The organism is Tepidiforma thermophila, assembly GCF_002563855.1.
Lineage (GTDB): Bacteria > Chloroflexota > Dehalococcoidia > Tepidiformales > Tepidiformaceae > Tepidiforma > Tepidiforma thermophila.
In genome coordinates this window covers 110477-220434 of record NZ_PDJQ01000001.1, presented here as the reverse complement: position 1 = coordinate 220434, position 109958 = coordinate 110477, and the positions used below count along the sequence as shown (strand labels likewise).

117 protein-coding genes and 1 riboswitch (2 of these 118 running past the window's edge) are annotated in these 109958 nt (G+C 70.1%); of the genes, 61 read left to right on the top strand and 56 right to left on the bottom strand.

All coding sequences use genetic code 11. The features are described from left to right. The 8 genes from A9A59_RS01125 to A9A59_RS01090 form a co-directional block, all read right to left on the bottom strand. Positions 1-937, bottom strand: the 5' portion of a protein-coding gene (locus tag A9A59_RS01125; protein ID WP_098504764.1) for a glutamine synthetase family protein. 386 nt of this gene lie to the left of the window's left edge; the window shows 937 of its 1323 coding nt (coding positions 1-937); its start codon is at positions 935-937; the stop codon falls past the left edge of the window. Between the two features lie 54 nt (positions 938-991). Then, a complete protein-coding gene (gene rimO, locus A9A59_RS01120) occupies positions 992-2338 on the bottom strand; it encodes a 30S ribosomal protein S12 methylthiotransferase RimO (protein WP_098502523.1) in 1347 nt (448 codons plus the stop codon). Further along, the gene (locus A9A59_RS01115) at positions 2338-3249 is read right to left on the bottom strand and encodes a helix-turn-helix domain-containing protein (protein ID WP_098502522.1); all 912 of its coding nucleotides are present in this window, start codon (positions 3247-3249) and stop codon (positions 2338-2340) included. The genes rimO and A9A59_RS01115 overlap by 1 nt, the downstream gene beginning before the upstream one ends. Positions 3250-3338: 89 nt before the next feature. Further along, positions 3339-4121, bottom strand: a complete 783-nt coding sequence (locus A9A59_RS01110; protein ID WP_278286923.1) for an isocitrate lyase/PEP mutase family protein — start codon at positions 4119-4121, stop codon at positions 3339-3341. Between the two features lie 126 nt (positions 4122-4247). Next, positions 4248-5147 (bottom strand): 50S ribosomal protein L11 methyltransferase, encoded by a 900-nt coding sequence (locus tag A9A59_RS01105; RefSeq protein ID WP_098502520.1) that lies wholly within the window; start codon positions 5145-5147, stop codon positions 4248-4250. 3 nt (positions 5148-5150) lie between these two features. Continuing rightward, entirely contained in the window at positions 5151-6284 is a 1134-nt protein-coding gene (gene dnaJ, locus A9A59_RS01100; RefSeq protein WP_098502519.1) for a molecular chaperone DnaJ, read from the bottom strand. A gap of 76 nt (positions 6285-6360) precedes the next feature. Further along, complete coding sequence (locus A9A59_RS01095; protein WP_098502518.1) at positions 6361-7110, bottom strand: SDR family NAD(P)-dependent oxidoreductase; 750 nt, start codon at positions 7108-7110, stop codon at positions 6361-6363. Between the two features lie 108 nt (positions 7111-7218). After that, positions 7219-8622, bottom strand: coding sequence for an amidase (locus tag A9A59_RS01090; protein ID WP_165772410.1), 1404 nt, complete (start codon positions 8620-8622; stop codon positions 7219-7221). A 233-nt stretch (positions 8623-8855) separates the two neighbouring features. Between A9A59_RS01090 and A9A59_RS01085 the strand changes: the two genes are divergently transcribed. The 4 genes from A9A59_RS01085 to A9A59_RS01070 all read left to right on the top strand — a co-directional run bounded on the left by A9A59_RS01085 (position 8856) and on the right by A9A59_RS01070 (position 12641). Next, positions 8856-9644 (top strand): hypothetical protein, encoded by a 789-nt coding sequence (locus A9A59_RS01085; protein ID WP_098502516.1) that lies wholly within the window; start codon positions 8856-8858, stop codon positions 9642-9644. 249 nt (positions 9645-9893) lie between these two features. Next, entirely contained in the window at positions 9894-10346 is a 453-nt protein-coding gene (locus A9A59_RS01080; protein WP_098502515.1) for a CBS domain-containing protein, read from the top strand. Then, on the top strand, positions 10343-11755 hold the full coding sequence (locus tag A9A59_RS01075; protein WP_098502514.1) for a ferredoxin--NADP reductase domain-containing protein: 1413 nt from the start codon (positions 10343-10345) through the stop codon (positions 11753-11755). Before A9A59_RS01080 ends, A9A59_RS01075 begins: the two co-directional genes overlap by 4 nt. Before the next feature lie 94 nt (positions 11756-11849). Beyond that, positions 11850-12641, top strand: coding sequence for a DUF169 domain-containing protein (locus tag A9A59_RS01070; RefSeq protein ID WP_423242393.1), 792 nt, complete (start codon positions 11850-11852; stop codon positions 12639-12641). A 7-nt stretch (positions 12642-12648) separates the two neighbouring features. Here A9A59_RS01070 and A9A59_RS01065 read toward each other — a convergent pair whose 3' ends face one another. Together A9A59_RS01065 and A9A59_RS01060 are read right to left on the bottom strand one after the other, a co-directional pair. Beyond that, positions 12649-13602, bottom strand: a complete 954-nt coding sequence (locus A9A59_RS01065; protein ID WP_098504762.1) for an alpha/beta fold hydrolase — start codon at positions 13600-13602, stop codon at positions 12649-12651. A 124-nt stretch (positions 13603-13726) separates the two neighbouring features. Beyond that, positions 13727-13987, bottom strand: coding sequence for a hypothetical protein (locus tag A9A59_RS01060; protein WP_098502513.1), 261 nt, complete (start codon positions 13985-13987; stop codon positions 13727-13729). A 165-nt stretch (positions 13988-14152) separates the two neighbouring features. On the opposite strand from A9A59_RS01060, the gene A9A59_RS01055 reads away from it, so the two are divergent. Next, positions 14153-14941, top strand: a complete 789-nt coding sequence (locus A9A59_RS01055; RefSeq protein WP_133117462.1) for a phosphatase PAP2 family protein — start codon at positions 14153-14155, stop codon at positions 14939-14941. A 381-nt stretch (positions 14942-15322) separates the two neighbouring features. Here the strand turns inward: A9A59_RS01055 and purM are convergent, their stop codons facing one another. Further along, a complete protein-coding gene (purM, locus tag A9A59_RS01050; RefSeq protein ID WP_098502511.1) occupies positions 15323-16387 on the bottom strand; it encodes a phosphoribosylformylglycinamidine cyclo-ligase in 1065 nt (354 codons plus the stop codon). Positions 16388-16473: 86 nt separating this feature from the next. Here purM and A9A59_RS01045 point away from each other — a divergent pair, with 86 nt between their 5' ends. Genes A9A59_RS01045 through A9A59_RS01025 form a run of 5 tightly spaced genes read left to right on the top strand, consistent with a single transcriptional unit; the run spans position 16474 to position 19612 of the window. Further along, a complete protein-coding gene (locus A9A59_RS01045) occupies positions 16474-17097 on the top strand; it encodes a ribonuclease HII (protein ID WP_098502510.1) in 624 nt (207 codons plus the stop codon). Further along, a complete protein-coding gene (locus tag A9A59_RS01040; RefSeq protein WP_278286745.1) occupies positions 17094-17462 on the top strand; it encodes a YraN family protein in 369 nt (122 codons plus the stop codon). The genes A9A59_RS01045 and A9A59_RS01040 overlap by 4 nt, the downstream gene beginning before the upstream one ends. A 55-nt stretch (positions 17463-17517) precedes the next feature. After that, complete coding sequence (locus A9A59_RS01035) at positions 17518-18609, top strand: Rv3169 family protein (RefSeq protein ID WP_098502508.1); 1092 nt, start codon at positions 17518-17520, stop codon at positions 18607-18609. Between the two features lie 53 nt (positions 18610-18662). Further along, positions 18663-19010: an FmdB family zinc ribbon protein gene (locus tag A9A59_RS13890; RefSeq protein ID WP_098502507.1), complete on the top strand. Its 348-nt coding sequence runs from the start codon at positions 18663-18665 to the stop codon at positions 19008-19010. Then, positions 19007-19612, top strand: a complete 606-nt coding sequence (locus A9A59_RS01025; protein WP_098502506.1) for a translin family protein — start codon at positions 19007-19009, stop codon at positions 19610-19612. The genes A9A59_RS13890 and A9A59_RS01025 overlap by 4 nt, the downstream gene beginning before the upstream one ends. A 6-nt stretch (positions 19613-19618) precedes the next feature. On the opposite strand, the gene A9A59_RS01020 is transcribed toward A9A59_RS01025, so the two are convergent. Next, positions 19619-20629 (bottom strand): isocitrate/isopropylmalate family dehydrogenase, encoded by a 1011-nt coding sequence (locus A9A59_RS01020; protein WP_098502505.1) that lies wholly within the window; start codon positions 20627-20629, stop codon positions 19619-19621. A gap of 164 nt (positions 20630-20793) precedes the next feature. Here A9A59_RS01020 and A9A59_RS01015 point away from each other — a divergent pair, with 164 nt between their 5' ends. The 5 genes from A9A59_RS01015 to A9A59_RS01000 all read left to right on the top strand — a co-directional run bounded on the left by A9A59_RS01015 (position 20794) and on the right by A9A59_RS01000 (position 26838). Then, positions 20794-22860, top strand: a complete 2067-nt coding sequence (locus tag A9A59_RS01015; protein WP_098502504.1) for a sodium-translocating pyrophosphatase — start codon at positions 20794-20796, stop codon at positions 22858-22860. Between the two features lie 105 nt (positions 22861-22965). Further along, positions 22966-24852, top strand: coding sequence for a hypothetical protein (locus A9A59_RS01010; protein WP_098502503.1), 1887 nt, complete (start codon positions 22966-22968; stop codon positions 24850-24852). Between the two features lie 139 nt (positions 24853-24991). After that, positions 24992-25124: riboswitch (cyclic di-AMP (ydaO/yuaA leader) on the top strand. A gap of 86 nt (positions 25125-25210) precedes the next feature. After that, entirely contained in the window at positions 25211-25429 is a 219-nt protein-coding gene (locus tag A9A59_RS13605) for a hypothetical protein (protein WP_133117461.1), read from the top strand. A gap of 145 nt (positions 25430-25574) precedes the next feature. Continuing rightward, positions 25575-25838, top strand: a complete 264-nt coding sequence (locus A9A59_RS01005; protein WP_165772409.1) for an antibiotic biosynthesis monooxygenase — start codon at positions 25575-25577, stop codon at positions 25836-25838. A 232-nt stretch (positions 25839-26070) separates the two neighbouring features. Then, a complete protein-coding gene (locus tag A9A59_RS01000) occupies positions 26071-26838 on the top strand; it encodes a response regulator (RefSeq protein WP_278286922.1) in 768 nt (255 codons plus the stop codon). A 103-nt stretch (positions 26839-26941) separates the two neighbouring features. Here A9A59_RS01000 and A9A59_RS00995 read toward each other — a convergent pair whose 3' ends face one another. Continuing rightward, positions 26942-29122, bottom strand: coding sequence for a vWA domain-containing protein (locus tag A9A59_RS00995; protein ID WP_098502500.1), 2181 nt, complete (start codon positions 29120-29122; stop codon positions 26942-26944). A 103-nt stretch (positions 29123-29225) separates the two neighbouring features. Continuing rightward, complete coding sequence (locus tag A9A59_RS00990) at positions 29226-29858, bottom strand: DsbA family oxidoreductase (protein ID WP_165772408.1); 633 nt, start codon at positions 29856-29858, stop codon at positions 29226-29228. A 77-nt stretch (positions 29859-29935) separates the two neighbouring features. Between A9A59_RS00990 and A9A59_RS00985 the strand changes: the two genes are divergently transcribed. Further along, the gene (locus A9A59_RS00985; protein ID WP_098502498.1) at positions 29936-30733 is read left to right on the top strand and encodes an enoyl-CoA hydratase/isomerase family protein; all 798 of its coding nucleotides are present in this window, start codon (positions 29936-29938) and stop codon (positions 30731-30733) included. Between the two features lie 62 nt (positions 30734-30795). On the opposite strand, the gene A9A59_RS00980 is transcribed toward A9A59_RS00985, so the two are convergent. Genes A9A59_RS00980 through A9A59_RS00960 form a run of 5 tightly spaced genes read right to left on the bottom strand, consistent with a single transcriptional unit; the run spans position 30796 to position 35179 of the window. Continuing rightward, positions 30796-32382, bottom strand: a complete 1587-nt coding sequence (locus A9A59_RS00980) for a long-chain-fatty-acid--CoA ligase (RefSeq protein WP_098502497.1) — start codon at positions 32380-32382, stop codon at positions 30796-30798. Between the two features lie 37 nt (positions 32383-32419). After that, complete coding sequence (gene purK, locus A9A59_RS00975; protein ID WP_098502496.1) at positions 32420-33538, bottom strand: 5-(carboxyamino)imidazole ribonucleotide synthase; 1119 nt, start codon at positions 33536-33538, stop codon at positions 32420-32422. Next, positions 33535-34026 carry a 5-(carboxyamino)imidazole ribonucleotide mutase gene (purE, locus tag A9A59_RS00970; protein WP_098502495.1) on the bottom strand — a complete coding sequence of 164 codons (492 nt, stop codon included), beginning with the start codon at positions 34024-34026 and terminating at the stop codon, positions 33535-33537. The genes purK and purE overlap by 4 nt, the downstream gene beginning before the upstream one ends. Before the next feature lie 25 nt (positions 34027-34051). Next, the gene (locus tag A9A59_RS00965) at positions 34052-34690 is read right to left on the bottom strand and encodes a hypothetical protein (protein ID WP_098502494.1); all 639 of its coding nucleotides are present in this window, start codon (positions 34688-34690) and stop codon (positions 34052-34054) included. Positions 34691-34744: 54 nt separating this feature from the next. After that, the gene (locus A9A59_RS00960) at positions 34745-35179 is read right to left on the bottom strand and encodes a hypothetical protein (RefSeq protein ID WP_098502493.1); all 435 of its coding nucleotides are present in this window, start codon (positions 35177-35179) and stop codon (positions 34745-34747) included. Positions 35180-35307: 128 nt separating this feature from the next. Here A9A59_RS00960 and A9A59_RS00955 point away from each other — a divergent pair, with 128 nt between their 5' ends. The 3 genes from A9A59_RS00955 to A9A59_RS00945 all read left to right on the top strand — a co-directional run bounded on the left by A9A59_RS00955 (position 35308) and on the right by A9A59_RS00945 (position 38305). Next, positions 35308-35502 carry a ferredoxin gene (locus tag A9A59_RS00955; RefSeq protein ID WP_098502492.1) on the top strand — a complete coding sequence of 65 codons (195 nt, stop codon included), beginning with the start codon at positions 35308-35310 and terminating at the stop codon, positions 35500-35502. 110 nt (positions 35503-35612) lie between these two features. Continuing rightward, positions 35613-36908 (top strand): cytochrome P450, encoded by a 1296-nt coding sequence (locus A9A59_RS00950; RefSeq protein ID WP_098502491.1) that lies wholly within the window; start codon positions 35613-35615, stop codon positions 36906-36908. A 116-nt stretch (positions 36909-37024) separates the two neighbouring features. Next, positions 37025-38305 carry a cytochrome P450 gene (locus tag A9A59_RS00945; RefSeq protein ID WP_098502490.1) on the top strand — a complete coding sequence of 427 codons (1281 nt, stop codon included), beginning with the start codon at positions 37025-37027 and terminating at the stop codon, positions 38303-38305. A 95-nt stretch (positions 38306-38400) separates the two neighbouring features. Here the strand turns inward: A9A59_RS00945 and A9A59_RS00940 are convergent, their stop codons facing one another. After that, positions 38401-39558 carry a S49 family peptidase gene (locus A9A59_RS00940; protein ID WP_098502489.1) on the bottom strand — a complete coding sequence of 386 codons (1158 nt, stop codon included), beginning with the start codon at positions 39556-39558 and terminating at the stop codon, positions 38401-38403. Between the two features lie 685 nt (positions 39559-40243). Here A9A59_RS00940 and A9A59_RS00930 point away from each other — a divergent pair. The 6 genes from A9A59_RS00930 (at position 40244) to A9A59_RS13885 (ending at position 45182) form a co-directional block, all read left to right on the top strand. After that, positions 40244-40681: an RrF2 family transcriptional regulator gene (locus tag A9A59_RS00930; protein ID WP_098502487.1), complete on the top strand. Its 438-nt coding sequence runs from the start codon at positions 40244-40246 to the stop codon at positions 40679-40681. Continuing rightward, positions 40678-41613, top strand: a complete 936-nt coding sequence (cysK, locus tag A9A59_RS00925; protein ID WP_278286744.1) for a cysteine synthase A — start codon at positions 40678-40680, stop codon at positions 41611-41613. The genes A9A59_RS00930 and cysK overlap by 4 nt, the downstream gene beginning before the upstream one ends. 85 nt (positions 41614-41698) lie before the next feature. After that, positions 41699-42805, top strand: coding sequence for a molybdopterin-synthase adenylyltransferase MoeB (gene moeB / locus A9A59_RS00920; RefSeq protein ID WP_278286743.1), 1107 nt, complete (start codon positions 41699-41701; stop codon positions 42803-42805). A 37-nt stretch (positions 42806-42842) separates the two neighbouring features. Next, positions 42843-43139, top strand: a complete 297-nt coding sequence (locus A9A59_RS00915) for a MoaD family protein (protein WP_098502484.1) — start codon at positions 42843-42845, stop codon at positions 43137-43139. An 11-nt stretch (positions 43140-43150) separates the two neighbouring features. After that, the gene (locus A9A59_RS00910; RefSeq protein ID WP_098502483.1) at positions 43151-44095 is read left to right on the top strand and encodes a PLP-dependent cysteine synthase family protein; all 945 of its coding nucleotides are present in this window, start codon (positions 43151-43153) and stop codon (positions 44093-44095) included. Positions 44096-44588: 493 nt separating this feature from the next. Further along, the gene (locus A9A59_RS13885; protein ID WP_165772407.1) at positions 44589-45182 is read left to right on the top strand and encodes a DUF4328 domain-containing protein; all 594 of its coding nucleotides are present in this window, start codon (positions 44589-44591) and stop codon (positions 45180-45182) included. Between the two features lie 76 nt (positions 45183-45258). Here A9A59_RS13885 and A9A59_RS00900 read toward each other — a convergent pair whose 3' ends face one another. Then, complete coding sequence (locus A9A59_RS00900; protein ID WP_098502481.1) at positions 45259-45798, bottom strand: ferritin; 540 nt, start codon at positions 45796-45798, stop codon at positions 45259-45261. A gap of 485 nt (positions 45799-46283) precedes the next feature. Between A9A59_RS00900 and A9A59_RS00895 the strand changes: the two genes are divergently transcribed. From A9A59_RS00895 to A9A59_RS00875, 6 genes are all read left to right on the top strand, one after another. Beyond that, a complete protein-coding gene (locus A9A59_RS00895) occupies positions 46284-46916 on the top strand; it encodes an enoyl-CoA hydratase-related protein (protein WP_098502480.1) in 633 nt (210 codons plus the stop codon). A gap of 3 nt (positions 46917-46919) precedes the next feature. Continuing rightward, positions 46920-47171 carry a hypothetical protein gene (locus A9A59_RS00890; protein ID WP_098502479.1) on the top strand — a complete coding sequence of 84 codons (252 nt, stop codon included), beginning with the start codon at positions 46920-46922 and terminating at the stop codon, positions 47169-47171. A 5-nt stretch (positions 47172-47176) separates the two neighbouring features. Continuing rightward, positions 47177-47419, top strand: a complete 243-nt coding sequence (locus A9A59_RS00885; protein ID WP_098502478.1) for a hypothetical protein — start codon at positions 47177-47179, stop codon at positions 47417-47419. 13 nt (positions 47420-47432) lie between these two features. Next, entirely contained in the window at positions 47433-48113 is a 681-nt protein-coding gene (locus A9A59_RS00880) for an enoyl-CoA hydratase/isomerase family protein (RefSeq protein WP_098502477.1), read from the top strand. A 5-nt stretch (positions 48114-48118) separates the two neighbouring features. After that, entirely contained in the window at positions 48119-48700 is a 582-nt protein-coding gene (locus A9A59_RS13880; RefSeq protein ID WP_165772406.1) for a hypothetical protein, read from the top strand. An 82-nt stretch (positions 48701-48782) separates the two neighbouring features. Beyond that, positions 48783-49298, top strand: a complete 516-nt coding sequence (locus tag A9A59_RS00875; protein ID WP_165772405.1) for a nitroreductase family protein — start codon at positions 48783-48785, stop codon at positions 49296-49298. Here A9A59_RS00875 and A9A59_RS00870 read toward each other — a convergent pair. Further along, on the bottom strand, positions 49295-50122 hold the full coding sequence (locus A9A59_RS00870; protein WP_165772404.1) for an MBL fold metallo-hydrolase: 828 nt from the start codon (positions 50120-50122) through the stop codon (positions 49295-49297). The two genes, A9A59_RS00875 and A9A59_RS00870, sit on opposite strands and share 4 nt — an antisense overlap. An 86-nt stretch (positions 50123-50208) precedes the next feature. Between A9A59_RS00870 and A9A59_RS00865 the strand changes: the two genes are divergently transcribed. Then, a complete protein-coding gene (locus A9A59_RS00865; protein WP_165772403.1) occupies positions 50209-50682 on the top strand; it encodes a DUF2269 family protein in 474 nt (157 codons plus the stop codon). Between the two features lie 176 nt (positions 50683-50858). Here A9A59_RS00865 and A9A59_RS00860 read toward each other — a convergent pair whose 3' ends face one another. After that, complete coding sequence (locus tag A9A59_RS00860; protein ID WP_098502473.1) at positions 50859-52067, bottom strand: hypothetical protein; 1209 nt, start codon at positions 52065-52067, stop codon at positions 50859-50861. Positions 52068-52113: 46 nt separating this feature from the next. Next, positions 52114-53169: a ferritin-like domain-containing protein gene (locus tag A9A59_RS00855; protein WP_098502472.1), complete on the bottom strand. Its 1056-nt coding sequence runs from the start codon at positions 53167-53169 to the stop codon at positions 52114-52116. A gap of 386 nt (positions 53170-53555) precedes the next feature. Between A9A59_RS00855 and A9A59_RS00850 the strand changes: the two genes are divergently transcribed. The 3 genes from A9A59_RS00850 to A9A59_RS00840 are packed head-to-tail and all read left to right on the top strand — an operon-like array spanning position 53556 to position 57018. Next, entirely contained in the window at positions 53556-55106 is a 1551-nt protein-coding gene (locus A9A59_RS00850) for a 2-isopropylmalate synthase (protein ID WP_098502471.1), read from the top strand. A gap of 46 nt (positions 55107-55152) precedes the next feature. After that, positions 55153-56412, top strand: coding sequence for an MFS transporter (locus A9A59_RS00845; protein WP_098502470.1), 1260 nt, complete (start codon positions 55153-55155; stop codon positions 56410-56412). 24 nt (positions 56413-56436) lie between these two features. Beyond that, positions 56437-57018, top strand: coding sequence for a hypothetical protein (locus A9A59_RS00840; RefSeq protein WP_098502469.1), 582 nt, complete (start codon positions 56437-56439; stop codon positions 57016-57018). A 7-nt stretch (positions 57019-57025) separates the two neighbouring features. Here A9A59_RS00840 and A9A59_RS00835 read toward each other — a convergent pair whose 3' ends face one another. From A9A59_RS00835 to A9A59_RS00815, 5 genes are all read right to left on the bottom strand, one after another. Continuing rightward, the gene (locus A9A59_RS00835) at positions 57026-57418 is read right to left on the bottom strand and encodes a hypothetical protein (RefSeq protein WP_098502468.1); all 393 of its coding nucleotides are present in this window, start codon (positions 57416-57418) and stop codon (positions 57026-57028) included. A gap of 45 nt (positions 57419-57463) precedes the next feature. Continuing rightward, entirely contained in the window at positions 57464-58573 is a 1110-nt protein-coding gene (gene proB / locus A9A59_RS00830; protein ID WP_098502467.1) for a glutamate 5-kinase, read from the bottom strand. Positions 58574-58616: 43 nt separating this feature from the next. Next, a complete protein-coding gene (locus tag A9A59_RS00825) occupies positions 58617-59846 on the bottom strand; it encodes an MFS transporter (RefSeq protein WP_098502466.1) in 1230 nt (409 codons plus the stop codon). 21 nt (positions 59847-59867) lie between these two features. Then, a complete protein-coding gene (locus A9A59_RS00820) occupies positions 59868-60365 on the bottom strand; it encodes a VOC family protein (RefSeq protein ID WP_098502465.1) in 498 nt (165 codons plus the stop codon). Between the two features lie 100 nt (positions 60366-60465). Further along, positions 60466-61644 carry an acyl-CoA dehydrogenase family protein gene (locus A9A59_RS00815; RefSeq protein WP_098502464.1) on the bottom strand — a complete coding sequence of 393 codons (1179 nt, stop codon included), beginning with the start codon at positions 61642-61644 and terminating at the stop codon, positions 60466-60468. A gap of 251 nt (positions 61645-61895) precedes the next feature. Between A9A59_RS00815 and A9A59_RS00810 the strand changes: the two genes are divergently transcribed. Genes A9A59_RS00810 through A9A59_RS00790 form a run of 5 tightly spaced genes read left to right on the top strand, consistent with a single transcriptional unit; the run spans position 61896 to position 65912 of the window. Further along, entirely contained in the window at positions 61896-63128 is a 1233-nt protein-coding gene (locus A9A59_RS00810) for a HAMP domain-containing protein (RefSeq protein ID WP_133117460.1), read from the top strand. Positions 63129-63166: 38 nt separating this feature from the next. After that, positions 63167-63571, top strand: a complete 405-nt coding sequence (locus tag A9A59_RS13875) for a hypothetical protein (RefSeq protein ID WP_098502462.1) — start codon at positions 63167-63169, stop codon at positions 63569-63571. A gap of 5 nt (positions 63572-63576) precedes the next feature. Then, positions 63577-64596 carry a hypothetical protein gene (locus A9A59_RS00800; protein ID WP_133117459.1) on the top strand — a complete coding sequence of 340 codons (1020 nt, stop codon included), beginning with the start codon at positions 63577-63579 and terminating at the stop codon, positions 64594-64596. Between the two features lie 23 nt (positions 64597-64619). After that, the gene (locus A9A59_RS00795; protein WP_098502460.1) at positions 64620-65069 is read left to right on the top strand and encodes a hypothetical protein; all 450 of its coding nucleotides are present in this window, start codon (positions 64620-64622) and stop codon (positions 65067-65069) included. Between the two features lie 36 nt (positions 65070-65105). Then, the gene (locus A9A59_RS00790; protein ID WP_098502459.1) at positions 65106-65912 is read left to right on the top strand and encodes a DUF4388 domain-containing protein; all 807 of its coding nucleotides are present in this window, start codon (positions 65106-65108) and stop codon (positions 65910-65912) included. Here the strand turns inward: A9A59_RS00790 and A9A59_RS00785 are convergent. Together A9A59_RS00785 and A9A59_RS13600 are read right to left on the bottom strand one after the other, a co-directional pair. Beyond that, entirely contained in the window at positions 65909-66535 is a 627-nt protein-coding gene (locus A9A59_RS00785) for an RNA polymerase sigma factor (RefSeq protein ID WP_133117458.1), read from the bottom strand. The genes A9A59_RS00790 and A9A59_RS00785 overlap by 4 nt on opposite strands. A gap of 12 nt (positions 66536-66547) precedes the next feature. Further along, positions 66548-67336 carry a hypothetical protein gene (locus A9A59_RS13600; RefSeq protein WP_133117457.1) on the bottom strand — a complete coding sequence of 263 codons (789 nt, stop codon included), beginning with the start codon at positions 67334-67336 and terminating at the stop codon, positions 66548-66550. Between the two features lie 227 nt (positions 67337-67563). On the opposite strand from A9A59_RS13600, the gene A9A59_RS00780 reads away from it, so the two are divergent. Next, positions 67564-68004 (top strand): phage holin family protein, encoded by a 441-nt coding sequence (locus A9A59_RS00780; RefSeq protein WP_098502457.1) that lies wholly within the window; start codon positions 67564-67566, stop codon positions 68002-68004. A gap of 93 nt (positions 68005-68097) precedes the next feature. Next, entirely contained in the window at positions 68098-69138 is a 1041-nt protein-coding gene (locus A9A59_RS00775) for an MBL fold metallo-hydrolase (RefSeq protein ID WP_098502456.1), read from the top strand. A gap of 13 nt (positions 69139-69151) precedes the next feature. Here the strand turns inward: A9A59_RS00775 and A9A59_RS00770 are convergent, their stop codons facing one another. Both A9A59_RS00770 and A9A59_RS00765 read right to left on the bottom strand, forming a co-directional pair. Further along, positions 69152-69604, bottom strand: coding sequence for a pyridoxamine 5'-phosphate oxidase family protein (locus tag A9A59_RS00770; protein WP_098502455.1), 453 nt, complete (start codon positions 69602-69604; stop codon positions 69152-69154). 28 nt (positions 69605-69632) lie between these two features. Further along, a complete protein-coding gene (locus A9A59_RS00765; RefSeq protein WP_098502454.1) occupies positions 69633-70805 on the bottom strand; it encodes a serine hydrolase domain-containing protein in 1173 nt (390 codons plus the stop codon). Positions 70806-70998: 193 nt separating this feature from the next. Between A9A59_RS00765 and A9A59_RS00760 the strand changes: the two genes are divergently transcribed. Beyond that, a complete protein-coding gene (locus A9A59_RS00760; RefSeq protein ID WP_098502453.1) occupies positions 70999-71724 on the top strand; it encodes a hypothetical protein in 726 nt (241 codons plus the stop codon). 88 nt (positions 71725-71812) lie between these two features. Here the strand turns inward: A9A59_RS00760 and A9A59_RS00755 are convergent, their stop codons facing one another. The 3 genes from A9A59_RS00755 to A9A59_RS00745 form a co-directional block, all read right to left on the bottom strand. Then, positions 71813-74305: an ATP-dependent Clp protease ATP-binding subunit gene (locus A9A59_RS00755; protein WP_098504761.1), complete on the bottom strand. Its 2493-nt coding sequence runs from the start codon at positions 74303-74305 to the stop codon at positions 71813-71815. A 102-nt stretch (positions 74306-74407) separates the two neighbouring features. Then, complete coding sequence (locus A9A59_RS00750; protein ID WP_278286741.1) at positions 74408-74788, bottom strand: heat shock protein transcriptional repressor HspR; 381 nt, start codon at positions 74786-74788, stop codon at positions 74408-74410. Between the two features lie 16 nt (positions 74789-74804). Continuing rightward, positions 74805-75818, bottom strand: a complete 1014-nt coding sequence (locus tag A9A59_RS00745; protein WP_098502452.1) for a DnaJ C-terminal domain-containing protein — start codon at positions 75816-75818, stop codon at positions 74805-74807. A gap of 140 nt (positions 75819-75958) precedes the next feature. Here A9A59_RS00745 and A9A59_RS00740 point away from each other — a divergent pair, with 140 nt between their 5' ends. After that, the gene (locus A9A59_RS00740) at positions 75959-76450 is read left to right on the top strand and encodes an Hsp20/alpha crystallin family protein (protein ID WP_098502451.1); all 492 of its coding nucleotides are present in this window, start codon (positions 75959-75961) and stop codon (positions 76448-76450) included. Positions 76451-76525: 75 nt separating this feature from the next. Here A9A59_RS00740 and A9A59_RS00735 read toward each other — a convergent pair whose 3' ends face one another. Further along, positions 76526-76810: a hypothetical protein gene (locus A9A59_RS00735; protein WP_098502450.1), complete on the bottom strand. Its 285-nt coding sequence runs from the start codon at positions 76808-76810 to the stop codon at positions 76526-76528. Continuing rightward, a complete protein-coding gene (locus A9A59_RS13870) occupies positions 76800-76988 on the bottom strand; it encodes a methytransferase partner Trm112 (protein WP_165772402.1) in 189 nt (62 codons plus the stop codon). Before A9A59_RS13870 ends, A9A59_RS00735 begins: the two co-directional genes overlap by 11 nt. Before the next feature lie 72 nt (positions 76989-77060). Between A9A59_RS13870 and A9A59_RS00730 the strand changes: the two genes are divergently transcribed. Then, positions 77061-77609 (top strand): CvpA family protein, encoded by a 549-nt coding sequence (locus A9A59_RS00730; RefSeq protein WP_165772401.1) that lies wholly within the window; start codon positions 77061-77063, stop codon positions 77607-77609. Between the two features lie 57 nt (positions 77610-77666). Further along, positions 77667-78101: a hypothetical protein gene (locus A9A59_RS00725; protein WP_098502448.1), complete on the top strand. Its 435-nt coding sequence runs from the start codon at positions 77667-77669 to the stop codon at positions 78099-78101. Here the strand turns inward: A9A59_RS00725 and A9A59_RS00720 are convergent, their stop codons facing one another. Continuing rightward, positions 78102-78788, bottom strand: a complete 687-nt coding sequence (locus tag A9A59_RS00720) for a TetR/AcrR family transcriptional regulator (protein WP_098502447.1) — start codon at positions 78786-78788, stop codon at positions 78102-78104. Between the two features lie 348 nt (positions 78789-79136). Here A9A59_RS00720 and A9A59_RS00715 point away from each other — a divergent pair, with 348 nt between their 5' ends. Genes A9A59_RS00715 through A9A59_RS00705 form a run of 3 tightly spaced genes read left to right on the top strand, consistent with a single transcriptional unit; the run spans position 79137 to position 82687 of the window. After that, positions 79137-80834 (top strand): ABC transporter substrate-binding protein, encoded by a 1698-nt coding sequence (locus A9A59_RS00715; RefSeq protein ID WP_098502446.1) that lies wholly within the window; start codon positions 79137-79139, stop codon positions 80832-80834. Positions 80835-80843: 9 nt separating this feature from the next. Further along, entirely contained in the window at positions 80844-81794 is a 951-nt protein-coding gene (locus A9A59_RS00710; RefSeq protein WP_098502445.1) for an ABC transporter permease, read from the top strand. Further along, complete coding sequence (locus A9A59_RS00705) at positions 81794-82687, top strand: ABC transporter permease (protein ID WP_098502444.1); 894 nt, start codon at positions 81794-81796, stop codon at positions 82685-82687. Before A9A59_RS00710 ends, A9A59_RS00705 begins: the two co-directional genes overlap by 1 nt. A gap of 8 nt (positions 82688-82695) precedes the next feature. Here the strand turns inward: A9A59_RS00705 and A9A59_RS00700 are convergent, their stop codons facing one another. Both A9A59_RS00700 and A9A59_RS00695 read right to left on the bottom strand, forming a co-directional pair. Then, positions 82696-83091, bottom strand: coding sequence for a hypothetical protein (locus A9A59_RS00700; protein WP_098502443.1), 396 nt, complete (start codon positions 83089-83091; stop codon positions 82696-82698). Between the two features lie 32 nt (positions 83092-83123). Next, positions 83124-83843 (bottom strand): RsmE family RNA methyltransferase, encoded by a 720-nt coding sequence (locus tag A9A59_RS00695; protein ID WP_098504759.1) that lies wholly within the window; start codon positions 83841-83843, stop codon positions 83124-83126. Between the two features lie 103 nt (positions 83844-83946). Here A9A59_RS00695 and A9A59_RS00690 point away from each other — a divergent pair, with 103 nt between their 5' ends. Next, positions 83947-84966: an LLM class flavin-dependent oxidoreductase gene (locus A9A59_RS00690; protein WP_165772400.1), complete on the top strand. Its 1020-nt coding sequence runs from the start codon at positions 83947-83949 to the stop codon at positions 84964-84966. 66 nt (positions 84967-85032) lie between these two features. Here A9A59_RS00690 and otsB read toward each other — a convergent pair whose 3' ends face one another. From otsB to A9A59_RS00655, 7 genes are all read right to left on the bottom strand, one after another. Beyond that, the gene (otsB, locus tag A9A59_RS00685) at positions 85033-85821 is read right to left on the bottom strand and encodes a trehalose-phosphatase (RefSeq protein WP_098502441.1); all 789 of its coding nucleotides are present in this window, start codon (positions 85819-85821) and stop codon (positions 85033-85035) included. Beyond that, positions 85815-87284 (bottom strand): trehalose-6-phosphate synthase, encoded by a 1470-nt coding sequence (locus tag A9A59_RS00680; RefSeq protein WP_098502440.1) that lies wholly within the window; start codon positions 87282-87284, stop codon positions 85815-85817. Before A9A59_RS00680 ends, otsB begins: the two co-directional genes overlap by 7 nt. Positions 87285-87362: 78 nt before the next feature. Then, complete coding sequence (locus A9A59_RS00675) at positions 87363-88241, bottom strand: MaoC family dehydratase (protein ID WP_098502439.1); 879 nt, start codon at positions 88239-88241, stop codon at positions 87363-87365. Between the two features lie 71 nt (positions 88242-88312). Then, positions 88313-88594: a response regulator transcription factor gene (locus A9A59_RS00670; RefSeq protein WP_098502438.1), complete on the bottom strand. Its 282-nt coding sequence runs from the start codon at positions 88592-88594 to the stop codon at positions 88313-88315. 12 nt (positions 88595-88606) lie between these two features. Further along, a complete protein-coding gene (locus tag A9A59_RS00665; protein WP_098502437.1) occupies positions 88607-89296 on the bottom strand; it encodes a hypothetical protein in 690 nt (229 codons plus the stop codon). Between the two features lie 189 nt (positions 89297-89485). After that, the gene (locus A9A59_RS00660; protein ID WP_098502436.1) at positions 89486-92203 is read right to left on the bottom strand and encodes a valine--tRNA ligase; all 2718 of its coding nucleotides are present in this window, start codon (positions 92201-92203) and stop codon (positions 89486-89488) included. A gap of 98 nt (positions 92204-92301) precedes the next feature. Then, positions 92302-93195, bottom strand: coding sequence for a Y-family DNA polymerase (locus A9A59_RS00655; RefSeq protein WP_098502435.1), 894 nt, complete (start codon positions 93193-93195; stop codon positions 92302-92304). Positions 93196-93314: 119 nt separating this feature from the next. Here A9A59_RS00655 and A9A59_RS00650 point away from each other — a divergent pair, with 119 nt between their 5' ends. Then, entirely contained in the window at positions 93315-95813 is a 2499-nt protein-coding gene (locus A9A59_RS00650; RefSeq protein ID WP_098502434.1) for a PEP/pyruvate-binding domain-containing protein, read from the top strand. A gap of 21 nt (positions 95814-95834) precedes the next feature. On the opposite strand, the gene A9A59_RS00645 is transcribed toward A9A59_RS00650, so the two are convergent. Together A9A59_RS00645 and A9A59_RS00640 are read right to left on the bottom strand one after the other, a co-directional pair. Continuing rightward, positions 95835-96047, bottom strand: coding sequence for a hypothetical protein (locus tag A9A59_RS00645; protein ID WP_098502433.1), 213 nt, complete (start codon positions 96045-96047; stop codon positions 95835-95837). A gap of 59 nt (positions 96048-96106) precedes the next feature. After that, positions 96107-97684 carry a DEAD/DEAH box helicase gene (locus A9A59_RS00640; RefSeq protein WP_133117455.1) on the bottom strand — a complete coding sequence of 526 codons (1578 nt, stop codon included), beginning with the start codon at positions 97682-97684 and terminating at the stop codon, positions 96107-96109. A gap of 199 nt (positions 97685-97883) precedes the next feature. On the opposite strand from A9A59_RS00640, the gene A9A59_RS00635 reads away from it, so the two are divergent. Beyond that, positions 97884-98744, top strand: coding sequence for a crotonase/enoyl-CoA hydratase family protein (locus tag A9A59_RS00635; RefSeq protein WP_098502431.1), 861 nt, complete (start codon positions 97884-97886; stop codon positions 98742-98744). A gap of 278 nt (positions 98745-99022) precedes the next feature. On the opposite strand, the gene A9A59_RS00630 is transcribed toward A9A59_RS00635, so the two are convergent. The 3 genes from A9A59_RS00630 to A9A59_RS00620 all read right to left on the bottom strand — a co-directional run bounded on the left by A9A59_RS00630 (position 99023) and on the right by A9A59_RS00620 (position 102762). Then, complete coding sequence (locus A9A59_RS00630; protein ID WP_098502430.1) at positions 99023-100237, bottom strand: ribonuclease H-like domain-containing protein; 1215 nt, start codon at positions 100235-100237, stop codon at positions 99023-99025. A 37-nt stretch (positions 100238-100274) separates the two neighbouring features. Next, a complete protein-coding gene (locus tag A9A59_RS00625; RefSeq protein WP_098502429.1) occupies positions 100275-101618 on the bottom strand; it encodes a dihydrolipoyl dehydrogenase family protein in 1344 nt (447 codons plus the stop codon). 202 nt (positions 101619-101820) lie between these two features. Next, positions 101821-102762, bottom strand: a complete 942-nt coding sequence (locus A9A59_RS00620; protein ID WP_106427040.1) for a M23 family metallopeptidase — start codon at positions 102760-102762, stop codon at positions 101821-101823. A 70-nt stretch (positions 102763-102832) separates the two neighbouring features. Here A9A59_RS00620 and A9A59_RS00615 point away from each other — a divergent pair, with 70 nt between their 5' ends. Beyond that, complete coding sequence (locus tag A9A59_RS00615) at positions 102833-103045, top strand: hypothetical protein (protein WP_098502427.1); 213 nt, start codon at positions 102833-102835, stop codon at positions 103043-103045. Continuing rightward, on the top strand, positions 103035-103535 hold the full coding sequence (gene moaC, locus A9A59_RS00610; RefSeq protein ID WP_098502426.1) for a cyclic pyranopterin monophosphate synthase MoaC: 501 nt from the start codon (positions 103035-103037) through the stop codon (positions 103533-103535). Before A9A59_RS00615 ends, moaC begins: the two co-directional genes overlap by 11 nt. Here moaC and nadD read toward each other — a convergent pair. Next, positions 103517-104131, bottom strand: a complete 615-nt coding sequence (gene nadD, locus A9A59_RS00605) for a nicotinate-nucleotide adenylyltransferase (protein ID WP_098502425.1) — start codon at positions 104129-104131, stop codon at positions 103517-103519. The two genes, moaC and nadD, sit on opposite strands and share 19 nt — an antisense overlap. Before the next feature lie 106 nt (positions 104132-104237). Between nadD and groL the strand changes: the two genes are divergently transcribed. The 6 genes from groL (at position 104238) to A9A59_RS00575 (ending at position 108708) form a co-directional block, all read left to right on the top strand. Then, positions 104238-105845 carry a chaperonin GroEL gene (gene groL, locus A9A59_RS00600; protein WP_098502424.1) on the top strand — a complete coding sequence of 536 codons (1608 nt, stop codon included), beginning with the start codon at positions 104238-104240 and terminating at the stop codon, positions 105843-105845. A gap of 104 nt (positions 105846-105949) precedes the next feature. Continuing rightward, positions 105950-106390 carry a hypothetical protein gene (locus A9A59_RS00595; RefSeq protein WP_098502423.1) on the top strand — a complete coding sequence of 147 codons (441 nt, stop codon included), beginning with the start codon at positions 105950-105952 and terminating at the stop codon, positions 106388-106390. Positions 106391-106409: 19 nt separating this feature from the next. After that, complete coding sequence (locus A9A59_RS00590) at positions 106410-106712, top strand: acylphosphatase (RefSeq protein WP_098502422.1); 303 nt, start codon at positions 106410-106412, stop codon at positions 106710-106712. 89 nt (positions 106713-106801) lie between these two features. Continuing rightward, entirely contained in the window at positions 106802-107092 is a 291-nt protein-coding gene (locus A9A59_RS00585) for a helix-turn-helix transcriptional regulator (protein WP_098502421.1), read from the top strand. Positions 107093-107135: 43 nt separating this feature from the next. Then, the gene (locus A9A59_RS00580; protein WP_098502420.1) at positions 107136-107807 is read left to right on the top strand and encodes a nitroreductase family protein; all 672 of its coding nucleotides are present in this window, start codon (positions 107136-107138) and stop codon (positions 107805-107807) included. Between the two features lie 106 nt (positions 107808-107913). Beyond that, positions 107914-108708 carry an alpha/beta fold hydrolase gene (locus tag A9A59_RS00575; RefSeq protein ID WP_098502419.1) on the top strand — a complete coding sequence of 265 codons (795 nt, stop codon included), beginning with the start codon at positions 107914-107916 and terminating at the stop codon, positions 108706-108708. Here A9A59_RS00575 and A9A59_RS00570 read toward each other — a convergent pair. Beyond that, the gene (locus tag A9A59_RS00570; RefSeq protein ID WP_098502418.1) at positions 108705-109199 is read right to left on the bottom strand and encodes an MOSC domain-containing protein; all 495 of its coding nucleotides are present in this window, start codon (positions 109197-109199) and stop codon (positions 108705-108707) included. The genes A9A59_RS00575 and A9A59_RS00570 overlap by 4 nt on opposite strands. Further along, positions 109189-109602 (bottom strand): PaaI family thioesterase, encoded by a 414-nt coding sequence (locus A9A59_RS00565; protein WP_165772399.1) that lies wholly within the window; start codon positions 109600-109602, stop codon positions 109189-109191. Before A9A59_RS00565 ends, A9A59_RS00570 begins: the two co-directional genes overlap by 11 nt. 58 nt (positions 109603-109660) lie before the next feature. Here A9A59_RS00565 and A9A59_RS00560 point away from each other — a divergent pair, with 58 nt between their 5' ends. Next, positions 109661-109958, top strand: the 5' portion of a protein-coding gene (locus A9A59_RS00560) for a hypothetical protein (protein WP_098502416.1). 41 nt of this gene lie beyond the right edge of the window; the window shows 298 of its 339 coding nt (coding positions 1-298); the start codon lies at positions 109661-109663; the stop codon falls past the right edge of the window.

Genomic DNA, 109958 nt, shown 5'->3' with positions numbered 1-109958 from the left:
TCAGGTCGCTCCGGTTCCGCCGCGCCCAGCTCAGGTACACCGGCGCCTCGAACCCCGGCAGCAGCCGCTTATAGCTGTTCACCCACTGGTTCGTCACCAGCGTGATCGCCCGCGCGTGGTAGAGCAGCCCGGCAATGTACCCCTTCGCCACCGCGCTCAGGTGGTAGGGGTCGTTCTCATCGAAGAAGGCGTTCCGCTCACCCTTGAAGAGCGACTGGTGCACGTGCATCCCGCTCCCGTTCACGCCCTCGATCGGTTTCGGCATGAACGTCGCGTACACCCCGTTCGCCGCCGCAATCTCCTTCACCACCAGCCGGTACGTCATCGCCGCATCCGCCATCGTGAGCGCGTCCGTGTACCGCAGCGTGATCTCGTGCTGGCTCGGCGCCACCTCGTGGTGGCTGTACTCCACCTCGATCCCCATCGCCTCCAGCGTCAGCACCGTCTCCCGCCGCAGGTCGCTCCCTGCATCGCTCATCTGGTCGAAGTACCCGCCCCGGTCCAGCGGCACCGGCTCCGTCTCCGACTTGAAGTAGAAGTACTCCATCTCCGGGCTCACGTAGAACGTGTACCCGAGGTCCGCCGCCCGCTTCAGCTGCCGCTTTAGCACGTAGCGCGGGTCCCCCTCGAACGGCTCGCCGCCCGGGTAGGTGATATCGCAGAACATCCGCGCCACGCTCGCCTCTTTCGGCCGCCATGGCACCAGCTGGAAGGTCGAAGGGTCCGGCCGCGCCACCATGTCCGACTCATCGATGCGGGCAAACCCTTCGATGCTGCTCCCGTCGAACCCCATCCCCTCCTCGAGCGCCTTCTCCAGCTCCTCCACCGTAATCGCAAAGCTCTTCAGCGTCCCCACGATGTCCGTGAACCAGAGCCGGATGAACTTCACATCGTGCTCGCGGCAAGCGGAGAGGACATACTCGGCAGATTCGTTCATCAGCACACCCTCCCGGCGCGCAGGACGCGCCCGCCAAAGTGTACCCCGCACGTGTTACGGGGAGATTGCCCGCACCCGGCCGCGCCCCGGCCGCTCGCGCACCACCCGCCCGAAGAGGTCGTACTCCGAGGCATCCTCGATCGCCACCCGCACCCGCTCCCCCGGCCGCGCCCGCCCCCGCGCGAACACCAGCCCGTCCACCTCCGGCGCCTCCCGGTACGTCCGCCCGGCCACCACCGGCAGCCCGTCTTCGTCCTCGCCTTCGCCCTCCACCAGCATCTCCAGCGTCCGCCCGATGAACCGGGCCGCCCGCCGCGCCGAGATCGCCTGCTGCTGCTCCATGAACCGCGCCCGCCGCTCCGCCTTCACCTCGTCCGGGACCTGCCCTTCCATCTCGTAGGCCCCCGTCCACTGCTGCCGCGAATAGGTGAAGCACCCCGCGTGGTCGAACTCCACCGCCCGGGCGAACGCCAGCAGCTCCTCGAACTCCGCCTCCGTCTCCCCCGGGAACCCCGCGATGAACGACGTCCGCAGCACAATGTCCGGCATCGCCCGCCGCAGCTCCTCGATGAACCGGTACACCCGCTCGAGGTTGTGCGGCCGCTTCATCCGCCGCAGCACCGCCTCGCTCCCGTGCTGGAGCGGCACATCGAGGTAGTGCACCACATTCGGCAGCTCCGCCATCGTCCCGATCAGCTCCGGCGTCACCCGGCTCGGGTAGGCATACATCAGCCGCAGCCACGTCTCCGGCCCCGCAGCCTCGCTCAGCATCCGCAAAAGCCCCGGCAGCCCGCTCCCGACCGGCATCCCGAGGTCCTCGCCCCACGCCGTCGTGTCCTGCCCCACCAGCACCAGCTCCTTCGCCCCAGCCTCCACCAGCCGTCGCGCTTCCCTTACCAGCAGCCCCGCCGGCGCTGACCGCAGCCCGCCCTTGATCTTCGGGATAACACAGAAGGTGCACGGCGCATCGCACCCGTCCGAAATTTTCAGGTACGCGCTCGGCCCTTCCACCCGCACGTTGCTCTCGGGGATGTCGTAGATCGCGTCCACATCCACCTGCAGCAGCCGCGCCACCTCGTGCCACTGCCCCACCCCGAACACATGGTCGATCCCCGGCGTCTCCTCCCTCACCTGCCGGCCGTACAGCTGGGTCATGCACCCCGCCACGATCAGCACCTGCCCCTCGCGCTTCGCCGCCGCCAGCTCCCGCACCGCCGCCATCGACTGCGCCTGGCTCTGCTCGATGAACCCGCACGTATTCACGATGATGGCGTCTGCCTCGCCCGGGTCCGCCACCGGCACGAGCTCACCGCCCTCCAGCAGCCGCGCCAGGTGCGCGCTGTCCACATCGTTCTTCGGGCAGCCCAGCGTCACCAGGTGGTACCGCCTCGGCACGGCCATCACGGCCCCTCGCTCACGACAATCTGCACCCGCGACCCCGCAGCCATCTCCACCTCCGGCGCCGGCGACTGGTCGATGACCGTCCCCGCCGGCTGGTTGCTCTTCACTCGCTGAATCAGCGGTTCGTACCCCGCCTCGCGAATCGCCGCTATCGCCGTCGCCTCCGGCACCCCGCGCACATCAGGCACCAGCCCCGGCGTCACCGGCAGCCCGCTCGGCCCCGTGGGCGTCGTGCCGGTAGCCGGCGTGGCCGTCGGCGTCGAACCGAGCGACCCCGGCGGTGCGCTCCCGTCATCCCCTGCCAGGCTCGCCAGCAGGTACGCCACAAACACGACCCCGAGGATCGCCGCAATCGCCACAATTGCAAGCACGGCGGAGCGCGTCTGCGCTGCCGGGTCCGGGTTAATCCGCCGTGCCGGCGCCGGCACCCCGATGTCTACGCCGATGATCGGCTCCCGGCTGGCGCCCGGCTGCGCCGGGAGCGGCGCAGGGCGGCGCGGAGGTGCGCCCCTCCCGATGACCGGTCCCTCATCCTCGGCTTCCGGTGCACCCCGTCCCGCCGCCGGCCGCCCCGCCGGAGCCGTCGGCCGTGACCTCCACGCCGGCCGCGATGCCGATACCGGGCTCACCGGCCGGTCCATGCTCGGCCGCGCCGGCTCCTGCTCCCGCCCGTACGGGTCCTCGTCCTCCCGCGGGAACATCGCCAGCATCTCCTGCGGGTCCAGCCCCAGGTACTGCGAGTACGACCGCAAGAACCCGCGCGCATACACCGGAGCAGGAATGATCTCGAACTGCTCCGCCTCGAGCGCCGCGAGGTACCGGCGCGAAATGCGCGTATCGCGTTCAGCGTCTTCGAGCGTCAACCCGCGCGCCTCCCGGGCGCGAGTCAACAGGCTCCCGAGTTCACCCATAGGCCGTCGTGCCCCAGCGGGGGTACCGCGAACGTATCAGGTTCCACCCCTAAACGGTAGACGAACGGAAACCCACCTATCCGCGCCCGTCATTCCTCCCGACCCCGATCCAGCAGCTCCGTGATCCACTCCACCCCGGCGTCCTCACCGAGCCGCACCTGACCCGTCGCCCGCAGCTCCGCCAGCGCCGCCCGGAAGTCCGCGAAGTGCCGCAGCATTACCCCCAGCTGCAGGTAGAGCCGGAAGCCCAGCGCCTCTGCCTCCTCTGGTGCCAGGAGCCACGTGTTCAGCACCAGCGGGATCCCCCGCAGCTCCTCCGCCGCCCACGCGATCGTCTCCCGGTCCTTCAGCCCGTCGAGGAACACGAGGTCCGCACCGGCGGCGAAGTACCGCCGCGCCCGCTCCGCCGCCGCCTCCCGCCCCAGCGGCGCCAGCGCATCCGTCCGCGCGATAATCACCGTCGCCGGGTCGCGCCGCGCCCGGACCGCCGCCCGCACCTTCAGCTCCATCTCCTCCGCCGGGATGACCCGCTTCCCTTCGAGGAACCCGCACCGCTTCGGCCACTCCTGGTCCTCGATGTGCAGCGCCGCCACGCCGGCCCGCTCGTACAGCTCCACCGTCCGCGCCACGTTCGCCTCGTTCCCGTAGCCCGTGTCCGCATCCGCAATGACCGGGACCCGCACCGCACCCGCCACCCGCGCCGCGTTTGCCGCCATCTCTCCCAGCCCGATCAGCCCCCGGTCCGGCAGCCCCCACGATGCCGCCGTCCCGAACCCGCTCATGTACACCGCGTCGAACCCCGCGGCCTCGGCCAGCCGCGCCTGCACCCCATCGAACACAAACGGCGCCAGCACCAGCCCCCGCTCGAGCAGCGCCCGCAGCCGCGCCCCGGCGACCCGCCGTCCGCGCTCATCGCCCCGGCCCCCGCATGGCCTGGCCGCTGGCCTCCGTCATTGCGCCGCGATCCTGCGCCCCCGGCGCGCCGCTGTCCACCCCGCTCAGCCCTCCCGCCGGAAGTGGATGGCCGCCCAGTCCCGCTCCAGCCGCGTCTCCCGGTGGACGAACCCGGCTGCCGCGCACGCCCCCGTCACCCGCTCGACGTCCTGCTCCAGCACCCCCGAGAGGAGCAGGTCGCCACCCGGGCGCACCGCCCGCTCGAACACAGGCACCAGCCCGATGTTCGCGTCGGGGCTGATGTTCGAAACCACCAGGTCGTACGGCTCGCCGATGTCGCCGGGCGCCAGCCGCCCGGCGCGCACGCGCACCTGCCCCGCCACACCATTGGCCGCGCAGTTCTGCTCCGCCACCTCGGCGGCCACGGGATCGATGTCAATCGCGTCCACCTGCGCGGCCCCGAGCAGCACCGCCGCAATCGCCAGGATCCCCGAGCCGGTCCCCACGTCGAGCACCCGCGTCCCGGGCGCAACCAGCCCGTCGAGGAACCCCAGGCAGAGCCGCGTCGTCTCATGGTGCCCCGTGCCGAACGCCTGTCCCGGGTCGAGCCGGATCACGAGCTGCCCCGGCGCCGGTTCGTGCTCCACCCACGAGGGCACCACCACCACCCGGCCGCCCGTTTCCACCACCCCGAAGAACTCCCGCCACGAGACCGCCCAGTCCTGTTCGTAGATCGGCCGCGCGCTCAGCTCCACCGCCGGGAACGCCTCCATCGCCCGCCGCAGCTCCTCCACCAGCATCGCCCCCAGCTCCGACGACGGCAGGTAGCACCGGATGAGCACCGGCTCGCCGCCGCGCACCCGGAACCCCTGCTCCGGCCCCAGGATCTCCACCGGCTCCTCGATGCTGACGCCGCCCGGGGCAACGCCGCGCACGATATCCGCCACCGCCTCCGCCAGCGCCGGTGGCGTCTTCGCCGTGATCTCGAACCAGAGATGCGTCACCGCTCAGCCCGCCATCGCATCGCGCAGCCGCTCGAAGAACCCTTTGTGCCGCTTCGGCAGCGTCGGCGTGCCCATCGTCTCCGCGAGCTGCTCCAGCAGCTTCCGCTGCTGGTCGGTCAGCTCCTCCGGCACCACCACCGTCACCCGGACAATCATGTCGCCCCGGCCCGTCCCCCGGAGGTGCGGCACACCTTTCCCGCGGATGACGAACTCCTCGCCGCTCTGCGTCCCCGCCGGGATCTCCAGCTCCATCTCCCCGTCCAGCGTCGGGATGGTCACCGCCGCGCCGAGCGCCGCCTGGGCGATGTTCACCGGCAGCTCCAGCACGATATGGTCCTCCACCCGGTGGAACCGCTCGTGCGGCGCCACGCTCAGCACCACGTACAGGTTGCCCGGCTCGCCGCCCCGCGGCCCGGCCTCCCCCTCGCCCGAGAGCCGGATCTGCGCCCCGTCGTCGACGCCCGCCGGCACCTTTACCACAATCCGCCGCGTCTCCCGCACCCGCCCGCTCCCGCGGCAGGCCGCGCACGGGCTGGTAATCACCCGGCCCTCGCCCTGGCACCGCGGACAGGTCATCACGTTCACGAACTGCCCGAAGAAGCTCTGCTGCGCCCGCCGGATCTCCCCCATCCCGTTGCACTCCGGGCAGACCGCCGGCATGCTCCCCGGCTCCGAACCGCTGCCCCCGCAGACGCTGCACCGCTCCAGCCGCTGGTACTCGATCTCCTTCTCGCAGCCGAAGACCGCCTCCTCGAAGGTGAGCCGCAGGTTGTACCGCAGGTCGCTCCCGCGCTGCGGGCCGCGCCGCCGCCCCCGCCGCGCCGCCCCGCCGAAGAACGCATCGAAGATGTCCCCGAAGCCCTCGAAGTGCGCGAACCCGTCGAACCCGGCCGCTCCGGCGCCCGTGCCTTCCACCCCGGCGTGCCCGAACCGGTCGTACATCGCCCGCTTCTGCTCGTCGCCGAGCACCTCGTATGCCCGGTTAATCTCCTTGAACTTCTCGGCAGCATCCGGCGAAGGGTTCCGGTCCGGGTGGTACTCCATCGCCAGCTTCCGGAACGCCCGCTTGATCTCGGCCTGGTTCGCGGTCCGCGGCACGCCGAGGACCTCGTAGTAGTCGCGCTGACCCGTCGCCATCAGTTAGCAGTGTACCAAAACGAGTGCTAAAGCCCCCGGCGCCGGGCCAGCGCGCCTCCCGCAGCTCCTGGTCCGCCTACCGCGCCACGAACCCGCCGTCCACCGGCAGCGCAGCGCCCGTCACAAACGATGACTCGTCGCTCGCAAGGAAGAGCGCCAGCGCGGCCACCTCCTCCGGCGTCCCCATGCGCCCCACCGGCTCGGCCATCGTCAGCTGCGCCTCAGCGTCCGGCTGCCCTGCAGTGAACCGTTCGACCATCGGCGTCCGGATCACCCCCGGGCAGATCGCGTTCACCCGGATCCCCTGTGCCGCGAACTCCAGGGCCGCCGTCTTCGTCATCTGGATGACCGCGCCTTTCGATGCCGTGTACGCGACCAGGCCCGGGAACCCCACCAGCCCCGCGACCGACGCCGTGTTGATGATCGACCCGCCCCCGGTCTCCAGCATCAGCGGGATCCCGTACTTCATCCCCAGGAACACACCGAACGCATTGACATGCATCACCCGGTGGAACTCTTCTTCCTCGTAGTCCGGCGTCGGCGCCGGCGTTCCTTCGATGCCGGCGTTGTTGAACAGCACGTCCAGCCGCCCGTAGAGCGCCTTCGTCCGCTCCATCATCTCCCTGACGTCGGCCGCCTTCGAGACGTCGACCGTCATCGCCGCGGCCTGCGCCGGTCCAATCTCCGTCGCCGTCGCAGCCTCCGCGCCCGTCACGTCCGCGCACACTACCTTCGCCCCCTCGGCCGCGAACAGCTTCGCCGCAGCCTTACCAATGCCGGAGCCCGCGCCCGTCACAATCGCCACCTTGCCGTCGAGTCGTCCCATCGTCGGTTCACCTCCCGTGGTTCTTCCGGCCCAGCATGCCAGCTTCAGTTGAACGGATGGCGGGCCGAACGAGCCCGCCTTTTCGGGCCGTTTGACCGCGCGCTTCCGTCAATCCTGGCCCGGGTACCGCCACGGGCTCGCCAGCTCGTACGCCGCGCTCACCCGCAGCAGGAGCGCGTCAGCGAAGCGCGGCGCTACGGCCTGCAGCCCTACCGGCAGCCCGTCGGGCGCCAGCCCCGCCGGTAGCGAGGCCGCCGGCAGCCCGAGAAAGTTGAACGGATACGTGAACGGGATGAATCCCGCCGGCCCCACCTGCTTCCCCCCGATCTCCGATGGCGGCGGCCCCTCCGCCGCGAACGCCGTCGCTGCCGTCGTCGGCGTCAGCAGCAGGTCGTACCGTTCGAAAAACCGCGTCATCTTCCGGTTCACCTGGTGCCGCTCCTCCAGCGCCCGCGCCACATCCACCGCCGTGTACTTCCGGCCCACCTCCGCAAACCGCAGGAACCCCGGCTCCAGCTTCGCCCGCTGCTCCTCCGTCATGTCGTCCACGAGGCGCGTATCCCCTGCCGCCGCGATCGTCATCCACGCCTCCATCGTGTCGCCGAACCCGGGGTGCGCCTCCTCCAGCTCCGCCCCGACGGCGGCCGCCAGCCGTTCCGCCGCCGCCCGGGCCACCCGCGCCACCTCCGGGTCGACCGCCGCGTAGCCGAGGTCCGCGCTCCACGCCACCCGCCGCAGCCGGGGCGCGGGCCCGAGCACGGCCGCCTCGAACCCCGTCGGCCCGTCCAGCACCTCCGGGTCGTCCGGGTGCGGCCCCGACGCAACGTCGAGGTACCGCGCCGCATCCCGCACCGTCCGCGCCATCGGGCCCAGCGTCGAAAAGTACCCCCACGTCGGCGCATGCTCGCCCGCCCGCGGAATCCGGTGCGCCGTCGGCTTGATCCCGTAGCACCCCGTCATCGCCGCCGGGATGCGGATCGACCCGCCCCCGTCGCCGGCCGTCGCCAGCGGCACCATCCCCGCGGCCACCGCCGCGCTCGAACCCCCGCTCGAACCCCCCGGCGTCTTCGCCGGGTTCCACGGGTTCCGCGTCGGCCCCCAGAGCCGGTTCTCCGTGAATCCCTTGTAGCCGAACTCCGGCGTGTTCGTCTTGCCGATGATCACCGCCCCGGCAGCCCGCAGCCGGGCCACCTGCACCGAATCCTCCTCCGCGACCTGCCCCGCGAACGCCCGCGAGCCGAGCGTGAACAGCAGCCCCTTCGCCGGCTCCAGGTCCTTCACCCCCAGCGGGACCCCCGCCAGCGGCCCCGGGTCCTCGCCGGCCGCGACCCGCGCATCGATCGCCGCCGCCTGCCGCAGCGCACCCTCCGCGTCGACCTGGATGAAGGCGTTCAACGCCGGGTTGAGCTCGGCGATCCGCCCCAGCGCCCGCTCCGTCACCTCGCGCGCCCGCAGCTCCCCTGCGCGCACCCGCTCCGCGATCTCCCATGCCGGCATCCAGCGCTCCGTCATCGTTCCCTCCTTTGTGTCCCGGTCGGTGCCCGCCGTAGTGTAGCCCCCCGGCCCGCCTGCTGGCGCCGGGCTGACAACCGCGGAAGACGGCCAGGCCTCTCTTCTGCGCCGCCAGGGTCTGCGCCCGCATCGCAGCGTCGGCGTCACGCGCAACTGAGAATCTTCCTCAGTCTGGCGGCGTAGACGCCCGCTACCATCCGCCGGATAATTCCTCTGGCGGAAGGACTGCATCCATGCTGCGAAATCGTCTCAGCCCGAAGCAGATGGCGCTCGGGACTGCCCTCGCTGCCGCGGTCGCCGTCGGCGGCTTCACGGCTGGTCGTGCCTTCTTCGGGTCGGACGAGGCCGCCGTGGCGTCGCCCCGTGCAGCGCCCTCAGGCCCGGCCGACGTCACGCCGCTCCCAACGCCGCGGCCGGCCGACGCAATCGATACGAGCAGGCCCGGCTGGGGCATGCCCTACATTGAGGCCGACAGGGCGCTCCCCAGGTACGACCAGGTCATCAACGGCATCAGGGTGGGGCCGACCGCTTCCCCCGACCTTGGCGCGTGGTGCGCTCCAGGTCAGGCGCAGTGGGTCGACCCGGGCGAAGCCGCCGGGACGCCGCTTTCGCTCCCCGACCGCTTCCCCGTCAACGGCGTTCCGGCGCACGCCCGCGCCGTCCGCTGCGGCGGCAACATCGTCTCCTCCGAAGTCACCCTCGAGATTCCGCCATCCCCGAACGCCCGGGCCGAGATGGCGGCCGGCAAGAGCTGGTTCGAGGTCGAACACGGCGGCCAGGTCGTCATCCTCAAGCAGCTCGTCGCCGCTCCCGGTTTTGCCTCCCAGGTCGCCGCGGAGCGCTGGGAGCCGGCCACCGTGAACGGACTCCCGGCCGCACTCGGCCGCGCCATCCTCCGCGACGAATTCGGCGAAAGCGCTGTCGTGGTCTGGGATGAGCGGCGAAGCCTCCAGGTCGCTGTCCGCGGCACGGATATCCACGTCGATGACCTCCTCGCCATCGCCCGGGAGGCGCTGCAATGAACCCTCGCACCATCGTTCTGGCGCTCGCAGTGCTCGCCCTCGTGTCCGCCGCCGTTGGTGCACTCACCTCTACCCCCGCCTGACGCCGGCCCCTGGCGGACCTCCGTCCCTCTCCCCGTGGCCGTTCGACCGCCGCCCCGCTGCCTTCCGCGTGCTACCCTCCCGCCGGTGGGGAGTTCCCCGATTGCACCGCCATCACGCCGTGTGGTTCCCTCTCACGCGAGCGGCACACTACCCCGGGAGCGCCCGATGAAGCTCGCCGCCGTCCTCGCCACACGCGGAACCCACGTCGCCACCATCGCCGCCTCCGCCCCCATCGCCGAAGCCGTCGCTGAACTCGCCGCCCGCAACATCGGCGCCCTCGTCGTCCTCGATGGCGCCGGCGCCGTCGCCGGCATCATCTCCGAGCGCGACATTATCCGCGCCCTCGCCGCGGGCGGCCCCGTCCTCGACCTCCCCGTCGCCGACGTCATGACCCGCGATGTCATCTGCGGCACCCTCGACGACGACCTCGAGACCGTCCTCGCCGTCATGACCTCCGGCCACTTCCGCCACCTGCCCGTCGTCGATAACGGCCTGCTCGTCGGCCTCGTCACCACCGGCGACCTCGCCCAGGCCCTCCTCCAGAGCCTCGCCGGCCGCGTCGAAACCCTCGAATTCCGCCTCGAAGCCGAAATCGAACAGTTCGGGGTCGGCCGGTGAGCAGCCCGAGCCCGCTCCGCGTCGCCATCATCGGCTCCGGGCCGGCCGCCATGTACACCCTCGAACACCTCCTCGCCGAGCCGGAACTCGACGTAACTGTCGACGTCTTCGAGCGGCTGTTCACCCCCTACGGCCTCGTCCGCGCGGGCGTCGCTCCCGACCACCAGAAAATCAAGGGCGTCACCCGCGCCTTCGAACCCCTCCTCCACGACCCACGCGTCCGCCTCTTCGCCAGCGTCGAATACGGCCGCGACCTCGCCCTCGATGACCTCCGCCGCCTCTACCACGCCGCCTGCTTCGCCACCGGCGCGCAGTCCGACCGCCGCATGGGCATCCCCGGCGAAGACCTCCCCGGCTCCCTGCCCGCCACCGCCTTCGTCGCCTGGTACAACGGCCACCCCGACTACTGCACCCTCGCCGTCGACCTCGCACAGGAGGCCGCCGTCATCGTCGGCATGGGCAACGTCGCCATCGATGTCGCCCGCATCCTCTGCCTCACCCCTGGTGAGCTCCGCCGCACCGACATGCCCGCCTACGCCATCGAGGCCCTCGAAGCCAGCCGCATCCGCGAGGTCCACGTCCTCGGCCGCCGCGGCCCCGCCCAGGCCGCCTTCACAACTCCTGAACTCAAAGAGCTGACCACCCTCGAAGGCGCAGCGCTCCGCATCCGCCCCGATGAGGCCGCGCTCGACCCCCTCAGCGCCGCAGAGGTCGAACGTTCCGCCGACCGCACCCTTGCCCGGAAGGTCCAGCTCATCCAGGAGATCGCCGCCAGCCCCGGGCCGCCCCGGCCCCGCACCCTCCACCTCCGCTTCTGCATCACCCCGCTCGAACTGCTGCCCGGCCCGGGCGGGACCGTCGCCGCCGTCCGCTGCACCCGCACCCGGCTCGTCGCCACCCCCTCCGGCGGCATCGCCGCCGAGCCCACCGGCGAAGAAGAAGTCATCCCCGCCGGGCTCGTCTTCCGCAGCGTCGGCTACCGCGCCCTCCCCCTCCCCGGCCTCCCCTTCGATGACCGCCTCGGCGTGGTGCCAAACCGCGCCGGCCGCGTCATCGACCCCGCCACCGGCGCGCCCCTCCCGGGCCTCTACGTCGCCGGCTGGCTGAAACGCGGCCCCACTGGCGTCATCGGCACCAACAAGCCCGACGCCGCCGAGACCGTCCGCTGCCTCGTCGAAGATGCCGCCGCCGGCCGTCTCCCTGCCCCGCCTGAGCCCGGCGCCGAGACCGTCCCTGCCCTCCTCGCCGCCCGCGGCGTCCGCTGGCTCACCTGCGCCGATTGGCAGCGCATCGACCGGCTCGAGCGCGAAGCCGGCGCCCGCGAAGGCCGCCCCCGCGTCAAGTTCACCTCGCTCGACGCCATCCTCGCCGCCCTCGAACAGGCAGAAGCCCCCGCATCCGCGCCCTGAACTGCGTCGCGCACAGCCTCCCGCGGTCCCCCGGCCGCCCGCTCTCCGCGCTACCATACCGGCACGCCCGCCCCGGAGGTGCCCCGTGTCCGTCATCGAACCCGGCAGCGTCCCCCTCGAAGAACCCGCCCGCTACGACTGGAACGCGCTCGTCGACGCGCTCAACCGCCTGCTCCGACTCCGCACCACCCCCATCGGCATGAAGCTCTTCGAAACCGTCGAAGAGATGGAGCAAATCCCGCGCATCCGCCGCCCGAACGCCATTCATACCACAGACCAAATCGTCGCCCAGGCCGCACGCCTCGGCTGGACCGTCGGCATCACCGCCGACGACCTCGTCGGCGCCCAGTGCGGCGCCGTCATCGGCCTCCACCCCCAGGACGACGAATGGCGCTCCGGCCGCCGCATGGCCGGCGTCTGGTTCGAAACGCCCGAGGATGCCGCCGCCCACCAGGCCGCCATGGACGTCGTTCCCTTCGGCCGCTACCGCGCGATGGCCGTCTCTCCCCTCACCTCCGGCCGCCTCGACCCGCCCGATATCTGCCTCATCTACCTCACCCCCGGCCAGGCCATCATCTTCATCAACGGCCTCCAGTGGAGCGGCTACCGCAAATTCCAGTGGGGCGTCGTCGGCGAATCCGCCTGCGCCGATAGCTGGGGCCGCGCCCTCGTCACCGGCGAACCGAGCCTTGCCATCCCCTGCTACGCCGAGCGCCGCTACGGGGGCGTTCTCGATGACGAGCTGCTCATGGCTCTCCCGCCGAAGTACCTCCCCCGCGCCATCGCCGGCATGGAGCGCCTCGCCGCCAACGGCCTCCGCTACCCCATCCCCCAATACGGCATCCAGGCCGACGCCCGCGCCGGCCTCGCCCGCAGCTACGGCTGACCCCGGGTCAGAGGCTCCGCAGGAACCGGATCAGCGCCTCGTTGACCGCCTGGGGCGCCTCCTGCTGCACCCAGTGGCCCGCCCCGGGCACCAGCACCAGGTCCTTCAGGTTCGGCACGTGCTGCCGGATGTTCGCCTCCGGCGCAAAGCCGCGCACCGGGTCCCGCTCCCCCGTGATGAAGAGCGCCGGCACCGTCACCTTCGCATTCCGCCATGCCGCCATCAGCTCCCAGTTCCGGTCGATGTTCCGGTACCAGTTCAGCCCGCCCCGGAACCCCGTCCGGCTGAATTCGCCCACGAAGAACTCCAGGTCCGCCTCGCTCAGCCACGGCGGCAGCTCCGCCGGGTCCACCATGTTGTCGAGGAACTTCGCCGTCTTCGGCCGCGGCCGCGCCATCTCCGGCGTCGGCACCAGGTTCCCCGAGGCCGAGTACAGCAGCTTCCGCATCGTCGTCCGCACGTCGGCCTCCAGCTCCGCCTCGGCCTTCCCCGGCTCCTGGAAGTACAGGATGTAGAAAAAATTGTCCCCGAAGATGGCCTTCATCCCGTCCGTCGGGCGCACGTCTCCCCGGGGCGCATACGGCACACTCATCCCCACCACCGCCGGGAACCGGTCCGGCCGCAGCAGCGCCGAGTTCCACGCCACCGGCGCCCCCCAGTCGTGCCCCACAATGACCGCCGTCTCCTCGCCCAGCGCATCGAGCAGCCCGACGATGTCGCCCACGAGATGGAGCTGCGTGTACTTCTCAATCTCCGGCGGCGCCGTCGTCTGCCCGTATCCGCGCTGGTCCGGCGCCACCGCATGGAAACCTGCCTCCGCCAGCGCAACCAGCTGGTGCCGCCACGAATACCACGACTCCGGCCACCCGTGGCACAGCACCACCAGCGGCCCGCTCCCCGCCTCCGCGATGTGCATCTCGATGCCGTTCGTCGAAACCGTCCGGTGGGTGATCGCGGCCATCATCACGCCCCTGCCAGTCTCCGGCGCTGCCGGGAGCCGTAGCCTACCCAAATCCTTCGCACAAAACAAAAGACCCCGCTCCCCGCGGGGTCCGCGTCCTCAATGCGCTGCCGTCGCGGCAAGGCTACTCCGTGCCCGCCGAAACCGGCTCCTTCGGCTGTTCGTCCGTCTTCTTCACCCGCTCCATGTGCTCCAGCCCCTGCATGCTGAAGCCGAGGTCCCCCAGCTCGCACAGGAAGCTGCAGTACGTCAGCCGCAGCGCGCTCGTCGACTTCGACGGCGTGTACGAAAGGTTGCAGCGCTTGCACCGGATCAGCCCGGTGAATTCCGCATCGCGGCCTGCCGGGATGGTCGTCTCGCGGTCGTCCGTAGCGTTCATCGGCATACCCCTCATGTACAGTATGCGGCACCTCGCCGCAACGCGCTTACTCCCCGGCACACGCTTTACACGCCGCTCTTACACCTCCCGGGCTGTCATTCGGCCCTTGCCACCCTAACTTACCGTACGGTAGCGTTAACGGACTGGTAACACGGGTTGCCGCAGCACACCATGGCACTCACCGCTCCCGCTCCCTGCGCTCCTCCCTCCCGGCCCGCCGCACGCCTGCGGGCTGTCGCCGCCGAGGCCGCCTTCACCGCGGCCTTCATGCTCGCCTACTTCTTCCTCCGCGGCATCCGGCCCGATGATGTCGACGCCGCCGTCGCGCGCAGCCTCCGCCTCATCCACCTTGAACAGCAGCTCGGCCTCTTCCTCGAAGCCCGCCTGCAGGCCGCCTTCCTCGACATCGGCCCCGCCATGGCCGTTGCCAACTGGGTCTACGCCTGGGGCCACTACCCCGTCATGCTCGCCATCGGCCTCTGGCTCCTCTGGCAGGACCCCGTCCGCTTCCGCTTCGTCCGCAACGTCCTCGTCGTCTCCGCGCTGGTCGGCATCGCCGCCTACTGGCTCGTGCCGGCCGCTCCGCCGCGGCTCATGGCGCTCCACGGCTACGACTTCGGCTTCGTCGATACCGTCCACGGCGCCGCCAGCAGTGTGCACTACTTCCAGCCCGGTCCCTTCGTGAACGACTACGCCGCCCTCCCCAGCTTCCACTTCGGCTGGATCCTCCTCTCCTCCATGGCCATCTGGACCAGCACCCGCAGCCGGCTGATCCGCGCCGCTGCCGTCGCCATGTCCGCCGTCATGTGGTGGGCCGTCACCGTCACCGGCAACCACTACTTCTTCGACATGGTCATGGGCGGCGTCGTGGTCATCCTCTCCTGGTGGCTCGTCGCCAGCCTCGGCGACGTCCGCCTCCGCCGCCTCCCCGCGGCGATTATCGACCGGCTGCGCTGGTAGCCCCCGCCGCGCACACCGGCCCGCCCGCCGGCGCCCCTTCGCGTTCGAAGCCCGGGAGCGGGGCCCCCGCCCGCAGCGTTACCCGAACACGTCGCGGCTGCCGGCGCCGCTCAGCGAGGCCTCGCAGGTACGCCCGCTCGAACAGCACCTCGCATTCCCGGCAAATCCCGTGCGAAACCGCACCCTCCCCCTCGCTGAGCACAGCGCCGCACCAGGCACACACCACGCGCATCGCACAACCTCCTTCCGGCATCCGGGCGCACACCAATCGTCCTTCAAGGGCTGCGCCGGCCGCTATCGGGAGATTCCCCGATAGGCGGTGCCAAACGGTAAACACAACGCAAACAATCGAACGGCCGGCGCCGCACGCTCCTTCGCCGGCTAGCCCCGCTGCCCCTGCTCCAGCCCGACTAGCTCCACAGGCCGGCCCGTCCACTCCCGTATCTCCCCAATCCGCACCGCCCCCGGGACCGCCGCCAGCACCCCCTCCGCATCCTCCGCGCCGACCATGAGCACCAGCCCGATCCCCATGTTGAACACCTCGTACATCTCCTCCGCCGAAACCCGCCCCCGCTCGGCGATCAGCCGGAAGATCCCCGGCACCTCCCACGCCCGCGTATCGATCACCGCTGTCACCCCCTCGGGCAGCACCCGCGGCACGTTCTCCCGGTAGCCGCCCCCGGTGATGTGCGCCATCCCGTGCACCCGGTCAATCACCGGCCGCACCTCCCGCGCATACGGCCGGTGCGTCGCCAGCAGCGCCTCCCCGAGCGTCAACCCGCCCAGCTCCGGCGGCCGCTCCTCCAGCCGGCGCCGCGTCTCCTCCGCCGGCTCACCGTTCGCCACATCCAGCGCCCGCCGCGCCAGCGAAAACCCGTTCGTGTGCAGCCCCGAACTCGGCAGCCCGATGAGCACGTCGCCCGGCCGGATCTTCGTCCCGTCGATGATCGCGTCCCGCTCCACCACCCCAACGATGAACCCCGCAAGGTCGAACTCCCCCGGCAGGTACACATCCGGCATATCCGCCGTCTCCCCGCCCAGCAGCGCACACCCGACCTCCGCGCACGCGTTCGCAACCCCCTCCACCAGCGCCTGCTTCTGCTCGTTCGAAAGCCCGTTCCCCGCAATGTAGTCGAGGAAGAACAGCGGCTCCGCCCCGCACACGAGGATGTCGTTCACGCTGTGCCCGATGATGTCCGGCCCGCAGAGGTCGAGCCGCCCCGCTGCCAGCTGCAGCTTCACCTTCGTCCCGATCCCGTCCGCGCTTGCCGCGAGCACCGGGTCCCGGTACCGGTCGCCAAGCCGGAACAGCCCCGAGAACGGCCCGGCATCGCTCAGCACCTCCGGCCGCCGCGCCCGGGCAAGTATCCCCGGCAGCGACTTCGCAAAGCGGCTCCGCGCCGCAATATCGACCCCCGCCTCGGCGTACTTCCGTTCCCCGGTCACCCCCACAGCCTACCAAAGCCCCGCCTTCCGCGGCGGAGGCCCCCGGGGCCCGGGCCGCTGCCGCCCGCGTCGGCTACACTTCCCCCGTGCCGGCCCCCGTCCCGTCCCTCCGCTTCGAGCGCGAAGCCTGGAACGCCGGCGCCGAGTGGGTCGCCGGCGTCGATGAAGTCGGCGTCGGGCCGCTCGCCGGTCCCGTGGCCGCCGCCGTCGTCGCCCTTCCCCGCGGCCGCCGCCTCGCCTGGTACCGCGAAGTCCGCGATTCCAAAGTCCTCAGCGAGCCCGCCCGCGAGCGCCTCGCCGCCCGCATCCGCGCATCCGTCCCCTGGGCCATCGGCTGGGCCTCCGTGGAGGAGATCGACCGCATCGGCACCCTCCCGGCACGCCGCCTCTGCATGCTCCGCGCCTTCGAACAGCTCGCCGTCCGCCCCGGCGCCATCATCAGCGACGCCCTCGACCTCCCCCTCCCCAACGTCCGCCCCGTCATCGATGGCGACGCCCTCTCCGTCGCCGTTGCCGCTGCCTCCATCCTCGCAAAGGTCGCCCGCGACGCCGTCATGGTCGAACTCTGCGCCCGCTACCCCGGCTACGGCTTCTGCCGAAACAAGGGCTACCCCACCCCCGAGCACCGCGAGCGCCTCGCCGCCCGCGGCCCCAGCCCGGTCCACCGCCGCAGCTACGCCCCCGTCGCCCAGTTCGCCCTCCCATGGTGACTCCCCGCCGCCGGCTCGGCGACTTCGGCGAACGCGTCGCCGCCCACCGCCTCGAAGCCGCCGGCCTCACCATCCTCGCCCGCAACCTCCGCATCGGCCCCCACGAAATCGACCTCCTCGCCCGCGACGGCGACACCACCGTCTTCGTCGAGGTCCGCACCCGTCGCGGCGCGCCCGGCCTCGCTGCCGAGTCCATCGATGCCGCCAAGCTCGAACGCCTCCTCGCCGCGGCGCTCGCCTACTGCGAACGCGAAGCCCTCGACCCGGACACGACCCGCATCGACGTCGTCACCGTCGACCTCGACGCCGGCGGCCGCGCCCGCGCCATCCACCACTTCCGCGGCGTCGGCATTCCCGGCCTTTGACCCGTTCACATCCCGGCGCGTATGTTCCGCCCCGACCCCTCACCGGAGCACGGCCATGGCGATTACCCCCGCCGACGACTACCTCATCCACCAGACCCCCTGCACCATCGACCGCGTCTTCACGAGCGACCGCAACTTCTACGACCGCTACTTCTTCAACGGATACAGCCCCGACGCCTCCGTCTATTTCGGCGTCGCCATGGGCCAGTACCCCAACCTCGGCATCACCGACGCCGCCTTCAGCATCGTCGTGGACGGCCGCCAGCGCGTCGTCCGCGCCTCGAAGCGGCTCGGCCCCGACCGCATGGCCGCGGCCGTCGGCCCCATCGCCGTCGAAGTCCTTCGCCCGCTACACGACCTCCGCGTCACCGTCGCCCCCAACCCTTACGGCATCGAAGCCGACCTCGTCTTCCATGCCCGCTCCCTCCCCGTCGAAGAACCCCACTTCTTCCGCATGGCCGGCAACGTCCCCGTCATGGACTACACCCGCATGACCCAGCACGGCGGCTGGTCCGGCACCATCCGCGTCGACGGCCGCGAATTCACCCTCGACCCCGCCACCTGGTGGGGCTCCCGCGACCATTCCTGGGGCATCCGCCCCGTCGGCGGCCGCGACCCCCGCGGTGCCCCGCCGAAGCAGGTCCCCCAGTTCTTCTGGAACTGGGCGCCGCTCAACTTCCCCGACCTTTGCACCCTCTACACCGTCTCCGAATCCGCCGACGGCACCCGCTGGCACCAGTCCGGGGTCATCCTCACCCCCTACCCCGACGCCACACTCACCGAAGCCGCCGTCGACTACCGGCTCACCTTCAAGTCCGGCACCCGCTGGCTCCAGTCCGCCGTCATCACCCTGGCCCCCGCGAACGGCGAGCCGCTCGAAATCGCCGTCGAACCGCTCTACCCCTTCCTCATGAAAGGCCTCGGCTACGGCGAACCCACCTGGGGCCACGGCATGTGGGTCGGCGAAGACGTCGTCGACGGCACCGAGTACATCCTCAGCCAGGAGCAGCCGCTCCAGAACCTCCATGTCCAGCAGGTCTCCCGCGTCCGCGCCGGCAGCCGCGAAGGGCTCGGCGTCTTCGAACTCATCGTCCTCGGCCCCCACGCGCCCACCGGCTTCAAGGACCTCCTCGACCCCGCGCCCTGACCGCCCTGCCCGGGGCCGTGGACACCGCCACGGCCCCTTTCGACAATAGAACCATGCCGATCTACGAGTTCCGCTGCGCCGACTGCAAAAAGGTGACGAACTACTTCACCCGGAAGATCGACACCGAGGTCCGGCCGCCCTGCGAACACTGCGGCAGCTCCAACACCAGCCGCATGATGTCGAAGTTCGGCCGCACCTACACCCGCCAGGACATCCTCGAAAAGTACGGCGACCCCTCCGCCGGCCGCGGCGGCCCCGAAGACTACCGCGACCCGCGCCAGATCGGCACCTGGGTCGAAAAGAAATTCGAAGAGTACGGCATGGACCTCCCCGAAGAGGCCCGCACCATGATCGACGCCGCCCGCGAAGGCGAGTTCCCCGACCCCGTCAAAGACCTGTGAGTACCGGGCCGCTCGAGCGCGTCGTCCCCGAAATCCTCGAGCGGTTCGCCGCCAAGAACGCCGCCCGCGAACAGGCCCTCGCCGCCGCACGCGTCATCATCCGCACCAGCGCCAACGCCATCCGCGCCGTCCACCGCGGCGAATTCGACGCCGCCCGCCGCCTCATCGCCGAGGCCCGCGCCACCCACGAAGCCGCCGTCCGCGCCCTCGAAGGCCACGCCGACGTCTACCACGCCGGCTTCCTCCACGACGCCCAGAAGGAATACGTCGAGGCCGTCACCACCCTCGAACTCTGCGCCGGCGGCGCCATCCCCGGCCCGGCCGAACTCAGCGTCGAAGACCCCGCCTACCTCAACGGCATCGGCGAAGCCGTCGGCGAACTCCGCCGCGTCATCCTCGACCGCCTCCGCTCCGGCAGTTTCGACGGCTGCGAAGCCCTCCTCGCCGCCATGGACGACATCTACAACGTCCTCGTCACCATCGACTACCCCGACGCAATGACCGGCGGCCTCCGCCGCACCACCGACCAGGTCCGCGGCATCCTCGAAAAGACCCGCGGCGACCTCACCCTCGCCATCGTCACCCGCCGCCCGGCCGTCTAGCCGTCCTCAGGCCGGCACCGCCCGCCGGATCACCGCCTGCGTGAACGCCATCGTGTCCAGCGTTCCCCCGAGGTCGCGCGTCTTCTCGCCGGCCGCAATCGTGTCGTGCACCGCATCCACCAGCTGCCGCCCCAGCGCCCCGTGCCCGCAGAACTGCAGCAGGTAGCCGAACGCCTCGATCGCCCCCGAGGGATTTGCGATCCCCTTCCCCGCGATGTCCGGCGCCGTTCCGCCCGCCGGGTCGAACACCCCAATGATCGGCTGGTGGCTCTTCGAAAACGCATACGACGCGCTCGCCCCCAGCCCGATCGAACCCACCAGCCCGTACACCATGTCGCTCAGGAAGTCCCCGTACTCATTCGGGCAGACCACCACGTCGTACCGCTCCGGGTTGATGATCAGCTTCGCCAGCAGCGCATCGAACAGCTCGCGGTTGTGCGTCACATTCCGGTACTCCGTCGCCACCTCCGCCACCACCTCCTCGAACAGCCCGTCCGTCGCCCGCTGAATCGTGTACTTGCTCGTCGAAGTCACCGCCTGGCGGTGCTGCTCCGCCAGCCGGAACGCAAAGTGCGCCGCGTGCTCCACCGGCGTCCGCTCCATCACCCGCACGCTCACCGCCGAGTAGTACCCGATCCGGATCCCCGCGTCTTCGTACGTTCCGCCCGTCGCGATCCGCACCACGTGCAGGTCCACCTTCCCCGTGTAGTTCCGGCTCACCCCCGGGTAGCTCCGGCACGGCCGGTGGATCACCGCCAGTCCCAGCCGGTCGCGCAGCACCTGGTTCGGACTCACCGTCTCTGTCACCGTCGGATATTTCATCGCAGCGCCCAGCGCTCGCACCGCCTCGATCCCCTCCTCCAGCACTGCCGGCGATGCCTCCCGCCGCTCCAGCGACCAGTCGATCGGCCGAAACGCCACCGGCGAACCAAGCGCCTCGTTCACCGCATGGACCGCCGCCCGCAGCTCCGCCGCAATCCCGTCGCCATTCAGCTCCGCAACCTCACGCGTCGCCATCACGAACCTCCCTCGACGTCCTCGCCCAGAGTGTGCACCGCCGTTCGTTTCCCGTGAACAAACGAAATTCCCCGTAACACCGCCGATTGGTAGGATTCGGCCGGTTTTGGCACGGCCGCGCACCGGTGGGGGCGCGCGGCCAAACATGCTTACCGGGGGACGAGATGAACAATCTGCTCGTAGCGGCCGGAGCCGGCGTCATCGCCCTGCTCTTCGCAGCGTGGACGGCCCGCCGTGTCCTCGCCGAAGACGAAGGCACCGACACGATGAAAACCATCGCATCGGCCATCCAGGAAGGCGCAGCGGCATTCCTCCGCCGCGAATACACCTTCCTCTCCGTCTTCGTCGTCATCGTCGCCATCGCGCTCGCCGTCTTCGTCGATTACGACGCCCTGGACCGCTTCGGGGAGCAGCGCGGCGAGTTCACCGACCTCCCGCGCACGGCCGCGGCCTACATTCTTGGCGCAATCTCCTCCGCACTCGCCGGTTACATCGGCATGTACATCGCCGTCCGCGCCAACGTCCGCACCGCCGCCAAGGCGCGCCAGGGCCTCAACCCCGCCCTCCGCGTCGCCTTCAGCTCCGGCGCCGTCATGGGCATCACCGTCACCGGCATCAGCGTCATTGGCCTCGTCATCGTCTACCTGGTCACGCAGGACACCCAGCCGCTCACCGGGTACGCCTTCGGCGCCTCCTCCATCGCCCTCTTCGCCCGCGTCGGCGGCGGCATCTACACCAAGGCCGCCGATGTCGGCGCCGACCTCGTCGGCAAAGTCGAAGCCGGCATCCCCGAGGACGACCCGCGCAACCCCGCCACCATCGCCGATAACGTCGGCGACAACGTCGGCGACGTCGCCGGCATGGGCGCCGACCTCTTCGAGTCCTACACCGGCTCCATCGTCGCTGCCATGGCCCTCACCACCGCCGCTGTCGTCGGTGCTGAGAAGGGCGTCTTCGAAAACACCGACGTCGCGAACTGGGACTCGAAGGCCTTCGCCCTCCCCCTCCTCATCATGGGTGTCGGCATCATCTCCGCCATCATCGGCACCTTCCTCGTCCGCACCGGCGAAAACGCCACCATGGGCCGCCTCCTCTGGGCCCTCCGCACCGGCGTCTTCTCGGCGAGCGGCCTCGTCCTCGCGGGCACTGCCGCCCTCCTCGTCGTGATGGACCTCCCGTTCGACCTCTTCTGGGCCGTCCTCATCGGCCTCGTGGCCGGGCAGGTCATCGGCACCGCCACCGAGTACTACACCGCCTACGAATTCCGCCCAACGCAAAATCTCTCCAAAACCGCCGAAACCGGGCCGGCCACCGTCATCATCGGCGGCCTTGGCCTCGGCATGCTCTCCACCGCTGTTCCGCTCATCACCATCGTCGTCGCCATCTGGGCCACCTACCAGATCGCCGGCCTCTACGGTATCGCCCTCGCCGCCGTCGGCATGCTCTCCCCCCTCGGCATCACCCTCGCCACCGACGCCTACGGCCCCGTCGCCGATAACGCCGGCGGCATCGCCGAACAGGCCCACCTCGACCCCGCCGTCCGCCAGCGCACCGACGCCCTCGACAGCCTCGGCAACACCACTGCCGCCACCGGCAAGGGCTTCGCCATCGGCTCCGCCGTCCTCACCGCACTCGCCCTCATGGTCACCTACTCGCAGGTCGTCGGCCTCGAAACCATCGACATCCTCGACGTCGAGACCATGCTCGGCCTCCTCATCGGCGGCCTGATGCCGTTCGTCTTCGCCGCCCTCGCCATGGGCGCCGTCGGCCGCGCCGCCATGGCCATGGTCAACGAAGTGCGCCGCCAGTTCCGCGAAATCCCCGGCATCATGGAAGGCACCGGCAAGCCCGATTACGCCCGCGCCGTCGCCATCTCCACCGACGGCGCCATCCGCGAGATGGTCCTTCCCGGCCTCCTCGCCGTCGTCGTCCCCATCCTCGTCGGCTCCGTCATCGGTGCCGAAGCCCTCGGCGGCCTCCTCATCGGCTCCATCGCCAGCGGCTCCGTCCTCGCCCTCATGATGGCCAACGCCGGCGGCGCCTGGGACAACGCCAAGAAGTACATCGAGGCGGGCCACCTCGGCGGCAAGGGCTCCGAGGCGCACAAAGCTGCCGTTGTCGGCGATACCGTCGGCGACCCCTTCAAGGACACCGCCGGCCCCTCCATGAACATCCTCCTCAAGCTCATGTCCATCGTCGCCGTCGTCTTCGGCCCCCTCTTCGTGGGCTGACGCCGGTTCCCCTTCGCCCGCACGAACGGCGGCCGCCGGTTGAGCTCCGGCGGCCGCTTCTCTATGCTGCGCCCTCCGCCACCCTCCTCGCGGAGCCCTCCCGCCATGCTCCTCGCACAGGCCCTCATCCCCATCTCCGCCGTCGTCGCCGTCGCAGCAGCCGTCGTCTGCGCACTCGCCGCCCGCGACCCGGCGGTCCCCCGTCCCGCCGCCTGGGGCCCCGCCCTGGTCGAACTCGCCCTGGCTCACGTCGCCGCCGGCCTTGCCGGGACCATCGCCCTTGCCGCCTTTGTCGGCGGCTACGCCGGCGAACTCGACCGCGCCGCCTGGGCCGGCGGAGCTTTCCTCGCCGGCTTCGCAGCGCTCGCCCTTGCCAGCCTCCTTGCCGCCCCCATCGACGCCGATGACGGCCGCCCCGCCGTGGTCACTCCGTTTGCGTCCACCGCCCTTGCGCTTGCGGCCGGCGCCGGGCTCTTCGGTCTGGCCAGCCGCGTCGCCGGCGAAGGCCCATGGGCCGCGGCATCGCTCATCGCGCCGTTCGCCGGTGGGGCCGGCCTCGCGGCCCTGGTCGCGGCCCTCGGCCCCGCCCCCGGGGCCTCCCGCCCGGCCGCCGGGCCGCTGGCCGGCGGCGCAGTCGCAGCGGCGGCCATGGCTGGCCTCCTCGCGTCCGGCGAACTCTCCGCCCTCTCCGGCGATGCGGCATGGAGCGCTTTCCCCCTTGTCGTCACCGCCAGCGTTCTCGCCGCCGCCGCCATCGCCCTCATCCCCGGCGCCGTCCTCGCAGCGTCGGGCCGGTCATCCGCCCCGCTCCTGGCCGCCTGGCTCGCCGCCGTTATCGCAGCCCTCGCCGTGGTCGGTGCCGCCATCGTGCTCCTTCCCGCCGGAGCCGGATGGGCCGCCGGCGCGGCCGGGGCCGGCCTGGCCGCCGGCCTCGTGCTCGCCCATGGCGGCATCCTCCCCGCCACCGGCGCTGACCGCCTCCCCGGGCGCCTCCTCCCCTGGGCGGCCGCTGCCCTCGCCCTCGCAGTCGCCTGGGCGCTCGGCCGCGAACTCTCCGGCGAAGGGTTCGCTCCCGCCGCTGCCGGCCTCTACGGCCTGGCCCTCGCAGCCGGCGCGGCCGCAGGCCCGGTCGTCGCCAGGCTCGCCCTCGTCCCCTTCGCCCCGCCCGTTCCCGCCGCCGCCATCGACGTCGAGACCTGGGCCCGCCCCGGCGAGGCCGGCTTCGCCGTGGCCCTCGCCACGGCCCCCGCCCGGCCCCGTCCGGCGAACGCCGTCCCGGCCGCCGGCATCGCTGCCCTCGCCGCGGTCGTCCTCGCCCTCACCCTCGGCCCCCACGCCCGGCACGAGCTCCTGCGCACCGCCGAGGCCGACCCCGTCCGCACGGCAGCCATCGTCCAGGACCTCGGGCTCCTTCCCACCGGCGCAGCCGACCGCTACGCCTACGCCAACGACCTCCAGCAGCGCCGCGCTGCCCTCGAGGAACTCCGCCAGGAGATCCAGGACGACGCCGACTTCGGCCCGGCCGATGTCCGCCTGCTCCTCGCCGCCGACGCCTCCGCCCGGGACACCTTCGTGCAATCCCGCCTCGCCGCCGGGCAGCTCATCCCCGGCGAAGCCGCGCGCATCTCGGCCGCGCGCCGTCCGCTGCCCGCGCTTCTCCCGCTCCCCGGCACGTCCGCCGGTGCCGCCGTCGGCCTCCTCACTGGATTCGCCGTCATCGCGGCAGCCGGCTTCTCCTGGCGGCCCGGCACAGCAGCTGCCTCGCTCGCGGCAGCGTTCGGACTGCTGGTGCTGCTGCTCGTCGTCGGCCCGGCCCTCCGCTTCTTCGGGCCCGGCGAGGCCGACCCCCTTGCGTTCGTCGCCGCCCTCGCCCTGGTCGCAGGCCCCGGCGCCGCGCTCATGGCCCGCGACGAGACTCCCGGAGCAGCCCCGGCCTGTGGTCTTGCCGCGGCGGGACTCGCCCTCGCAGTCACCGCCGGCCTCCTCGCGTGACGCCCCCGCAGCCGGGATTCCCCGGCTCAGCCAGAAAATTGTGACGAAAAGCGCAAAGACCTATTGACAGCCTCCCGGCCGGTTGGTAGCTTGCGGCAGGTGAACGGCGTTCGCGTCGTTCACGTGCGCGTTCAGTGTTTCGCACCACCTGCCTAGTGCGCCGCACGGCGCAGCGGGGGACCCAACGTCCCGGGGCGAACGCGGCACCCGCCGCAAGGGCGCCTTCCGCCCGAGCCCGTCAGCTAACCCCGTCGGCAGTCTGGAAGGCCTGGCGAGCAGGTAGCTCGTTTCGAGGTCTTTTTTTCTGTCCTCGAACTGCACCATAACGTCCGCATCGAAAGAGGAGGGAACTACCGTCATGCCAGCTTTGCAGGAAGCACCGCCAAAGTCGTGCCCCAAGTGCCGCGGCTCCATGATCGTCGAGCGCGACTGGCACGGCACCTACGGCAGCTGCATCATGTGCGGCTACGTCCACGAAGTGCTCACCAGCCCGCCCGTCGACCTCGCCGCCGAAGAGGCTGCCCTGCCCCAGCGGCAGCGCCGCCGCCAGCCCTCCCACGGCAAGCTCCGGCTCTGACCGCACCGCGGCACACCCCGGCAGCCCTGGAAACGGAACCCCCGCGCAGGCGGGGGTTCCGTCTTTTCGCCAGCACCACCGCGCACTAGAATTCGCCCTCCGGAGGTAGCAGAGCACACCCATGCCGTACATTCGCCTGTCCATCATGAAGCCCCGCCGCGGTGAAGATGCCCGCGTCGAAGAACTCCTGCGCAAGCTCGATGAGGCGGTCGCCGCCACACCCGGCTGCCAGGTCACCTACCTGATGCGCCCCCACGACGACAGCGGCGAAATCGCCCGCCTCGCCATCTACGACTCCGAAGAGGCCGCCGAGCACGCCGCCAACGATACCCACATCATGGCCCTCCGCTCCGAAATCCACCTCTGCGTCGAGCCCGGCCATATCGAGCGCGCCTTCTTCACCATCTGACACGGGCTCCGGTCCCGCCCGCCTCCGGCCGGGAAACCACCGATTCCTGCCCCCGGGTGCCCCTATCCCCGGGTCTTTGCGCGCCACGATTAGGGTTTTTGCCAATACGCCCGCGCGAGGCACGCCCTAGACTCCTCCCTGTCGCCGGACCCCCGCCACCTGGCGCAATCCGACACGGCACGGCCCACCAGCCAGCGCCGGAGACCATCAGAGGAGTTCGACCGTGAACCAGATGCGCCCCCAGCCCAGGACCCTCCCGGCCCGCTCCACCGCCAGCGCCGCCCGCGGAGCCGGCCCCATCCGCATCCTCCTCGTCGACGACCACGCCGTCATCCGCCAGGCCCTCCGGATGCTCCTCGAAGCCCAGCCCGAGCTCGAAGTCGTCGCCGACGTCGAAAACGGCCGCGAAGCCGTCCAGGCCGTCGAACGCCTCCAGCCTGATGTCGTCCTCATGGACGTCGTCATGCCCGGCCTCAACGGCCTCGAAGCCACCCGCCAGATCCGCCGCATCGCACCCTCCACCCGCGTGGTCATGCTCAGCGGTTTCGTCGACGAAGACCAGCTCCTCGATGCCATCCGCTCCGGCGCCTCCGGCTACATCGTCAAAAAATCCGACGTCTCCGAACTCGTCCTCGCCATCCAGACCGTCCACCGCGGCAACAGCTACTTCTCCAGCTCCCTCTCCGAAGGCTTCGACCTCGCCGAAGTCCTCTACCAGGCCAAGCGCGCAGACCAGCGCAACGGCATGGATACCCTCACCAGCCGCGAACGCGAAGTCCTCCAGCTCATCGCCGAGGGCTACACCAACCAGGGCATCGCCAACGAACTTTACATCTCCGTCAAAACCGTCGAAGCCCACAAGGCCCACATCATGGCCAAGCTCCACGCCCGCAACCGCACCGACCTCATCCGCTACGCCATCCGCAAGGGCATCGTCCGCCTCGAAAGCGTCGACGAAGCCCAGGCCATGCTCGACGACGCCGAAGCCGCCGCCGGCTAATCCCCGCACCTCCCGCGGTCGCGGACAACGAAGAGGGGGCCCATGACCGTGGGCCCCCCTCTTCGTTCAACGTCAACGTCGCCCGCTGCGGCGCCAGCTTGCCCTATCCCATGCCCGCCAGCCGCTTCCGCTTCTGCGCCACGTAGTCCACCAGGATGTACTCGCCCAGCTTATCCGGCGTCGTGTAGAACACCCGCCCCTTGTTGATCCGGGCCACCTGGTTCACGAACTCCTTCAGGTAGTAGTTCCGGTCCAGCATGAAGGTGTTGATGGTGATCCGCTTCTGCGTGCACCGCTTCACCTCCTTCAGCGTCTCCCGGATCGTGATCGGGCTCGGCGGGTAGGCGAAGTACGAGCGCCCCCGCTCCAGGTGCGCCGTCGGCTCCCCGTCCGAAATCATGATGATCTGGCGCGTCCCCTGCGTATGCTTCGCCAGCAGCCGCTGCGCGATGATCAGCGCGTGGTGCATGTTCGTCCCCAGCACCGACTCATCCCACCGCACATACGGCAGCTCCTCCGTCTTCAGCTCCCGCGCATATGCGCTGAACCCGATGATGTACAGGCTGTCGCGCTGGTACTGCGACGAAATCAGGTTGTTCAGGGCCATCGCCACCTTCTTCGCCGCCTGGAATGAGCCGCGCAGCGCCATCGACCAGCTCAGGTCGAGCATGATCACCGTCGCCGTCTGCGTCAGCATCTCCGTCCGCGCCACCTCGAAGTCGTCCGGCTTCAGTTTCAGCGGCGTGCCCGGCCCCTCCCGGTACATCGAGTTCATCATCGTTTTCTGGATGTCCAGGTAGAACGGGTCCCCGAACTCATACGGCTTCGTCGTGTCCGTCCGCTCGCCGCCGGTCCCCGTCTCCCGCACCTCGTGCTTGCCGAACGTGTCCGCCTTCAGCTGCTGGTAGATCTCCGCCAGCGCCCGCTGGCCGATCTTCCGCGTGCCGCGCGGCGTCAGCTCCCACTGGTTCCCCTTCTTCCGGATGTACCCGGCCTCTTCGAGGATCTCCAGGAACTGCTTCAGCTGCTCCAGCGCCTCCCGCGCCTCCGGCCCGAGCAGCTCCTCCAGCTTGTCCGCATCGATGTCCTCGATGTCCCCGCCGTACTGCGTCCGCTCGATCTGCCGCTCCAGCTCGTCGATCGACTGCATCTGCTCCATCAGCTGCATCGCCGACTGCAGGTCCAGCTCTTCCTCGCCCCGGAACGGGTACTGGTTCCGAAGGTCCCGCATCGGGTAGAGGTACTCCAGGTTTTGCGCCAGCTCGTTCAGCGCCTGCTGCAGCTCCGGGTCCCCAATCTTGTCCGAGAGCAGGTCCTGCAGCTGCTGGCGCAGGTCCCCCGGCAGCGAATCGAGCAGCGACTGCATCTGCCCCATCTGGTGCTGCATCTGCCGCACCAGCTCGTCCAGCGACTGCGGCGGGTTGTCGCCGAACAGGTCGCCGTACTTCTGCATGAACTCCTCGAAGTTCGGCTCCCGCCCCGCCATCCGGTCCTGCAGCATCTGGTTCAGCTCGCGGACCATCTCCTTCATCCGCTGCAGGTCCTCGGGCGACATGTTCGCAATCTGGTTGTAGAGATCCTTAAAGAAGGTATCCATCATCGCCTTCTTCAGGGACTCCAGCAGCTCGTTGAACTTCGCCTGCGCCTCCGGGTCCATGAACTCGTAGTTCTGGAGCTGCCGCACCTGCCCCGCCACATCCTGCGGCAGGTTCTCCAGGAACTCCTTCTTCCGGTTGGCGATGTTCCGCAGCATCTCGGCGAACTCGCGCGGCGGCGTCGGCTGACCGCCCTGCTGCCCCTGCTGGCTCCCCTCGCCCGGTTCGCCCTGCTCGCCGCGCTGGCCCTGCTGCTGGCTCGCCTGCGCACCCTGCTGCCCGGCCGGCTGCTGGCCTGCCTCGCTCCGCTGCTGCCCCGGTTGCGTACCGCCGTCCTGGTGCTCGCCCCCGGCCCGGTCCGCTTCCTCCAGCCGGCGCTCAAGCGTGTTCCGCTCCAGCTCAAGGATCTCGTCCAGCTTCCGCTTCAGGTCATCGAAAATCGACGAAAGGTCGAACCGGTCGAGTTGCTGCCGCCGCTGCTGCCGGAGTTGCTGCAGCAGGTCCCGGAGGCCCTGCATCCGCTGGCCCATCGGGTTCCGCATCCCGCGCTGCATCAAATTCCGCAGCGCGTGCTGCAGGTCCCCGAAATTCATCAGGTCGTCCGTGATGTTGTCCAGGATCTGGTCCGGGTCGAGCGCCGGCACCTCCTGCGTCCCATCCCACATCGAATAGCGGTAGCGCATCGCCATCGGTCCAAACCTCCCCGGGGCGCGGAACCCGCGCCGTGTTCCACGAGCGTAGCCGAATCGCAAAGGGTTGTCAGTCCGCCCTCACCCGTGCGGAAACCGCCTGCTACCCCTGCCGCCGCCGCGGCACCCCGAGCCGCTCCATCACCGCATCGAACACCGCCGCATCCTGGGCCCCAGGCAGCACAAACCGGTCGCCGAACACGAACGTCGGCACCCCCGAGATCCCCGCCTCCCGCGTCCACCCGATCGCCTCCAGCACCCGCGGCCGGTAGGTGTGCGCCTCCAGCGCCGCCCGCAGCGCCTCCACGTCCAGCCCGGCCCGCTCGCCCACGGCCAGCACCACCTCCAGCTTCCCGATGTCCTCCAGCTCCGTGAAATACGCCCGGAACATCTCCCGGGCATACTCCCGCGCCCGCCCCGCCTCGTGTGCGAACTCCGCCCCCTCGTGCGCCAGCACCGAATTCGACGTCCACTCCCGCCCGCGGGTGAACCGGATTCCCGCAGCCTCCGCCCGCAGCTCCATCGCCGTCGGCGGGTCTCCCGGCCGCGTCATCGGCCGCCGCGGCTTCCCCTCCGGCGGCGTCGAAGGGTCCAGCAGGTACGGCACGTGCCGCACCTCCACCTCGTACTCCCGCTCCACCCGCTCAATCTCCACCAGCCCCAGGTAGCACCAGGGACACACGAAGTCCGAAATCACCAAAACCTGCAGCGGCCTGCCCGCACCGTCGTCCATCATCGCCGGCACCATACCCCGCTCGACACCTGCCCCGCAATCTGCTCCACTCCCCGCACCAGCTTACCCGGGGGTGAAGCATGACCTTCGAACACCTCACGCTCGACATCGCCGACGAGATCGCGACCGTCACCCTCAACCGGCCCGAAAAGCTCAACGCCCTCAACCGTCCCCTCCAGCAGGAAATCCTCGACGTCTGCCACCGGCTCAAACACGATGACGGCGTCCGTGCCGTCATCTTCACCGGCGCCGGCCGCGGCTTCTGCTCCGGCGCCGACCTCTCCGGGCCCCTGCCCGAAACGCCCGACCGCGTGCCCTGGCAGCAGCTCACCGATGAGGACAGCTGGGTCGGCCGCCAGGCCCGCGCCGTCTACACCATCGACAAGCCCACCATCGCCGCCATCAACGGCATCGCCGCCGGGGCGGGCTTCTCTCTCGCCCTCGCCTGCGATATCCGCATCGGCAGCGAACAGGCCCGTTTCAAGACCGTCTTCATCGAGCGGAACCTCTCGCCCGATTCCGGCATGAGCTACCTCCTGCCGCGCATCGTCGGCCAGGGCAACGCCTTGGACCTTATCCTCACCAGCCGCACCGTCGACGCCGACGAAGCCCTCCGCATCGGTCTCCTCCAGCGGCTCGTCCCCCACGAGCGCCTGCTCGACGAAGCCCGCGCCGTGGCGCAGCAGATCGCCGCACACCCGCCGATCGCCGCCATCATGTCCCGCCGCGTCGTGCAGCGCGCCTGGGAGAACGATTTCGACGCCCAGCTCCGCGAGGAAATCCACGCCATCGCAATCTGCCGCCGTGCTGTGAACGACGCCCGTGAGCAGCGCCAGGCCTTCATCGAAAAGCGCCCGCCGCGCTTCACCGGCAGCTGAAACGCCAGGGGCCGCGGCAGCGCGCCGCGGCCCCGCGATGGCAGCGGATCTCCCGGGCAGGGTCAGTTCACCCGGCGCTCCTTTCCGGCCCAGTACCTCTCCCGGATGAGGAACTTCTGCAGCTTCCCGGTCGCCGTCCGCGGCAGGCTCTCCACAAAGTCCACGCCCGTCGGGCACTTGAAGTGCGCCAGGTGCTCCCGGCAGAACTGGATGAGCTCCTCCTCCGTCGCCGTCATCCCCGGCCGTAGCACCACCAGCGCCCGCGGCGTCTCGCCCCACTTCTCGCTCGGCACGCCGATCACCGCGCACTCCAGCACCGCCGGGTGCTTGTAGAGCGCATCCTCCACCTCCGCCGACGAGATGTTCTCGCCGCCCGAGATAATCACGTCCTTCTTCCGGTCGACGATGTTGATGTTCCCGAACTCGTCCCACGTCGCCAGGTCGCCCGTGTGGAAGTACCCGTCGTAGATCGCCTTCGCGGTCTCCTCCGGCTGCTCCCAGTACCCCTTCAGCACCACGTTCGAGCGCGCGCACACCTCGCCGATGGTCCTGTCGTCCTTCGGCACCGGGTTGCCGTTGTCGTCGAGCACCTGGATCTCCACCCCGATCGCCTCCACCCCGGCCCGCGCCCGCCGCTGGTAGTTCTGCCCGTCCGGGTTGTGGTAATCCGGCATGCTCACCGTCAGGATCGGCGATGTCTCCGTCAGCCCGTAAATCTGGATGAACTCCCAGCCCAGCTCCTTCTCCAGCCGCTCAATGAACGCCGCCGGCGGCGGCGCGCCTGCCACCACGAACCGCGGCCGCGTCGTGATCGTGTACTTGTCCCGGTCCGGGAACGTCAGGATCGTGTTCAGCACCGCCGGCGCCATGCACGCGAACGTAATCTTCTCGTCCTGGATCAGCCGGAAGATATCCGCCCCCACCACCGCCCGCAGCACCACGTGCGTGCCGCCCATCGCCGTAATCGCAAACGGCCCGCCCCAGCCGTTCGCATGGAACATCGGCAGCGTCCACAGCTCCCGGTCCTCGTGGCGCACCCGCAGGTGGGCGATGAAGTTGTACGCGTTGATGTACACGTTCCGGTGGGTCAGCATCACGCCCTTCGGACGCGCCGTCGTCCCCGACGTGTAGTTGATCGACGTCACATCGTTCTCGTCCTGCTCCACGAACGGCGTCGCCGTCTTCGGCTGGCTGCCGACCAGCCCGTCCCAGTCCACCCAGCCCGGCGGCGTCTGCTTCGGCGTCCGCGGGTCGGCCACAATGTAATGCTCAACCGTCTTCAGGTTCGGGCGGATGTCATCGATTACCTTCGTGTAGTCGTAGTCGACGAGCACCACCTTCACGCCCGCGTGGTTGATGATGTACTCGTGGTCCGCAGCCACCAGCCGGTAGTTGAGCGGCACGAGGATCGCCCCGATCTGCGTCACCCCGTAGTAGCTCTCGAGGAAGTAGTGGCTGTTCGGGCTGAGGATGCACACCCGGTCGCCCTTCCTTACCCCCAGCGAAAGCAGCGCATGCCCCAGCTGGTTGCAACGCTCCTGGTAGTCGCGGTACGTCATCCGCAGGTCGCCGTCGACGATCGCCTCCTTGTTCGGGTAGAGCTTCGCCGCGCGGCGCAGGAAATCGTTCAGCAGCAGCGGTACTTCCATCGGCCGGTCCCCCGCGTTCAAAAGATGCGCGCGGATTCTAGCCGATCTCACACCCCGGTCGAGCAGCCGGCGGAACAACCGCGTTCGAACCAAGCACCGTCACATGGCCCAGCTTCCGCCCCGGGCGCGGCGCCTTCCCGTACCGGTGCACGAACGTCCGCCCCGGGTACGCCGCCTCCAGCGCTGCCAGCGCCTCCTCGTCGATGTCGCCGATCAGGTTGAGCATCGTCGCCGGCTCCCGCAGCGTCGTGTCCCCGGGCGGCAGCCCCGCCACGATCCGCACCAGCTGCGCGAACTGGCTCGTCGCGCACGCCTCGATCGTCAGGTGCCCCGAGTTGTGCGGCCGGGCCGCCACCTCGTTCACCAGCACCCCGCCGTCCGGCAGCAGGTAGCACTCGAGGCACGCAATGCCAACGAGCCCGGCGCCCTCCGCGAACCGCCGCGCGAACTCCCGCGCCGTCGCCGCCGACGCCTCCGGGATTTCCGCCGGCGCGCGCGAAATCCGCAGAATCCCGCCCCGGTGCACGTTCCGGATCGGGTCGAAGAACGCCAGCTCACCCGCCCGGCTCCGGCAGACGATGACCGAGAACTCCGCCGCGAACGGCACCCGCTCCTCGACCACGCACGTGCCGCCCCCGAGCGACGCCCACGCCTCCCCCAGTTCGCCCGGTGCCGTCACCCATGCCTGCCCCCGGCCGTCGTAGCCGCCCGTCGCCCGCTTGACGACCGCCGGCATCGCCAGCTCCCGCCCCGCCGCCTCCGCCTCCGCCGCACTCGCCACGATCCGGTGCCGCGGCACCGCGATGCCCAGCCCGGCCGTGAACGTCCGCTGCTTCGCCCGGTCCTGCGTCGTCAGGATGATCTCCGCCCGCGGCAGCAGCTCCATCCGCTCCCCCACCGCCGTCAGCGTCGCTGCCGGCAGCGTCTCCGTCTCCACCGTTGCGACTGCCGCCAGCTCCGCAAACCGCGCAATCGCCGCCCCGTCCGTATACCCCCCGACGACCAGCTCGTCGGCCACCGCGGCGGCCGGGCAATCAGCCGTGTCGGTGAAGGCCGCCACCCGGTAACCCAGCGCGTGCGCCGCCTCGGTCAGCATCAGCCCGAGCTGCCCCCCGCCGATGACGCCGATGGTCGAACCCGGGGGCAGCGCCGTCATGCCAGCTGTTCGCCCAGCACGCGGTCCCGCTCCTCCGCCATGAACGCCGCCACCCGCTCCCGGAGCGCGGCGTCCTCCGCGCCGAGCAGCCGCACCGCGAAATGCGCCGCGTTCACCGCACCCGCCTCGCCGATCGCCATCGTCGCCACCGGCGTGCCGCGCGGCATCTGAACAATCGAGAGCAGCGAGTCGAGCCCCTGAAGCGCCTTCGTCTGGATCGGCACGCCGATGACGGGGAGCGGGGTCTGCGCCGCGGTCATCCCCGGCAGATGAGCCGCGCCCCCGGCCCCCGCGATGATCACCTTCAGCCCGCGCGCCGCCGCCGTCGAGGCGTACTCCGTCACCAGCCCGGGCGTCCGGTGCGCCGAAACGACCCGCGCCTCGTAGGGCACCCCGAACCGCTCGAGCACCTCCGCCGCCAGCCGCATCGTCGGCCAGTCGCTCGAACTCCCCATGATGATGCCCACCAGCGGCGCCTCCCCGGCCATGCCCGCATTGTACGGCCGCCCGGCGCTACGGGCGGCGGTTCCGCGCGTGTTCGGCCAGCGCCGCGAAGAGGGCCGCCACCCCCGTCGTCGGCACCGTGATGAACGGCGGATCACCCGCCTCCCGCCGCCGGTAGAGGTCGCTCACCTTGTGCGGCAGCGGCGTCCCTGCCCACGCCAGCACCACATCCGCCCGCGCTTTGTCCGCCCTCGCATCCTGCTCCGTCACCCGCACATCCCCCTCTACGAACTGCAGCCGCGGTCCGCCCGCTTCCCGCATCAGCCGCGCCGCCTCCTGCCGCGCCGGCGGCGCGCCGCCCAGCACCAGCACCTCGCGCACTCCTGCCGCCCGGCACGCCTCCGCCGCCAGCCGCGCCGCCTGCAGCGAGTTCGATCCCCCGCACCCGGCGCACCGCTCCCGCGTGGTCCGCACCACCGCCCGGCCCGTCCCCCGCGCCGCAGCCTCACACGCCGCCGCTCCGCACCACCCCGCAACGCCCGCCCAGAGCGCCTCCCGCGCCCGCTCCTTCTTCGTCACCGCCATCCGCGCCTTCTTCCCGTTCGTCAGCCCGGCCGCCACCAGCACCCCCCGCGCCGCCGCCAGCCCGGCAGCATCCACCAGCCCCTCCTCGGCCAGCCACGCATCGATCGCGAAATCGGCGCTCACCTGCTCATTGTCGCAGGGAGCGCCGACACCGCCTGTCGCCCGGGATGCTGCCGCCTACTGCGCCGTGAACGTCTTCCGTACGCCGTTCACCACCACCGTGTACTCCCGGCCGCTCACAAAGTCCGACCCCAGCTCCACCGTCGACTCGTGCGTGCCGTACACCATCGTGCACGCCACCTCGTCGCTGTCCGGCACCCGGTTCGTGACCCGGATGACAATCTCCGCCTCGGTCCGCGCCACCATCTCCCACCCCGCGAACCGCGCACACCCGTTCGGCAGCCCGCTCGTGATCACCACCGCGTACTGCGGCGGCATCGTCTCCCGGACGACGATGTCAATCGCATCGATCGGCGCATCGACCACCTTCGTCGGGTAGCTCTCGTTCGGCCGCGACCCGGTCGAACCATCATCGTCAATGCACGCCGCCGCAACGGCGAGAACCGGCATAGCCGCCAGGACCAGCAGAAACCGATGCACAAACGTCTTCATGCCACTGAAGACGCTGGCCTCCCCCCAAATGTTCCCCCGCCGCCGTAGCTTACCGATTGGTAAACCGCTATGCTTCGCCCACAGGCGGCCATCGCCGCCACCCAAACCCAGCCCTGGAGAACCCGAACGTGAAAGTACGCGTCAAGACGGACATGTGCGAAGGCCACGGCAAGTGCGAAAAAGCCGCCCCCGAACTCTTCAAGGTCGGCGACGACGACGTCTCCATCGTCCTCATCGAAGGCGACATCCCGAAGGAGCTCGAGGAAAAGGCCGAGCGCGCCTACCGCCTCTGCCCCCGCCAGGCGATCGAACTCCTCCCCTAGCACCGGCCTGCCCCGAAACGTAAACGCCGGTTCACTTTCGGGCGCCCATACGGTACCATCGCGCCACCAATATCCCCCATAGACCCGGGCCATGCCCCCGGAGGAGCCAGTTGACCGCACCTGCCATCCAACCCTCAGACATCAACCTCAACGACCCTGAGCGCTTCCAGAGCGGGGAGTTCCACGAACTCCTCCGCATCCTCCGCCAGCACGACCCGGTCCACTGGAACCCGCCGGGCGAAGTCTCCAACGGCTTCTGGTCCATCACCAAGTACGAAGACATCCTCTTCATCTCCCGCAACCCGGAGCGCTTCATCTCCAGCAAGGGCATCGCCGGCCCCGGCATCAAGCCCGAAAAGCTCGCCGAGCTCGACTTCGCCGCCCAGCAGCAGAACGCCGGCGGCAACGCCTCCATCATCACGATGGACCCGCCCCGCCACGTCAAGATGCGGCGCCTCGTCAACAAGGGCTTCACCCCCCGCGCCGTCAACGCCATGGAGCCCGAAATCCGCCGCATCACCAACGAAATCCTCGACCGCGTCGCCCACAAGGGCGAATGCGACTTCGTCCTCGAGGTCGCCAGCCAGCTCCCCCTCGCCGTCATCTGCGGCATGATGGGCGTCGAGCAGAAAGACTGGCCCCTCATGTTTGAGCTCACCAACAAGGTCCTCGGCTCCGGCGACCCCGAGTACCAGACCGATGTCCCCGAAGAAGAGCGCGGCACCGGCGCCGCCGCCCGCGCCACCGCCCTCAAGGGCCTCCAGACCATGCTCGAATACTTCCGCGGCGTCCTCGAAGACCGCCGCCAGCGCCCCCGCCAAAACGACCTCGTCACCATCCTCCTCGAAGCCGAGGTCGACGGCGAAAAGCTGACGGAAGGCGACATCCTCCAGTTCTGCTTCCTCCTCATCGTCGCCGGCAACGAAACCACCCGGAACGCCATCTCCGGCGGCCTCCAGGTCCTCTGCCAGCACCCCGACCAGAAGCGCCAGCTCATCGAGGACCCCTCCCTAATGGACTCCGCCGTCGAGGAGATCCTCCGCTGGACCTCCCCCCTCCACCACATGGCCCGCACCGCCACCGTCGACGTCGAACTCCGCGGCAAGCAGATCCGGGCCGGTGACCGCATCCTCATGTGGTACCCCTCCGCCAACCGCGACGAAGACATCTTCGAAGACCCCTACCGCTTCGACATCCGCCGCACCCCGAACGACCACCTCGCCTTCGGCATCGGCGAGCACTTCTGCCTCGGCGCCGGCTTCGCCCGCAAAGAGCTGAAGGTCATGTTCGAAGAACTCTTCCGCCGCTTCCCCGATATCGAAGTCGTCGGCCCCCCGGAGCGCCTCCGCTCCACCTTCATCAACGGCATCAAGCACATGCCCGTCCGGTTTACCCCGGAACGCTGACCCCGCGGCCTGGCGCCCCCCACGTCTTCCGGCCCGGGCGCCAGTGTCGTACCCTATCGACCGGACGGTAAATCACCCGGGACAGAACCCAGCCAGACAGCACAGCGGAGCACAACGTGACCACCGAAGCCCAGACCCTCACCCTCGCCGATATCGACCTCAACGATGGCCTCCTCTTCGAGCAGGGCCTCTCCCACCAGGCGTTCAAGCTCCTCCGCAAAGAGGACCCAATCTCCTGGACGCCCCCGACCCAGGACGTCAAGGGCCACTGGAACCTCGTCAAATACGAGGACGTCCTCTTCGTCTCCCGCCACCCGGAGATCTTCAGCTCCGAAAAAGGCATCACCGAGTACGAGCCCATCGATGAGAGCGAGGCCCTCCTCGCCGCCCAGGGCAACGGCAAGATGATCATCACGATGGACCCGCCGCGCCACGTCAAAATGCGGCGCCTCGTCAACAAGGGCTTCACCCCACGCGCCGTCGCCCTCTGGGAACCCAAAATCCGCGAAACCACCAACATCCTCCTCGACCGCATCGCCAAGAAGGGCGAGTCCGACTTCGTCCTCGACGTCGCCTGCAACATCCCCCTCGCCGTCATCTGCCAGATGCTCGGCGTCCCCGAAAAAGACTGGGAGCTGATGTTCGCCCTCACCAACAAGGTCCTCGGCTCCGGCGACCCCGAATACCAGACCGACGTCCCCGAGGACCAGCGCGGCACCCCCGAGGCCGCCCGCATCACGGGCAACATGGGCACCATGCAGATGTTCGGCTACTTCGCCCAGGCCCTCATGCAGCGCAAGACCGCCCGCACCGAGGACATCATCTCCCTCCTCATCGACTCCGAAGTCGACGGCGAAAAGCTCACCGATGAGGACATCCTCTGGTTCTGCTTCCTCCTCATCCTCGCCGGCAACGAAACCACCCGGAATGCCATGTCCGGCGGCCTCCTCGCCCTCTGCGAACACCCCGACCAGAAGAAGAAGCTCCTCAACGACATGTCGCTCATCGACTCCGCCGTTGAGGAGATCCTCCGCTGGGTCTCGCCGGTCACCCACATGGCCCGCGTCGCGAAGGAGGACACCGCTATCCGCCACCAGCCGATTAAGGCCGGTGAGCGCGTCGTCATGTGGTACCCCTCCGTCAACCGCGACGAAGACGTCTTCCCGAACGCCGACGTCTTCGATATCACCCGCACCCCGAACGACCACCTCGCCTTCGGCATCGGCGAGCACTTCTGCCTCGGCGCCGGCTTCGCCCGCCTCGAGCTCAAGGTCCTCTTCCAGGAGCTCTTCCGCCGCTTCCCCGACATCGACCTCGCCGGGCCGCCCCAGCGCCTCCGCTCCACCTTCATCGGCGGCATCAAGCATCTGCCGGTGAAGTTCACGCCCGAAAAGTAGCCGGGCGCTCCTCCTGTCTTTTCCCCTCGTGCGACGGGGGCCGGGTACTCCGGCCCCCGTCCGCGTTGTCCGGCATGCGCCCCCCGGCGCGCCCGCTATCGCCCCCGCGCGCAGAGCGCCACCGGGTCACCGTAGTAGGCCAGGATCGCGTGCGCCGGGAAGCAGATGCGCGTCGGCCCCTCAGCCGCTGCCGGCGAACGATCCTCCCTGCGCAGCCCGAGCCTCCCCAGCACGCCCGACCAGAACGACACCCCCCCGGACTCCCGCACCACCCGGAACTTCCCGGCCTCCAGCCCCGCCAGCGCCGCGGCCCGCGCGTACGCCTCAGGCCGGTCCGCCGTCCCGTCGATCAGCCCGAGCTCCTCCGCTGTCCGGTTGTCGTACACCATCGCCCCGATCCGGTCCCGGATCGTCGCCTCCGGGATCTCCCGCTTGGCCGCCACATACCGCACGAACTCCGCGTACTCGTTGTCCACGCCCCGCTGCAGCTCGGCCTTCTCCTGCTCCGTCAGCGGCCGGTACGGCGCCCCCACGTCCTTCGAACGGCCCGCCGTGATCGGCTGGAAGATAATGCCGTTCCGCGTGGTCACCCCGCCGCCGAAAATGCCGCCCTCGGTCGCGAAGATCCCGTCCCAGTACTCCACCGCTCCCATCGTCACCCCGATGCTCCCGACGAGGCTGCCGTAGTCCGCCACGATCAGGTCCGCCGGCGCCATCGCGTACATCCCGCCCGAGGCGCTCAGCCCCGCCACGAACGCCACTACCGGCTTCCCGGTCTTCGACCGGTACTCCTCGATCCCGGCCGCAATCGCCCGCGCCCCGAAGATCGTCCCGCCCGGCGTTTCGAACTCGAGAATCACCCCGGCGACGTCCTTGTCCTCGGCCGCCTTCCGCAGCTTCTCACGCACCTCATACCCGTACACCACGCCCGGCAGCCCGAAAAACCCCGAAGGCTCCAGCTCCTCCCCGAGGATCACCCCCGTCACCGGGATGGAGAGCAGTTTCCCCGGGGCATCGGCCTCGCCGTACACCACATCCTCGCCGTTCCCGCCCGAATCCGAGACCGCAGCGATGATGACCGCGAGGATGATGACCGGCAGGAAGAACGCAAACCCCAGCGTCACGCCGAAGCACCCCGCCGCCACGACCGCCTTCACGCCGGTCCGCCAGATCATCGTCCAGGTCCCCTCGCGCGCCCCCGGCGGCGGATACGGCCCGCTGTACCAGGCCTGCAGCCCCGGCCCGTAGCCCACGACGGGCGTCCCCGCCTGCGGCCGCGCCTCCTGGGGCTGCGGCCCCGGCCCCCGGGAGCCCCCGGCGCCCCGGCGCTACCGGGCGTCCCCATCGTCGATTCATCACCCATGCTCGAACCCTCCGCCCGCAACGCCTTGCCAGCGCGGGCACCCACAGCCTAGCAGACCGCCCCCGCACCCAAAGAGAACACCGATCGGATGAGGGATGAGGGATGAGGGATGAGGGATGAGGGATGAGGGATGAGGGATGAGGGATGAGGGATGAGGGATGAGGGATGAGGGATGAGGGATGAGGGATGAGGGATGAGGGATGAGGGATGAGGGATGAGGGATGAGGGATGAGGGATGAGGGATGAGGGATGAGGGATGAGGGATGAGATGCTCTCTCAGCTCCCACCTCCCACCTCCCTCCTCCCTCCTCCCCCGGCGGGGCCGGGGCGGGCGTGGCGGGGCTCCCTCCTCCCTCCTCCCCCGGCGGGGCAGCGGCGCGGGCGGCGGGGTTCCCTCCTCCCTCCTCCCCCGGCGGGGCAGCGGCGCGGGCGGCGGGGCTCCCTCCTCCCTCCTCCCTCGGCGGGGCGGCGGCACCGGCGGTTGGGCTCCCTCCTCCCTTGCATTCCCCTCCGCTACCTCGTACCATTGTTGAGCAAATCACTCGACTTTTGACGAGAGGAACCCCACCCGCCCCATGCGCGTCTCCACCCGCGGCGATTACGGGCTCCGCGCCCTCATCGAACTCGCCGCCAACTACGGCGGCGGCCCACTCCAGTCCTCCGAAATCGCCCTCCGCCGCCACATCCCTGAGCAGTACCTCGACCAGCTCCTCGCCACCCTCCGCAAGGCCGGCTTCATCCGCAGCGTCCGCGGGCCCTCCGGCGGCCACGAACTCGTCCGCCCGCCCGACCAGATTACCGTCAAGGAAGTCATCGAGGCCCTCGAAGGCTCCCTCTCCCCCGTCGCCTGGCTCGATGAACCCCCCGAAATGACCGACCACCCCCACCAGTGCGGCCAGCGCGAAATCTGGGAGCGCATCCGCAAAGCCACTGAGGAGATCCTCTCCGCCTACACCGTCGCCGACCTGCTCGAACGCGAGCCCACCGCTGTCGCCGGGAGATGGGTGATATGACCGTGCCAACCGGGCGCCCACTGGTCGCCGATTCCGTCCTCGACCTCATCGGGGGAACCCCCCTCGTCCGCCTCAAGCGCGTCATTCCCCAGGACGCCGCCACCGTCCTCGGCAAAATGGAAAGCCTCAACCCCGGCGGCAGCGTCAAAGACCGCATCGCCCTCGCCATGATCGAGGAAGCAGAGCGCTCCGGCCGCCTCGCCCCCGGCTCCACCATCGTCGAGCCCACCTCCGGCAACACCGGCATCGGCCTCGCCCTCGTCGCCGCCGTCAAAGGCTACCGGCTCATCCTCACCATGCCCGAAGACATGTCCGTCGAGCGCCGCCGCCTCCTCGAACGGTACGGCGCTGAACTCGTTCTCACCCCGGCCATCGAAGGCATGACCGGCGCCGTCTTCGCCGCCCAGGAACTCTGCCGCGAACACCCCGACTACTTCATGCCCCAGCAGTTCGAAAACCCCGCCAACCCTGCCATCCACGAGCAGACCACCGCACGTGAAATCCTCGAAGCCACCGGCGGCCGCATCGACGCCTTCGTCGCCGGCGTCGGCACCGGCGGCACCATTACCGGCGTCGGCCACGTCCTCCGCGCCGAACTCGGCGACCGCGTCCACATCGTCGCCGTCGAACCGGCCCGCTCGCCCGTCCTCTCCGGCGGCCGCGCCGGCATGCACGCCATCCAGGGCATCGGCGCCAGCTTCATCCCCGGCGTCCTCGACCGCCAGGTCTACAACGAAATCATCCGCGTCGAAGACCGCGACGCCGTCCAGTGGTCGAAGAAGCTCGCCCGCGAAGAAGGCATCCTCGCCGGCATCTCCGCTGGCGCCAACGTCTTCGCCGCCCGCAAAATCGCCGAGCGCCTCGGCGCCGGCAAGACGGTCGTCACCGTCATCTGCGACACTGGAGAGCGCTACCTCAGCGTCAACATGTAACCCCAGCCGCCGCCCGCGCCCACGCGCAGGGAGAGTTGCAATGTGCAACGATAATCCAGCCGACCGCAGCCGAAGGAGGACCCCCGTGTCAGTCAACGTCTACATCCCCACGCCGTTTCGCCACCTCGTCGGCAACCGCGCGAACGTGCGTGCTACCGGCGTCACCGTCCGCGACATCATCGACGACCTCGACCGCCAGTACCCCGGCTTCCGCGCCCAGCTCGTCGATAGCTCCGGCAAGCGCGCCCGCCACATCAACATCTACGTCAACCAGGTCGAAATCGAAAACCTCGCCGACGAAGCCACCGAGCTCCATGAAGGCGATGAGGTCGCCGTCATCCCCGCCCTTGCCGGCGGCGCACCCACCGCCCTCACCCCCGAGATGGTCGAGCGGTACAGCCGCCACATCATCATGCCCCAGGTCGGCAGCGCCGGTCAGCGCAAAATCATCGAGTCGCGGGTCCTCATCATCGGCGCCGGCGGCCTCGGCTCCCCCGTCGCCCTCTACCTCGCCCTCGCCGGCGTCGGCACCATCGGCATCGTCGACTTTGACGTCGTCGACCGCTCCAACCTCCAGCGCCAAATCCTCCACCAGACCGACGACATCGGGAAGCCGAAAGTCCAGTCGGCCCGCGAAACCCTCCTCGCCCACAACCCGAACATCGAGGTCGTCACCCACGAAACGCCGATCACCAGCGACAACGCCATGGAGATCATCAGCCAGTACGACATCGTGGTGAACGGCGCCGACAACTTCGCCACCCGCTACCTCGTCAACGATGCCTGCTACCTGCTCAAGAAGCCGCTCGTCGATGGCTCCATCCTCATGTTCGACGGGCAGGCCACCACCTACCTCCCCGGCAAGGGATGCTACCGCTGCCTCTACCCGGCCCCGCCGCCGCCCGGCATGGTCCCCAGCTGCGCCGAAGCCGGCGTCCTCGGCGCCATGTGCGCCACCATCGGCAGCATCCAGGCCACCGAAGTCCTCAAGCTCATCCTCGAAATCGGCGAACCCCTCGTGAACCGCCTCCTCCTCTACGATGCCCTCACCCTCGAGTTCCGCATCGTCAAAATCCGCCGCGACCCCAACTGCCCGCTCTGCGGCGACAACCCCACCATCCACGAGCTGATCGACTACGAAGCCTTCTGCGGTGCGCCCATCCCCCACGCCGCCGCGCCGTTCGGCGGCTAGCCCGCCGTATACCCCACCTCCCGGAGAACCACCCGACATGACCAGCACGGCCACGCCTACCGTCAGCGTCCGCCTCACCGCCGTCCTCCAGAAGCTCACCGGCGGCCAGAAGACCATCGAAGCCTCCGGCCGCACCGTCGCCGAAGTCTTCGACGACATCGAAGCCCGCTACCCCGGCTTCAAAGCCCAGGTCTACGGACCCGACGGCAAGCCCCACCGCTTCGTCAACATCTACCTGAACGACGAGGACATCCGCTACACCGGCGGCATCGATACCGCCCTCAAGCCCGGCGATGTCCTCGATATCCTCCCCGCGCTCGCCGGCGGCCAGTAGCCCCAGCCCCGATGGCCCTCTACCGCTCCGTCCTCGACCTCATCGGCAACACCCCGCTCGTCGAGATGCAGAAGCTCTCGCCGCGGCCGGGCATCCACCTCTACGCCAAGCTCGAGGGCCAAAACCCCACCGGCTCCGTTAAAGACCGCATCGCCAAGTACATGATCGAGGCCGCCGAGGCCCGCGGCGAACTCAAACCCGGCGATACCATCCTCGAACCCACGTCCGGCAACACCGGCATCGGCCTCGCCATGATCGGCCGCGTCAAGGGCTACCGCGTCGTCTGCGTCATGCCCGAAAGCGTCAGCGAGGAGCGCACCTTCCTCCTCCGCGCTTACGGCGCCGAAATCATCTACACCCCCGGCGAACTTGGCTCCAACGGCGCCATCGCAAAGGCGAAAGAGATCGTCGAGGCGAACCCCGGCAAGTACTACTTCCCCTACCAGTACGGCAACGAAGCCAACCCCCGCGCCCACTACGAAACCACCGGCCCGGAGATCCTGCGCGACCTCCCCGAGGTCACCGTCTTCGTCGCCGGCCTCGGCACCGGCGGCACCCTCACCGGCACCGGCCGCTTCCTCAAAGAGCACAAGCCCGGCGTCAAAGTCATCGCCGCCGCGCCCCACCCCGGCGACCTCGTCCAGGGCCTCCGCGCCCTCGAAGAAGGCTTCATCCCGCCCGTCTTCGACGAAACCGTCCTCGACGGAAAAATCGTCGTCGACAGCCGCTCCAGCTTCGCCATGGCCAAGGAGATCACCCAGAAAGAGGGCCTCTTCGTCGGCATCAGCTGCGGGGCCGTCGTGAAGGCCGCGCTCAAGGCCGCCGAGCGGCTCGAAGGCGAACAGCACATCGTCTGCCTCCTCGCCGACGGCGGCTGGAAGTACCTTTCCTCCAACCTCTGGACCACCGACTGGGAAGACCTCCCCGAGGACATCGAAAGCAAAATCTGGTGGTAGCCCCCGCCGGCGCCCCCCTCCGCGACACCCTTTGACGCCTCCCCCGGTTACCCTCCCCCGGGGCGTTCTCGTGGGTCGATCGGGGCCCCTCGGACGGCCAACCCGGGCACCCCCCTGACCGCTGCCGCGCGCGGCAGCTACGCTTGCCCCGGAAGAAAGGAGGATTCCGCCCATGTACTGCCCCCGCTGCGGTGCCTGGTCGGCACAGGGCGCCGCTTTCTGCTGGAAGTGCGGCGGAGCACTGACCCAGCAGCCCCCCGCCCCTGCTGCCGGGCCTGCCTCCCCCGGCCCGTCCCCCGCGGCTGCGAGCTCCCCGGGGACACCCCCCGCAGCCGGCCCCTGGCCGCAACAGGCGCCCCCACCGCCGCCGGCCTGGCCCCAAGCCCCCTACGCCTCCTACCCGCCGCCCGCCGGGGCCCTGCCGGGAAACTGGTTCTACCTCTCCGCCTCCGGGCTGGCCACCGCCATCACCGTCTTTGCCGCAATCACCGCTGTGCTCTACGGCATCGGCGCCGCGCTCGGCCTTGCCGGCGCCCTCGCCGCCGACTGGGAGACACTGGATGTCTCCGGCGGGTTCATCGGGTTCGGTGCCCTGGCGCTCCTCGTACTCTTCATCCTGCTCATCGTCTGGACCCGCCGGATCACCGGGAACCTCCTCCCATTCCAGCCAGTCCTCGAACTCGGCACCGGCTGGGCCGTCGGCAGCTGGTTCGTCCCCATCATCAACTACTGGTTCCCGCTCCGCATCTGGAACCAGGCCTGGCGCGCCACCACCCCCACCATCGCCCCTCCCATCGGCTGGCAGTGGAAGGGCCTCCCCGTGCCGGTGACCCACATCCTCGCCTGGGTGACCTTCCACATCGGCGTCGTCCTCGCAACTGTCGGCGTCCCCTCCGAAAGCGATACCTCCACCGCCAGCGGCTACGCCGGGTTCATCGGCGGCACCCTCGTCACCGTCAGCCAGGTGCTCCTCATCATGGTCGTCCGGAACCTCACCGCCCGCCAGGACGCCTACGCCCGCCAGTACCTTCCGCTCGTGGCCCCCGCGGTGACACCCGTCGGCCCCATCCAGCGCGCCGGCGGCTGAGGCGCGTCCCCGCCCGGACGCCGGCAGGGGCCGGGATAGCTGCCGGCCCCCGCTTCTTGCGCTCCCCGGACAGCGCTTACTCGGCGCCCTCCTCGGCCTTCGCCTGGGAGGCCGCGGCCGCGCCCGCCGCGCGCTGCCCGAGCTCCCGGTCCATGAAAAGGATGCCCGTCCGGTCATCGCCGACCATCCGCAGCCGCTCGAGGATCGTGCTCACCGTCGCCTCCTCCTCCGTCTGCTCGTTCACGAACCACTGCAGCAACGGCAGCGACGCATAATCCCGCTCCTCCAGCGCCTGCGCATACAGGTCGTGGATCGCCTTCGTCACCCGCTGCTCATGCCGGAGTGCCGCCTCGAACGCCTCCACCACCGTCCCCGGCGTCGGCGCCGGCTTGTCCAGCGCCAGCAGCTCCAGCTTCCCCCCGCGCTCCAGCACGAAGTTGATGAACTTCATCGCGTGCGTGTACTCCTCCGACGACTGCAGCCGCATCCAGTGGCTGAACCCCGGCAGGCTTCGCAGCTCGAAGTCCGCACCCATCTGCAGGTACACGAACGACGATTCAAACTCTAGCTTGATCTGCGCGTTGTACGCGCGCGTCAGCGATTCAGAAAGCTGCACCGCAAAAACCTCCTGCGCCCGAAGTCCGGGCCCCCCTCCAGTCTACCTGCAATCCGCACCCCGCCCCACGTGAGCCCCCTCCCTGCTCCCCGCTCCCTGCTCCCTGCTCCCTCGGCGGGGCCGGTGCGGCCGGGGCGGGGCTCCCTCCTCCCTCCTCCCTCGGCGGGGCCGGTACGGCCGGGGCGGGGCTCCCTCCTCCCTGCTCCCTCGGCGGGGCCGGTGCGGCCGGGGCGGGGCTCCCTCCTCCCTGCTCCCTCGGCGGGGCCGGTGCGGCCGGGGCGGGGCTCCCTCCTCCCTGCTCCCTCGGCGGGGCCGGTACGGCCGGGGCGGGGCTCCCTCCTCCCTCCTCCCTCCTCCCTCGGTGGGGCCGGTGCGGCCGGGGCGGGGCTCCCTCCTCCCTCCTCCCTCCTCCCTCGGCGGGGCGGGTGCGGCCGGGGCGGGGCTCCCTCCTCCCTCTCCCTCCTCCCCTCCCCTACACTTCCTGCATGCCTGCCATCGCCCGGCTCCCCCTCCCCCCGCCCGGTGCTCCGCCTGGCTGGCTCGCCGACGCCCTCGACGCCCTCCCTGAGGACGCCCGCTGCCTCCTCGTCGATGCCGATGCCCTCGCCGCAGCACCCGCGCCGTCCCGCGCGGAACTCCTCCGCCTCGTCCTCGGCCGCGTCCCCGTCATCGCCTGGTTCGAAGGCACCCTCGCCGGCGCAGCCCTCGATCTCGCCCTCGCCGCCGACATCCGCATCTGCGGCGCCGCCGCGGCCATATCCGGCCCCTCCGGATGGCCCGGCCGCCTTCGACTCCTCGCGCCGGCCGCCGCCGATCGGCTCGCCCGCGGCGAAACCCTCGCCGCCCCCGACCTCTACGCCGCAGGCCTCGTTTCCGCGCTCCTCCCGGCAGGCGGCGCCGCCGCCGAAGCCGGGCGGCTCGCCGCCGTCGTCGCCTCCCGCGGGCCCATCGCCCTCGAACTCGCAAAGGAGGCCATCTGGCGCGGTCTCCCCCAGCCACTCGAACAGGCCTTGCGGTTCGAGACCGATTTGACCATGCTCCTCCAAACCACCAAAGATCGGGCAGAAGGTGTCCGCGCCTTCCTCGAAAAACGCCCGCCAGCCTTCACAGGTGAATGACCGATGATCGTGTTGCTCGACGAGCCCGAAGCCTGGTCCCTCATGATGCTCATCAGCGCCGTCGCGGTCGATAACGCCGACCTCTCCGACGAAGGCAAGGAGGCCATCCGCCGCTGGCGCTCCGAGCGCGGCGAAGGCTCACCGCTCCTAGCCGACCTCACCGAGGAACTCAACCGGGCCCTCAACGCCTACATCGATGCCCAGTTCACCCGCCGCGTCAAGAACAAAGGCTGGTACGAAACGGTGCGGAGGTAACCTCCATGGATATCAAATTCAACGAAGACGAGGTCAACGAGCTCCTCACCGTCATCGTCAACCGCATCGCCGACGAAGCCGGCCTCTCCGACCGCGACCGCGCCATGCTCAAGAACTGGCGCTCCAAACAGATGCGCCCCGGCCGCGACGACATGACAGAGCTCGTCCAGAAGGTCAACGAAGACTTCGCCCAGCAGATGGCCCGCCGCCAGCGCAGCCAGATTCGCAAGCCCGACTGGCTCGAATAACCCCCGCCCGCCCGTGACCGACCCGGTCCGCTTCGAGATCGACCCCCGCGGCATCGCCACCATCACCCTCGACCGCCCCGAACGGCTGAACGCCATCAACCTCCGCATGCGCGACCTCCTCTGGGAGTACCTCGCCGCCGCCGCCGCCATCCCCGAAGTCCGCGCCATACTCTTCCGCGGCGAAGGCCGCACGTTCAGCGCCGGCGCCGATATCTCCGAGTTCGGCACCGCGCCCTCCATCATGGCCGCACGCCGCGCCCGCCACGACCGCGATATCTGGTGGCAGCTCCTCACTCACCGCTGCGTCACCATCGCCCGCATGCACGGCTACTGCTACGGCGCCGGCCTCGAACTCCCCCTCTTCTGCGACCTCCGCATCGCCAGCGCCGACGCCCGCCTCGCCCTCCCCGAGGTCTCCCTCGCCTACATCCCTTCCGCCGGCGGCACCCAGATGCTCCCCCGCATCGCACCGCCCGGCGTCGCCGCCCACCTCATCCTCACCGGCGAGCCGATCGATGCCGAGACCGCCCTCCGCTGGGGCATCGTTGACCGCGTCGTCCCGCCCGGCGACCTCGATGCCGCCGTCGAAGCCGCCCTCGCCGCGGCCCTCGCCGACCCGGCCGCCGCCCGCGCCCGCCGCCTCCGCCTCCTCGGCGTCGCCGACACCGCCGAAGCCGGCCCGCCGCTACCCTAAACACCGTGATCGAGCACGACGACCTCCCTTCACCGCGTCCGCCGGTCTTCCTCGGCTGCTTCACTGCCCTCGCCGTCCTCGTCTTCCTCTTCGGCGTCGGCTCCTGCCTCGTCGTCTACTGGGAATCCGGCGCCGATACCGGGAAAGTCCGCCTCGAACTCGCCGAAGCCTACGGACCTGGCACCGTCCAGTTCGTCGGCGCCCACAATCTCTACATCGCGCGGCTGCCCGGCGGCGCCTTCCTCGCCCTCGCCGACCTCGACGCCGCCAACCGCGCCAACCCGGCCCGCCGCTGCCGCGTCTACCCCATCCCCGCCGCCGACCCCGCCCTCCCTGCCCTCCTCGACCGTTACCGCGGCCGCCTGAGCACCGAAGCCCGCGGCTCCACCCTCCTCTTCCGCGAAGACTGCTACGGCGCACTCTACGACTTCACCGGCATCCGCATCGATGCCGATGGTCCCAACCTCGACCGCTACCCCACCTCGATCGACGCGGACGGCTACCTCGTCGTCGATACCAGCCGGCGCACCTGCACCGCCCGCAGCGGCGCCGACGAGGCCGTCGAACGCCCCTGCACCGCCCGCTGAGCACCCCGGCGTTCACTGCACCCCATCTCCCGATCGGGTAGGATCCGCGCACCTCGACGCATCCCGCCGCCGGAGGCCGCCTGTGGACGCCTACCGCGCCATCATCACCAAGCGCGATACCCGCCACTTCCTCCCCGACCCCATCCCGCCGGACGTCCTCACGCGCATCCTCCAGGCCGGGCGCATGGCCGGCAGCTCCAAGAACAGCCAGCCTGTCCGCATGGTCGTCGTGCAGGACCCCGGACGCCGCGCCGCCCTCGCCGCCTGCGGCGACTACGCCGAGCACCTCAAGTCGGCGCCCCTCGCAATCGCCGTCGTCCTCCTCCCCGGCGGCGGCCACTTCGATGCCGGCCGCGCCGCCCAGAACCTCATGGTCGCGGCCTGGGCCGACGGCATCACCAGCTGCCCCATCGCCATGCACCGCCAGGAGTGTGCCCGCAACGTCCTTGGCATCCCGCCCGAGCACACAATCGCCACCGTCCTCGCCATGGGCTACCCCGACCTCAAACACCCGCTCAGCCAGGGACGCCAGCGGCTCCCCCTCGATGAACTCGTCTCGTGGGAGCGCTGGGGCGCCCACCGCCCCGAGGGCGGCTAAACCGCAAGGCTCAGCCCGTCGCTCGCAATCACCACCGGCCCGCCGTAGTACGCCGCCGCCGTATCCAAGAGCTCCTCCGCCCGCTCCCCCGGGTTCAGGTGCGTCAACACCAGCAGCTTCGCGCCGGCCTCCTTCGCCACCCGCGCCACGTACGCAATCTCCGCATGCGTCTGTTCGAACGCCCGCCGAATCGCCGCCGCCCGCCGCTCATCGAAACCCGCCGCCCAGCGCGACAGTCCCGCCAGCGAGTAGCACTCGTGAATGAGCGCCGCCGCGCCCTCCGCCAGCGGCACCATCACCTCCGCCGCCTCCGTTGTATCGCCGCTGTACACCACCGCCTTCCCCTCGGCCTCGAACCGCCGCGCCTCGCACACGAGGTTCGGCGCGTGCGGCACCTGCTCGGTCCGCACGACAAACGGCCCCGCCTCCCGCACATCGCCCGGCATCACTTCCACCACCGGCACCTCGAGCGGCTCGCCCCACGCCCGGCCCGGCATCCCCGTCACCAGCGCCGCTGTTCCGACCGCCTGCTGCGCGTACGCCGCCGTCCCCGGCGGACCCTGGATCTCGAGCGGGAGCTTCCCGTACGGGAAGGTCATCGCCTGGATGAACGTCGCCAGCCCCAGCACGTGGTCCGGGTGCAGGTGGCTGAGAAAGATCCGGCTGATGCTCGCCGGCGAAATCCCCGCCATCACCAGCCGGTCGTACGCCCGCGGCCCGCAGTCGAGCAGCACCGATTCGCCCCCGCCCGTCAGCAGGATCGACGACCCCGCCCGGTGCGGCGTATCGGTCCCTGCCCCGCTGCCGAGGAACTGGATGCGCACGCCGATCAGCCTACCAGCCCCCGCGATCGTGACAACTGCCCGCCCGAGGCGGTACCGTTCGCCCGGAACCCCACGAGGAGGCACGTGTGTCCACCCAGGAGTGGTATCTCTTCGGTCACCTGCTCGGCGTCTTCTTCCTGCTCGCCGCCACCGGGCTCACGACCGGCGCCGCCATCGCCGCAGGCCGCGCCGCCGCCGCCAACACCGTCGTCACCCTCATCGACCTCCAGCTCCGCTCCGAGCGCATCGTCACCTCCATCGGCGCCATCCTCGCCATCGTCTTCGGCTCGCTCCTCGTCAACGAAGCCGGCTACTCCTTCGGCGACGCCTGGATCTCCACCGCCTACACCCTCATCATCATCGCCCTCGCCCTCGACCACGGCGTCTACCTGCGCAGAGTCAAAGCTGCCCGCGACATCGCGGTTTCGCTCGGCAACGGCCCTGTCACGGTCGAGCTCCGCGACAAACTGAACGACGGCATCGCCCGCCTGACTGGCATCGTCCTTGTCCTCATCTGGCTCGTCTTCCTCTGGCTCATGATCGCCAAGCCCGGCGCCTGACCCGCCCGGCGCTGCCCCGCTCCCGCCGCATCCGGTCCGCGCGTTCGCGCCCGGCGCTGGGGCGGTGGTGGCTGTCCCGGGCGCGCCGCCCCCGGCAGACACCCCGCGCGCCCGGGCTCGGACCGGCTCGAACCCGCACCTCCGCTCAATCCCACGGCAGCCGCCGCAGGCCGAGCCTACACCGCCAGTGGGTCCTCCGCGATCGCCACCAGGTGCGGGCTCACCTGCGGCAGCCGGTCAATCCCCACCGCATCGAGCACCCCGAGGTAGTCGTGCAGCTGCTTCTCCCGCAGCTTCCCGAGCCGTTCGATGCCCGCCTGGAGGCGCTCCATGTCCCCCGCAAACAGCAGCGCCAGCGCCTCGCGCTCGGCATGGCTGTAGCGCAGCTCGATGCTCAGCGCCGCCTCCGCCCGGCCCAGCCAGAACCGCACGTTCTCCCGCCCGCGCGGGTGGTGCTGGATGTACCACAGCAGGTGCCGCTTGCCGTACTCCAGGTGCCGCCGCGAATCCCGCGCCAGCAGCGAGAACAGCTTCCGCTCCACCTCGGTCTTCGCAAAGTCGCCGTACGCCTCGAAGAGCGTCAGCTCGTAGGACTTGTAGACCACATCTACCGCCGTGATCATCTCGGTGAACTTCAGCGCCCCGTACCACGCCCGGTAGAGCGCACCCAGCGGCGCCTGCCCCAGCCCGCCGCCGTTCGCCAGCGCCCGCTTGCGGAGCGCCTCCACCTTGTGCCCGGCGTCGTAAATCTGCGTCCCAAGGAACAGCTTCACGTCGTGGAAGCCGTAGCTGATCGGCTCCAGCCACTTCGCGAGGATCTTCTGCTCCACCAGCCCGTGCCCGCTGTAGAGCGTCGCCAGCTGGCACACCGCCTTTTCGATCTCCGCCGGCAGCTCCGCCAGCCCCTCGTTCCAGTCCAGGTCCGTCGCCGGCACCCACCGGTCGCGGATGGCATCCTCGTACAGCTCGTCGACACCCTCAGCCCAGACTTCCACCTTGTCGTAGATGTAGTAGCTCCCGGGCGCGTAGTTGTCCGGCGACGGGTGCGCGCCCCGCGGCGTGTCGTTCTCGTACGGCCAGTGGTCCGGCACCTGCCCGTACGTTCCGATGTTGATGTCCTTCAGCAGCAACCCGCGCTCGCTCGGCTTCGCGCGCACCCCGCGCTCCGAACGGGTCCGGATGAAGTTGAAGGTCACGTTCGGTATCCGCTCCGGGTCCCGGTCCACCAGGTCGAGAAAGCCGCGCACCCGCTCCTCCGGGATGCGCATCATCGCGATGTTCGCCACCGTCACGTCTTTGAGCGGCGACGCCTCGATGCGGGCGATCGTCTCCTCGCTCCAGCCCAGTTCGCGGGCGCGTGTCTTCGTCGCGGTGCTCAGCTGCATCGGTCCATCCTTTCGGCTGCGAGGTCGCTGGTGGGGGTGCCGCCAGTCAGTTCACCGGGTCGAGGAATTCGCGCAGGCCCGGCGCCATCCGCTCCCGCCGGTCGCCCAGCCCGATGACCTCGAGCCGGTGCATGTACTCGTTCACCTGCCGCTTCCGCATCAGCAGCAGCTTCGCGTACCCCTCGTCGATATGCTCGATGCCGCCGCCGGCAAGAATCGCCAGCGCCTCCCCCGTCGTCGGGTTGGTCGTCAGGCTCGCCTGCTGGCTCTGCGCCAGCGCCCCCTCCTGGATGTCCAGGTAGTGGTGCATCTCTTCCTTCCGCCACGGTTCGGTGTCCATCACGTACTTCATGTGCGTCACACCGAACGCCAGGTGGCGGCTCTCGTCCTGCGCCGAAAGCCGGAAAATCTTCTTCTCCGCCTCGTTCTGCGCAATCAGCTCGCCCATCCGGAAGAGCGTCTGCACGAACCCCTCGCCCACCAGGTGCAGCAGCGCCGTCATCTCGGTGAAGTCATCCACCGACAGCAGGTTGATGGCGCCGAACCCGGCATCCACCATCCCGCCGCCGTTGACCAGCGCGCGCTTCCGGAACACGTCGAGGTGCCGGCTCTCGTCCATAATCTGCGTGCCCAGGAACAGCTGCGACTCGAAGTGGTCCGGGTGCACCTGCTCCATGAACCGCCCCGGCAGGTCGCCCGCAATGAACTCCACCTGCGTCAGGAACGTGCACAGCGTGCACATCGCCCATTCGAGGTCATCCGGCAGCGGCTGGATCGTCTCCCACGGGATATCCACCGCGCTCGACCACTGCCGCTGGTTCGCCTCTTCGTAGAGCAGCATCGCGCTCTCCGACCAGACGTCCGCCTTCGAACGGTACTGCCGCGCATGCCGCGGCGACCGCGGGTCGGCCAGGGCACCGCGCGGCTTGAACACCGGTGCGCCCGCCTCGTCGAGGTCCACCACCCCGTACCGCGTCAGGGTGTTGATCTGCTCCAGCGTCAGCCCGCGCCGCGTCGCCTGCAGCCGCGCGCCGGTCTCCGTGTCGAGGTTCAACCAGTCGAAATTCAGCCCGGGAACGTCCACAAACGAAGGCGACGTCATCGGGGCACCTCCAGGACCCTTGATTGGCGGAGTATATCGCACGGATAGAACGTTCGCTGCACGCGAAATCTTCGCCGGCCCTCGCCCCGGCGCCCCCGCCTTGGCAGCCGCCTCCGTTCTGCTATCCTTACTCCCGATGCGCCAGTTCGACGCACTGCCTCGCGAGGTTGTGAACGCCCCGGACTCACCGGGGCGCGTGCTTTAGCGCCGCGTCGGCGGACCGCGGCCCACCAGGGCGACTCGCACGGCCGGCAGCCCGGCCCTCACGCCCCCTCTGGTTCTCCCCCAGCGCGCCGTCGAAACTCTTCATAAGAATTTCGTAAGAACGACCCCGGCGCCGGCTGCGCCGGCCCCGCTATCACCATCCCCGCAGGAGTGCTGCCCCAATGCCCGAAAAAATCTACATCTTCGATACCACCCTCCGTGACGGCGAACAGTCCGCAGGCGTCGCCTTCACCCCCGGCGAAAAGCTCGAAATCGCCCGCCAGCTCGAAAAGCTCGGCGTCGACATCATCGAAGCCGGTTTCCCCTGTTCCACGCCGGGCGACCTCGAAGCCGTCCGCACCATCGCCCGCGAGGTCCGCACGCCGACCATCTGCGCCCTCGCCCGCGCCGTCCCCGCCGACATCGATACCGCCTGGGAGGCCGTCAAAGAAGCCTCCGAGCCCCGCATCCACGTCTTCATCAACTCCAGCGACATCCAGATGGCCCACCAGCTCCGCAAAGACCGCGAGCAGGTGCTCATCCAGGCCGAGGAGATGGTGAAGCACGCCGCCCGCTACACCAGCAACGTCGAATTCAGCCCGATGGACGCCACCCGGGCCGACCCCCACTTCATCTTCGAAATCGTCCGCCGCTGCATCGATGCCGGCGCCACCACCATCAACATCCCCGACTCCGTCGGCTACGCCATCCCCGAAGAGCTCGGCGCCTTCTTCCGCGCTCTCTTCGAAAACGTCCCCAACATCCACAAGGCCCGCGTCTCCTTCCACGGCCAAAACGACCTCGGCCTCTGCACCGCCAACACCCTCACCGCCATCCAGAACGGCGCCCGCCAGGTCGAAGTCACCATCAACGGCATCGGCGAACGCGCCGGCAATACCTCCCTCGAAGAAGTCGTCATGGCCATTAAGACCCGCAGCGACTTCCTCCCCTTCTACACCGACATCAACACCCGCGAGATCTACCGCACCTCCAAGCTCGTCGAACGCTACTCCGGCATGCCCGTCCAGTGGAACAAGGCCATCGTCGGCAAGAACGCCTTCCGCCACGGCTCCGGCATCCACCAGGACGGCATCCTCAAGCTCCGCGAAACCTGGGAAATCATGGACCCCGCCGAAATCGGCATCCCCCAGGGCACCCAGCTCGTCCTCGGCAAGCTCTCCGGCCGCCACGCCTTCAAAGAGCACATGCTCGAACTCGGCTACGAACTCACCGACGAAGAACTGAACCGCGTCTTCGCCGCCTTCAAAGAGCTCGCCGATAAGAAAATCGAAGTCGACGACCGCGACCTCGAGGCGCTCGTCAACGAAAACGTCCGCGCCATGGATACCGCCGGCTGGCGGCTCGACCTCGTCCAGGTCTCCGCAGGCGACCACGCCACCCCGACGGCCACCCTCCGCCTCGTCGACCCCGAAGGCAACATCAAGGTCGATGCCGCCGTCGGCACCGGCCCCGTCGACGCCGTCTACCGCGCCATGAACCGGATTACCGGCCTCGCCCCGCGTCTCACGGAGTTCTCCGTCAAGAGCGTGACCGAAGGCATCGACGCCCAGGGCGAAGTCACCATCCGCATCGAAGACGACAAAGGCCGCACCTACACCGGCCGCGCCGCCGATACCGACATCATCGTCGCCAGCGCCCGGGCCTACATGAACGCCCTCAACCGGATGCTCTCCGTCCAGGCGCGCAACGCCGAGGTCCGCGCCAACCCCTAGCCCCCCGCCCCGTACACCCGCGCCCGGGAGGGTACAATTACCGGCCATGCTGGAATCCCCCTCCCGGGCGCCGCGGTTCTACGGCTGGGTCGTCGTCGGCGCCGTCTTCGGCATCCTCTTCGTCGCCTTCGGCGCCGCCTACTCCTTCGCAGCCTTCTTCAACGCCCTCCGCGACGACTTCGGCGCCACCCGCGGCGATATCTCCCTCGTCTTCGCCCTGGCCGGGTTCCTCTATTTCGGCCTCGGCGCCGTCACCGGCCTCCTCGCCGACCGCCTCGGCCCCCGCCGGGTCATCGGCGCCGGCATCCTCTGCATCGCAGCCGGCATGGCCGCCGCGGCTTTCGCCCAGGCTGTCTGGCAGGTCTACCTCACCTACTCCCTCGGCGTCGGCCTCGGCGTCGGGCTGGCCTACGTCCCGGCCGTCGGAGTCGTCCAGCGCTGGTTCATCCGCCGGCGCGGCATGGCCTCCGGCTTCGCCGTGGCCGGCATCGGCGCCGGCACCCTTGTCATGCCGCTCGTCGCCGCAGCCGCCATTGAAACCCTCGGCTGGCGCCCCTCGTTCGTCCTCCTCGCGGTCGTCGCCCTCGCCATCGGCATCCCCTCCGTCCTCGCCATCGTCCCCAACCCCGCCGACCGCGGCCTCTACCCCGACGGCGACCGCTTTCCGCCCCCGGCGGTCGGCCCCGCGGGCGGCCCCACCGTCGCCCAGGTGCTCCGCACCCGCGCCTTCTGGCTCATGTTCGGTGCCGGCCTCTCCACCAGCCTCGGCATCTTCATCCCCTTCGCCCACCTCACCCCCTACGCCCGCGACCACGGCTACTCCGATGCCTTCGGCGCCCTCCTCGTCGGGCTCATCGGCGTCGGCTCGATCGCCGGCCGGCTCGTCCTCGGCAGCTCCGCCGACCGCCTCGGCCGCCGCCGCTCCCTCGCCGGCACCTTCACCGCGATGGCCATCTGCCTCGCCTGGTGGCTGATCGCCACCGAAGCCTGGGCCCTCGTGCTCTTCGCCGTGGCCTTCGGCGCCTCCTACGGCGGGTTCGTCGCTCTCATGCCGGCCCTCGCCGCCGACTACTTCGCCGGCCGCCGCTTCTCCACCGTCCTCGGCCTCATCTACACCAGCGCCGCCGTTGGCGCGCTCGTCGGCCCCACCCTCGCCGGCGCCCTCTACGATGCCCGCGAAAGCTACGCGCTCCCCATCACCCTCGGCATCCTGCTCAATGGCGTCGCCGTCGCCTGCATGGTCCTCCTCCGCGACCCGGCTCCCGCCGCCAGCACAGCGCCCTCCGCCGCGCCCGCAGCGCGCTAGCGCTCACCGCGCCACAATACGTTCGTGAAACAGTTCACCAGCCTCGCCGCGATGAGCCTCCTGGCGCTCCTGCTCCTCTCCGCCTGCGGCCTCAAGGACAAGTCCTACGCCACCTCCCCCTCGCTCCGTGCACTCATCGGCACCACCACCGGCAACGTCGCCTTCCGCCCGCCTGAGCCCCCGCCCGCCCCGGTCGCCCCGCCCGCCGACTGGGAGCTGCACTTCTCGCTGGCAACCTTCTCCCGCCTCGAAAACGAACAGCCCAGCCTCCAGGTCGTCCTTCAGGTCCGCACCCACCCGGGCGCAGGCTTCGAATTCTGGCTCCTCGACGAAGCCGGCCAGGCGGTCGCCCGCTGGTCGGCCGGGGCCACCACCAGCTACGTCGGCACCGTCTGCTTCCAGCTCGAACTCGCACGCGACGGCGAAGCCGTGCCGCTCGGCTCCGGCGAGCACCGTGCCATCGTCGTCTTCCGCGAATTCGGCGGCCAGGTAATCGCAGCCCGTGAAGCCCGCGTCACCGGCAACGCCCCCCGGCTCGAAGGCACCGTTCCCGCCCCGAACAGCCCCGTCTACCGCGAAGCCCTGGCCTGCCCGAAGGGGTCCTGAACCAGCGCTACGGCCGCCGCCACGCCAGCCACTGCGCCGCTGCCAGCAGCAGGCAGGCATTCGCCGCAGCCGGGGCGAGCCACCGTCCCTCAGCCGTAAACCCGTCCCACGCGAGCACCGCCGCCGCCCACAGCATCCCCCCGAGTGCCGCATTGATCGCCGCAATCCGCGGCAGCCAGCCGATCCGGCGCTGCCACGCCAGCACCGCCAGCGCCGCCGCAGCCGCCGCCAGCACCCCGCCCGCCGCCCACGCCGCCCACCGCGGCACGTCGAACCAGCCCGCGAGGCTCTCTCCAGCCGCCAGCCAGGCCGTCGCCGCAGCGCCCGCCAGCACGGCATTCGCCCAGAGCACCAGCACGGCCGGCGACCGAAGCGGGAGCAGGTGCCTCCGGTGGCTCACGGTTCGAGCGTAGCACGGCCTCCTGCTACAGCCGGTCAGCGCCTCTCACAGCAGCACCAGGTTGTCGCGGTGCACCACTTCCTCCCCGTAGCTGTACCCCAGCACCTCCGCAATCCGGTCCGACCGCACCCCGCGGATCCGCTCCAGCTCCTCCGACGAATAGTTCACGAGCCCGGCCGCCACCCGGTTCCCCTCAAGGTCGCGCACTTCCACCGAATCGCCCCGCTGGAAGCTCCCCGAGACCGCAGCAACCCCCGCCGGCAGCAGGCTCCGGCCCCGCGCCCGCAGCGCCTCCGCCGCGCCCGCATCAACCGTAATCCACCCGCCCCGCGTGATGTTCCCCAGGATCCACCGCTTCCGGCTCTCCAGCCGGTCCCCCGGCGCCGGGAAGTAGGTCCCCGTCGTCTCGCCCCGCGCTGCCGCAATGAGCGCCTCCGGCTCCCGCCCCGAGCAGATCACCACATCGACCCCGGCCTGCGTCGCGATATGCGCCGCCCGCAGCTTCGTCGCCATCCCGCCCGTCCCAGGCCCGTGCGCTCCCCCGCCCAGCGCCTCGATCCGCGCATCGATCCGCTCCACCCGCCGGATCAGCTGCGCGCCCGGGTTCGTCCTCGGGTCCGCATCGTACAGGCCTGCCACGTCCGTCAGGATCACCAGCAGGTCCGCATCGACGAGGTTCGCCACATACGCCGAGAGGCTGTCGTTCTCCCCAATCCGCGTTGCCAGCACCTCGTCGAGCGCCACCGCATCGTTCTCGTTGATGATCGGCACCGTCCCCGCATCGAGCAGGTCGCGCAGGGTGTTTCGTGCGTTCAGGTAGGCCAGCCGGTCCGAAAGGTCGCGCCGCGTCAGCAGCACCTGCGCCACCACCGTATCGTGCCAGTCAAACAGCTCATCCCAGCTTTGCATCAGGTGGCTCTGCCCCACCGACGCAATCGCCTGCCGGCTCAGCGCCCGCATCGTCGCAGCCCGTCCCCGCAGCCGGTGCCGCCCTGCAGCCTGCGCCCCCGATGAGACCACCGCCACCTGGCACCCCGCCTGCCGGAGCCGCACCACCTGCCCCACCAGCCGCGACATCGCCTCCAGGTCGAGCCGGTCCGAACCCGCCGTCAGCAGGCTCGTCCCGAACTTCGCCACAATCCGCCGGTAACGCACGCCACAAGTAGACCGCGCCCGGCCCGAACGCGAAAGCGCCGCCTTACGCCGTCCGCGGCGCCTCACGCCGCAGCCCGGGCTGGAGCGCGATCGCCCCGGCCACCGCCGCCAGCGTCGCCCAGGCCATCGCCGGGAACACCGCCTCCATGCTCGTCGCCTGGGCCGCCGCCCCCACGGGGAACGCCGCCAGCATCGCCAGCCCCATCGCAAGCGGGAACAGCCCCATCACCCTCCCGCGCATCGCTTCCTCCACCCGCTGCTGCGCAATCGTCGTCGACGACACCATCGTCGTCACGAGCATGAACCCGAGCCCGAAGTTCGCCAGCGCCGTCAGCGGCACCAGCCGCGAATAGGCGAAGACCAGCGCGCACAGCCCGAACCCGGCGCCCCCCGCCCAAAGCGTCAGCCCCCGCCCCGGCAGGTCGCTCCGCTTCCAAAAAACCAGCGACGCCGCCATCGTGCCCAACCCCCAGGTCATCGCCATAAAACCGAACTGCGTCTCCGAAAGGCCCAGCACATTCCGCATCCACGAAGGACCAAGCGACGCCGGCCCCGGCATCCCCAGCAGCTGAATCGCCAGCACCAGCACAATGACCGCGAAGATCGTCGGCTCGCCCCGCGTATAGCGCAGCCCCTCCCAGGTGTTCCGCACCACCCCCGCGCCCGCCGCCCCCTGCCCCCGCGACCGGAACCGCAGCGCGAACAGCAGCGGCAGCACCCCAGCCCACGCCAAAAGCGTCATCGCGTACACCTGCCCGGCCTCCAGCCGTCCATTCAGGAAGCCCACCAGCGGCAGCGCCAGCGGGAACGTCACCTGCTGCGCCACCATCTGCAGCGCAATCGCCGAGGGCACGGCCGCCATCCCCACAATCGCCGGCGTCGCCGCCTGCCGTGCCGGCTGGTCGACCGCCATGTTCGCCGCCGCCGCGAACGTCAGTGCCAGCAGCACCGCCACGTTCGCCGCGCCGAACGGCTCCGCCAGCATCAGCGCCGCAATCGCCCCGTTGATCGCCAGCGCCGCCAGCTGTGTCGCAATCAGCAGCCGCCGCCGCTCCATCCGGTCCGCCAGCGCACCCCCGACCAGCCCGAACAGGATCATCGCCGAGCCCCGCGACGCCCCAAGCAGCCCAATGAACAGCACCTCACGCTCCGGGTACCGCTCCTGCACCCAGAAGACTTGCGTCAGGAACTGCATCGGCATCACGAAGCTGACGAGCACCGACCCCGCGAACAGCAGCCGGAAATCCCGCGACTCGAGGGCGTTCGCCGACATCGGGCGAACTCTACGCCCCTGTTAACAATCCGGCGAGCCGGCCTCACCCTTCCGCCCGAACCGCTCCAGCTCCCGCGCGAGGTTCAGCGGCCGCGTCACCGCTTCCCGGTCATACGGCCCCCACGCCTCCCGCGGCACCAGCCACATCACCTCGAACTCGTTGCCGTCCGGGTCCTGCCCGTAGAGCGACTTCGTCGCACCGTGGTCGGATTGCCCCGTAAGCGCCCCAAGCTCCGCCAGCACCCGTCGCATCTCCGCCAGCTCCTCGATCGTGTCCACCTGCCACGCGAGGTGGTACAGCCCCACCGCCTGCCCGGTGAACGGCCCGGGCGCTCCCTCGCCCAGCGCAAACAGCCCGAGGTCGTGGTGGTTGTCCGAACCCGCCGCCCGCAGAAAGACGGCCCGGCCGCCCATGTTCGCAATCACCTCGAACCCGAACGCGCGCTCGTAAAACGCCGCCGCCCGCTCCGCGTCGCGGACGAACAGCACCGCATGATTCAACCGCCGCACGCGAGCCATACCTCATCCCTCCTCTGCTACTCGCCCACAGTACTCCCAGCTCCCAGCTCCCAACTCCAAGCTCCCAGCTCCCCGTTCCCGGCTCCCCGTTCCCCGCTCCCTACCCCCGGGGCAGCCCCAGCCCGCGCTGCGCGATGATGTTCTTCTGGATTTCGCTCGTGCCGCCGCCGATCGGGCCGGAGACCGACAGCAGGTAGCTCGTCAGGACACGCCCCCGCAGCTGCGCCCATTTCGAACCCGGCTGCAGCGCCCCGTACGGCCCCAGCAGGTTCACCCCGGCATTCGCCACCTCGATGCCGAGCATCGCCATCCACACCTTGCCGATACTCGCCTCGTAGTTCGGCACCTCCCCCTTCGCCTGCAGCCATGCCGTCCGGAACGCCACCAGCCGCCCCACCTCCGCCTTGATCGCCAGGTCCGCCAGCTTCAGCCGCACCTCCGGCTTATCCCATGGCCGCCCGCCCGGGTGCCGCTCCTTCGCCCACCGGATCAGGTCGTGCACCGTCCGCCGCGCACCGGAAATCGCCGCAATGTTCGACCGCTCGAAGTCGAGCGTCGTCGTCGCCACGTACCAGCCGTTATTCTCCCCGCCCAGCAGGTCGCGCGCCGGCACCCGGACGTCCTCGAAGAACACCTGGTTGAAGTCGTGCCGGTATGCGAGGTTCTCAATCGGCTGCACCGTAATCCCCGGCGACCGCATGTCCACAATGAAGGCGCTGATCCCCTTGTGCTTCGGCCGGTCCGGGTCCGTCCGCGCCAGGAGCATCATCCGGTCCGCCACGTGCCCGTTCGAGGTCCAGATTTTCTGACCGTTGATGATGTACTCATCCCCGTCCCGCACCGCCCGCGTCTGCATGCTCGCCAGGTCCGACCCGCTCCCCGGCTCGCTGAAGCCCTGGCAGTACCACTCCTCGCCCGAGGCCATCTTCGGCAGATAGCGCGCCTTCTGCTCCTCCGTCCCGTGGACCAGCACCGTCGGCCCCGTGATTCCGATGGTGAACAGCCGCCCGCCCGAGGGCGCACGGTGGTAGGCAAGCTCCTCGTTCAGGATAAACTGCTCGATCGCCGTCTTCCCCATCCCGCCGTACTGCTCCGGCCAGGCCGGCGCCAGCCACCGCCGCGCCCCCAGCTTCCGCATGAACTCCCGGGCGAACGGCACCCGCTCCTTCGCATCGAAAAAGTCGTCGTCGCCTTCGAACTCCGGCGGCAGCTCGGCCTTGAGGAACGCCCGCAGCTCCTGGCGCCAGGCCTCCGTCTCCGGGGAAAGCCGGAACTCCATCGTCGCCTCCTGCAGCCCTCCCGGTCCTGTGTCACCGGAGTGTAGCGCACGCGCCGGTGCGGGGCCCTCGGGCAGCCTCCGCCGAATTCCTCTGCAGATTTCCACGCCCGCGTCACCTCAGCCCCCTTTGCCGTGGACGCATCGGGTCGAAATTGGAAACGAGAAGGGATCGCCGCATCCCTGCGAGCGGCCGTCTCCCCGATCGCACTTCCCAAGCACGCCCCCAGGGTTGGGGTCCGATGGAGAGCACGATGCGTCGTCGTCACCTGCCCGGCCTCTCGGCCATCAGCAACCTGAACATCGCCAACAAACTCGGCCTCATCGTGGCCGTCATGGCGGTCCCAATCGTCGCCCTGCTCGTCGTCCAGTTCCTCGACCAGCGCGCCACCCAGGAACAGGCCGCCAAAGAGCGCGATGGCCTCGAATACGTCTCCACCGTCATCCCCTTCCTCCGCGAAGTCCAGCTCCACCGCGGCCTCGTCCTCCGCGTCCTCGCCGGCGACGCCAACTCCGTCGAAACGATGAACCAGTCCGCCCGCGCAGCCGACAACGCGCTCGCCGCCATCAACGAGATGGATGCCCGCTACGGCAGCCGCTTCGGCACCCGCGACCTCGTCGCCTTCCTCAACCAGGAGTGGGCGAACGTCAAGAACTCCACCGGCAGCCCCGAGACTGCCAACGCTGCCCACACCCGCCTCATCCAGGACGGCATCTTCCCCCTCCTCTCCACCGTCGCCCTCCGCTCCGAACTCGTCCTCGACCCCGACCTTGATACCCGCAACGTCATCGCCGCCCTCACCGAATCACTCCCCCGCCTCACCGAATCGCTCTCCCTCATCCGCGCCACCGGCACCGAAACCCTGATCACCCGGGCCAACCTCACCGCAACCGACCAGCAGAAGGCGTTCCTCGCGGCCCAGCTCGCCATCGCTTCCGAGCACGCTGCCGCCCTCGACCGCCAGCTCCAGGTCGCCATCGCCGAGAATAGCGATTTCGCCGCCACCCTCGACCCGGCCGTCCGCCGCGCCGCAACCACCCGCACCACCTTCTTCGACATGACCCGCGGCCAGGTCCTGGTCAGCGGCAACCTCTCCGGCACCGCGGCCGAAGGCTTCTTCTACATGGGCGGCAGCGCGATCGATACCTCGAACCAGCTCCTGGCCGCCGCACAGGAGACCCTCAACGCCGCCTTCGACCAGCGCGCAGCCGATGCCCGCCAGCAGTTCTACCTCTTCGGCGGCGCAGCCGTCGGTGGCGTCGCGCTCGCCCTGCTCCTCGCCATCGTCATCTCCCTCAGCATCACCCGCCCGGTCCGCCACCTCGCCGAAGTCGCCGACCGCATCAGCCTCGGCGAACTCGACGCCCGGATCGACGTCGAGTCCAACGACGAAATCGGCCGCCTCGCCGAATCGCTCCGCCGTATGCAGACCAGCCTGCGCGCCGCAATCGAACGCCTGCGCCAGCGCCGCCAGCAGGCCGCCTGACGGCCGCCCGCACCTGACCAGCCGGAGGAGAGCAGGCCATGCAGCCAGCCGAGCCGATGAGCCGCGAACTCGCCAGCCGCATCGCCAGCGCCGTGCGTAACCTCGAAGGCGTCCGCTCCGTCGTCGTCTGCGGGCCCGAAGGCCAGCCCCTCGCCGCCGTCAACGAGCCCGACCCGGCCCGTGCTGCCGCCCTCGCCAGCTTCCTTGCCCTCCGTGCCGAAGCCCTCCCAACTGACGGCGACCTCCGCGGCATGGGCAAACAGCTCGCCGGCAGCCGCTTCCTGCAGGCCGCCATCAGCGGCGGCCCCGTCGAGGCCACCCTGCTCCCCCTCCAGGGCGCCTGCCTCTGCATCACCCACGCGCCTGGCCGCGCCCAGGCGATCGCCGCCGGCCTCCAGCCCATCGCCCGCCGGTTCGGCGCCACCCCGCCCGCGAGGAGTTGACCGCCATGATGTTCCCCAAGGACCGAACCCTCTACGCCAACCTCAACACCTCCTTCACCTCCTTCGACGCGCTCGTCGACGATTGCCGCGGCCGCAGGCTCACCGGCTACATCGAGGTCGCCTTCCCCGGCTGGACTGGCACCCTCATCCTCTCCGAAGGCGAAATCCTCAACGGCGTCGTCGAAGCCGGCCCCGACCACGTCACCGGCCCCTCCGCCATCCGCGCCATCGCCGAGCGCGCAGCCCAGAAAGACGGCACCATCTCCGTCTCCACCGCCTTCCCCGATGTCGTCCTGCTCGTCCACCGCCTCACCGAGAGCCGCCCCCTCTATAAAGACCTCACCAGCGCCTTCACCAGCCTCGACCGCCTCATCGCCAAGCTCCGCTCCGATGCCATCACCGGTTACGTAGAAGTCCAGGTCACCGGCGATGCCGGCGTCGGCGTCATCTACCTCCAGGACGGCGAGCCGATCGAATCCGTCTTCGCCGCACCCCGCGTCCCCATGATGTCCGGCCAGGACGCCCTCAACGCCATCGTCGCCGCCGTCAACGCCGCCGGCGGCACCTTTAACGTCTTCATCGAAGCAAACGCCCCCTCCGCCATCGGCCTCCCCCGCCAGGCGCCCCAGGCCGAATCCTACCGGCAGGACCTCCTCGCCTTCTGGGCCGACGTCCTCCAGCGCGTCGAACAGTACGTCGATGGCGTCTCCAAGCCCGGCCGCTTCGCCCTCGCCTTCCGAGAAGTCCTCGTCAACCGCGCCGCCACCTACCCGTTCCTCGACCCCTTCGCCGCCGAGTTCTCGTACACCAACGGCGCCATCGAATTCCACGGGCCCCTGCCCGACGATTTCAGCAAAGCCCTCGGAGACTGCCTCGGCGATACCATCTCCCGCCTCGCCTTCCAGCTCAAGCGCGCCGACCTCGAGACCCGCATCCGCGCCGCCCTCGAAGGCGTCAGCGAACGCCACGCAGCCGTCGTCGACCGGTTCGGTCTCCGCGAAGAATTCCAGGAGTTCGTTGCCTGACAGGCACCACCAGGGGTGCAGCCATGGAGCGCGAAATCGAGCAACTCACCCGGCTCCCCGCCGTCGAAGGCGCCTTCCTCTGCGATAACCGCGGCGACGTCATCGTGAGCTCCGACCCCGCAGTCCTCGCGACCGTCACCATGAACACCATCGGCCGCGAAATCGGCCGCGCCTTCGTCGCCCTCCAGGCCGCCGGCTTCCCCGCCAACCGCATCGACCTCACCTACGATTCCTGGCGCCTCCTCGCACAGGACCTCGGCGATGCCCTCCTCTTCGTCATCGCCCAGCCTGCCGTCGATATGGCCATGGTCCGCCTCACCGCCGATGTCGTCGTCGCTGCCTGGCAGAAAGACCCGGCCGCCCGGAAACGGCTCCAGAAGCACCGCTCCGAGCGCGCCCAGCTCGTCAATCGCACCGCCCTCGACCCCGGTTCCTGGCTCTCCTGGAACGTCATCGCCCAGCGCGGCAGCTAGCGCGCCCACCGCACCTTCGCCCCAGGGAGGACACCAATGCCCGAAGGACTCACCGGCAGCCTCGCCCAGCTCCCCCTTATCGACCTCCTGAAAATGCTCGCCGCCGGCGCGCAATCCGGCCGCCTCGAACTCTCCTCAGGCCTCGACCTCGGCGACCTCTACCTCCACCGGGGCCAGCTCGTCCACGCCGAGGCATCCGGCGACTGGGGCGAGGCCGCCTTCGCCCGCCTCGTCACCTGGCCCAACGGCCAGTTCCGCTTCATCCCCGGCGAAGAACCCCCCGAGCGCACCATCGCCAGGCCGCTCGACCAGCTCCTCGCCGAGGCTGCCCGGATCGCCTCCGAACGCGAGGCCATCCGCCGCGTCGTCCCCTCCATGGACATCGTCCCCCGCCTCGCCCGGAAGGCCCCCCGTCCCCAGCTGACCATCGACGCCGCCGACTGGGAGCTCATCACCCTCCTCGACGGTTCCCGCACCGCTGCCTCGCTCGCCGCCGAACTCGGCCTCGACGACTTCGAAGCCATGCGCCGCATCTATCGCCTGAAGCTCGCCGGTCTCGTGGAATTCGAAAAGCCCCAGCAGCTCGCCCCCGCCGCCAGGGCGCTCGCCGGCCCGGCCTTCTTCCAGGCGCTCCACACCGCCGTCGCCGCCGCCGTCGGCCCCCTCGCCGAGATCATCATCGACGACTGCCTCGACGCCATGGGCCACACCCGCCAGGACTTCCCCCGCGACGGCATCGCCCGCCTCGCTGAGGCGATCAGCAACGAAATCACCGACCCCGAAAAGCGCGTCAAATTCCAGCAGACGATGCTCGCGCTGATCCGCGGCCAGCAGGCAGCCTAGCACGCCTGCCGCCGGCCACCAGGGTCGCCCAGCAGCTCCCGCAGCTTCCGCAGCGCCCGCGTCTGCCGCGACTTCACGGCGTCGACCGTCGCCCCCATCGCCTCCGCCGTTTCCGCCAGCGAAAGCCCGTGGAGGAATCGCAGCGTCACCACCTCCGCATCGGCCCGCGGCAGGCTCGCAACCGCCTTCGCCAGCGCGACCTGCTCGTCATGCCCCTCCAGCCCGGGGTCTGCCCCATCAAACGCCTCCAGCGCAACCACCGGCGGAGCCCGGAACAGCCGCCGCCGGTGCTCCGTCACCACATGCCGCGCAATCCCGAACAGCCACGCCCGTGCCGGCAGCCCCCGGTCCTGCAGGTGCTCAGCACTCCGCCACGCCTGCTCGAACACCAGCGCTGCCAGGTCCTCCGCGTCGCTCGCCGAGGCTACCCGCGAGTACGCGTACCGGTAGATCGCCGGCATCTCCCGCTCGAACAGTTCGCGCCATGCGCCGGGCTCCCGTCGCCGCAGCCGCTCGATCAGCCCTGGTTCTGCCCTCCCCGGCCCGTCCGCCGCCTCAATCCCCCCGAAGTCGGCGGCCAGCGCCAGTGCGATCGCTCCCATCGGCCACGCCAGGCCCGCCACCCCGCGCCTCCTTTACCCGCCCGCGCCTGCGGAGGCCCCCGGTGTGCCGCCCGCTCCCGGAACGAGCCCTGGGTTCGGCGTCGGCGTTGGTGTCGGCCCGGGCGGGCTCGTCGGCATCGGTGCTGGCGTCGGCGTCGCCGTCGGCGTCCCCGGGTCGGTCGGGACAGGCCGCGGGGTCGAGGGTGCTGTCGGTGTCGCAATCGGCGGCGGTCCTGCCGGGTTCGTCGGTGCCAGCCCCGGCGATGGCGTCGCTGTCGGTGAAGGCGCCCCGGGCGGAACCGGCGCCGGTGTCGCCGTAGCAGGCGGGACCGCTGGGTTCACCGGGACCGGCGTCCTCGTCGGAGGTGTCGGCGTCGGGGCACCTGGCGTCTCCCCGGCTCCCGGCGGGGTCCCGGCACCCTCACCGGCGCCGCTCGTGCCGATCGGCGTCGGGCTGGCCGTCGCCCCGGGCTCCGCGGTCGCCGTGCCGCCTCCCGGCGCCGCAGCGCCAGGTGTCGCGCTCGATTGCGGCTCGCCTCCCCGCTCCCGGCCCGGGTCCAGGTTCCGCACCGCATTGATGGCGAACTCCCCCGTCGACCGTACGACCCCAACGGCATCCACCGCCCCAGTCGCCTGTGCGCCGCCCGCGGCCGCCGCGAGCAGCACCGCGCCCGCTGCAAGCCGCTGCGCCAGCGGCCGGCGCTCGCTCCCCAGCCCGAACCAGCCGAGCAGCCACGGCCGCCAGCTCCGCCCTTCACCCTCCATGTACGCCGCAAACCGCGCGCGCATCCGCGCCGATGCCGCTGCATCGGGTCCCGGCACCCGCAGCCCCGCTACCCCGCGCGCAATCCGCGCCAGCGCCGCCGCCTCCGGGCTCCCCCGCCGCCGGCCAGCGCCGCCTCGACCTCTTCGGCCAGCCGGATCGCCTCGTCCATCCCTCGCTGCATCGGCATGCTCTCCCTGCGGGCCGGACCCCGGCCCGCATCGTACATCGGTAGCAGGCCGCCAAAAGTGTCACGTCATCGCCGGTTTGTGCCACACTGGGCACCATGCCCGGTTACTCCGTCATCGTCGGCCGCTTCGAACGCGAACCCTCCACCGCCGGCCGCCTCGCGGCCTTCGTCATCCGCTGGCTCGTCACCGCCGTGGCCGTCTGGGTCGCCGCGGCGCTCGTCCCCGGCATCCACCTCGACGGCTTCGGCAGCACGCTCGCCGTCGCCCTCATCCTCGGCCTCCTCAACGCCTACCTGAAGCCCCTCCTCATCATCAGCGCATTTCCCGGCATCATCCTCTCCCTCGGCCTCCTCCTCATCCTCATCAACACCGCCCTCCTCGCCCTCGCCGCCTGGATCGCCGGCAAGTTCGATGGCATCGCCTTCTCCATCGATGGCTTCTGGAGCGCCTTCTTCGGCGCCATCCTCATCTCCCTGGTCAGCTTCCTCCTGACCCGCTTCATCAACCCCGGCCGCCTCGCACGCCGCTTCGACTGACCCGGCCCCCGTTCCTTTGCCTCCCGTGAACCATCTGCGTAGGATGACCTCGCCGCCGACCCGCCGGGCGGCGAGCACCCACGGGACCACGCCATGCGCATCATCGACGGCATCTACCAGCTGCTCACGCCCTTCCCCCAGTTCACCATCGAAGACGCCAAAGCCCTTCGCCGCGAACTCCAGGAGCACCCCCGCGTCACCAAGGGCCTCCCCTACGTCCTTCCCTACCTCATCAAAGACGGCGGTGACGTCGTCCTCGTCGACTGCGGCTGGAACACCGACTCCGCCTACCGCGCCCTCGAAGAGGGCATGCGCGAGCACGGCTCCCACCCCTCCGAAATCCAGCGGCTCATCATCACCCACATCCACCCCGACCACTACGGCATGGCCGGCCGCCTCAAACAGCTCTCCTCCTGCGACGTCGCCGTCCACGAAAAGGACGCCGAAGTCATCGCCACCCGCTACTTCGCCCCGCGCGCCCTCACCGAAGAAATGCAGCGCTTCATGGAGCTGAACGGCGTCCCGCCCTCCTCAACCCCCCAGATGTCCCAGGGCTCCATCGGCATGCTCAGCAACGTCGCCGCTGTCCCGCCCGATACCGAGCTCAAGGGTGGCGAAGCCTTCAAGGTCGGCGACTTCGACTTCGAAGTCATCTGGACGCCCGGCCACTCCCCCGGCCACATCTGCCTCTACGAGCCCAACCGCAAAATCCTCCTCACCGGCGACCACATCCTGCCCACCATCACCCCCAACGTCTCCATCCACGCCCAGACCCACGGCAGCCCCCTCGGCGACTACATGCGCTCCCTCGAAGCCCTCGTCGACCTCGATGTCCGGCTCGTGCTCCCTGCCCACGAGTTCGAGATCACCGACCTCAAGAAGCGCATCCGCGAAATCAAAGACCACCACGAACTCCGCCTCGAGGAGATGCTCGCCTGCGTCGACCGCGGCGGCTCCACCGCCTGGGAAGTCGCCGGGCGGGTGAAGTGGGCCACTGGCAAACTCGAAGACTTCGAGCCCTGGATGCAGCGCGCCGCCGTCGGCGAGACCCTCGCCCACCTCGAATACCTCTTCGAACTCGGCCGCGTCGCCAAGGTCATGCGCAGCGGGAAGCTCTACTGGCTCCCCGTCTGACCCGCCGGCAGCGTCACTCGTCCGGCTCGTCCGGCCCGTGCGCCCGGCCGCTCAGCTCCTCCGGCTCGAGCCGCCAGCCCACCACGCCCCGCTCCCCGAACCGCGCCTCCAGCGCCGCCAGCGCCCACGCCGGGGCATCGGCCAGCCGCCGGTAGAACAGGCCCGCGAACTCCCCGAACTCTAGCGGGTCGGGCACTTCCACCCACCGCCCGTGCCCCGAGACCGAGGCCCACTCCCACGGCCCGGTCGTCGCCGTGCTGTCCACCTGGAACGCCACCCGGTCGTTCGCCCGCGCCATCTCCACCTTCCGGCCCGGGGTCGTCAGCCCGCAGAAGGCCCCGTCCCGCCACGCATAGAACATCGGCACCAGGAAGTGCCCGTCCTGCCCGAAGAAGGCCACGCGGATGACCCGCTCCTTCTCGAGCACCAGCACCACCTCGTCCGGCGTCAGCGCCCGCGTGCCCATCGACGAAGCTCCGCTCCCCGGCTGCCCCTCAGCGGTTGAGCCCCAGCTCCGTGCGGATCAGCTCGCAGATCTCGAACGTCGGCCCCTCCGCCTGCAGCGTCGTCTGCATCTTGTTGATCGTGACCGCAACGGCCAGCCCAACCTCCGGGTCCGCAAACGCAATCGAACCGCCCGCGCCCGGGTGCCCGAACGCCGTCTTCCGCGGCCCCATCGCACCGTGCTGGCCCATCAGCACGCCCCCGTTGAAGAAGCCGATGCTCTTCACCATCGGCATCACCAGCACCCGGTCCGGCGCTTCCGTCTGGATCGCGCTCATCAGGCCGATCCGCTCCTTCGAAACCAGCCGCACCCCATCCACTGCCCCGCCGTTCGCCAGCGCCGCATACATCTTCGCCAGCGCCCGCGCCGTGAAATGCCCGTTCGCCGCCGGCAGGCAGGCCCGCCGCACCCGCATGTCGTTGAAGTTCCAGCCCAGGTTCGGCGGCATCGCCTTGAAGAAATCATGGTCCGGCGGAAGCTGGAACATCGCCGCCCGCGTCTGCGCCCGCTGGCCCTGCTCCGCCGCCTGCTCCTGCGCCGTCTGGAGCGTCGCCAGCCGCTCTTCCACACCCTCCGGGATGCCGATGTACATCTCCCCCTCGAGCCCGAGCGGCCGCACGATCTCCTCTTCCAGCACCTGCTGGATGTGCCGCCCGTCCGCGTGCTGGATGATCCCGCCCGCAATCCAGCTGAACGTAATCGCGTGGTAGCCCGTCTCCGTGCCCGGCTCCCACGCCGGTTCCCCCTCCGCGATGTAGCGCAGCCCGTTCTCCCATTCCAGCAGCGGTGCGGCCGCTGCGGGGTCCATCGGCATCGCGTGCAGCCCGGCGTGGTGGCTCATCGCCTGCGCCACCGTCACCCGCGCCTTCCCCTTCTGCCCGAACTCCTCCCAGTAGCGCGCGACCGGCTGCTCGTACTCGATGATCCCCCGGTCCGCGAGGATGTGGAGCGCCGTCGCCGCCACCCCCTTCGTCGTCGAAAAGCTGCTGAACAGCGTGTCTGGCCCCACCGGCCGCGGGTCGTTCGGGCCCATCTGCCCCGCCCACGTATCCACGATCTTCTCCCCGCCAAGGTACGCGCAGACCTGCGTCCCCAGCTGCGTCCCCCGCGCAATCTGGTCCAGCAGCAGCCCCCGGACTTTCTCGTTCAACTCCTCGTTCATTCCCGTCTCCAGAGTCAGTCGATGCTGCGAACTCTACGCCCCGCGAACGCGCTTCGAAACTGCCACGGCGCAACCGACCAGCCCAAAACAGCAGGTTTGCACCGTGCCAACTTTCTCATTACGTGCCCCGCGCGACAATGCCCCTGGCGGCTCCGCGCCAGCGCAATCCACGCCGCCCGGCAGGGACACCAACATGAACAGGCGCCTCATCCTCCTGGCCGCCGCAGGTCTTGCGGCCGGGGCAATCCTTGCGGCCTGTGGCGGCAATGACTCCGACAGCGACGCCGGCTCCGGAGCCTCCTCCGGCTCCCCCACCGAAACCGCCGGCTCGCCGGCGGCATCGCCCGCAGCGACCCCCGGGGGCTCGGCCTCCCCTACCAGCGCGTCCGGCTCCTCCGGCGCCATCCCCGATGACCTCGCGAAACTCGCCGCCGACGCCGCAAAGGCTACCTTCACCGCCACCTACGAACTGGCCCAGCCCGGCATCAAGGGGACGTTCTCCCTCGCCCAGGATGGCAAGAACAGCCGGATCGCCCTCAACTCCGCCGAAGGCGAGTTCATCATCATCAACACCGAGAAAGACAGCTTCACCTGCTTCAAGGTCGGCCAGACCGGCTTCTGCCAGCGCCAGGCGCCCGACCCTTCCCTCGCCGATTTCGACTTCCGCGGCCGCCTCGATGACCTCGGGGCCGAGGACAGCGTCAGCTTCAAAAAGCTCGACGACCGCAAGATCGCCGGTCTCGACTCCTCCTGCTGGCAGTCCAGCGACGCCAGCACCGCAGTAACGCTGTGCATCGCCAAGAAAGAAAAGGTGATGACCCTGCTCGAAGAATCGTCGAGCGGGCTGTCATTCACGCTCACCGACTACTCCGGCAGGGTCGACAGCAAGCTCTTCGAGCCGCCCTTCCCCGTCCAGTAGGCCCGGCCGGGCTGGCACCGGCAGCACAGGGCGGGGGCTCCCGGTAAGGGAACCCCCGCCCTTAAGGTTGCGCTGTGTGTCGCGGCGCTCAGACCGCTTCGATCACCTCGCCCTCAACGATCTCCCCGTCGGGGCCGCCCCCGGCACCCGCCGGGGCAGCGTCCACCGCCGAGAACCGGAACTCGCCGTCGACGAAGTCGACAGTGACCTTCTGGCCCTCGTGGAACTCGCCGGCGAGGATTCGCCGCGCCAGCTCGTTCTCGATCCGGCGCTGCACCGTCCGCCGCAGCGGCCGCGCGCCGTAGACCGGGTCGTATCCCTCGCGCACCAGCTCCGCCTTCGCCGCAGGCGTCAGCTCGAAATCGATCTTCCGCTCCGCCAGCCGCTTGCGGACCTCGTTCGCCAGCAGGTCAACAATCTGCGTCAGCTGCTCCTGGGTGAGCGGCTCGAACACGATGATCTCGTCGATCCGGTTTAGGAACTCCGGTCGGAAGTGCTCCCGCAGCGCCTTCTCCACCGAACCCTGCAGGATCTCCTGCTCGGTCATCCCGTCGGTCCGCACCGTGAACCCGAACGTCGCCCGCTCCTGGGCGCTCGTGCCCAGGTTGCTCGTCATAATGATGACCGTGTTCCGGAAGTCCACCGTCCGGCCCTGGCCGTCCGTCAGCCGGCCGTCATCGAGCACCTGCAGCAGCGTGTTGAAGACGTCCGGGTGCGCCTTCTCGATCTCGTCGAACAGGATCACCCGGTACGGCCGCCGCCGGACCGCCTCCGTCAGCGCGCCGCCTTCCTCGTACCCCACGTACCCCGGCGGGGCGCCGATCAGCCGGCTCACGGAGTGCCGCTCCTGGTACTCCGACATGTCGATCCGGACCATCGCGTCTTCGCTGTCGAACAGGTACTCGGCCAGCGCCTTCGCCAGCTCCGTCTTCCCGACGCCCGTGGGCCCAAGGAAGATGAACGAACCAATCGGCCGCTTCGGGTCCTTCAGCCCGGCCCGCGCCCGGCGGATCGCATCGGCAACCGCCTTGATCGCCCGGTCCTGCCCGATGACCCGCTGGTGCAGGTGCTCCTCCAGGTGCAGCAGCTTCTCCTGCTCGGTCTCCCCCAGCTTCGAGACCGGGATGCCCGTGATGTCGGAGATCAGCCTCGCGATATCCTCCGCCGTCACCCGGCGGTCCACCTCGGGGTGCTCCCGCTCCCACGCCGCCTTCCGGCGCTGGTACTCATCCTGCAGCTGCAGGATTCGCTGCTTGATCCGCGCCGCAGCCTCGTAGTCCTCCCGCTGCACCGCCGCCTCGGTCTCCATCGCAAGCTCCTCCAGCTCCTCCTGCAGCTGCCGCAGGTCATCCGGGAGCGATTGCGCCTCGATCACGTGCTTGCTCGCCGCCTCGTCGATCAGGTCGATCGCCTTGTCCGGCAGCTTCCGCTCCGTCAGGTACCGCGCCGAGAGCTTCGCCGCTGCCTCGATCGCGTCGTCGGTGATCTCCACCTTGTGGTGCGCCTCGTACTTCGGCCGGAGCCCCTTCAAGATCGCGATCGTGTCCTCAACGCTCGGCTCCTCCACGAATACCGGGGCAAACCGCCGCTCCAGGGCCGGGTCCTTCTCGATCCGCTCCCGGTACTCGTCCAGCGTCGTTGCGCCGATCACGTGCAGCTCGCCCCGCGCCAGCGCCGGCTTCATCAGGTTCGAAGCATCGATGGCGCCTTCCGCGCCGCCCGCGCCCATCACGGTGTGCAGCTCGTCGATGAACAGGATCACCTGCCCCTCGGCCTGCTTCACCTCGTCCATCACCGCCTTCAGCCGCTCTTCGAACTCCCCGCGGAACTTCGAACCGGCCACCAGCGCGCCCATGTCCAGCGAAAGCAGCCGCTTCCCCTGCAGGTTCTCCGGCACATCGCCGGCCACAATCTTCTGTGCCAGCCCTTCGACGATCGCCGTCTTCCCGACGCCCGCCTCGCCGATGAGCACCGGGTTGTTCTTCGTCCGCCGGTTCAAAATCTGCATCACCCGGCGAATCTCCGCTTCGCGCCCGATCACCGGGTCGAGCTTCCCCTGCCGCGCCAGCTCCGTCAGGTCGATGGAGTACTTCTCCAGCGACTGGTACCGGCTCTCCGCCGTCTGGCTCGTCACCCGCTGCTTCCCCCGGATCTCCTGCAGCGCCCGGTAGATGCCTTCCTTCGTGACGCCGAATTCCGCAAGCAGCCGCGTGGCGCCGCTCTCTTCGTTGTCCGCGATCGCAATCAGCAGGTGCTCCACGCCGACGTACTCGTCCTTCAGCCGCTCCGCCTCGGCGTTCGCCACCTCCAGCATCCGCACCACTTCCGGCGTCGTGTAAATCTGCACCACGTCGTAGGCCAGCGTCGGCAGCTGGTCGAGCGCCTTCGCTACCCGCTCCTTCAGCCGGCGCATATCAACGTTCAGCTTGAGCAGCACCTGCTCGGCAAGCCCGCCCTTGTGGTTCACCAGCGCCCACAGCACATGCGGCACCGACCACTGGCTGTTTCGCTTCTGCCGCACCAGCTCCTGCGAGGCCGCCAGCACCTCCTGCGCCTGCTCCGTGAATCTGTCCTGTCGCATCATCGTTCCTTACTCCTTACGTTTCGCTCGAATTCCCAGGGTGCCGGGGCGCCGCTCGTTCGTGTTCCCTGGTCCCACGTCCGCCGATGCCTGCGACGGCGGTTACATCCCGCCGCCCTGGTACGGTGCCGGCAGCCGCGTCGCCCGGAGGCGGTTCAGCTCCGCCCGTGTCGCCTCCAGCTCCGCCTGCAGCCGCCGGATCTGCTCATTCATCCGCAAAATGATGTCGACCCCCGCAAGGTTGACGCCCAGCTCATCGATCAGCCGCTGCGCCGTCTTGATCCGCTGGATGTCGGCATTCGAATACATGCGGATGTTCCCCTCCGTCCGCTTCGGACGGATGAGCCCCACCTTCTCGTAATACCGCAGCGTCTGCTGGTGCATTCCCACCAGCCGCGCCGCGATGGAGATGACGTACATCGGCTCGTCGTCATCGACGTCCAGCGGGGCATTCCGGCCGTCCATCTCGTCGTACTGTGCCATCCGTCACCTCCTTTCCTCAGCGCCGGGCCGCCGCCCCGCGCAGCTCGCGGAGCGCCTCCCAGTGCTTCCGCTCCTCGGCCGTCAGGTGGTCCGGCAGCAGAACCCGCACCTTCACGTACAGGTCGCCCCGTTTGCCCGCCTGCCCGAGCACCGGCATCCCTTTTCCCGAAAGGCGGAACTGCCGCCCGTTCTGCGTCAGCTCAGGAATGCGCAGCGCCACCCGGCCGTCGATCGTCTGGACCATCACTTCGCCGCCGAGCACCGCATCGACCACCGGCACGTCGACCTCGGTCACCAGGTCATCGCCCTTCCGTTCGAAGCGCGCATGCGGCAGCACGGTCACCAGCAGGTAGAGGTCGCCCGGCGCGCCATTCCCAATGCCGGGCCGGCCCTCGCCGGCAATCCGCACCCGCGACCCCGTCTTCACGCCCGGCGGAATCCGCACCTCCAGCCGCCGCACCTTCATCGTCGTGCCCATGCCCTCGCAGGCATGGCAGAGCGCACCCGCAATCTCGCCGGTGCCGCCGCAGGTGCGGCACACGTCCGGCGTCTGCAGGTTCAGCGTCCGGGTCGTCCCGTGGAACGCCTCCTCGAGGGTGATCTCCACCGGGGTTTCCACATCCTGTCCGCGGCGGCTCCCGCCCATCCCGCGCGGACCACCGCGCTCCCGCCGGAACAGCGTCTCGAAAATCGACCCGAAATCGCTGAACGGGTCCCCAGCACCGTCCTCCCGGCCGAATGGGCTCCCGCCCCGCGCGAAGGGATTCCCCCCGCCCGGCCGCGCCCCCGCCGCCTCGAACTGGTCGGCCAGCTCCCACTGGTCGCCCCAGCGGTCGTACTTCTTCCGCTTCTCCGGGTCGGAAAGGACCTCGTACGCCTGGTTGATCTCCTTGAAGCGCGCCTCCGCCGCCTTGTCGCCCGGGTTCACGTCCGGGTGGTACTTCCGGGCAAGCTTCCGGTAGGCCGCCTTGATCTCCTTCTCGCTGGCCGTCCGGCTGACGCCAAGCACCTCGTAGAAGTCCTTTGCCATGCCCGTAGCATACCCCGGCGGCACTTCCCTGCGCAACATCTTTGCGAAGATTCTTACAAAGACATTGTCAGACCACTTGACAACGTCTCGCGCCCTCGCCACAATGAGGCCGAAACCACCACAGCCAGGGAGGTGCACCGATGGCTAACGCACTCACTCGCTGGGACCCCGCCGCGGAAATCGCTGCCATGCGGAACCTCATGGACCGCCTCTTCGAGCAGTCCTTCGGCCGCTTCCCGGCCTTCCGCAACGGCAGTGAAGACCTCGGCCCCATCACCCTCGCCCTCGACGTGATCGAGCAGCCCGATAGCTACGTCATCAAGGCCGCTATCCCCGGCGTCGACCCCAAGGACGTCGACATCTCCGTTGAGGACGACGTCCTCACCATCAAGGGCGAGTTCAGCCACAAGGAAGAGGCCAACGAGGAGAATTACCTCCGCCGCGAGATCCGCTACGGCAGCTTCCAGCGGCAGCTCCGCCTCCCGCCCACGGTCGATGCCGAGAAGGCCTCCGCCTCCTTCGAGCACGGCATGCTCCGCCTCGTGCTCCCGAAGAAGCCTGAAGCCCGCGCTCGCTCGATCAAGATCACCCCGCAGGGCGTCGTCGAAGGGCAGACGGTCTCCAACAACTGACCGCCAGCGATTCGAGGGGAACCAGCACAGCGGCCCCGGTTACCTGACCGGGGCCGCTGCTATTCCTCCGCCTGGTCAGTCACAGCCGCCGTCGTCGAACCGCTCGCCGCCCGTGATGTGGATCGCCGCCGCCCACGCCGCCAGCACCGCACCCCCGCCGAGCACAAGGCTCGCAGGCAGCAGCAGCACCGACCAGCGCAGGAGCTGCACCGCACCAAGCCCCAGGCCAAGGCCAAGCAGCGCCAGCCCGGCCCCCCGCCAGAGCAGCGGAGCCGGCCCCAGCGTCAACCACGGCTCACGCTCGTGCCCGTGCGTATCCGTCGCCCCGGCAGCCGGCCCGGCCGGCAGGTCAGCCGCCATGCCGCTGATCCGGCGGAAGCATGTTCGGAATGCCGTCCTCGATTGGGTAGCGTTCCCCGCACGACGTGCAAATCAGCGCCCCCGCCACGACCTCCCCCTCCCGCTCCTCGGCATCGCGCAGTTCGAGCTCCCCCTTGCACAGCGGACAGCACAAAATCTCAAGCAGAACCGGTTCCATCCCCATCATCCTAGCGCGGCACGCCCCTGTGCGCCTTGGCGCATTCCGCCGCAGTCCCCCACCATACCCGCCGTGAACTGGCTCGACCTCCTCATTCTCGGCGTCGTCGGCATCTCCGCCTGGCGCGCCTACGCCAGCGGCTTCATCCGCGAACTCGTGGTCCTCGTCTCGGTCATCCTCGCCATCCCCATCGCCGGCGCCCTCTACTCCCGCATGTTCCCCAAGGTCGACCCGATCCTCGATAACGAAGACCTCTCCGCCGTCATCTCCTTCCTCTCCATCATGGCCGGCGTCATCATAGGCGGGAACGTCGTCGCCCATCTCCTCAGGCGCACCGCCGAGATGCTCAACCTCGGCGGCCTCGACCGCCTCGCCGGCGCCGCTTTCGGCTTCCTCAAAGCCGCCCTCGTCATCCAGGCCATCCTCATCGTCCTCGTCCGCTACCCCAGCCCCGACGTCCGCAGCGAAATCCAGGAATCCCGCGTGGCCACCGCCCTGCTCGACGGCGCCCCCCTGACCCTCGCCTTCCTCCCGAAGACCTTCGAAACCGGCGTCGACCTCTTCCGCAACGCCGCCGACGCCCTCGACCGCCCCGGCCCCACCCCTGCCCCCGCCCCCTGAGCCCCCGGGTGACTGCCCTCGCAGCGCAGGCACCAGCCCCTCTGCCATACTGTCAACGTGGAACCGGCCGCCGACGCCATCGCCCGCGAAATCGACGCCCTGCTCGATGCCTACGACCGCGAGCTCGAGTACTTCGAATCCACCGCAGAGCTGCTCATCCCCCTCATGCGCGACCTCCTCGCCGCCATCGATGCCGCCTTCGCCAGCCCCGCTGACCCCCAGGTCCTCGAAGGCGCCCGCAACGCCCGCGCCCGCTACGTCGAAGCCCTCAAAGGCCTCCAGCCGCTCCTCGACGACTGGCTCAAGGTCCGCGGCTCCAACTGGCGCGCCTGGGAGGCTGAGCCCGCGATGAGCGACCTCCAGTACGCCCGCCTCGAGCGGCTCTCCGCCCGCGAAACCGCCCTCGCACTCGGCCGCGACGAGTTCGACCGCCTCCAGGATGCCGTCCGCAGCCGCCTCCTCCTCTTCGAAGAAGCAACCCGCGGCCGCTGACTACAGCTCCCCCAGCTCGATAATCGGCGGCAGCGGGTGCGCCCCGTGCGGTTCGAACACCCGCGGCTCCCGCAGCACCGTATTCAGCAGCATCGGCGGCAGCTCCGCCAGGATGTACTCGAACGTCAGCGGCCCGCCCGGCCGCCGCCAGCTGAAATTGTTGTTCGTCGCGAACATCAGCGTGTAGGCCACCAGCCGCGCGTCACGCGGAATGAACACCCCCTCGTTGATGCCCCACGTCACCACGTCCATCAGCGCGTGCTCGTAATCCCGGTCCGCCTCCCGCACCCGCTCGCGCCCCTCCGGCGAAAGATTCCGCGAGCGCCCCCCGACGTAGCTCGCCCGCACAATCGTGTGGTGCTCGCCCATGATGAGCAGGTCCCGCAGCGCATTGAACAGCGCCGCTTCCGGCCCCGGCGCCCGCTCGATAATCGCCCGCAGCCGCCGCTCAGCGGTCCGCACCGCCTCCACCGCCACCTCCACCCAGAGGTCCTCCTTGCTCCGGAACTGGTAATAGATGACGGCCCGGCTCGTCCCCATCTTCGCCGCCACGTCCTCCAGCGTCGCATCCGGCAGTCCCTTCTCCAGCACGACCTCCGCCATCGCCCGCATGATCTCGCGGCGGCGGGCCTCAGCTCGCGCCGGGTCCTGCACCCGGTAACCTCGCAGTCCAAACTCGTCGCCCATCACGTCCCCGGCGTCGCCCAGATTCTCGCACGGCGGCCGTTGACAACTCTACCACTCCCGCGATATCTTGCGCGCCTTCGGATAAACACACGCGTCTAATCTTTGCTGTCGGGTTGGGCGCGTGGTCCGAAGCGGGCCCGGGTGCGGTGTGCAGGCTTTGTAGGGGCGCCTGCACACCCCCCGGAACACCCCGAACCACCCTCGCGGGCGAGCGGACGGCAATCCCGCTCACCCCCAAACACGTACCGTTGGCAAATAGGCGCTATTGACGGCGCCTATGAAGGGCAGTACAAGGCACGCATCAAGCCGGCCGACGCAGCCGGCGCCACGCACGGGGGAAGGGACACCATGCACCGCGACAACTACTGGACCAGGAAACTCCGCCGCCGCAGCTTCCTCGGCACCACCGCCGCCGCCGGCCTCGGCGCCACCGCCTGGGCGCTCGCCGGCTGCGGCGACGACGACGATTCCGGCGCCGGCAAACCGACGCCGACGCCCGCCGGCGTCCGCCCCGGCACCCCAACCCAGCCCACGCCCACCACCCCGGGCGAAGTCGTCAAAAAGGGCGGCACCTACAAGCTCCGCCAGGGCGCCATCTTCGCCACCATTAGCCCCTACGGCGGCCTCGATAGCGGCCTCCTCTGGGGCTTCACCATCTTCGACCACCTCTGGTACACCCCCCTCGATACCGGCATCCGCGAAAACTTCCTCGCCACCAGCATCGAACAGCCCGACCCGCTCCAGTTCACCGTCAAAATCGGCGAGGCCTACTTCCACAACAAACCGCCCATCAACGGCCGCCGCGTCAAAGCCCAGGACGTCGCCGCCTCCTACATGTCCGCCCGCCAGCAAACCCGCATCTCCAACTCCTCCTGGTGGACCCAGGTCCTCGATAACGTCGTCGCCATCGACGACGCCACCGTCAAATTCACCCTGAAGCAGGTCGACGCCTGGACCTTCTCTTCCACCAACGGCGGCAGCCCCATCGGCTCCTCCATCCTCCCTGAGGAGATCGCCGAAGAGCCCTCCTTCATGGATAAGGACCTCATCGGCAGCGGCCGCTTCGAGTTCGTCAGCCACGAAAACGGCGCCAACTTCAAGCTCAAGCGCTTCGAAAAGTGGCGCATCCCCGGCGAACCCTACCTCGCCGCACAGGAATACCGCCTCATCCAGGAACAGGCCGCCGCCCTCGCCGCCTTCTCCGCCGAAGAAATCCACACCGTGGGGCTCAACAACAAGCTCGAGCGCGAAGACCTCGTCAAAAAGCACGGCGACAAAATCGTCATCGACTCCGAGGACTCCCGCTCCGTCTGGACCGTCCTCCCCCGCGGCGATGGCCAGTGGGCCGACCCCCGCGTCATCCAGGCCATCTCCATGGCCATCGACCGCCAGGAACTCATCAACCTCATGAACTTCGGCGAAGGCAAAATCAGCGGCCCCGTCCCGCCAGCCTTCGGTGAAGCCCTCCCCGAGGCCGACCTCAAGGCCACCTGGGGCAAATACGACCCAGCAGAGGCAAAGAAGCTCCTCGCCGCCACCGCCTTCGATACCGCCAAAGAGTACGAACTCAAGTACATCACCCCCGGCGACCGCAACCAGCAGTTCGCCCAGATCATTCGCTCCCAGCTCGAGAAAAACCTCGGCCTCAAAATCAAGCTCGTCGGCGAAGACCTCGGCCGCTGGCTCCAGCAGTCCCTCTACGGCTCCCAGTACGACGGCTTCATGGTCTACGCCAGCCTCGCCTACGACGACCCCAGCTCCTACATCGGCGGTTACGCCAGGCAGATCGGCGGCCGCCCCAACTGGGCCGGCTACAGCAACGACGAAATGGACGAGCTCGTCAAAAAACAGAAAACCATCCTCGACGATGCCCAGCGCAGGGCCGCCGTCCAGGACATCCAGCGCAAGGCCTGGGAACGGGGCGCACCCTTCATCCCCACCTTCATCGCCATCACCAACAGCGCAACCTGGAACTTCGTCAAAGGCCGCGTCGTCGGCCGCGGCAGCTACGGCCTCTTCAACGGAAAAATCTGGATCGACAAATAGAGGAGCGGCATGCGCCAGTACATCCTGCGGCGGCTCGCCTACGTGCCGCTCATCATGGCGATTGTCTCGGTGCTGGCGTTCTTCACGCTCCGCATGCCCTGGGCCGTCGACCCGGTCACCCTCTACGTCAACCAGAACACCACCCTCGAGCAGGAGCAGGAGATCCGCCGCGAGCTCGGCCTCGATAAGCCCGCCGTCCAGCAGTTCTTCATCTGGCTCGGCCAGGTCGCCCGCGGCGACCTCGGCGAAACCTTCCGCTCCCGCCAGCCCGTCTGGGACGAAATCGTCCGCCGCTTCCCCGTCAACTTCCAGATCCTCGTCTTTTCCATCTTCTTCTCCACCCTCTTCGGCGTCACCTTCGGCGTCATCACTGCCGTCAAGCAGAACTCCCCCGTCGACTACGCCTTCCGCTTCCTCGCCGTCTTCGGTCAATCCATTCCCGACTTCTTCCTCCTCATCCTTCTGATCGTCCTCCCCTCCATCTGGTGGAACTACTCCCCGCCCGTCGGCGGCCACATCCCCATCACCCGCGACCCCCTCGAAAACCTCCGCCTCTACCTGCCCCCCACCATCCTCCTCGGTATCGGCGGCGCCGCCGCCATGATGCGCCTCACCCGCTCCTCCCTCCTCGAAGTCTTCCGCCAGGATTACATGCGCACCGCCCGCGCCAAGGGCCTGGGCGGCAGCGCTGTCGTCCTCCGCCACGGCCTCCGCAACGCCCTCATCCCCATCGTCACCCTCATCGGCAGCCAAATCACCGCCCTCTTCTTCGGCTCCCTCATCCTCGAACAGGTCTTCTCCATCAACGGCCTCGGCCAGTTCTTCCTCGTCTCCTCCGTCACCGGCGATTTCCCGGTCATCCAGACCCTCGTCCTCTACACCGCCTTCGTCGTCATGGTCATGAATCTGCTCGTCGATATCTCCTACGCCCTCATCGACCCCCGCGTGAAGTACACCTGATGGCTGCCACCACCGTTGCCGCCCCGCTCGATTTCTCCCCCGTCTACCGCCGCCCCGGCGCCCTCCGCCGCCTCGGCCGCACGGCAAAGCAGCACCCCGCCGGCGTCTTCGGCTTCTTCGTGCTCCTCCTCTTCGTCCTGGCCGGCCTCTTCGGGCCTGAGCTCGCCCCTTACAACCCCGACGCACTGAGCGTCGGCCGCCCCCTCGAAGGCCCCTCCTGGCAGCATCCCTTCGGCCTCAACCAGAACGGCCAGGATATGCTCAGCCGCGTCATCGCCGGCGCCCGCGTCTCGCTCATCATCTCCTCCGCCGCCATCTTCATCGGCGCCGCCTCCGGCGCTTTCCTTGGCATCCTCGGCGGCTACTACGGCCGCTGGCTCGATTACCTCATCCAGCGCTCCGGCGAAGCCTTCGCCGCCTTCCCCTCCCTCGTCCTCTACTTCATGCTCCGCGCCGCACTCGGCCCCGGCATCGAAGCCATCATCGCCGCCATCGCCATCGGCGCCCTCTTCGGCGGCAACCGCGTCCTCCGCTCCGCCACCATCATCGAAGCCCGCCAAACCTACGTCGAAGCCGCCCGCGCCATCGGCTGCTCCGAATGGCGCATCTTCATCCGCCACGTCGTCCCCAACGTGCTCCCGCTCGTCATCGTCATCATGAGCGGCGCCCTCGGCGGCGCCATCCTCGCCGAATCCGCTCTCTCCTTCCTCGGCCTCGGGCCCGACGTCGTCTCATGGGGCCGCGACATGAGCGGCCAGAACCTCTCCATCGCCCGGACCGGCTACTGGCACGTCGTCGTCTTCCCCGGCATCGCCATCAGCCTCGTCGTCCTCGGCGCCAACCTCCTCGGCGACTCCCTCCGCGACATCTGGGACCCCCGCCTCCGCCGGTAGAAGCCCAGCTACCGCGCCTGTGCCCGCGCGAACTCGCCCTCGCGCCACGCCCGCAGCGTCAGCAGCAGCGCGCTCACTACCGCCACCAGCACCGGCGTCAGCACGAACGTCCACACCCCAAACGAACGGTCGTTCGTCGCCCACAGCGCCCCCAGCGTCAGCCCCATCCCGATGATCGTCCCCAGCGTGTACGTCACCCGCGCCTCCCGGCTCTCCCGGTAGCGCATCCCGCCCGCCCAGAGCGCGATCGCCGGGAAGCCCGCCGCCAGCAGGTAGATCAGCGCCACCGCAATGCCGAACAGCCACGCCCAGTCGAGCGCCCCCGCCACCACGTGCAGCGCGAACGCCGCGGCAAACGCCAGCCCCGTCGCCCCAATCCCCATAACCGGCTTCGTCCACGCCATCGTCCCGAGGATACCACCCGGCCGCGCCACCCTCAGCAGGCCAGCGAACGCACCAGCACCACCCCGGCCACGGCAGCCGTCTCCGCCCGCAGCACATACGGGCCCGCCCGCGCGAAGAGTGCCCCCTTCGCCCGCAGCAGCGCCAGCTCCCCCGGCGAAAACCCGCCTTCAGGCCCGCACACCACCGCCAGCCGCCCCCGCCCGGGCAGGAGCGGCGCCAGCTCCGCCGGCCGCAGCCCGTCCCGCTCGAGCGCAACCAGCACACCCCGGAACACTCCCAGCAGCGCCTCCAGCCCGGCAGCCGGTTCGATGACCGGCACGTACAGCCGCCCGCACTGCTCGCTCGCCTCGACGGCGATCCGCTCCCACCGCTCCCGCTTTCCGTCCGAGGGCGCCTCGCCGCGCTGCCCGAACGCCGTCGCTACCGGCCGGATGATGTCGGCCCCCGCCTCCGTGCACTTCTCCAGCGCCCACTCGAATCGCTGCGCCCGGATGATCGGCAGCCACGCCTCCACCACCGGCTCCGGCGGCGGCTCCTGCCGCACGACGCCCAGCACCTCAACCGCCACCCGGCCCCTCGCCGTCTCCCGCACCTCCGCCCGCCACTCCCGCCCTTCGCCCGCGAACAGCCGCACTTCGTCCCCCGGCTGCGCCCGCAGCACGGCGCCCAGCCGGGTCGCCGCCTCGCCCTCCAGCAGCAGCCGGCCCGGCTCCAGCTTCCCCCGGATGTACAGCCGCGGAACGTGCGCCATCGCCCACCTAGCCTACCGCGCATTGCTGCCCCCGTGCCCGTTTGCCATACTGGCCGTCGGTCCTTTTTCGCAACGGACACGTCCCCCTACCTGCGAGGTTCCCATGCCAAGGCGCCTGGCCGTCGGTGTCGGATTCACCGGCAGCCCCGAACAAAACCGCCAGACCATCGAGAAAATCAAGGTCGCTGAAGAAGTCGGCGTCGAAGCCGTCTTCACGGCCGAGACCTGGGGCCGAGACCAGTTCTCCCTCCTCACCCAGATCGCTCTCAACACCAGCAAAATCAAGCTCGGCACCGGCATCGCGCCCGTCTACGGCCGCTCCCCCGCCGTCCTCGCCATGACCTTCGCCACCCTCGATGAACTCTCCGGCGGCCGCGTCATTATCGGCCTCGGCACCTCCGGCAACCGCGTCATCGAACACTGGCACGGCGAAAAATTCTCCAAACCGATTCGCCGCACGAAAGAGTACGTCGAAATCATCAACATGATCATCAGCGGCGAGAAGCTCTTCTACGACGGCGAAATCTTCAAACTCCAGCGCGGCTTCAAACTCCTCTTCGAACCGCCACGAAAGCACATCCCCATCTACGTCGCCTCCATCTCCCCCAAGAGCATGGAGTCCCTCGCCACCTGCGCCGACGGCTGGATGCCCATCTACTGGCCGAAGTCGAAGTACCGCGAGGCGAAAGAGTTCATCAGCCGCGCCGCCGTGGCCGCCGGCCGCCCCGCCGACGCCGTCGAATGCGTCGCCCAGCTCACCGTCGTCATCAACCCCGACATCGAAAAGGCGAAGGTCCAGGCCGCCGGCCCCATCTCCTGGTACGTCACCAACATGGGCGACTTCTACCACGAAATGCTCGCCCGCAACGGCTTCGCCGAAGAGGTCGCCGCTATGCGCAAGGCCGCCGAAACCAGCAAACCCATGCCCTTCGGCACAACCCCCGAAATCATGGCCGCCATGGGCGACCGGATGCTCGACGAAACCGCCGTCTACGGCGACCTCGAAACTGTCGCCGCCGGCATCGAAGAGCGCCGCCAGCTCGGCGTCGATCTCCCCGTCATCACCATGCCCCAGGGCACTCTGAACGAGGTCGAGCGCATCCTCGGCACGCTCGTCGCCTGAAATTCCCCGGAGGTTCCGCCCCCACACCACGGGGGAGGGCCGCGGCCCTCCCCCGCTTGTTTTCCCCTAGACGCCCAGCGCCCGGGCCAGCGTCTCCAGCACCTCCAGCGCCTCGGCCGGCGAGTTCACCACCAGGTCCGCCAGCTCCACGATCCGCGGCGGCGTCTCCTTTCCGCCCGCAACCCCAACCAGCAGCACATGCAGCCCATCCTTGCGCGACGCCTCGAGCGCAGCCTCGAACATCGCCACGTCCGTCGCATCGTCCCCCAGCACCAGCATCGACTTCGCCCGGTACCGCCGGATGAGCGCCGTCAGCGCCACCCCCTTCCCCGCGTCCGCGTTCGGCAGAACCTCCAGCACCATCTTCCCCTCGCGCAGCCGGAGCCCATCGGGCAGCGTCGCCAGCGCGCGCCGCAGCGGACCCTCGAGGTCCGGAGCCTTCCGGAAGTGGAACGCCGTCGAAACCGCCTTCCGCTCGATGTGCAGGAACGAGCTCGGCACCGCCGTGATCACCTGCTGCTCCACCTGCTCCAGCGCCGCGCTCAGCGCCACCCGGTCCACCCCGGGGATGAGCGGGTCATCAAACGACGCCTCCAGCCCGTGACTTCCCACCACGTCCACGCCCTCCACCGGCACCATCCGCCGCGCCGTGTTCAGGTCCCGCCCCGTGATGACGGCCACCTTCGCCTTCTGCGCAACCCGGTCGAGCACCGCCAGCGTCCCCGGCGGCACCCGCGCTTCCGATGCGTTCGCCACGATCGGCGCCAGCGTCCCGTCCAGGTCCGACGCCACCAGCAGCGGCCCCCGGGCCGCCGCCAGCGCCTTAATCCGTTCGATCGCCTCGATCGTCAGCATCTCCCCTCCAGGTCCGCGAGGAACCGCTCGCCCCACGATTTCGCGTCATGCTCCCGAACCTTCGCAATAAAAGCATCGCTCACCCGCGCCGGCCGCCCCGCCAGCCCCTCCACCAGCCCCTCCAGCAGCGACGCCTGGTCCAGCGGGTCCACAGCCCGCAGCCCCTCACGTCCGTCGCCGCCGTACACCTTTGCAACACCGGCATCGACCCCCGCCAGCACCACCGCCCGCTCCTCCGCCGGCCGCAGCGACTGCGCAATCGCCGCCTGCAGCGGTACCAGGTTCATCCCGTCCGCCAGCGACGACGTGAACACCACGTCAGCGTCTCGCTGGAGCGCCACCACGTCGTCCCAGCCGACGCTCGCCCGCACCTGCGTGAACGGGCATCCCACCCAGTAAGCGGCCTCCCGCGCCCGCGCAGCCTCCCGCTCGATCGCCGCCTCCAGTGTGCCGTACACCTCCACCCCTTCGCGCGTCGGCGACGCAATCCCGATGTACGCGAACCGGTGCCCTCGCCGGTACGCCTCGGCAATCGCCCGCAGCCGCTCCGGGATCCCCTTCGTGAAATCGCCCCGTTCGAGCCCCACTACGACCGGCAGCCCCAGCTCCCGCGCCAGCCGCACCCGTGTCACCGGCCGCGCCCGCCGCGCCGCATCCAACACCTCCTGCGGGTCGATCCCCACCGGGTACGCCCCCAGCCGTACCAGCCGCCCCTCGACCTCCACCCCGCCCGGTGCCGGCCGCGCCCCGCACAGCTCGCCCGCAGCATCGATGAATCGCGCCACATCATCCCGCGTTTGAAATCCCGCCAGGTCCGCCCCCAGGATGCCGCTCACGATCGCCCTGAGCCGTTCCCGCGCCTCCCCGGCCAGGTACGGCCGAATCACCGCCATCGACGGGAACGGGATGTGCAGGAAGAACCCGATCGGCCCCCGGTAGCCGCGTTCCCGCAGCATCGCCGGCACCAGCGCCAGCTGGTAGTCCTGCACCCAGCAGCTCTGTGCGCCGTCCTCCTCGCACGCCGCCGCCGCAAACGCCTGGTTCACCACCACGAACGACTGCCACCCCGCCTCCGACGGCGGGTGCGGCTCCGGGTAGTACGGCGTCGCCTTCGGGAGGTCCACCCGCACCAGGTGGAAGAGCGGCCACGTAAAGCTGTTCGCAACCTCGCCGTAGTGCCCCTGCCACGTCGCAGAACCGAAGAACAACCTCCGGTGCCGCAGCGGCCCCCGCGGCGTCTCGAGAATCTCGTACCCCCGCTCGTCGACCCACTCCCGGTCGAACCGGCCCATCCCCACCCCGATCCAGGTCGTCCCCGTCCGCCCGTCCCAGGGCGCGATAACCGGCCGCACGGCCGCCAGCAGCCCCCCGCTCGAGGCCGTCGAAGGCGAATCGGCCCACCGCGGCGCCTCGTGGTCGAGAAATGCACGGTTCGCAAGGATCAGCTGGGCACGGGCAGTCATTGTTCCAGTAGGCACGATCCCCCGGCCGGCGATCAACCCCCGGACCCCTCACCCGGGTCCCGCCCAGGCCCCGGCCAATCAGGCGAGCAGCGCACTCGCCGTCCCGGCGATCGTCTTCGTCCCGTCGTCCTTCTCCGTCCAGACGTCGAGGTGGGCCCGGCGCCGCCGGCCCTCCGGCGTGACTGCCCGGATGACGCCCCGCGCCGTCACCGCCTCCCCGCCCCAGAGGACGTTCACCAGGTTCAGCGACATCCGCCCGCCCGCCAGCCACCCCAGCCCGAACCGGTTCGTCAGCATCTCCGAAATGAACACCGTGCTCAGCGTGCCCTGCACCACCACATCCGGGAACCCAAGCTTGCGCGCCTCCTCCGGGTCGTTGTGATAATTCCGCTTCGGCCCGCTGAACGCCATGCACAGCTCGAGGTCGGCCACCTTCCGCACCGGCTCCAGCACCTCCAGCGGCTCGTCGGCAGGCTCCTCCCGGCGCGCACTCCGCCGGGCGCCCTGGTCCCGCCCGACCACCTCCCGCCCCTCCGGAACGTCCAGCAGGAACGACTGGTGGCACCGGCCCCGCGCCACCATCACGTCCTCCCCGTTGAACACGCAAAACTCCAGCACCACCACATCCCGGTCCTTGCGGACGTACCGGTCCACCACCATCCCGTGCGTCCACAGCCGCGTGCCCACCGGCACCGCCCGGAACAGCTCCCACTCCTGCCGGATGTGCAGGTTCCCGTACAGGTTCGGCAGGTACCAGTCGCGCAGCCGGAAGGCGTACTGCTCGCTGTGCAGCAGCAGTGCCGGAGCCACCGGCCCGCCCAGCGGCGACGGCCCCGTGTACCACGGGTTCGCATCCCGCGTCGCTTCGATGTACCGCGCGATCATCTCCGCATCGGCGACGTACTCGTGCCGCCCGAGGTACTTCCCGACGTACACGTCATCGGCCCATGCAGCCATCTCGAACCTCCGCGGAGACTGGGCCGGATTCTACCGCTCCCGCGCGCCCGGGCGCAGGCCGGCGCCTGCCGTCAGCTCCCCGTGCGCCCCGCGCCGTCCCCGGCTGGCTGCGCGGCGCCGGCGCCACGCCCGAGCCCACGGCGGACCTTCCGCTGCGTCGCCGTCACGCCCGGGAGCCGCCCCGCAACCTGGTGGCGGCTCCGCAGGCCGAGCTTCCGGAGGATGCGCGACACGTGCGACTTCACTGTCTCCGGCGAAAGGACAAGCGCATCCGCTATCTCCCGGTTCGAGAGGCCGCAGGCAACCATCCGGGCGACTTCCAGCTCGCGCGCCGTCAGTCCGCTCTCGCCCATGCCGTCGCCGGGTCAGCTCCCCTGGCGGGCCTCGGCGTCGCAGGCAGCGAGGTCGGCCTGGGCCTGCGCTCCCGTCCCGGCCGTGGTCACAATCTGCCGAAGGTCCATGCCCGGCGCCGTCCCATACCCGCGCCCGGCCAGGCACGCCGCCAGCCGGTCCCACGTCGGCCGGTACACGGCCTCGGCCCGCGCCGCATCCCACGCGTCGAGCACGTCGTCGAAGTGCCGCGCCACGCACCCCAGGTGCGCTTCGCCGACCCGGTCCAGCGCCTCCTTCGACGCCGACTGTCCGCCGGCGAAGCTGACCGGCCCGTCAGGGTCGAACGCCGGCGCCGGCGCGAGCTCCACGCCGCCGATCGTTGCAGCCGCCGCCCGGGTGCAGGCGTCAGCCGCCGCATACGCCGCTGCGACCTCCTCGCGCGTCACCACGCCGTCGCCGATGAGCGCCCACTCGTCCGGGCTGGCGCTCGCACGCAGCCGTTCGAGGGCCCCGGGTGGGACGGCCCGCTCGGCCGCAGGGGCCGCGGCCGCAGGAGCGGGCGCCGCTTCGGCCCCGGCCTGGACGGCAGCGGCGGCCGCCGGAGCCGGCGCCTGGACTGCCGTCTCTGCATCGGTCGATGCCGCACGCGCCGCGATACCGGCCGCCGCGCCGACGGCGATCACCAGGAGAATCGCCGCGCCTGCAGGGATTGAGAGCTTCATATGCACCTCCGCTCCGTTCGTTCGGGAGTTGCCGCGGCAGCTGCCGGAGGTCTTCCGCCGCCAGCGGACCGCCGGTACGCATCGGCCCAGGCCGCCCGATCGGAGATATCGGGTCCCTCGGCCGGCACGTATTCGCGGCGAGGATAGCGGGGTGGGTCCCCGCCGGCAATCCCCCATCGGGGGATTTTTTCAGCCCGCCCGGCCGCCCAGTGCCGCCAGCCGCTCCCGCAGCCCTTCCACGCGCTCCCGCGTCTCGGCCGCGGTCTGCTCCATCCCCTGCACGACGTGCGCCGGCGCCTTCGCCCGGAACGCGGCATTTCCGAGCTGCCGCTCCAGCCGCTCGAGGTGCGCCTCCGCCTCGGCGAGCTCCTTCTCCAGCCGGGCGCGCTCGGCGGCAACGTCCACCTGCGGAAGCGCCACCGCGACCTCGGTATCCGCCACCCGGCCGAATCCCCACTCGCCCTCCGGCAGCGGCGCCTCCGGCCCCAGCACCGTCAGCTCCACGCGCGAGGTGAAGTTCGTCGCTGCCGCCGTCTCACGCAGCGCCGCCGCATAGCTCTCCGCCCGAACCACCACCTGCGGCCGCGCGCCCGCCTCCAGCCGCTTCTCCGCCCGGATGTTCCGGATCGTCCGGTTCACCTCGATGACGTGCGCCATCGCGGCCTCCGCCGCGTCGTCGCCCCAGTTCCCGCCGCTCTTCGGGTACCACGCCACGATCAGCTGCGGCGCCATCTCGTCGTCGATGTGCCCGCGCAGCGCCTGCCACAGCTCCTCCGTCACAAACGGCATGAACGGGTGCAGCAGCCGCAGCCCGTGGTCGAGCACATGCACCAGCACCTTCAGCGGCCGCTCGTCCCCCGCCTGCAGCCGCGGCTTCACCATCTCGATGTACCAGTCGCAGAACTCGCCCCAGAGGAACTCCTCGATTTGCCGCGCGCATTCGCCCAGCTGGTACGCCCGCAGCAGCGAATCCGCCTCCCGCTCCAGCCGCTCCAGCCGCGAAAGGATCCAGCGGTCCTCGAGCGCGTACAGGTCGCGGTCCAGCGGGTGCGGCCGCTTCAGTTTCCGGTCGCCCACCCGCATCAGCACAAACCGCGCCGAGTTCCACAGCTTGTTCGCGAAGTTCCGCGCCGCCGCCATCCGCTCGTCGCTGTACCGCTGGTCCTGCCCCAGCGTCGCCCCGGTCACGATCGCAAACCGGAACGCATCCGCGCCGTACGTCTTTGCCGCCACCAGCGGGTCCACCACGTTCCCGCGCGACTTCGTCATCTTCTCGCCGTGCTGGTCCCGGATCAGCCCGTGGAACAGCACCGTCCGGAACGGCACCGCCTCCTCCGGCCCCCGGTGCCGCATGTTATAGAGACCGAACATGATCATCCGGGCGCACCAGAAGAACATGATGTCGTAGCCCATCTGCATGTCGGTCGTCGGGTAGAAGTAGCGCAGGTCCTCGGTGTCATCCGGCCAGCCGAGGTCCGCGTGCGGCGCCAGCGCCGAGCTGAACCACGTGTCCAGCACGTCCTCGTCCTGCCGCAGCGAACCGCCGCACTCCGGGCAGGCGTCCGGGTCCTCCACCTGGCAGATGGTGTGGCCGTTCTCGCAGTACCACACCGGGATCTGGTGCCCCCACCAGAGCTGCCGGCTGATGCACCAGTCCCGGATGTTCTCCATCCAGTTCAGGTACACCTTCTCGAACCGCTGCGGCACCATCCGGATCCGCCCGTCCTTCACCGCCGCAATCGCGTCGCCCGCCAGCGAGTGCCCCGGCTCATACTCCCTCGTCACCGCCACGAACCATTGCTCGCTCGGCAGCGGCTGCACCACCGTCTTGCACCGGCTGCAGTGTCCCACGCTGTGGGTGTACTCCTCCACGTGGTCGAGGAATCCCTCGTCTTCGAGGTCCCGCAGGATCGCGGCCCGCGCCTCCTCCACCGTCATCCCGGCGTACGGCCCCGCCTCCTCGTTCATCCGCCCTTTCAGGTCGATCGCCACCACCACCGGCAGGTCGTGCCGCTGCCCGATCTCCCAGTCGTTCGGGTCATGCCCCGGCGTCACCTTTACGGCCCCGGTCCCGAACTCCATCTTCACGTGCTCGTCGGCCACAACCGGGATCTCCCGCCCGATGATCGGCAGGAGCAGCATCCGCCCGATCTTCTCCTCGTACCGCTCATCCGCCGGGTTTACCGCTACGCCCGTGTCGCCCACCATCGTCTCCGGCCGCGTGGTCGCCACCACCACGTAATCCGGCAGCGGCATCCCCCCTTCGCCCACCACCGGGTAGCGGATGTAGTACAGCTTCGACGCCACCTCGAGGTAATCGACTTCGAGGTCGCTCAGCGCCGTCTCGCACCGCGGGCACCAGTTGATCATCCGCAGCCCGCGGTAGATCAGCCCGTCCCGGTACAGGTTCACGAAGGTCGTCCGCACCGCCTTCACGATCTGCGGGTCCAGCGTGAACACGTCGCGCGACCAGTCCGCGCTCGCCCCGAGCTTCCGATGCTGGTCCGCAATGCGGCTCCGGTACTTCCGCACCCACTCCCACGTCCGCTCGATGAACCGCTCCCGCCCCAGGTCGTGGCGGGTCAGCCCCTCCTTCGCCAGCTCCTTCTCAATGACGTTCTGCGTCGCGATGCCCGCATGGTCCTCACCCGGCAGCCAGAGCGTCGGTTCGCCCTGCATCCGGTGCCACCGCACCAGCGCATCCGTGATCGCATCCTCCAGACCGTGCCCAAGGTGCAGCTCACCGGTCACATTCGGCGGCGGCATGATGATGCAGTACGGCTCCAGGTTCGGGTCGATCCGGGGCTTGAAGTAGCCCGCCTCCTCCCACATCCGGTAGATCCGCTCTTCCACGTTCGCCGGCTCGTAAGCAGGCGGCAGGACGGGACCCGGCGTCTGTGTCGTCATCGAGGCAACCCCGGCGGCGAAACTGGGCGGCGCAACAGCGCCCTGGCCCTCAAGTGTAGCAGGGCACCCCGTTCCGGCCCTGCCGGCGGCGCAGGCCATCAGCTCGCCAGCGCCAGCCCCCGCTCCACCGGCCTCGCCGGAAGGGCTGCCCGGTCGCGCGGCGCCGCCGCCGGCCGCCAGGGTGCCACCTCGAACGACGGCCCCGCGCCCGCCGCCGCGATGGTCACCTCCGCCAACCCGTCAAGCTCCCCGGCGAGCGGCCGCAGCAGCGCCGCCAGCTCGCGTCCGGAATGCAGCGGCCCCGCCGCCCGCAGCCGCCACCGCCGGGCGCCGGCCTGGGCCTCGGCGGTGACATCCAGCCCCCGGCAGCTCAGCCCCCACGCCGCCAGCACCTGCCCCAGCCGCTCTGCCCCTGCCGCTGCCCGATCCGCCGTCACCCCGCCCGCGAGCCGCACCGCCAGCCCCTCCGCCCGGGGCAGCGTTCCCCGGGCCCCGCGCGCCTCGCACACCGCCAGGCACCGCCGCGCCGCCCGCGCCGCCGCCAGCCCCTCCTCCACCGTGTCCGCCACCGCCCCGCGCACCTCAAGTCCCAGCCACGCCCGCGCCAGCCCCAGCAGCGCCGTCCCCGCGGCCCGCTCGTCCGCACACCGGCCTTCCAGCCCCGCCAGGTCGACCGCCACGGCCTCCCGCGACACCACCGCGACGGCGGGTGTCGCCTTCCTCCGCAACACTGCCGCCAGCCGTTCGAGCGCATGGAGCTCGGCGCCGGGCCGCGCCGGCGCCCAGGCCAGCGCCGGGCACCGGCTCCGCGCCTCCGCCAGGGTCATCCCCGGCTGCACGCCCGCCGCCTCTGCCTCGGGCGAGACCGCCGCCACCAGCGGCTCGCCCCCGGGCTCCTGCACCGTCGCCGCCGGCCTACCCCGCAGTCCCGGCTCCGCCCGCCGGGCCAGCTGCACCGAAAGCCGGGGAGCCTCGATCACCAGGATCCGCATCGCCAACCCTCCGCTGGCACCAGAACTGCCGGGACTATAGAACAAATGTTCTTTCCAGCGCAACCCGTTCACCCGGCGATCTTGCTGACCGTCCGGTCGCCACCGGCTACGATCCCCGCATGACCCTCCACCTCCCCTGGCTCCGCGACGCCGACCCCGCAAACCGCGCCCGCTACGGCGGCAAGGGGGCCAGCCTCGCCGCACTCGTCCGCGCCTCCTTCGATGTCCCCGACGGCTTCATCATCCCCGTCGATGTCGCCCGGCAGCTCCAGGGCGCCCCCGCGGAATGGCCGCCCGCGCTCCGGCGCGAGCTGCTCGCCCGCCTCGCAGCGCTCGTCCCCGATTACGAACCCGTCGCCGTCCGCTCCTCCGCCCCGGACGAAGACGGCGCCGCTGCCTCCTTCGCCGGCCAGCACGAAACCGTGCTCGGCGTCCGCGGCGGCGATGCCTTCCTCGATGCCGTCGCCCGCTGTCTCGCCTCCGCCCACTCCGAATCCGCCCGCGCCTACCGCCAGGCCGCCGGGGCTGCCGCCGAAGCGCAGATGGCCGTCGTCGTCCAGCGCATGGTCCCCGCCGTCGCCGCCGGCGTCGCTTTTTCCATCGACCCCGTCACCGGCAGCCGCGACCATGTCGTCGTCGAAGCCGTCCGGGGCCTCGGCGATGCCCTCGTCTCCGGCCAGGCCGAGGGCCAGCGGTTCGTCGTCCACCGGGATTCCCTCGCCATCCTCGAACGCCCGGCCGACGCCCCCGTGCTCAGCGACGACCAGGTCACCGCCATCGTCCGCGCCGCCCTCCGCGCCGAGGACCTCTTCGGCGGCCCCCAGGACATCGAATTCGCCCTCGACGACCGCGGGAAACTCTGGCTCCTCCAGTCCCGGCCCATCACCACCGCTGCTGCCACGGCCCCGAAGCCCGATGGCCTCGGCGGCTGGTACAACGAATTCGATACCCCCACCTCCGATGCCGACCTCTGGACCAGCGCCAACGTCCAGGAGATCCTCCCCGGGCTCCTCACGCCGCTGACCATCACCACCTTCAACCAGACCGTCCCCCGCGCGTATACCGAGGACTACCACGAGCTTGGCCTCCTCGCCCGCGACGAAAACCCCGTCTTCATGGGCTGCTTCTACAACCGCGCCTTCCTCAATATGGAGGCCACCCGCCTCGTCGCCTCCCGCGTCCTCGGCTTCCGCGAAGGCGCCCTCGAGCAGCAGTACCTCGGCGGCCCCATCGAAGACGGCTGGCGGACGCCCCTCCCGCGCTTCACCACCTGGCGCCGCCGCCTCCTCACCGCGCCCCGCATGCTCCGCCTCATGGCCACGCTCGACAAACAGGCCGACCGCGCAGAGCGCGCCGTCCTCGACGCCGAACAGAAGGTCCGCGCCGTCGACCCCTACGCCCTCTCCTCCGCCGAACTCCAGCGCTACCGCGAGCGGATCCTCGACTTCGCCGCCCGCATCTCGCGCGTCCATCTCCGCGTCACCGGCGTCGCCGGCGCCGGCTACGACAACGTCCTCGCGCTCGTCCGACCCGTCCTCGGCGACGAAGCCGAAGGCCGCGTGCCCACCCTCTTCACTGGCCTCCCCGGCGTCGAAAGCGCCCGCATCAGCCTCGACCTCTGGGAGCTCTCCCGCGTCGCCATCGAGACCGGCATCGCCGGCCGCCTCCGTGAGCCCGGCTTCGACCCCCGCGACCCCGCCCTCCCGGCCCCCTGGCAGCAGCGCTTCACCGCCTTCATCGAGCGCCACGGCCACCGCGGTCTCCACGAAATGGAGGTCGCCGCGAAAACCTGGCGGTGGGACCCCGCCCCCGTCGTCAACATGGTCGCCTCCTACCTCGACATCGACCCCGGCCACGCCCCGCCCGCCGTCCTCGCCCGCCAGGAGGCCGAACGCCTCGCCCTCACCCGCGAAATCGACGCCCGCCTTGGGTTCGCCCGGCGCCGCCTCTTCCGCTGGCTCCTGCCCCGCGCACAGGGCTGGGTCGCCCTCCGCGAGCGAACCAAGTCCATCCTCGTGCGCGCCGCACGCCTCGGCGACTGGCACCTCGCCGCCATCCAGGCCCGCCTCCTCGACCTCGGCGTCATCCGCGAGCCCGACGACATCTTCTTCCTGTCCCACGAAGAGCTCTCAAACGTCCTCGCCAACGGCCTCCGCGTCGACCTCTCCGCACGCGTCCTCGCCCGGCGCCGCGAATACGAGCGCAACCGTCACGTCATCCTCCCCGAGCGGTTCCGCGGCCGACCGGTGCCCCTGCCTCCCGCCGAAGCCGGCCACGCCGGCGATGTCCTGAAAGGCACGCCCGTCAGCCCCGGCCGCGTCACCGGGCGTGCCCGCGTCATCCTCGACCCCCAGGTCGATGGCCCGCTCCAGCCCGGCGAAATCCTCGTCGCGCCCGTCACCGATGCCGGCTGGACGCCGCTCTTCGCGCTCGCCGCAGGGCTGGTCGTCGATATGGGCAGCGCCCTCAGCCACGGCAGCACCGTCGCCCGCGAATACGGCCTCCCCGCCGTCGTCAACGTCCGCCAGGGCACCACCCGCATCCGCACCGGCGACCTCATCGCCATCGACGGCATCGCCGGCACCGTCACCATCCTCGAAGAGCCGCCCGCCGCCTGACCCCGGCGCTGGCCGTCGCGCCTACCGGAAGAGCGGCCGCACCCCGCACCGCCCCGTCACCGTGTCGAAGCACGGGTCCGGCCCGGCGAATTTCCCGAGCAGACGCCGCCCCGATGCCTCGCGCGCATCGAGCAGCATGCGAAACGCGGCGAGCTCCTCGTCGGTGAGGAGTTCGCCGCGCCAGATCTTCGCCACGCATTCCGCGCCGAACCGTTCGAACAGCGCCCGGTACACGCCCGCATTCTCGGGGTGCCGGCGCTGCGCCGCAACGCGTCCGGCTGCACCCGGGCAGCTCAGCTCCCGCCCGCCGCCTCGCCCGACCCGGCCGCGACCGGCTCCTCGATGTCCCAGCGCGCCGGCACCGGCAGGTACTGCACCACGCCCTCGCCCACCTCGCGCACGATCGCATCCCACGCGGGGACGTCCCACTCGCTCACGAACGTGTACGAGCAGCCCCGGCGGCCAGCCCGCGCCGTCCGCCCGATCCGGTGGATGTACTCCTCCGGGTTCTGCGGCACGTCGTAGTTCACCACGTCTTCAATGTCCGGGATGTCGAGCCCCCGCGCCGCAACGTTCGTCGCCACCAGGAACTCCAGCCGGCCCGCCCGGAAATCGGCCATCACCCGGTCTCGCTGCGACTGCCGCAGGTCCCCGTGGATCGCCTGGGCCGGCACCCCGGCCGCGTTCAGCGCCGCCGTCAGCCGGTCCACGCCGATCTTCGTGTTGCAGAAAATCAGCGTCCGCCCCAGCCCGCGCATTTCGTACAGGTACTGCAGCGCCCGCAGCTTGTCCCGCTCCGCCACCTCGCAGTAGTACTGCTCGACGCCCTCCGCCGTCCGCTGCTCCGGGTCGACCGCCACCCGCTCCGCGTTCCGCATGTACCGCCACACCAGCCGCCCGATGCTCTCGGGCATCGTCGCGCTGAACAGCGCCGTCTGCCGCTCCTTCGGCGCATGCCGCAGGATGTAGTCAATATCCCGCGCGAACCCGATGTCGAGCATCTGGTCCGCCTCGTCCAGCACCACGAACCGCACCTTCGCCAGCGACAGCGTCCCCCGCTTGATGTGGTCGATCACCCGCCCCGGGGTCCCGACCACCACGTGGACGCCCTGCGACAGCCGGTCGATGTCCGTCTGCACCCGGCTTCCGCCCGTCAGGGCCCACGCCGTTAACCCGTAAAAAAGCGCGAGGTGGTCCATCACCTCGCGCACCTGCTTCGCCAGCTCGCGCGTCGGCACGAGCACAATCGCCTGCACCTCGCGGGCCTCCGGGTCGATGGTCCGCGCGAGCGGCAGCCCGAACGCGAGCGTCTTCCCGGTCCCTGTCTGCGCCAGCCCAACAACGTCGCTGCCCGCGAACAGCCGGGGCATCGCCTCGCGCTGGATCGGCGTCGGCTCCGTAAAGCCCAGCGCCGCAATCGCCTCCAGCCCGGTCGCATCGACCCCCAGCGCGCGGAACGCCTCCGAAATCGGAGCCAGCGCCGGCGGGCGGCTCTGCCGCGCCTCGCCGGGAGCAGCCTGCGCCGCACCCGTGCCGCGACCGCGCCGCCGGCGCTTCCGCCGCGAAGGTGCGCCGCCGGCCTGCGCGTCGCTCTGACCTGCCGGCCCGGGCGAAGCCGCCTGCTGGCGCGGCGCTGCAGCCGCTCCTGCCCCTGAGCGGCCGTTCGCGCTCGCCAGCCGGCTCGGGCGCCGCGCCCCCGGCGATGCCCCGCGCGCAGCCTGTTCGCGGGCCGCCGGGGCGGCAGGTTCGGCCGCATTGCCATTGATGGATGGAGATGGGAGGGAATGGATGGTTGGAGAGGGGGCGCCCTCCTCGCCGGCAGTCCGCCGGAAGGGGCGCGCAATCGTGTCGATCAGCCTGGTCAGTTTCACGTCCTGTTCTTCGCCGCCGGCTCGTTCTCTCCCCGCAGGGAAACCGGCGGAATACATCGCGTCAAGAAAATGAAGACATCCGCTGCGGCCCCTGCCAGCTCCCGGGCGCACCCGGCGGGCCGCACACAACGTGACGTATCACCAGTGTAGCACGTCATATCGTTCGACATTCGTGCGCCGCCTCCCCAAAATCCCCTCCATGCCCTACGAACACATCGCAACCGAACTCTCCGACGGTATCCTCACCATCACCCTCGACCGCCCAGAGCAGCTCAACGCCTTCACGGCCACCATGCAGCGCGAGCTCATCGCCGCCTTCGACGAAGCCGACGCCGACGACGCCGTCCGCGTCATCGTCGTCACCGGCCGCGGCCGCGCGTTCTGCGCCGGCGCCGACCTCTCTGCCGGGCCCTCCACCTTCGATGCCGGGGCCCGCGGCCGCCCCGCCGACATCCGCGAGTACCGCGACGGCGGCGGCATGGTCACCCTCCGTATCTTCGAACTGAAGAAGCCAATCATCGCCGCGATCAACGGCCCGGCGGTCGGCGTTGGCGTGACCATGACCCTCGCCATGGATGTCCGCCTCGCCAGCGAAAACGCCCGCTTCGGCTTCGTCTTCGCCCGGCGCGGCATCGTCCCAGAGGCCGCCAGCTCCTGGTTCCTCCCCCGCGCCGTCGGCATCCAGCAGGCGATGGAGTGGGTCGCCACCGGCCGCGTCTTCGACGCCCAGGAGGCGCTCCGCGGCCGCCTCGTCCGCTCCGTCCACCCGCCCGAAGAGCTGCTGCCCGCCGCCTATGCCCTCGCCCGCGAAATCGCCGACAACACCTCCGCCGTCTCCGTCGCCCTCAGCCGCCAGCTCCTGTGGCGCGGGCTCGTCGCCGACCACCCGATGAAAGCGCACATGGCCGACTCCCGCGGCATCCTCATCATGGGCGCCAGCCCTGATGTCAAAGAGGGCGTCGCCGCCTTCCTCGAAAAGCGCAAACCCAACTTCACCATGTCCGTCTCAAAGGACCTGCCCGACCTCTTCCCCTTCTACAAAACCCCCGAATTCGAATAACCCGCCCGCCGCGTCAGCGAGCCGGGAGCGACGCTATCCCGCTCCCCGCTCCCCGCTCCCTCATCCCTCCTCCCTCCTCCCTCCTCCCTCCTCCCCCGGCGGGGCAGGGGGCTCGGGCGGGGCCCCCTCCTCCCTCCTCCCTCGGCGGGGCAGGGCGCCGGTGCGGGGCTCCCTCATCCCTCCTCCCTCGGCGGGGCAGGGCGGCGGTGCGGGGCTCCCTCATCCCTCCTCCCTCCTCCCTCGGCGGGGCAGGGGCTCGGGCGGGGCCCCCTCCTCCCTCATCCCCCAAGCCGTTCCAGCCGCCGCCGCAGCGCCTCCATCCCGTACTCCCCGCTCCCCGGCCGCACCAGTCCTCGCTCCGCCAGCGCCACCACCTCCTCCATCAGCGCCAGCGCCCCAGCGCGGTCCCCGAGCCGCCGCTCCCGCAGCTTCGCCAGCTCCACGTACGGCGCCACCCGCCGCGACCTGGGCTCCGCCAGCAGCCGCTCCCAGCACGCCGCCGCCTGCTCCCACGCCCCCGCTTTCTGGTAGGCCCGCGCCGCCCGCTCCAGCGCCTCCAGCCGCTCCGCCCGCGGAAGCCCCTGCGCAATCGCCGCCTCGTACCGCCTCGCGGCCTCCAGCCAGTCGCCCGCGTACGCTGCTGCCCGCGCCGCCTGCAGCGGCCGGCCCGGGTCATCGCACGATGACCCCAAATACGCCGCCAGCGCCACCAGCGAGAGCACGTCCCACGCGTTATGCCGCAGCACCGGCAGAATGTGCGTCGGGTCGCCCGTCCGCGCGAACCACCGGTACCGCTCCGGCACCTCCGCCGACGGGCAGTCGTCCTCCCGCTCAAATCCCAGCAGCTCCCGCTCCACCACCGCCAGCCGGTGTGAGCTGAACGCCCCCTTGAAGAGGCGCCGGTTCGGGTGCAGCAGGTCGAGGTGCGGCAGGTCGCGCAGCCGCGGCCGCATCCGCGCGAGCACGTACCGCGTCTCCAGCGCTGGGATGTCGAACGCCTTGCCGTTGTAGCTCACGAGCCCGCCCGCCTCCTCCAGCTCCTCCCCCAGTCCGCCGAGCAGCCCGCCCTCGTACTCCGGCCCCGGCAGCAGGTACTGCCGCAGCCGCAGCTCCGTCCCCTCGAATCGCGCCACGCCGCAGAGGAACACCATCGTCCCTGCCCCGCCCAGCCCGGTCGTCTCCGTGTCCACGAACCGCAGCCGCGCCGGCTCCAGCTCCGCCAGCCGAGCATCGCGCACCTGCTGCGCCAGCCGCCCGAGCGGCAGCGCCAGCGCCCGCCGGAGCGGAACCTCACCGTGGTAATGCCCGGCATCGTACACGCTTTCAATCACGTACGCCGGCCCCAGCGGCGTTTCGAACCACCGGCCCCCCAACCGCGAAAGGTCGGCCCGCTCCGTCACGCTCCGGTCGAACGCCCCGGTATCCCGCCGGACCGGCTGGTGCAGCGCAGCCCGGAGCCGCTCCCGCAGCCCCTGCGCATCCCGTTCGAACATGTGTGCGAGCGTAGCCGCGAACGCCCGCTCCGCGCAATTACCCCCGCTGCCGCCCCGAGACCGCCCGCGCGCAGGCCCACCGGAACAGTTCGCCCGCCGTCGGGTAGGGGTGGATGGTGCCCGCAACCTGCCGGTCCGTCAGCCCGTGCTGGATGGCAAGGCAGGCTTCGCCGGCCAGCGTGCTCGCCCGCGCGCAGAGGAAGTGCGCCCCCAGCAGCGCGCCCGTCTCCGCGTCGACCACCACCTTCGCGAAGCCCTCCACCTGCCCCGTCGTCCGGAACCAGTCCAGCTCCCGTGCAGCGAGCATCCCCGTCGCCACCGCCAGCCCCCGCTCCCGCGCCTGCGCCTCCGTCATCCCGGCGTGCCCAATCTCCGGGTCGGTGAAAATCGCCCACGGCACAATCGCGTCCGGGATCGGTTCGCACACCCCCTCAGCGATGTGCTTCGCAATGTGGTGCGCCTGGTACGCAGCGTAGTGCGTGAACTGGAACTTGCCCGTCACGTCGCCGGCCGCCCACGTCCCCGGTACGCTCGTCCGCCCGCACGGCTCGATGGCAATGAACCCCCGGCTGTCGCGCGCCAGCCCCAGCTCGGCCAGCCCCGCCGGGATGACCGGTTTCCGCCCTGCCGCGACCAGCACGTCGTCGACCACAAACCGGCCGTCGGCCGTCTCGAGTGCCACCGTGCCATCGGCGAGCCGCTCCGCCCGCGCCAGCTTCGCGCCGGTGACGACCCGGATGCCCTCCGCCTCGAAGATCCGCTGCAGCTCCAGCGACACCTCTGGCTCCTCGGTCGCGGCGATCCGGTCCAGCGCTTCGAACAGCGTCACCTCGCTCCCGAGCCGGTGGAGCGCCTGCCCCAGCTCCAGCCCGATCGGCCCTCCGCCGATGACCGCCAGCCGGCGCGGCAGCTGCGCAACCCGGAAGATCGTCCGGTTCGTCAGCGGGCGCGCTTCGGCCAGCCCCGGGATCGGCGGCAGCCCCGGCTCTGTGCCCGTCGCCACGACCACGTCCGGCGCAACCAGCACGTCATCGCCGACCGCCACCCGGCCGGGCGCGAGGAACCGCGCCTCGCCCCAGTACAGGTCCACCCCGTCGCGGTCGAAGCCGCCGCCGGGGTCGTTGCCGCGGACCAGCAGCTGCACCGCATGCACCCGCGCCAGCGCCTCCGTCCAGGAAATCGGGTGGCGGCGCGCCTCCCGCGCAATCTCGATCAGCGCCTTGCTCGGCACGCAGCCGTCGTTCAGGCATTCGCCGCCCAGGTGCGCCTTCTCCACCAGCGCCACCTTCCGGCCCTGCCGCCCGAGCGTCCGGGCGATGTTGTCGCCCGCCGCCCCGTTGCCGATAACAACGAGCTCATACTGCCGCTCAATTCCAGCCACAGGCCTGCTCCCAAGAACAGATTCCGCCGGCGCACCATCCCGCCGGCCGCCCCCAGCCTACCACCCGCCCCCGGCTCCCGGCTCCCTGTTCCCATATCCCTCCTCCCCCGGCGGGGCAGTGAGGCCGGGCGGGGCTCCCTCCTCCCTTATCCTTCCTCCCCCGGCGGGGCAGTGAGGCCGGGCGGGGCTCCCTCCTCCCCGCTTAGTACGCCCGGGGCAGCGGCGTCGGCGTCCGCGTCGGCGGACGGGGCGTCGGCGTGGGCGTCGGCGTCCACGTCGGCGTCGGCGTAATCGTCGGTGTCGGCGTGACCGTCGGCGTGTTCGTCGGCGTCGGCGTCTCGGTCGGCGTCGGCGTCGCCGTCGGTGCGGCCGGCGCTGGTTTCGCGCCCCCGCCGGCCCCCGGGAACCACAGCGGCCCATCCGAGAGTGGCGTCCCTGGCGGGATCTTGAAGTCGAGGTAGTCCTCGGGATTGACCGGCGTATCCTGCCAGCGAATCTCGAAATGCAGGTGCTCCCCCGTCGAGAATCCCGAACTCCCCGTGATTCCCAGCACCACGTCGTTGTTCACGGCCTCGCCCGGCTTCACCAGCACCTGGCTCAGGTGCGCATACAGCGTCGACCACCCGTCGCCGCAGTCCACAATCACGTGGTACCCGTACGCCGACGAATAGTCGGTCGTCGCCACGGTCCCCGTGCACGCGCTGTACACCGGCGACCGGCTCAGCCCTTCCAGCGCAAGGTCGATCCCGCCGTGAATGCGGCCCGGCCCCCGGTTCGTCGCCCCGTACCGGTCGGTGACCCGGCTCCACGCCCGCAGCGGCAGCTGGAACCGGCTCACCGCCGCCTGCGCCACCTCCGCCCCCGGCAGCGCGTTCGAACCCGGCACCTCCACCGCTCCCTCCTCCGTGTGCAGCGCCGGCGTCAGGGTCGGCGTCGGCGAGGGCAGAGGCAGCCATCCGGCGGCTGCGCCCGCCCGGGCGGCCGGCTCCCCCGCAGCCGCCGAGGAGCCAGCGTCGCCGCCCGCCTCTGTCCCGCGCGGCTGCTGCGCAGTGACCACTGCCGCCACACTGGCCACCAGCGTGCCCGCCAGCATCACCCGCGCCGCGTGCGATACCCGCATCGGCAGCCGGACACGAACCCTCATCCCTCACAAACATCGGCTGCCGGCATCGCCGGCCACACCCCTGCACCGCCCCATCGCGTACACTCTCCCCATGCCCGACCCGCTCCGCGAGCGCTTCGAAATCGAGCGTCGCCGCACGGCCTTCCTCTCCTTCCTCGCGGGCGCCGGCATCGGCATCATCGCCGCCGACACGTGGTTCTCCCACTGGCTTGGCGTGCCGGGCGGCCTCGCCGTCGGTGCGTTCGCCTACGCCGTCACCTACGGCTACGACACCCTCATGTGGCGGCGCCGCCATGGCCGATGAGCTCTCCCACCTCGACGAACGCGGCGCCGCCCGCATGGTCGATGTCTCCGGCAAGCCCGAAACCGCCCGCGAAGCCGCGGCCGAAGCCCTCGTCCTCATGCAGCCGGCCACCCTCCGCCTCATCCTCGAAGGCGCCGTCCCCAAGGGCGATGTCATCGCAACGGCCCGCATCGCCGGCATCATGGCCGCCAAGCGCACCCCCGACCTCATCCCCCTCTGCCACCCCCTCCCCATCTCCGGCGTCTCCGTCGATATCGAACCCGCCGACGACCGCACCCTCCGCATCCGCGCTGTCGTTCGCACCACCGGGCGCACCGGCGTCGAAATGGAGGCCCTCACCGCTGCCGCCGTCGCCGCACTCACCATCTACGACATGTGCAAGGCCGCCGAAAAAGGCATCCGCATCGAAGGTGTCCGCCTCCTCGAGAAGCGCGGCGGCAAGAGCGGCCACTGGCTCGCCGACTCTGCGCCTCAATCCCCGTCCCGGTAGAGCCCCCGCGCCTCGATGAACGCCGCCACCGCATCGGGCACGAGGTAGCGGATCGGCCTGCCGGTCCGCACCCGCTCACGGATAAGCGTCGAACTCACCTCCAGCCGCGGCATGTCCACCCGCTCGAAGCCTGCCGGCGCCGGCGCTCCCGCCTTCTCCGCCACCACCACCCGCGCCAGCTCCCGGATCCGCTCCGGCGCCCGCCAGTTCGGCAGGTCGGCCGCCGCGTCGCTCCCGAGCACCAGCACCAGCTCCCGCCACCCCTCCGCATACAGCTCCTCGAGCGTCTCGACCGTATAGCTCGGCCCGGGGCGGCGCGTCTCCCGCGCGTCCACCGCGAAGGCTGGATTGCCCGCCGTCGCCAGCCGCGTCATCTCCAGCCGGAGCGCCGCCGGGGTCACCCGCCGCCCTGCCACGCCGCCCGCCCGCGCATTCTCCGGCGTCGGCGTCCCCGTCTTCCGGTACGGGTCCCCCGCCGGGATGAACAGCACCCGCCCGCACCCGAACTGCCAGCGCGCACACTCCGCCAGCACCAGGTGCCCCAGGTGGGGCGGGTCGAACGTTCCCCCCACGATCAGCAGCGGTCCTCCGGCCACGCCGGCAGTCTCCCTCCGGGGCGCCCCGGCGGCAACCGTTAGCACTCATTGACAGGGAGTGCTAATATACGCCTCGCAGACCACACACCCCTCCGAAGAGGTACCCATGGCAAAGCAGCTGCTCTTCGACGAAGAAGCACGTCATTCCCTGAAGCGCGGCATCGACGCCCTCGCCGATGCCGTCAAAATCACCCTCGGGCCCAAGGGCCGCAACGTCGTCCTCGATAAAAAGTTCGGCGCACCCACCATCACCAACGACGGCGTCACCATCGCCAAGGACATCGAACTCGAAGACCCCTTCGAGAACATCGGCGCCCAGCTGGCCAAGGAGATCGCCTCCAAGACCAACGACATCGCCGGTGACGGCACCACCACCGCCACCGTCCTCGGCCAGGCGATCGTCCAGGAAGGCCTGAAGAACGTCGCTGCCGGCGCCAACCCCATGGCCCTCAAGCGCGGCCTCGAAGCCGGCGCCGCCGCCCTCGTCGAAGCCATCAAGAAGAACAGCATCAAGGTCACCGAACGCGCCCAGATGGCGCAGGTCGCCACCATCTCCGCCAACAACGACCCTGCCATCGGCGAACTCATCGGCGAGTGCATGGAGAAGGTCGGCAAAGACGGCGTCATCACCGTCGAAGAGTCCAAGTCGATCCAGACCGAAGTCGAGTACGTCGACGGCATGGCCTTCGACCGCGGCTACATCTCCCCCTACTTCGTCACCAACCCCGAGCGGATGGAAGCCGTCGTCGAAGACCCCTACATCCTCATCACCGATAAGAAGCTCTCCTCCGTCCAGGAGATCCTCCCGGTCCTCGAGCGCATCCTCCAGGTCACCAAGAACCTCGTCATCATCTGCGGTGACCTCGAAGGCGAAGCCCTGGCCACCCTCGCCGTCAACAAGCTCCGCGGCACCCTCAACGTCCTCGCCGTCAAGGCCCCCGGCTTCGGCGACCGCCAGAAGGATAACCTCGGCGACATCGCCGTCCTGACCGGCGGCCAGGTCATCTCCGAAGAGATCGGCCGCACCCTCGAAAGCGTCGATATCAGCGACCTCGGCCGCGCCCGCCGCGTCGTCTCCACCAAGGAGGAGACCACCATCATCGAGGGCAAGGGCAAGAAGAAGGACATCGACGCCCGCATCGCCCAGATCCGCGCCATTCTCGAAGAAGCCAAGAGCGACTGGGACCGCGAGAAGGCCCAGGAGCGCCTCGGGAAGCTCGCCGGCTCCGTCGCCGTCATCAAGGTCGGCGCTGCCACCGAAGTCGAGCTCAAGGAGAAAAAGCACCGCGTTGAAGACGCCCTCAGCGCCACCCGCGCCGCGGTCGAGGAAGGCATCGTGCCCGGCGGCGGTGTCGCCCTCCTGAACGCCGCTCCCGCCCTCGATAAGCTGAAGCTCGAAGGCGACGAGGCCACCGGCGTCCGCATCCTCCGCCGCGCCCTCGAAGAGCCGCTCCGCCGCATCGCCATCAACGCCGGCAAGGACGGCTCCGTCATCGTCGAAGAGGTCAAGAAGCTCCCCAAGGGCCACGGCTACGACGCCGCCAAGGATGAGTTCGGCGATATGGTCGCCAAGGGCATCATCGACCCGGCCAAGGTCACCCGCTCCGCGATCGAAAACGCCGTCTCCATCGCCGCCATGGTCCTGACCACGAACTGCCTCGTCACCGAAAAGCCCGAAAAGGAGCAGAACCCGACCCCGCCGCCCATGTACTAACCGGCGGCAGCTCCCCGGGAATCGCCCGGCAATCCCCGAGGGGGTGGAACGGCACCAGCCGGACCACCCCCTCGCCATCCCCGACCACCCCAGCGGAGGCACCCATGCGCACCGAAAACGGGATCGATGTCGATATCCAGGCGATCGAGCGCATCCTCGCCGAAGGCGACCTCATCACCATCGGCTTCTCCCTCTTCCCCCTGCGCCTCCTCGTCGATACCCGCGAAAACGAACACGACGGCCAGTGGGCCGGCATCGTCGAGCCCGTCGCCTCCGTCCAGGAGCGCTACCTCTGGCTCGGCAAACACCGCGGCTCCTTCGGCCCGCCCCGCGCCTTCGCCTTCTTCGTCTGGCCCAAGACGGTCCGCAACCTCGTCGAGCGCGGCACCCTCGGCATCCTCCGCTCCCGCCTCCACGGCGATGCCCTCCGCCGCTTCGACGACGCCGTCGAACAGGCCCTCGAACTCGAGCGCGAAGCGATGAAGGAAGCCTGCCGCGGCTCCCGCGCCTGGCCCGCCATCTGGGAGGCTCAACCGCGCTCCTGAACCTGCCGATCATCCCGGTATGGAGCGCGCACCCAACGCCCTCTATATCCTCGAACACCGCCAAATCATCATCCGGGGCCAGGTGCAGGGCATCGGCATCCGCCTCTGGCTCCGCAACGTCGCCAACTCCCTCAACCTCTTCGGCTCCTGCCGCCTCCTCCCCGACGGCACCCTCCAGGTTCACGTCCAGGGCGAACGCAACCTCGTTAAGCAGTTCATCATCGCCTGCAAGCGCGGCCCCTCCGATGCCCGCATCGACGGCATCGAGGTCACCTCGCTCCCCCTCGACCAGCGCCTCGGCGCCTTCGTCGTCGAACGCTGACCGGCTCCTCCAGCCGTCGGATAAGGGAACCTTTATTCACGTCACAGATGTCACTGGTGCAAGCAGTGGCACAGAAGTAGCCTCGAGCCATGGCTGAGTGGTCTCTCTTCACCAATCACGCAAACGTCCTCCTCGCCATCACCCGCAACCCGGATATCCGCCTCCGCGAACTCGCCGCCGAAGTCGGCATCAGCGAGCGCGCCGTCAAGCGCATCGTCGCCGACCTCGAACGCGCCGGGTACCTCCAGCGTGAGCGCCACGGCCGCCGCAACCACTACCAGATCAACACCGAGGCCGCCGTCGCCACCCCCATCGCCCGCGGGGTCCACCTTGGCGCGCTCATCACCGCGCTCCTCCCCATGATCGCGCAGTCCATCTAGGACATCGCGCGACACCACGCCGGCGAGGCGGCACAATCCGCGCATGGACCTCTACGACGTCATGCGCACCGCCTTCTCCGCGCGCGAATTCACCGCCGACCCCGTCGAGGACGCCACCCTCTACCGCATCCTCGAAAACGCCCGCTTCGCCCCAAGCGGCGGCAACCGCCAGGGCTGGCGCGTCATCATCATCCGCGACCCCGCAACGAAAGCCGCCATCGCCGAAGCTGCCATCCCCGCTGCCCGTCGCTACGCAGCCCAGGTCGCCGCCGGCGAAAACCCCTGGAACACGGTCGTCCCCACCAAACTCACCCCCGAGCAGATCGCGGCCACCCCCGTCCCCCCGATCCTGACCGAGCCCTACCGCAATGCCCCCGTCCTCCTCGCGGTCTGCGTCGACCTCTCCGTCGTCGCCTCCATCGACCAGGAGCTCCCGCGGGTCGGCATCGCCAGCGGCGCCTCCATCTACCCCTTCGCCTGGAATATCCTCCTCGCCGCCCGCAACGAAGGGCTCGGCGGCACCCTGACCACCATGCCCATCGCCCGCGAGCCCGACCTCCAGGCCCTCCTCCACCTGCCCCCGCACGTCGCCGTCGCCACCATCATCACCCTCGGGCGCCCCGCCCGGCAGCTCACCCGCCTCCGCCGCAAGCCCGTCGAAGCCTTCGCCACCCTCGAGCGCTACGACGGCCCGCCCTTCACCCGCCCTGCCTGAGCCTGCCCGGCTGGCACCCTGCCCGCCGTTCGGGTACAGTTCCGCCGCACCTCCCACCGGGCTCCGCGCCCGCAGGCAGCAGCTCACCTCCAGGAAAGGCGATGCCATGACCTCACCCGAGCCCCAGGTCGTCTCCGTCCGGAACGGCATGTTCCAGGTCCCCGTCTACCGCAAGGGCACCGGTCAGCCGCTCCTCTACCTCCACGCCGCCGGTGGCATCCGCAAAGGCATGACCCCCGAAATGCTCGCCCTCGCCGAGCACTACGACGTCATCGTCCCCACCCACCCCGGCTGGGACGAAACCCCCGGCCTCGAGCACATCGACGACGTCCACGACATGGTCGTCTACTACCAGGACTTCTGCGACGCCATCGGCCTCACCTCCTTCTTCCTCGCCGGCCACTCCATCGGCGGCATGTTCGCTGCCGAACTCGCCGCCGCCCGCCCCGATATGGTCAAAAAGCTCGTCCTCGTCTGCCCCGTCGGCCTCTGGATGGACGAGGCGCCCGTCACCGACCTCTTCATCCTCATGCCCAACGAAATCCCCGGCGTCATCTTCGGCGACCTCTCCAACCCCGTCATCCCGAAGCTCTTCCCGCCGCCCGCCAACGAGGAAGAGATGGCCGAGGCCTACTACTTCCAGCTCGCTAACTTCAGCGCCACCGGCAAGTTCATCTGGCCCATCCCCGATAAGGGCCTGAAGAAGCGGCTCCACCGGATCAAGGCGCCGACCCTCATCGTCTGGGGCGACCAGGACAGGCTCGTCCCGCCCGCCTACGCCGAGCTCTTCCGCTCCAAGATTCCCAACGCCCAGGTCGCCATGATCCCCGGAGCCGGCCACATGGTCCCGCTCGAAAATACCCCCGAATTCACCCGCGTCGTGACGGAGTTCCTCGGCTAACCCCGCTCCGCCTCGACCCGGGTAACCGGGTCGCCGGTCCGCACCACGCCCTCCCGCAGCACCCGCGCGTACACCCGGCTCCACCCGGGGAACCGCGCGTGGTGGATCCGGTTGAAGTCGCCGCCCGCAAACGACGCCGCAATCGTCTTACATGGCGTTGTTGGCTGCGTGATCTCAATTTCCACCTCCCCGCCCAGCCGCCACCGCGTGCCCGGCGCCACCTCCGCCCAGTCCAGCCCGGCGATTGTCACGTTCTCCCCCGTCGTTCCGGGCGCGATCGGGTGCCCTTCCGCCTGCAGCGCCGCGATCAGGTCAGCCGAAAACAGGCAGAGCGCCCGCTCCGGCCCCCCGTGCACGTTCGGGTTCGCCTGCCGGTCGCCCTCCATCCCCAGCCGCGTCACCTGCGCCTCCGCCACCGGCAGCTTCGGCACCCCGCCCTGCGACACATTCAACGAAACGACCGTGCCTTTACCGGCCAGCTCACTGGCCATCTTCGCCTCCTTGGTTGCTGTTTGCGATCACCGCGAACGTCCCCAGTGCCTTCGCCGCCAGCCGGTCGCCGTTCCGAACCTCGGATTCCAGCACGATCACCCGTCGCCCGCGGTGGAGCACCCGCGACTCGCACACCAGCCGCCCCGCACGCACCGGCGCGATGTACACCACCTTCAGCTCGATGGTCGCGCACGATTCGTGCGGCTCAAGGACGCTGTAGACCGCGGCCCCCATCCCCGTATCGGCCAGCGTGTACACCACACCCCCGTGCACCACGCCGTGCGGGTTCAGGTGTTTCTCCTCCACCTCCAGCTCGCACCGGCTGAACCCTTCGCCCCGCTCCGTCATGTCGAACCCAACGAGCAGCTGGAAGCCCATCGGCGGCCGGGACTCCTTCGCCATGCGCGCATCCTGCCGTGCCGCGCGGCCGCCGTCCACCCCGGTCGCGTACACTGGCCCCATGGAGCCCGTCCTTGTCCTCCTCCCGGCGGCCTGCGCACCCGGCCTCACCTGGCCCGGCGCCGATGTGCACCGCTACTCCTCCCCGCTCGATGTCCCGGGCATCCTCGCCAGCTGCCCGCTGCCGGCCATCCTCGTCCGCGATGGCATCCCGGCCAGCCACGCAGAACGGATCGCCGACGTCATCCGCGCCCACCCCAGGCCCGTCATCGCCGTGGCGACAACCCCGTGGGACGGCGAAACGCCCGACCCTATCGCAGCCGCCTGCCGCGGCATCGTCGCCGGCTTCGGCCTGCGGG

Excerpts from the sequence above, each read along its gene's own strand:
- rimO (WP_098502523.1), bottom strand. The coding sequence starts at position 2,338 with ATGGCCGTGCCGAGGCGGTACCACCTGGTGACGCTGGGCTGCCCGAAG.
- A9A59_RS01115 (WP_098502522.1), bottom strand. The coding sequence starts at position 3,249 with ATGGGTGAACTCGGGAGCCTGTTGACTCGCGCCCGGGAGGCGCGCGGG.
- dnaJ (WP_098502519.1), bottom strand. The coding sequence starts at position 6,284 with ATGGCGACGGGTCAGCGCGACTACTACGAGGTCCTCGGCGTGCCGCGG.
- A9A59_RS01095 (WP_098502518.1), bottom strand. The coding sequence starts at position 7,110 with ATGGGACGACTCGACGGCAAGGTGGCGATTGTGACGGGCGCGGGCTCC.
- A9A59_RS01090 (WP_165772410.1), bottom strand. The coding sequence starts at position 8,622 with ATGACGGAGCGCTGGATGCCGGCATGGGAGATCGCGGAGCGGGTGCGC.
- A9A59_RS01085 (WP_098502516.1), top strand. The coding sequence starts at position 8,856 with ATGCTGCGAAATCGTCTCAGCCCGAAGCAGATGGCGCTCGGGACTGCC.
- A9A59_RS01080 (WP_098502515.1), top strand. The coding sequence starts at position 9,894 with ATGAAGCTCGCCGCCGTCCTCGCCACACGCGGAACCCACGTCGCCACC.
- A9A59_RS01065 (WP_098504762.1), bottom strand. The coding sequence starts at position 13,602 with ATGGCCGCGATCACCCACCGGACGGTTTCGACGAACGGCATCGAGATG.
- A9A59_RS01060 (WP_098502513.1), bottom strand. The coding sequence starts at position 13,987 with ATGCCGATGAACGCTACGGACGACCGCGAGACGACCATCCCGGCAGGC.
- A9A59_RS01055 (WP_133117462.1), top strand. The coding sequence starts at position 14,153 with ATGGCACTCACCGCTCCCGCTCCCTGCGCTCCTCCCTCCCGGCCCGCC.
- A9A59_RS01035 (WP_098502508.1), top strand. The coding sequence starts at position 17,518 with ATGGCGATTACCCCCGCCGACGACTACCTCATCCACCAGACCCCCTGC.
- A9A59_RS13890 (WP_098502507.1), top strand. The coding sequence starts at position 18,663 with ATGCCGATCTACGAGTTCCGCTGCGCCGACTGCAAAAAGGTGACGAAC.
- A9A59_RS01020 (WP_098502505.1), bottom strand. The coding sequence starts at position 20,629 with ATGGCGACGCGTGAGGTTGCGGAGCTGAATGGCGACGGGATTGCGGCG.
- A9A59_RS01015 (WP_098502504.1), top strand. The coding sequence starts at position 20,794 with ATGAACAATCTGCTCGTAGCGGCCGGAGCCGGCGTCATCGCCCTGCTC.
- A9A59_RS01010 (WP_098502503.1), top strand. The coding sequence starts at position 22,966 with ATGCTCCTCGCACAGGCCCTCATCCCCATCTCCGCCGTCGTCGCCGTC.
- A9A59_RS13605 (WP_133117461.1), top strand. The coding sequence starts at position 25,211 with ATGCCAGCTTTGCAGGAAGCACCGCCAAAGTCGTGCCCCAAGTGCCGC.
- A9A59_RS01005 (WP_165772409.1), top strand. The coding sequence starts at position 25,575 with ATGAAGCCCCGCCGCGGTGAAGATGCCCGCGTCGAAGAACTCCTGCGC.
- A9A59_RS01000 (WP_278286922.1), top strand. The coding sequence starts at position 26,071 with ATGCGCCCCCAGCCCAGGACCCTCCCGGCCCGCTCCACCGCCAGCGCC.
- A9A59_RS00995 (WP_098502500.1), bottom strand. The coding sequence starts at position 29,122 with ATGGCGATGCGCTACCGCTATTCGATGTGGGATGGGACGCAGGAGGTG.
- A9A59_RS00990 (WP_165772408.1), bottom strand. The coding sequence starts at position 29,858 with ATGATGGACGACGGTGCGGGCAGGCCGCTGCAGGTTTTGGTGATTTCG.
- A9A59_RS00985 (WP_098502498.1), top strand. The coding sequence starts at position 29,936 with ATGACCTTCGAACACCTCACGCTCGACATCGCCGACGAGATCGCGACC.
- A9A59_RS00980 (WP_098502497.1), bottom strand. The coding sequence starts at position 32,382 with ATGGAAGTACCGCTGCTGCTGAACGATTTCCTGCGCCGCGCGGCGAAG.
- purK (WP_098502496.1), bottom strand. The coding sequence starts at position 33,538 with ATGACGGCGCTGCCCCCGGGTTCGACCATCGGCGTCATCGGCGGGGGG.
- purE (WP_098502495.1), bottom strand. The coding sequence starts at position 34,026 with ATGGCCGGGGAGGCGCCGCTGGTGGGCATCATCATGGGGAGTTCGAGC.
- A9A59_RS00960 (WP_098502493.1), bottom strand. The coding sequence starts at position 35,179 with ATGAAGACGTTTGTGCATCGGTTTCTGCTGGTCCTGGCGGCTATGCCG.
- A9A59_RS00930 (WP_098502487.1), top strand. The coding sequence starts at position 40,244 with ATGCGCGTCTCCACCCGCGGCGATTACGGGCTCCGCGCCCTCATCGAA.
- cysK (WP_278286744.1), top strand. The coding sequence starts at position 40,678 with ATGACCGTGCCAACCGGGCGCCCACTGGTCGCCGATTCCGTCCTCGAC.
- A9A59_RS00915 (WP_098502484.1), top strand. The coding sequence starts at position 42,843 with ATGACCAGCACGGCCACGCCTACCGTCAGCGTCCGCCTCACCGCCGTC.
- A9A59_RS00910 (WP_098502483.1), top strand. The coding sequence starts at position 43,151 with ATGGCCCTCTACCGCTCCGTCCTCGACCTCATCGGCAACACCCCGCTC.
- A9A59_RS00895 (WP_098502480.1), top strand. The coding sequence starts at position 46,284 with ATGCCTGCCATCGCCCGGCTCCCCCTCCCCCCGCCCGGTGCTCCGCCT.
- A9A59_RS00890 (WP_098502479.1), top strand. The coding sequence starts at position 46,920 with ATGATCGTGTTGCTCGACGAGCCCGAAGCCTGGTCCCTCATGATGCTC.
- A9A59_RS00885 (WP_098502478.1), top strand. The coding sequence starts at position 47,177 with ATGGATATCAAATTCAACGAAGACGAGGTCAACGAGCTCCTCACCGTC.
- A9A59_RS00860 (WP_098502473.1), bottom strand. The coding sequence starts at position 52,067 with ATGCAGCTGAGCACCGCGACGAAGACACGCGCCCGCGAACTGGGCTGG.
- A9A59_RS00855 (WP_098502472.1), bottom strand. The coding sequence starts at position 53,169 with ATGACGTCGCCTTCGTTTGTGGACGTTCCCGGGCTGAATTTCGACTGG.
- A9A59_RS00850 (WP_098502471.1), top strand. The coding sequence starts at position 53,556 with ATGCCCGAAAAAATCTACATCTTCGATACCACCCTCCGTGACGGCGAA.
- A9A59_RS00845 (WP_098502470.1), top strand. The coding sequence starts at position 55,153 with ATGCTGGAATCCCCCTCCCGGGCGCCGCGGTTCTACGGCTGGGTCGTC.
- A9A59_RS00825 (WP_098502466.1), bottom strand. The coding sequence starts at position 59,846 with ATGTCGGCGAACGCCCTCGAGTCGCGGGATTTCCGGCTGCTGTTCGCG.
- A9A59_RS00820 (WP_098502465.1), bottom strand. The coding sequence starts at position 60,365 with ATGGCTCGCGTGCGGCGGTTGAATCATGCGGTGCTGTTCGTCCGCGAC.
- A9A59_RS00815 (WP_098502464.1), bottom strand. The coding sequence starts at position 61,644 with ATGGAGTTCCGGCTTTCCCCGGAGACGGAGGCCTGGCGCCAGGAGCTG.
- A9A59_RS00810 (WP_133117460.1), top strand. The coding sequence starts at position 61,896 with ATGCGTCGTCGTCACCTGCCCGGCCTCTCGGCCATCAGCAACCTGAAC.
- A9A59_RS13875 (WP_098502462.1), top strand. The coding sequence starts at position 63,167 with ATGCAGCCAGCCGAGCCGATGAGCCGCGAACTCGCCAGCCGCATCGCC.
- A9A59_RS00800 (WP_133117459.1), top strand. The coding sequence starts at position 63,577 with ATGATGTTCCCCAAGGACCGAACCCTCTACGCCAACCTCAACACCTCC.
- A9A59_RS00795 (WP_098502460.1), top strand. The coding sequence starts at position 64,620 with ATGGAGCGCGAAATCGAGCAACTCACCCGGCTCCCCGCCGTCGAAGGC.
- A9A59_RS00790 (WP_098502459.1), top strand. The coding sequence starts at position 65,106 with ATGCCCGAAGGACTCACCGGCAGCCTCGCCCAGCTCCCCCTTATCGAC.
- A9A59_RS00780 (WP_098502457.1), top strand. The coding sequence starts at position 67,564 with ATGCCCGGTTACTCCGTCATCGTCGGCCGCTTCGAACGCGAACCCTCC.
- A9A59_RS00775 (WP_098502456.1), top strand. The coding sequence starts at position 68,098 with ATGCGCATCATCGACGGCATCTACCAGCTGCTCACGCCCTTCCCCCAG.
- A9A59_RS00770 (WP_098502455.1), bottom strand. The coding sequence starts at position 69,604 with ATGGGCACGCGGGCGCTGACGCCGGACGAGGTGGTGCTGGTGCTCGAG.
- A9A59_RS00765 (WP_098502454.1), bottom strand. The coding sequence starts at position 70,805 with ATGAACGAGGAGTTGAACGAGAAAGTCCGGGGGCTGCTGCTGGACCAG.
- A9A59_RS00760 (WP_098502453.1), top strand. The coding sequence starts at position 70,999 with ATGAACAGGCGCCTCATCCTCCTGGCCGCCGCAGGTCTTGCGGCCGGG.
- A9A59_RS00755 (WP_098504761.1), bottom strand. The coding sequence starts at position 74,305 with ATGCGACAGGACAGATTCACGGAGCAGGCGCAGGAGGTGCTGGCGGCC.
- A9A59_RS00750 (WP_278286741.1), bottom strand. The coding sequence starts at position 74,788 with ATGGCACAGTACGACGAGATGGACGGCCGGAATGCCCCGCTGGACGTC.
- A9A59_RS00745 (WP_098502452.1), bottom strand. The coding sequence starts at position 75,818 with ATGGCAAAGGACTTCTACGAGGTGCTTGGCGTCAGCCGGACGGCCAGC.
- A9A59_RS00740 (WP_098502451.1), top strand. The coding sequence starts at position 75,959 with ATGGCTAACGCACTCACTCGCTGGGACCCCGCCGCGGAAATCGCTGCC.
- A9A59_RS00735 (WP_098502450.1), bottom strand. The coding sequence starts at position 76,810 with ATGGCGGCTGACCTGCCGGCCGGGCCGGCTGCCGGGGCGACGGATACG.
- A9A59_RS13870 (WP_165772402.1), bottom strand. The coding sequence starts at position 76,988 with ATGGAACCGGTTCTGCTTGAGATTTTGTGCTGTCCGCTGTGCAAGGGG.
- A9A59_RS00720 (WP_098502447.1), bottom strand. The coding sequence starts at position 78,788 with ATGGGCGACGAGTTTGGACTGCGAGGTTACCGGGTGCAGGACCCGGCG.
- A9A59_RS00715 (WP_098502446.1), top strand. The coding sequence starts at position 79,137 with ATGCACCGCGACAACTACTGGACCAGGAAACTCCGCCGCCGCAGCTTC.
- A9A59_RS00710 (WP_098502445.1), top strand. The coding sequence starts at position 80,844 with ATGCGCCAGTACATCCTGCGGCGGCTCGCCTACGTGCCGCTCATCATG.
- A9A59_RS00705 (WP_098502444.1), top strand. The coding sequence starts at position 81,794 with ATGGCTGCCACCACCGTTGCCGCCCCGCTCGATTTCTCCCCCGTCTAC.
- A9A59_RS00700 (WP_098502443.1), bottom strand. The coding sequence starts at position 83,091 with ATGGCGTGGACGAAGCCGGTTATGGGGATTGGGGCGACGGGGCTGGCG.
- A9A59_RS00695 (WP_098504759.1), bottom strand. The coding sequence starts at position 83,843 with ATGGCGCACGTTCCGCGGCTGTACATCCGGGGGAAGCTGGAGCCGGGC.
- A9A59_RS00690 (WP_165772400.1), top strand. The coding sequence starts at position 83,947 with ATGCCAAGGCGCCTGGCCGTCGGTGTCGGATTCACCGGCAGCCCCGAA.
- otsB (WP_098502441.1), bottom strand. The coding sequence starts at position 85,821 with ATGCTGACGATCGAGGCGATCGAACGGATTAAGGCGCTGGCGGCGGCC.
- A9A59_RS00680 (WP_098502440.1), bottom strand. The coding sequence starts at position 87,284 with ATGACTGCCCGTGCCCAGCTGATCCTTGCGAACCGTGCATTTCTCGAC.
- A9A59_RS00675 (WP_098502439.1), bottom strand. The coding sequence starts at position 88,241 with ATGGCTGCATGGGCCGATGACGTGTACGTCGGGAAGTACCTCGGGCGG.
- A9A59_RS00670 (WP_098502438.1), bottom strand. The coding sequence starts at position 88,594 with ATGGGCGAGAGCGGACTGACGGCGCGCGAGCTGGAAGTCGCCCGGATG.
- A9A59_RS00665 (WP_098502437.1), bottom strand. The coding sequence starts at position 89,296 with ATGAAGCTCTCAATCCCTGCAGGCGCGGCGATTCTCCTGGTGATCGCC.
- A9A59_RS00660 (WP_098502436.1), bottom strand. The coding sequence starts at position 92,203 with ATGACGACACAGACGCCGGGTCCCGTCCTGCCGCCTGCTTACGAGCCG.
- A9A59_RS00655 (WP_098502435.1), bottom strand. The coding sequence starts at position 93,195 with ATGCGGATCCTGGTGATCGAGGCTCCCCGGCTTTCGGTGCAGCTGGCC.
- A9A59_RS00650 (WP_098502434.1), top strand. The coding sequence starts at position 93,315 with ATGACCCTCCACCTCCCCTGGCTCCGCGACGCCGACCCCGCAAACCGC.
- A9A59_RS00635 (WP_098502431.1), top strand. The coding sequence starts at position 97,884 with ATGCCCTACGAACACATCGCAACCGAACTCTCCGACGGTATCCTCACC.
- A9A59_RS00630 (WP_098502430.1), bottom strand. The coding sequence starts at position 100,237 with ATGTTCGAACGGGATGCGCAGGGGCTGCGGGAGCGGCTCCGGGCTGCG.
- A9A59_RS00620 (WP_106427040.1), bottom strand. The coding sequence starts at position 102,762 with ATGAGGGTTCGTGTCCGGCTGCCGATGCGGGTATCGCACGCGGCGCGG.
- A9A59_RS00615 (WP_098502427.1), top strand. The coding sequence starts at position 102,833 with ATGCCCGACCCGCTCCGCGAGCGCTTCGAAATCGAGCGTCGCCGCACG.
- moaC (WP_098502426.1), top strand. The coding sequence starts at position 103,035 with ATGGCCGATGAGCTCTCCCACCTCGACGAACGCGGCGCCGCCCGCATG.
- groL (WP_098502424.1), top strand. The coding sequence starts at position 104,238 with ATGGCAAAGCAGCTGCTCTTCGACGAAGAAGCACGTCATTCCCTGAAG.
- A9A59_RS00595 (WP_098502423.1), top strand. The coding sequence starts at position 105,950 with ATGCGCACCGAAAACGGGATCGATGTCGATATCCAGGCGATCGAGCGC.
- A9A59_RS00590 (WP_098502422.1), top strand. The coding sequence starts at position 106,410 with ATGGAGCGCGCACCCAACGCCCTCTATATCCTCGAACACCGCCAAATC.
- A9A59_RS00585 (WP_098502421.1), top strand. The coding sequence starts at position 106,802 with ATGGCTGAGTGGTCTCTCTTCACCAATCACGCAAACGTCCTCCTCGCC.
- A9A59_RS00580 (WP_098502420.1), top strand. The coding sequence starts at position 107,136 with ATGGACCTCTACGACGTCATGCGCACCGCCTTCTCCGCGCGCGAATTC.
- A9A59_RS00575 (WP_098502419.1), top strand. The coding sequence starts at position 107,914 with ATGACCTCACCCGAGCCCCAGGTCGTCTCCGTCCGGAACGGCATGTTC.
- A9A59_RS00570 (WP_098502418.1), bottom strand. The coding sequence starts at position 109,199 with ATGGCCAGTGAGCTGGCCGGTAAAGGCACGGTCGTTTCGTTGAATGTG.
- A9A59_RS00565 (WP_165772399.1), bottom strand. The coding sequence starts at position 109,602 with ATGGCGAAGGAGTCCCGGCCGCCGATGGGCTTCCAGCTGCTCGTTGGG.